The 107,329-nt window shown below is 37.5% G+C and carries 94 protein-coding genes, 6 tRNA genes and 1 pseudogene; 51 read left to right on the top strand and 50 right to left on the bottom strand.

The annotated features are described in order from the left end of the window. Positions 1-467 precede the first annotated feature (467 nt). Together GQR56_RS07935 and GQR56_RS07930 are read left to right on the top strand one after the other, a co-directional pair. Positions 468-1,661, top strand: coding sequence for a porin family protein (locus tag GQR56_RS07935; RefSeq protein ID WP_166110150.1), 1,194 nt, complete (start codon positions 468-470; stop codon positions 1,659-1,661). A 2-nt stretch (positions 1,662-1,663) separates the two neighbouring features. Then, complete coding sequence (locus GQR56_RS07930; RefSeq protein WP_029880433.1) at positions 1,664-2,122, top strand: hypothetical protein; 459 nt, start codon at positions 1,664-1,666, stop codon at positions 2,120-2,122. 50 nt (positions 2,123-2,172) lie between these two features. On the opposite strand, the gene GQR56_RS07925 is transcribed toward GQR56_RS07930, so the two are convergent. Further along, a complete protein-coding gene (locus GQR56_RS07925; protein ID WP_240920919.1) occupies positions 2,173-4,107 on the bottom strand; it encodes an EAL domain-containing protein in 1,935 nt (644 codons plus the stop codon). 427 nt (positions 4,108-4,534) lie between these two features. Here GQR56_RS07925 and GQR56_RS07920 point away from each other — a divergent pair, with 427 nt between their 5' ends. The 8 genes from GQR56_RS07920 (at position 4,535) to GQR56_RS07885 (ending at position 10,567) form a co-directional block, all read left to right on the top strand. Beyond that, the gene (locus GQR56_RS07920) at positions 4,535-5,464 is read left to right on the top strand and encodes a hypothetical protein (RefSeq protein ID WP_024611041.1); all 930 of its coding nucleotides are present in this window, start codon (positions 4,535-4,537) and stop codon (positions 5,462-5,464) included. A 26-nt stretch (positions 5,465-5,490) separates the two neighbouring features. Then, on the top strand, positions 5,491-6,390 hold the full coding sequence (locus GQR56_RS07915) for a DUF350 domain-containing protein (protein WP_166110144.1): 900 nt from the start codon (positions 5,491-5,493) through the stop codon (positions 6,388-6,390). Positions 6,391-6,393: 3 nt separating this feature from the next. After that, on the top strand, positions 6,394-8,115 hold the full coding sequence (locus tag GQR56_RS07910; protein WP_166110141.1) for a polyamine aminopropyltransferase: 1,722 nt from the start codon (positions 6,394-6,396) through the stop codon (positions 8,113-8,115). Positions 8,116-8,194: 79 nt separating this feature from the next. After that, a complete protein-coding gene (locus tag GQR56_RS07905; protein ID WP_024611038.1) occupies positions 8,195-8,608 on the top strand; it encodes a DUF2170 family protein in 414 nt (137 codons plus the stop codon). Between the two features lie 35 nt (positions 8,609-8,643). Continuing rightward, positions 8,644-9,336 (top strand): PspA/IM30 family protein, encoded by a 693-nt coding sequence (locus tag GQR56_RS07900; protein ID WP_166110138.1) that lies wholly within the window; start codon positions 8,644-8,646, stop codon positions 9,334-9,336. 73 nt (positions 9,337-9,409) lie between these two features. After that, the gene (locus GQR56_RS07895; protein WP_166110135.1) at positions 9,410-10,048 is read left to right on the top strand and encodes a DUF4178 domain-containing protein; all 639 of its coding nucleotides are present in this window, start codon (positions 9,410-9,412) and stop codon (positions 10,046-10,048) included. Next, the gene (locus tag GQR56_RS07890) at positions 10,045-10,365 is read left to right on the top strand and encodes a hypothetical protein (RefSeq protein WP_166110132.1); all 321 of its coding nucleotides are present in this window, start codon (positions 10,045-10,047) and stop codon (positions 10,363-10,365) included. The genes GQR56_RS07895 and GQR56_RS07890 overlap by 4 nt, the downstream gene beginning before the upstream one ends. Before the next feature lie 16 nt (positions 10,366-10,381). Continuing rightward, positions 10,382-10,567 carry a hypothetical protein gene (locus GQR56_RS07885; protein WP_166110129.1) on the top strand — a complete coding sequence of 62 codons (186 nt, stop codon included), beginning with the start codon at positions 10,382-10,384 and terminating at the stop codon, positions 10,565-10,567. A 24-nt stretch (positions 10,568-10,591) separates the two neighbouring features. On the opposite strand, the gene GQR56_RS07880 is transcribed toward GQR56_RS07885, so the two are convergent. The 5 genes from GQR56_RS07880 to GQR56_RS07860 all read right to left on the bottom strand — a co-directional run bounded on the left by GQR56_RS07880 (position 10,592) and on the right by GQR56_RS07860 (position 13,673). Continuing rightward, entirely contained in the window at positions 10,592-10,996 is a 405-nt protein-coding gene (locus tag GQR56_RS07880; RefSeq protein ID WP_166110126.1) for a hypothetical protein, read from the bottom strand. A gap of 10 nt (positions 10,997-11,006) precedes the next feature. After that, complete coding sequence (locus GQR56_RS07875) at positions 11,007-11,528, bottom strand: hypothetical protein (protein WP_166110123.1); 522 nt, start codon at positions 11,526-11,528, stop codon at positions 11,007-11,009. 104 nt (positions 11,529-11,632) lie between these two features. After that, the gene (locus GQR56_RS07870) at positions 11,633-13,009 is read right to left on the bottom strand and encodes a class II fumarate hydratase (RefSeq protein ID WP_166110120.1); all 1,377 of its coding nucleotides are present in this window, start codon (positions 13,007-13,009) and stop codon (positions 11,633-11,635) included. 11 nt (positions 13,010-13,020) lie between these two features. Beyond that, positions 13,021-13,386 (bottom strand): hypothetical protein, encoded by a 366-nt coding sequence (locus GQR56_RS07865; RefSeq protein ID WP_231613191.1) that lies wholly within the window; start codon positions 13,384-13,386, stop codon positions 13,021-13,023. Positions 13,387-13,487: 101 nt separating this feature from the next. Then, the gene (locus GQR56_RS07860; RefSeq protein WP_024611030.1) at positions 13,488-13,673 is read right to left on the bottom strand and encodes a hypothetical protein; all 186 of its coding nucleotides are present in this window, start codon (positions 13,671-13,673) and stop codon (positions 13,488-13,490) included. A gap of 202 nt (positions 13,674-13,875) precedes the next feature. Here GQR56_RS07860 and GQR56_RS07855 point away from each other — a divergent pair, with 202 nt between their 5' ends. Beyond that, on the top strand, positions 13,876-14,466 hold the full coding sequence (locus GQR56_RS07855) for a DUF938 domain-containing protein (protein WP_166110117.1): 591 nt from the start codon (positions 13,876-13,878) through the stop codon (positions 14,464-14,466). Here GQR56_RS07855 and GQR56_RS07850 read toward each other — a convergent pair. The 4 genes from GQR56_RS07850 to GQR56_RS07835 all read right to left on the bottom strand — a co-directional run bounded on the left by GQR56_RS07850 (position 14,443) and on the right by GQR56_RS07835 (position 20,194). After that, entirely contained in the window at positions 14,443-15,582 is a 1,140-nt protein-coding gene (locus GQR56_RS07850; RefSeq protein ID WP_166110114.1) for a GNAT family N-acetyltransferase, read from the bottom strand. The genes GQR56_RS07855 and GQR56_RS07850 overlap by 24 nt on opposite strands. Before the next feature lie 2 nt (positions 15,583-15,584). Beyond that, positions 15,585-16,955 (bottom strand): alpha/beta fold hydrolase, encoded by a 1,371-nt coding sequence (locus GQR56_RS07845; protein WP_166110111.1) that lies wholly within the window; start codon positions 16,953-16,955, stop codon positions 15,585-15,587. Beyond that, the gene (locus GQR56_RS07840) at positions 16,945-19,662 is read right to left on the bottom strand and encodes an ATP-binding protein (protein WP_166110108.1); all 2,718 of its coding nucleotides are present in this window, start codon (positions 19,660-19,662) and stop codon (positions 16,945-16,947) included. Before GQR56_RS07840 ends, GQR56_RS07845 begins: the two co-directional genes overlap by 11 nt. Positions 19,663-19,738: 76 nt before the next feature. Continuing rightward, the gene (locus GQR56_RS07835) at positions 19,739-20,194 is read right to left on the bottom strand and encodes an Lrp/AsnC family transcriptional regulator (RefSeq protein WP_166110106.1); all 456 of its coding nucleotides are present in this window, start codon (positions 20,192-20,194) and stop codon (positions 19,739-19,741) included. A 136-nt stretch (positions 20,195-20,330) separates the two neighbouring features. Between GQR56_RS07835 and GQR56_RS07830 the strand changes: the two genes are divergently transcribed. Continuing rightward, positions 20,331-21,500, top strand: coding sequence for a monodechloroaminopyrrolnitrin synthase PrnB family protein (locus tag GQR56_RS07830; protein WP_166110103.1), 1,170 nt, complete (start codon positions 20,331-20,333; stop codon positions 21,498-21,500). A 1-nt stretch (position 21,501) separates the two neighbouring features. Further along, a complete protein-coding gene (locus tag GQR56_RS07825; protein ID WP_166110100.1) occupies positions 21,502-22,623 on the top strand; it encodes an aminotransferase class V-fold PLP-dependent enzyme in 1,122 nt (373 codons plus the stop codon). On the opposite strand, the gene GQR56_RS07820 is transcribed toward GQR56_RS07825, so the two are convergent. From GQR56_RS07820 to GQR56_RS07805, 4 genes are all read right to left on the bottom strand, one after another. Beyond that, complete coding sequence (locus GQR56_RS07820; protein WP_024611023.1) at positions 22,610-23,095, bottom strand: hypothetical protein; 486 nt, start codon at positions 23,093-23,095, stop codon at positions 22,610-22,612. The genes GQR56_RS07825 and GQR56_RS07820 overlap by 14 nt on opposite strands. A 488-nt stretch (positions 23,096-23,583) precedes the next feature. Next, positions 23,584-23,676, bottom strand: a tRNA-Ser gene (locus GQR56_RS07815). Positions 23,677-23,727: 51 nt separating this feature from the next. Further along, positions 23,728-23,818 (bottom strand) — tRNA-Ser (locus tag GQR56_RS07810). Between the two features lie 220 nt (positions 23,819-24,038). Further along, the gene (locus GQR56_RS07805; protein ID WP_166110097.1) at positions 24,039-24,179 is read right to left on the bottom strand and encodes a hypothetical protein; all 141 of its coding nucleotides are present in this window, start codon (positions 24,177-24,179) and stop codon (positions 24,039-24,041) included. 325 nt (positions 24,180-24,504) lie between these two features. On the opposite strand from GQR56_RS07805, the gene GQR56_RS07800 reads away from it, so the two are divergent. Then, positions 24,505-25,380 (top strand): YegS/Rv2252/BmrU family lipid kinase, encoded by an 876-nt coding sequence (locus tag GQR56_RS07800; protein WP_166110093.1) that lies wholly within the window; start codon positions 24,505-24,507, stop codon positions 25,378-25,380. Between the two features lie 32 nt (positions 25,381-25,412). Here GQR56_RS07800 and GQR56_RS07795 read toward each other — a convergent pair whose 3' ends face one another. Beyond that, positions 25,413-26,342, bottom strand: coding sequence for an EamA family transporter (locus GQR56_RS07795; RefSeq protein ID WP_024611021.1), 930 nt, complete (start codon positions 26,340-26,342; stop codon positions 25,413-25,415). Between the two features lie 102 nt (positions 26,343-26,444). On the opposite strand from GQR56_RS07795, the gene GQR56_RS07790 reads away from it, so the two are divergent. Further along, complete coding sequence (locus tag GQR56_RS07790; RefSeq protein ID WP_166110090.1) at positions 26,445-27,887, top strand: PLP-dependent aminotransferase family protein; 1,443 nt, start codon at positions 26,445-26,447, stop codon at positions 27,885-27,887. 75 nt (positions 27,888-27,962) lie between these two features. Here GQR56_RS07790 and GQR56_RS07785 read toward each other — a convergent pair whose 3' ends face one another. Continuing rightward, the gene (locus GQR56_RS07785) at positions 27,963-28,766 is read right to left on the bottom strand and encodes a YggN family protein (protein ID WP_024611019.1); all 804 of its coding nucleotides are present in this window, start codon (positions 28,764-28,766) and stop codon (positions 27,963-27,965) included. 386 nt (positions 28,767-29,152) lie between these two features. Between GQR56_RS07785 and GQR56_RS07780 the strand changes: the two genes are divergently transcribed. After that, positions 29,153-29,338 carry a hypothetical protein gene (locus GQR56_RS07780; protein ID WP_007579801.1) on the top strand — a complete coding sequence of 62 codons (186 nt, stop codon included), beginning with the start codon at positions 29,153-29,155 and terminating at the stop codon, positions 29,336-29,338. Positions 29,339-29,455: 117 nt separating this feature from the next. Here GQR56_RS07780 and GQR56_RS07775 read toward each other — a convergent pair whose 3' ends face one another. From GQR56_RS07775 to GQR56_RS07765, 3 genes are all read right to left on the bottom strand, one after another. Then, positions 29,456-29,953, bottom strand: coding sequence for a glutathione peroxidase (locus GQR56_RS07775; protein WP_024611018.1), 498 nt, complete (start codon positions 29,951-29,953; stop codon positions 29,456-29,458). A 96-nt stretch (positions 29,954-30,049) separates the two neighbouring features. Continuing rightward, positions 30,050-30,349, bottom strand: coding sequence for an AzlD domain-containing protein (locus GQR56_RS07770; RefSeq protein WP_024611017.1), 300 nt, complete (start codon positions 30,347-30,349; stop codon positions 30,050-30,052). Further along, a complete protein-coding gene (locus tag GQR56_RS07765; protein WP_166110087.1) occupies positions 30,346-31,050 on the bottom strand; it encodes an AzlC family ABC transporter permease in 705 nt (234 codons plus the stop codon). Before GQR56_RS07765 ends, GQR56_RS07770 begins: the two co-directional genes overlap by 4 nt. Positions 31,051-31,158: 108 nt before the next feature. On the opposite strand from GQR56_RS07765, the gene GQR56_RS07760 reads away from it, so the two are divergent. From GQR56_RS07760 to GQR56_RS07745, 4 genes are all read left to right on the top strand, one after another. Then, on the top strand, positions 31,159-31,815 hold the full coding sequence (locus GQR56_RS07760) for a cytochrome b/b6 domain-containing protein (protein ID WP_024611016.1): 657 nt from the start codon (positions 31,159-31,161) through the stop codon (positions 31,813-31,815). A 278-nt stretch (positions 31,816-32,093) separates the two neighbouring features. After that, positions 32,094-32,663: a chitin-binding protein gene (locus tag GQR56_RS07755; protein ID WP_166110084.1), complete on the top strand. Its 570-nt coding sequence runs from the start codon at positions 32,094-32,096 to the stop codon at positions 32,661-32,663. A gap of 147 nt (positions 32,664-32,810) precedes the next feature. After that, complete coding sequence (locus tag GQR56_RS07750; protein WP_166110081.1) at positions 32,811-34,886, top strand: S9 family peptidase; 2,076 nt, start codon at positions 32,811-32,813, stop codon at positions 34,884-34,886. Positions 34,887-34,945: 59 nt separating this feature from the next. Continuing rightward, complete coding sequence (locus GQR56_RS07745) at positions 34,946-35,344, top strand: hypothetical protein (protein ID WP_024611013.1); 399 nt, start codon at positions 34,946-34,948, stop codon at positions 35,342-35,344. 22 nt (positions 35,345-35,366) lie between these two features. On the opposite strand, the gene GQR56_RS07740 is transcribed toward GQR56_RS07745, so the two are convergent. After that, the gene (locus GQR56_RS07740; protein WP_166110076.1) at positions 35,367-36,122 is read right to left on the bottom strand and encodes a response regulator transcription factor; all 756 of its coding nucleotides are present in this window, start codon (positions 36,120-36,122) and stop codon (positions 35,367-35,369) included. Positions 36,123-36,360: 238 nt separating this feature from the next. Here GQR56_RS07740 and GQR56_RS07735 point away from each other — a divergent pair, with 238 nt between their 5' ends. Beyond that, a complete protein-coding gene (locus tag GQR56_RS07735; protein WP_024611011.1) occupies positions 36,361-39,303 on the top strand; it encodes a TonB-dependent receptor in 2,943 nt (980 codons plus the stop codon). A gap of 287 nt (positions 39,304-39,590) precedes the next feature. On the opposite strand, the gene GQR56_RS07730 is transcribed toward GQR56_RS07735, so the two are convergent. Then, on the bottom strand, positions 39,591-40,064 hold the full coding sequence (locus GQR56_RS07730) for a Dps family protein (RefSeq protein WP_024611010.1): 474 nt from the start codon (positions 40,062-40,064) through the stop codon (positions 39,591-39,593). A 342-nt stretch (positions 40,065-40,406) separates the two neighbouring features. Between GQR56_RS07730 and GQR56_RS07725 the strand changes: the two genes are divergently transcribed. Further along, positions 40,407-40,616 (top strand): hypothetical protein, encoded by a 210-nt coding sequence (locus tag GQR56_RS07725; protein WP_166110073.1) that lies wholly within the window; start codon positions 40,407-40,409, stop codon positions 40,614-40,616. Here the strand turns inward: GQR56_RS07725 and GQR56_RS07720 are convergent. Next, positions 40,613-41,215 (bottom strand): alpha/beta hydrolase, encoded by a 603-nt coding sequence (locus GQR56_RS07720; protein WP_024611008.1) that lies wholly within the window; start codon positions 41,213-41,215, stop codon positions 40,613-40,615. The genes GQR56_RS07725 and GQR56_RS07720 overlap by 4 nt on opposite strands. Before the next feature lie 21 nt (positions 41,216-41,236). Next, positions 41,237-41,773, bottom strand: a complete 537-nt coding sequence (locus GQR56_RS07715) for a YaeQ family protein (protein WP_166110070.1) — start codon at positions 41,771-41,773, stop codon at positions 41,237-41,239. A gap of 304 nt (positions 41,774-42,077) precedes the next feature. On the opposite strand from GQR56_RS07715, the gene GQR56_RS07710 reads away from it, so the two are divergent. Then, complete coding sequence (locus GQR56_RS07710; protein WP_166110067.1) at positions 42,078-43,280, top strand: tyrosine-type recombinase/integrase; 1,203 nt, start codon at positions 42,078-42,080, stop codon at positions 43,278-43,280. Here the strand turns inward: GQR56_RS07710 and GQR56_RS07705 are convergent. Beyond that, positions 43,272-44,123 (bottom strand): hypothetical protein, encoded by an 852-nt coding sequence (locus GQR56_RS07705; RefSeq protein ID WP_166110064.1) that lies wholly within the window; start codon positions 44,121-44,123, stop codon positions 43,272-43,274. The genes GQR56_RS07710 and GQR56_RS07705 overlap by 9 nt on opposite strands. A gap of 463 nt (positions 44,124-44,586) precedes the next feature. Here GQR56_RS07705 and GQR56_RS07700 point away from each other — a divergent pair, with 463 nt between their 5' ends. Next, positions 44,587-45,207, top strand: coding sequence for an inovirus Gp2 family protein (locus tag GQR56_RS07700; protein ID WP_166110061.1), 621 nt, complete (start codon positions 44,587-44,589; stop codon positions 45,205-45,207). Between the two features lie 140 nt (positions 45,208-45,347). Here GQR56_RS07700 and radC read toward each other — a convergent pair whose 3' ends face one another. Further along, the gene (gene radC, locus GQR56_RS07695) at positions 45,348-45,842 is read right to left on the bottom strand and encodes a DNA repair protein RadC (protein ID WP_166110056.1); all 495 of its coding nucleotides are present in this window, start codon (positions 45,840-45,842) and stop codon (positions 45,348-45,350) included. Between the two features lie 135 nt (positions 45,843-45,977). Between radC and GQR56_RS07690 the strand changes: the two genes are divergently transcribed. From GQR56_RS07690 to GQR56_RS07655, 8 genes are all read left to right on the top strand, one after another. After that, positions 45,978-46,169, top strand: a complete 192-nt coding sequence (locus tag GQR56_RS07690; RefSeq protein ID WP_166110053.1) for an AlpA family transcriptional regulator — start codon at positions 45,978-45,980, stop codon at positions 46,167-46,169. A gap of 480 nt (positions 46,170-46,649) precedes the next feature. After that, positions 46,650-49,415 (top strand): DEAD/DEAH box helicase family protein, encoded by a 2,766-nt coding sequence (locus tag GQR56_RS07685; protein WP_166110050.1) that lies wholly within the window; start codon positions 46,650-46,652, stop codon positions 49,413-49,415. A 24-nt stretch (positions 49,416-49,439) separates the two neighbouring features. After that, complete coding sequence (locus tag GQR56_RS07680; RefSeq protein ID WP_166110047.1) at positions 49,440-51,206, top strand: restriction endonuclease subunit S; 1,767 nt, start codon at positions 49,440-49,442, stop codon at positions 51,204-51,206. Further along, positions 51,193-52,854: an AAA family ATPase gene (locus GQR56_RS07675; protein ID WP_166110044.1), complete on the top strand. Its 1,662-nt coding sequence runs from the start codon at positions 51,193-51,195 to the stop codon at positions 52,852-52,854. Before GQR56_RS07680 ends, GQR56_RS07675 begins: the two co-directional genes overlap by 14 nt. Continuing rightward, a complete protein-coding gene (locus tag GQR56_RS07670) occupies positions 52,854-53,771 on the top strand; it encodes a hypothetical protein (protein ID WP_166110041.1) in 918 nt (305 codons plus the stop codon). Before GQR56_RS07675 ends, GQR56_RS07670 begins: the two co-directional genes overlap by 1 nt. Before the next feature lie 2 nt (positions 53,772-53,773). After that, the gene (locus GQR56_RS07665) at positions 53,774-55,309 is read left to right on the top strand and encodes a class I SAM-dependent DNA methyltransferase (RefSeq protein ID WP_166110038.1); all 1,536 of its coding nucleotides are present in this window, start codon (positions 53,774-53,776) and stop codon (positions 55,307-55,309) included. Between the two features lie 20 nt (positions 55,310-55,329). Next, on the top strand, positions 55,330-55,938 hold the full coding sequence (locus GQR56_RS07660; protein WP_166110035.1) for a DUF4433 domain-containing protein: 609 nt from the start codon (positions 55,330-55,332) through the stop codon (positions 55,936-55,938). 7 nt (positions 55,939-55,945) lie between these two features. Then, positions 55,946-57,013, top strand: a complete 1,068-nt coding sequence (locus GQR56_RS07655; RefSeq protein WP_166110033.1) for a macro domain-containing protein — start codon at positions 55,946-55,948, stop codon at positions 57,011-57,013. Positions 57,014-57,096: 83 nt separating this feature from the next. On the opposite strand, the gene GQR56_RS07650 is transcribed toward GQR56_RS07655, so the two are convergent. After that, positions 57,097-58,563 (bottom strand): ATPase, encoded by a 1,467-nt coding sequence (locus GQR56_RS07650; RefSeq protein ID WP_166110030.1) that lies wholly within the window; start codon positions 58,561-58,563, stop codon positions 57,097-57,099. Positions 58,564-58,779: 216 nt separating this feature from the next. On the opposite strand from GQR56_RS07650, the gene ylqF reads away from it, so the two are divergent. Beyond that, the gene (gene ylqF, locus GQR56_RS07645; protein WP_149613480.1) at positions 58,780-59,733 is read left to right on the top strand and encodes a ribosome biogenesis GTPase YlqF; all 954 of its coding nucleotides are present in this window, start codon (positions 58,780-58,782) and stop codon (positions 59,731-59,733) included. A gap of 1,148 nt (positions 59,734-60,881) precedes the next feature. Here the strand turns inward: ylqF and GQR56_RS07640 are convergent. Both GQR56_RS07640 and GQR56_RS07635 read right to left on the bottom strand, forming a co-directional pair. After that, positions 60,882-61,994: a DUF547 domain-containing protein gene (locus GQR56_RS07640; protein ID WP_166110028.1), complete on the bottom strand. Its 1,113-nt coding sequence runs from the start codon at positions 61,992-61,994 to the stop codon at positions 60,882-60,884. Positions 61,995-62,086: 92 nt separating this feature from the next. After that, complete coding sequence (locus GQR56_RS07635; RefSeq protein WP_166110025.1) at positions 62,087-65,065, bottom strand: DUF3857 domain-containing transglutaminase family protein; 2,979 nt, start codon at positions 65,063-65,065, stop codon at positions 62,087-62,089. Positions 65,066-65,418: 353 nt separating this feature from the next. Here GQR56_RS07635 and GQR56_RS21475 point away from each other — a divergent pair. Further along, a pseudogene (locus tag GQR56_RS21475) lies at positions 65,419-65,567 on the top strand (two-component system response regulator); the annotation flags it as partial. Between the two features lie 206 nt (positions 65,568-65,773). Next, positions 65,774-67,858, top strand: coding sequence for an elongation factor G (gene fusA / locus GQR56_RS07630; RefSeq protein ID WP_024610804.1), 2,085 nt, complete (start codon positions 65,774-65,776; stop codon positions 67,856-67,858). A gap of 806 nt (positions 67,859-68,664) precedes the next feature. Here fusA and mdoH read toward each other — a convergent pair. The 14 genes from mdoH to GQR56_RS07560 all read right to left on the bottom strand — a co-directional run bounded on the left by mdoH (position 68,665) and on the right by GQR56_RS07560 (position 85,177). Then, positions 68,665-70,626, bottom strand: a complete 1,962-nt coding sequence (gene mdoH / locus GQR56_RS07625) for a glucans biosynthesis glucosyltransferase MdoH (RefSeq protein ID WP_024610803.1) — start codon at positions 70,624-70,626, stop codon at positions 68,665-68,667. Beyond that, complete coding sequence (locus GQR56_RS07620) at positions 70,598-72,217, bottom strand: glucan biosynthesis protein G (protein ID WP_024610802.1); 1,620 nt, start codon at positions 72,215-72,217, stop codon at positions 70,598-70,600. Before GQR56_RS07620 ends, mdoH begins: the two co-directional genes overlap by 29 nt. Before the next feature lie 322 nt (positions 72,218-72,539). After that, the gene (locus tag GQR56_RS07615; protein WP_166110022.1) at positions 72,540-75,269 is read right to left on the bottom strand and encodes an ExeM/NucH family extracellular endonuclease; all 2,730 of its coding nucleotides are present in this window, start codon (positions 75,267-75,269) and stop codon (positions 72,540-72,542) included. A 134-nt stretch (positions 75,270-75,403) separates the two neighbouring features. After that, positions 75,404-76,411 carry a porphobilinogen synthase gene (gene hemB / locus GQR56_RS07610; protein ID WP_166110019.1) on the bottom strand — a complete coding sequence of 336 codons (1,008 nt, stop codon included), beginning with the start codon at positions 76,409-76,411 and terminating at the stop codon, positions 75,404-75,406. A gap of 12 nt (positions 76,412-76,423) precedes the next feature. Next, complete coding sequence (locus GQR56_RS07605) at positions 76,424-78,274, bottom strand: diguanylate cyclase (protein WP_166110016.1); 1,851 nt, start codon at positions 78,272-78,274, stop codon at positions 76,424-76,426. Continuing rightward, positions 78,274-79,059, bottom strand: coding sequence for a TatD family hydrolase (locus tag GQR56_RS07600; RefSeq protein ID WP_024610799.1), 786 nt, complete (start codon positions 79,057-79,059; stop codon positions 78,274-78,276). Before GQR56_RS07600 ends, GQR56_RS07605 begins: the two co-directional genes overlap by 1 nt. After that, on the bottom strand, positions 79,059-79,589 hold the full coding sequence (locus tag GQR56_RS07595; protein ID WP_166110013.1) for a hypothetical protein: 531 nt from the start codon (positions 79,587-79,589) through the stop codon (positions 79,059-79,061). Before GQR56_RS07595 ends, GQR56_RS07600 begins: the two co-directional genes overlap by 1 nt. A gap of 1 nt (position 79,590) precedes the next feature. After that, on the bottom strand, positions 79,591-80,331 hold the full coding sequence (gene tatC, locus GQR56_RS07590) for a twin-arginine translocase subunit TatC (protein WP_024610798.1): 741 nt from the start codon (positions 80,329-80,331) through the stop codon (positions 79,591-79,593). 48 nt (positions 80,332-80,379) lie between these two features. Further along, entirely contained in the window at positions 80,380-80,712 is a 333-nt protein-coding gene (gene tatB, locus GQR56_RS07585; RefSeq protein WP_024610797.1) for a Sec-independent protein translocase protein TatB, read from the bottom strand. Positions 80,713-80,717: 5 nt separating this feature from the next. Beyond that, positions 80,718-80,975 (bottom strand): Sec-independent protein translocase subunit TatA, encoded by a 258-nt coding sequence (gene tatA, locus GQR56_RS07580; protein ID WP_024610796.1) that lies wholly within the window; start codon positions 80,973-80,975, stop codon positions 80,718-80,720. Positions 80,976-81,055: 80 nt separating this feature from the next. After that, on the bottom strand, positions 81,056-82,657 hold the full coding sequence (gene ubiB, locus GQR56_RS07575; RefSeq protein ID WP_024610795.1) for a ubiquinone biosynthesis regulatory protein kinase UbiB: 1,602 nt from the start codon (positions 82,655-82,657) through the stop codon (positions 81,056-81,058). 9 nt (positions 82,658-82,666) lie between these two features. After that, a complete protein-coding gene (locus GQR56_RS07570; RefSeq protein ID WP_166110010.1) occupies positions 82,667-83,341 on the bottom strand; it encodes an SCP2 sterol-binding domain-containing protein in 675 nt (224 codons plus the stop codon). A gap of 11 nt (positions 83,342-83,352) precedes the next feature. Further along, complete coding sequence (gene ubiE / locus GQR56_RS07565; RefSeq protein ID WP_024610793.1) at positions 83,353-84,108, bottom strand: bifunctional demethylmenaquinone methyltransferase/2-methoxy-6-polyprenyl-1,4-benzoquinol methylase UbiE; 756 nt, start codon at positions 84,106-84,108, stop codon at positions 83,353-83,355. An 82-nt stretch (positions 84,109-84,190) separates the two neighbouring features. Next, positions 84,191-85,177 carry a GGDEF domain-containing protein gene (locus tag GQR56_RS07560; RefSeq protein WP_166110156.1) on the bottom strand — a complete coding sequence of 329 codons (987 nt, stop codon included), beginning with the start codon at positions 85,175-85,177 and terminating at the stop codon, positions 84,191-84,193. Between the two features lie 357 nt (positions 85,178-85,534). Between GQR56_RS07560 and GQR56_RS07555 the strand changes: the two genes are divergently transcribed. Together GQR56_RS07555 and GQR56_RS07550 are read left to right on the top strand one after the other, a co-directional pair. Then, positions 85,535-87,313, top strand: coding sequence for a DUF885 domain-containing protein (locus GQR56_RS07555; protein ID WP_166110153.1), 1,779 nt, complete (start codon positions 85,535-85,537; stop codon positions 87,311-87,313). Positions 87,314-87,426: 113 nt separating this feature from the next. Then, complete coding sequence (locus GQR56_RS07550; protein WP_007579865.1) at positions 87,427-88,893, top strand: FMN-binding glutamate synthase family protein; 1,467 nt, start codon at positions 87,427-87,429, stop codon at positions 88,891-88,893. A gap of 49 nt (positions 88,894-88,942) precedes the next feature. Here the strand turns inward: GQR56_RS07550 and mtnK are convergent, their stop codons facing one another. Then, positions 88,943-90,160, bottom strand: coding sequence for an S-methyl-5-thioribose kinase (gene mtnK, locus GQR56_RS07545; protein ID WP_166110007.1), 1,218 nt, complete (start codon positions 90,158-90,160; stop codon positions 88,943-88,945). A gap of 129 nt (positions 90,161-90,289) precedes the next feature. On the opposite strand from mtnK, the gene mtnA reads away from it, so the two are divergent. Beyond that, positions 90,290-91,315: an S-methyl-5-thioribose-1-phosphate isomerase gene (mtnA, locus tag GQR56_RS07540; protein ID WP_166110004.1), complete on the top strand. Its 1,026-nt coding sequence runs from the start codon at positions 90,290-90,292 to the stop codon at positions 91,313-91,315. A 63-nt stretch (positions 91,316-91,378) separates the two neighbouring features. On the opposite strand, the gene GQR56_RS07535 is transcribed toward mtnA, so the two are convergent. The 3 genes from GQR56_RS07535 to GQR56_RS07525 are packed head-to-tail and all read right to left on the bottom strand — an operon-like array spanning position 91,379 to position 93,230. Further along, positions 91,379-91,921, bottom strand: a complete 543-nt coding sequence (locus GQR56_RS07535; protein WP_166110001.1) for an acireductone dioxygenase — start codon at positions 91,919-91,921, stop codon at positions 91,379-91,381. Continuing rightward, a complete protein-coding gene (mtnC, locus tag GQR56_RS07530) occupies positions 91,918-92,604 on the bottom strand; it encodes an acireductone synthase (RefSeq protein ID WP_166109998.1) in 687 nt (228 codons plus the stop codon). Before mtnC ends, GQR56_RS07535 begins: the two co-directional genes overlap by 4 nt. Continuing rightward, positions 92,601-93,230: a methylthioribulose 1-phosphate dehydratase gene (locus GQR56_RS07525; RefSeq protein ID WP_024589460.1), complete on the bottom strand. Its 630-nt coding sequence runs from the start codon at positions 93,228-93,230 to the stop codon at positions 92,601-92,603. Before GQR56_RS07525 ends, mtnC begins: the two co-directional genes overlap by 4 nt. Positions 93,231-93,338: 108 nt before the next feature. On the opposite strand from GQR56_RS07525, the gene GQR56_RS07520 reads away from it, so the two are divergent. The 4 genes from GQR56_RS07520 to GQR56_RS07505 all read left to right on the top strand — a co-directional run bounded on the left by GQR56_RS07520 (position 93,339) and on the right by GQR56_RS07505 (position 97,347). Further along, positions 93,339-94,481 carry a methionine aminotransferase gene (locus tag GQR56_RS07520; protein WP_166109995.1) on the top strand — a complete coding sequence of 381 codons (1,143 nt, stop codon included), beginning with the start codon at positions 93,339-93,341 and terminating at the stop codon, positions 94,479-94,481. After that, positions 94,469-95,242 carry an amidohydrolase gene (locus GQR56_RS07515; protein WP_166109992.1) on the top strand — a complete coding sequence of 258 codons (774 nt, stop codon included), beginning with the start codon at positions 94,469-94,471 and terminating at the stop codon, positions 95,240-95,242. The genes GQR56_RS07520 and GQR56_RS07515 overlap by 13 nt, the downstream gene beginning before the upstream one ends. A gap of 75 nt (positions 95,243-95,317) precedes the next feature. Then, positions 95,318-96,733, top strand: coding sequence for a mannose-1-phosphate guanylyltransferase/mannose-6-phosphate isomerase (locus GQR56_RS07510; RefSeq protein WP_166109989.1), 1,416 nt, complete (start codon positions 95,318-95,320; stop codon positions 96,731-96,733). A gap of 38 nt (positions 96,734-96,771) precedes the next feature. Further along, the gene (locus GQR56_RS07505; RefSeq protein ID WP_024610784.1) at positions 96,772-97,347 is read left to right on the top strand and encodes a hypothetical protein; all 576 of its coding nucleotides are present in this window, start codon (positions 96,772-96,774) and stop codon (positions 97,345-97,347) included. A gap of 38 nt (positions 97,348-97,385) precedes the next feature. On the opposite strand, the gene GQR56_RS07500 is transcribed toward GQR56_RS07505, so the two are convergent. From GQR56_RS07500 to GQR56_RS07490, 3 genes are all read right to left on the bottom strand, one after another. Then, the gene (locus tag GQR56_RS07500; RefSeq protein ID WP_166109986.1) at positions 97,386-99,542 is read right to left on the bottom strand and encodes a response regulator; all 2,157 of its coding nucleotides are present in this window, start codon (positions 99,540-99,542) and stop codon (positions 97,386-97,388) included. Positions 99,543-99,825: 283 nt separating this feature from the next. Further along, positions 99,826-100,482, bottom strand: coding sequence for a response regulator transcription factor (locus GQR56_RS07495; RefSeq protein ID WP_024610782.1), 657 nt, complete (start codon positions 100,480-100,482; stop codon positions 99,826-99,828). 218 nt (positions 100,483-100,700) lie between these two features. After that, complete coding sequence (locus tag GQR56_RS07490; protein WP_166109983.1) at positions 100,701-101,072, bottom strand: histidine triad nucleotide-binding protein; 372 nt, start codon at positions 101,070-101,072, stop codon at positions 100,701-100,703. A gap of 92 nt (positions 101,073-101,164) precedes the next feature. Between GQR56_RS07490 and GQR56_RS07485 the strand changes: the two genes are divergently transcribed. Continuing rightward, positions 101,165-101,764 (top strand): DUF2057 domain-containing protein, encoded by a 600-nt coding sequence (locus GQR56_RS07485; RefSeq protein ID WP_166109980.1) that lies wholly within the window; start codon positions 101,165-101,167, stop codon positions 101,762-101,764. A gap of 58 nt (positions 101,765-101,822) precedes the next feature. Here GQR56_RS07485 and GQR56_RS07480 read toward each other — a convergent pair whose 3' ends face one another. Beyond that, on the bottom strand, positions 101,823-103,667 hold the full coding sequence (locus GQR56_RS07480; RefSeq protein ID WP_166109977.1) for a M1 family metallopeptidase: 1,845 nt from the start codon (positions 103,665-103,667) through the stop codon (positions 101,823-101,825). 142 nt (positions 103,668-103,809) lie between these two features. Here GQR56_RS07480 and murB point away from each other — a divergent pair, with 142 nt between their 5' ends. From murB to GQR56_RS07440, 8 genes are all read left to right on the top strand, one after another. After that, on the top strand, positions 103,810-104,820 hold the full coding sequence (gene murB / locus GQR56_RS07475; RefSeq protein WP_166109974.1) for a UDP-N-acetylmuramate dehydrogenase: 1,011 nt from the start codon (positions 103,810-103,812) through the stop codon (positions 104,818-104,820). Beyond that, on the top strand, positions 104,817-105,809 hold the full coding sequence (birA, locus tag GQR56_RS07470; protein WP_166109971.1) for a bifunctional biotin--[acetyl-CoA-carboxylase] ligase/biotin operon repressor BirA: 993 nt from the start codon (positions 104,817-104,819) through the stop codon (positions 105,807-105,809). The genes murB and birA overlap by 4 nt, the downstream gene beginning before the upstream one ends. Then, on the top strand, positions 105,806-106,516 hold the full coding sequence (locus tag GQR56_RS07465) for a pantothenate kinase (protein WP_166109968.1): 711 nt from the start codon (positions 105,806-105,808) through the stop codon (positions 106,514-106,516). The genes birA and GQR56_RS07465 overlap by 4 nt, the downstream gene beginning before the upstream one ends. A 126-nt stretch (positions 106,517-106,642) precedes the next feature. Then, positions 106,643-106,718 (top strand) — tRNA-Thr (locus GQR56_RS07460). 40 nt (positions 106,719-106,758) lie between these two features. After that, a tRNA-Tyr gene (locus tag GQR56_RS07455) sits at positions 106,759-106,843 on the top strand. A 44-nt stretch (positions 106,844-106,887) separates the two neighbouring features. After that, positions 106,888-106,962, top strand: a tRNA-Gly gene (locus tag GQR56_RS07450). Between the two features lie 11 nt (positions 106,963-106,973). Next, positions 106,974-107,049: transfer RNA gene (locus GQR56_RS07445), tRNA-Thr, on the top strand. A 137-nt stretch (positions 107,050-107,186) separates the two neighbouring features. Further along, the coding region (locus tag GQR56_RS07440; protein ID WP_240914468.1) for a GTP-binding protein at positions 107,187-107,329 on the top strand (143 nt) is incomplete at its 3' end.

Below are 107,329 nucleotides of genomic sequence, written 5' to 3'. Positions count from 1 at the left end.
AGTAGGACATTACCAGGCTTCAAATTGTAGAAAGCCCGAATCTAACGATTCGGGCTTTTTTACGTCTGCAGAAAAGTGAAATCTGGGGGAATAATAAACAACTCGCACCATTTAACCATCAAATCTTCACATCAAACATCTTTATTAAATGCATTAGAAATACCTAGTTATAAATATTAGAGAACTTAAGTTATTAAATTTTATTTTTATACCCTCGTAAGTTAATAGTAATTAAATGCGCGATTATTACTCATTAAATATTATCTTATAAAACGTATATTTTGTTACAAAATGTAATTCATTGACTATAATAGTTACATCAAATTGATAACTTTGTTTCATACATTTACGTTTTAAGTTTCTATTTAATAAATAATGCCAATAGGGCAATAAAATAATCAAATTTCAAGCAAGCTGTTCAATTAACCTTATTAGTATTGATCTTAACAAAGGATCCATTTTTTCTGATGCGACATAAAATACTTTATCTTTTATTTATTTCAATTATGTTTAGCCATTCAAGCGCCTTTTCCAATGATTTTGAGTTTTCTGGTTACGCTAGGGTTATAGGTGGGTACTTAGATGAGAAAGATGTTGAATATAAAGGATACGAGGACAGTATTAAGTTCTCCCCCTCTAGTTTAATTGGTCTACAAGGTGAGTATCAATTTAATAATAACTGGTCTGCAACAGCTCAAGTTTTACTAAGAAGCGATAACACAACCGCGTCTGATAACTCAGGGTTGGAGTGGTTATATTTAACATATACACCTACAGATAATATTCAAATTAAATTAGGCAAATTGCGTACTCCTTTTTTTACTCTAAGCGATTTTTCAGATGTTGGCTTTGCATATCCGTGGATTAATCCCCCTCAACAAGTTTACGATACTTATCTTTTTAAAACCTTTAACGGTATAGATGCAGTTTATAAATTTGGAGCAGAGAGTTTTGATGTCACATTAGAGGGGTATTATGGCGAAGAGTCGGGAGAGATTGGTATCGGTACATTAAAAACGGGTTTTGAAGTTGATAACCTTTTGGGCTTTATTGGTAAAATTAACATCGAAAATTTAGAGTTTAGGGTTTCTCGCTATAACGGCAATATTAAACTTGATATTGAAGAAATAAAGCAGTTAGAAAACGTTTTGAATGGCCTCAATTTTACAAGAAGCGCTAACTCTGTTCAAACGCAAGGTAGAGCGCATGCAGAGCAGTTTGGTATAGTTTATGATAATTTAGATTATTTTTTTAGAGGTGAATGGGTTCGTATAAAAACAGATCTAGGAATAGTACCTATTATTCAGAGCTATTATTTAACCGCCGGTGTTAACTATGCTCCTTTTACTTATCATTTAACGTTTGCTGATAGTGACGTTGATATTCGCTCACCTGAAAATGAAATTCCACTAGGTATTGATGCTGATTTAGATAGATTAGCTTATGGATACAATAGTATTTTTGAAGACTCGACACCAGATTCCCTCAAAACATGGACTATTGGTGTGCGTTGGGATGTGTTACCAAACCTTGCATTAAAAGCTGAGTTTTCGGCACTTGAAGGTAATAATGTAAAAGACTCTTTTTTTGTAACTCCCGAAAATTCTAATTTTGATAAAAAAGCTAACTTGTATCTTATCGGTTTGGATTGGGTGTTTTAATTATGTGCTTTAAATTAACTCATATTATTAAAAAAATGGTAATACACCTTTTATTTATTGCGACGTTTATCGTTTTTACACCTCCTGTCTATGCGCAGAATGAAAAAATCTTAGATATTGTGATTGTTGTTAATACGCTAGATAAAAACTTATCTTTAAGTAAACAACAAATCCGTCATATTTATATGGGAGGCGCTATCAGTAGACAATTTAAAGCTGTTAACTTACCCGCTGGTAATCCTCTTAGGGTTAATTTTAATACCCGGATGGTGGGTCTTACAGAGTCTAGAATACAGGCGTATTGGGCACAAATGCGCTTTACTGGCCGAAGTAAACCTCCGATTGAATTTGAATCTGCAAAAGAGATAATAGAGTATCTCCTAAAAGAGGAAGATTCCGTTGCCTATCTACCTGTGGATACAGCTATACCTGATGGACTAACTATTATCTCATTTAATTAAAAGGTAAGTTACGTTATGTGTATCGCTCGTAAGCTTTGTGTTTTTATTTATTATGACCATGTGGGTTTTGTATCGCTTTTAGTTAGCTCTTTAAATCGTGTTTTTGCCTTTATAATTGCTTGCGGTAACTGGGATATACACACTGGCTTAGCAAAGTAATATCCCTGTATTTCATGGCTACCATGTGATATTAAATAATTAGCTTGGTCTGCGGTCTCAATTCCTTCACTACACACTCTTAAATCAAGACGCTGACCTAAATCAAGTATTGCTTGTAGTACAGCGGCATCTTTTCCTGAGCTTGCGTATTGATTAACAAACATTCGGTCAATTTTTAAGGTGTCAATTTCAATTTTAGTAAGGTAGCTTAAAGAAGAATAACCAGTACCAAAATCATCCAATGCAATTGATCCCCCCATCTGTTTTATCTGATTAAAGAATTCGTTAGCGCTTTCAAAGTTTTCCAAATAGCTAGATTCAGTTATTTCAAATTGAATATTTGCTATATTGATCTCGTGACTAAGTAGTTTACTTTTTACTACATGTATAAAATTATGATCTTTTAGATCGTGGCTAGAGAGATTCATTGAAACTAAAATATCATCGCTTATGAGTTTTTTTAGTATTTGCATGTCTTTAAAAACTTGTGTGATAACCCACTGGGTAATTGCTTTTATTTTTCCCGCTTGTTCAGCTATAGGTATAAATTCACCTGGAGAAACAAATCCTAGTTCTTCACTTTGCCATCTTATTAAAGCTTCCAGACCTTTTGCTTCACCTTTGTTTGATATTTTTAATTGGTAAAAAACCTTAAATTCATTTTGTGTTATTGCATTATTTATCTGGTTAGCAACTTGTGCTTTACGCTTATTATCTTCAAGCATTTTATAATGAAAAACAGTATATGAGCCTTTACCTTTATCCTTTGATGCGTACATCGCAATATCAGCATTACTGATAAATGTATTAATATTAAACTCGGCCTCTCTAGCGCTGGCAATACCAATGCTAATACCTGTAGGTATATCCCATCCGTTTATAGTAAATGGCTCCTTTATACCTTCAATTACATTTTCTGCAATATTGATAACAACAGAGTGTTCACCAATATTGGGTAACATAATTAAGAATTCGTCTCCTCCTAATCGTGCAATTATGTCGTTTTCTCGTAAATAGCTTTTTACTTTGTGAGAAACGGCTTGAAGCAGCTTGTCTCCGGTTTCATGACCAAGAGTATCGTTAACACCTTTAAAGCTATCGACGTCAAAAAACATAATAGCAATGTCTTGACCATTATTTTTACTATGGGTCAACTCGAGCTTGAGTAGCTCCATAAAATACATACGATTAGGGAGACCTGTTAATATATCGTAGTTAGCTAGTCGCTCCATTGAGTGTGTTTGCTCTAAAAGTTGTGCTGTGTGCTTATGATTAGTTTGAATTTGAGAGTCGATTGTTTGTAGTAATGTATTAATATCATTACCTAACTGAGATACTTCATCATTACTAGATACTCGATATTGAAGCTTGTAGTTTGTTGTTTTTTCAACTTTTTGTGTGAAATATGAAAGCTGTAATAGTGGATTCAACAAATGTTGGTATATCCAGAATGAAATAATAATTGTTAGCACAATAATTAAAACAACAAAGGGGACCGCGCTATAAAATAGGCTTAGTTTGCTTTCATCTAACGGTTTTTTAAAATCTTGTACTATTAGCAAGTACCCGATAGGAAATTGTTCTTCTCCAATTGCTTTTAAAGCAACAAGTCCTTCGTTAGTTGAGGTCACACCGAAAGGTAACTCTTTTACTTTTACATCAATGAGCTCAGGTTTGAAATTTTCAAGAGTTAAGTAGTTAGGGTGTACATAAGGTTGAATTAATTCCCAATTTGCATCAAACACATTCACAAATTTAATGTATTCATATCGCTCAAAACTTAAAAGTTCGGTAGTAATAGAGAATAAATCAACTTGATCAGACATTATTCTTAACAAGTTATCCGAAATGTTAGAAGACATAGCATCAAGATTTTGCTGAACAGATTGACGATATAAATTTTCGTGTTCATTAATAGCCAGAAAAAAAACTAAATTGGCACTCAGTATAATTAAAACCGTTGTTATTATAATAAATTTATATCGAATACTATGAAGCATAAAACTTAACCCTTAACCAAAATCTAATTTTAGTTATTATTTACGTAATTCAAAAATTCTTTAATTACAAAATAATTACTCATTTCACGCTTGCAGCATAAAAGTACAATACAAAGATTACTTTTAAATTTATATAGTAAATATAGCTGCTTATTTGATTTAGGTTGATTTACTTTGTTGTAATTTCATTCTTGGTTTAATAAGTGACCTGTGTAAAACTACGGTAGTTAATTTTGTAAATCAGGTGACATGAATGTCGAATATAAAAGCTTGGAAACTTATAAGCCTGTTTTGTTTGTTCGCAGTGCTTATGGGTTGCCAATCTAAAGAAGAGCAACTGCAGCAAACAATTCAAGAGTCTATTAAAAAAGCAGATACTGAGCTGTCAGAGCTTGGTGCCGCCCTTGAAAATGGAAGTGTACGTAATGCGGTATTACTAAGAGAATACGGTGAGCTTCTTAAAAAACAACAACCACAGCTCACAAAAGTTGTGGATGTACTTACCCTTGATGCCACGCGTCAAGGTGCACTTTATAGTGGCTTAACACAGCGACTTAAAGATATTAAAGGAACTTACTTAATTCCTCCTTACGAAGATACGCTACATAGTATTGATTTATTACGTGAAGCGACTAAACCAACGTTGTTTTCAGATGCGTTAACCGATCCTATTAATATGTTAGCTGATATGTCGAAGGGCTCTTTAGCCAGAGTTGGCGCTATTAGCCAACAAGCAGAAGGCGCTGGTGTTGGTAATCAAATGGTAGGTAACCCTAACTACGGTAATTGGCAAACAAATAGTAGCGGTATTAGCTTTTGGCAATGGTACGGTATGTACCGTATTTTAGGTGATGTATTTGACCGTGTTGAATATGGAAGCTGGAGTAAGCGTCGAAAGTATAGTTACTACAATGACTACGGACGTTCGCGTTATTCAAGCCCTAAACAAATTAAAACTCAAAGTGCGTTAGAAACACGCACACGCCAAACATACCAACGCCAAGGCAAGCAGTTCACAAGCCCTTACGCGAGTAAAAAAACAGGTGCTACAGGCTTAAGCCGTAGTAGCTACACACCGCCTAAAACCAGCAGTTACTCCCGTTCTAGTAGTTACAGTAATAACTCTGGTTCGGTACGTAATAGCAGTAGCAGAACCTCTCGTGGCGTGAGCCGTGGTAAGTAAAAGAATAAAGTTGGAGTTAGAATAATATGTACGAATTTAATGGAATAACTATGTGGTCACTGCAAGCGCTGGCGATTGATTTTGCAATTATAGTGTTGTTATTTGTGAGCCTTAAATATATTAAAGGTTGGGTTTCAAATTTACATGCAAATGACGAGATAACAGAGCGTGATAACTTTGCTTTTGGTATTAGCTTTGCAGCGGGCTTAGCTGCGCTTGCGATTGTACTAACAGGTGTTAGCAGTGGTGCTTTTGCTGTATCTCTTCAGCAAGAAGCCTTGCAAATGTTAGGCTATGGAGCATTAGCTATTGTGCTTATTAAGCTTGGTCACTTTTTTCAAGATAAAGTGGCGCTTCGTAAAGTAAGCTTACATGATGAAATTGTTAAAGGTAATGTTACAGCCGCTATTATTGATTTTGGTCATGTAGTGAGTGTTGCAATAGTTATTCGTTCAGCTCTTTTATGGGTTGCTACAGATGGTTGGCATGGTTTACCGATTGTAATTGCAGCCTTTATTATTGGCAGTGTTGTATTGTTGCTTGTTAGCCAATATAGAGTGCAGTTATTTAAACGCACAAATAAAAATGGCGACTGCCTACAGCAAGCAATTGTTGATGGGAATTTAGCGGTAGGTATACGTTATGCCGGATTTTTAGTTGGTAGCGCATTAGCCATTACTGCTGCGACAGGTATTGCTCCTTATGCTGCTGATAATATAAATACAAGTTTACTCTACTGGGCTATTAGCGCTGTTGTGAGTTTAGTGACATTTATTATTTTGCACTTAGTAACTATTAAAGTAATTTTATCTGGTTGCGATATTTCAGATGAAGTTAATCGTCAAAAAAATGTAGGTGTGGCGACTATTTCTGCAGCAGTATCATTTGCTGTGGGTATCACTATGGCAACCTTACTAGGCGCATAATCAGTGTCATCAACTAATACTCCCCCAAGTAAGTCTCGCTTACTTGGGCACGATATATTACTTATTACTGTTATGGCTGTACTTGCTGGGTGCGGTCTTATTTATGAATACCTACTTTCTCATTATGCAGGGCGCGTACTTGGCTCAGTAGAGAGTGCTATATACGCCATGATTGGTACTATGATTGTAGCAATGGGGCTCGGCGCTTTTTTAGCTCGATGGTTTAAAGATGCATTTACTGCTTTTGCCTGGCTAGAAAGTATTATTGCTTTGGTTGGTATGGGCTGTATTTTAGCGATAGCCAGTGTAATAGCGGTTAGTTATTCTCTTCCTCATTTATTTTCAAGTATTTTTAACTTACCCCCAGACGTTATTCTCAATGGTTACGTATTTCAAAAGCTACAAGAGTGGTCACGTTTTCTCCCTTATGTTTTTGGTTTAATACTGGGTTTATTTATTGGTATGGAAATACCGCTAATAGCACGTATTCGTCAGCACGTTTATGGACGATTTTTAGAAAACAACGCAGGTACTATTTATGGTGCTGATTATATTGGTGCCGGCATTGGCGCTGCCATTTGGGTAAGTATCATGCTCTCAATGCCTATAATGCAAGCTGCGGCGTGGACGGCATTATTTAATATACTTGCTGGGCTCGCGTTTTTATGGCGCTACCACACCCATGTGCGCTTTGCGAAGGCACTTTTAGTTTGCCATATAGTGTTGCTGGTGTTATTTGGGTTTATTTTGGTGTTTGGTAGTAGCTGGATGAATAATTTAAGTAACGTTTTATACAAAGATAAAGTTATTTACTCGCAAGCAACTAAATACCAACACGTTGTTTTAACCGAAAGGCTAAGTAAAAACCAAGCTCAGCCAATCACCGACTTATATTTAAATGGTCGTTTGCAGTTTTCAAGTATTGATGAGCAAATATACCACTCTATGTTGGTTTATCCTGCAATGCTTGCTTCTAATCGTCACGACCGCGTATTAATCATTGGTGGTGGTGACGGGCTGGCACTAAGAGATGTTTTAAAGTGGTCTGTAAATGAAGTGACTCTTATTGATCTTGATGGACAATTACTTAATTTATTTGGTCATAAAGATGGTGACTTTACTCCACCAAGCGACATTAATAAGCGCTTACTTACTCTTAATAACGAGTCGATGAAAGACCCACGTGCAAATATAATAGTGGGTGATGCATTTTTAGAAGTTGAAAAACTGCTCGATCAAAGTAAGCAATTTGACACTATTTTAATTGATTTACCGGATCCTAATCATCCTGATCTAAATAAAATGTACAGTGACTATTTTTATAACCACGTACGTCAGTTATTAGCACCTGATGGGGTAATGGCGGTGCAATCAACCTCGCCTTATCATGCTAAAAAAGCGTTTTTGAGTATTGCTAAAACGGTTAAAGCTGCTGGGTTTGAATATGTTGAGCAGTATCAGCAAAACATACCTTCTTTTGGGCAATGGGGCTGGACTATAGCAACTAAAATGGGACAGTCGGCTAGTGGCCGGATTAATGACGTAACAGTTATGCCTGTTCCATCAAGGTGGATTAGTAAAAAATATTTATTAGCGAGTTTTGCATTTCCAAATAATTATTTTGAACAAGTTAAAGATATTGAAGTCAATAGGTTAGGTTCTGGTCAGCTATATGATTATTACCGAACTGCATGGGAAATAGAAAGCGAATTGTATAAAAACTAACAAAACACGGTTGACATAATATGTCGACCGTGAGAATCTTAACTCAGACATAATATGTCAAACGACAAAAGGCAGAGACATGGAATTAAATGAACTTTCAATAAAATTAGCCTCTTTTGAAACTGAAGGTGCTAACTTTGAGTCTTTCTTGATTGCCAATCCTGGCGAGCAAGATGTTTTACAAGTTATTGTTGATGGAAATGATGAACTTCCAATTTTTGTTACGCGAACACAAGAGCAATTGTTATGTATTAGCTACTTGTTTGATGAAGATGAAGTTAAAAGCGAACTATGCAATGAGTTAAACGAAACACTACTTCGTTTAAACGTGCCAATTCCACTGAGTGCATTTGCAAAAATCGATAATAAATATGCGATTTTTGGTGCTCTGTCGGTAAATTCATCATTAGATGACATTACCCACGAACTAGTAACATTAGCCGATAACGCTATAGATGCACTAGAAGCCGTGACCTTGTATTTAAACGATTAGTATACTAATCCAGGTAAGTTTTTGGAGTTAAGATTATGAGTATTTTAAAAAAATTATTTACAGCAATACGTGGTGGCGCTCGTGAAGCCGGCGAAGCAATTGTAGATGCTAACGGTATCCGTATTTTTGAGCAAGAAATTGCAGATGCACAAAATGCATTACACCGTGCAAAGAAAAGCCTTACAGAAGTAATGGCGAAAGAAATGCAAACTAAGCGTAAAATTAGCGCTGTAGAGGCATCTATTGCAGAGCATGAAGCATATGCAGGTCAAGCGCTTGAAAAAGGTAACGAAGCGTTAGCACTAGAAATTGCAGAAAAAATTGGTGATTTTGAAACTGAAAAAGCAGAGAACGAACAAGTGCTATCTGGTTTTAGTAACCATATTGTAGCGCTTAAGCAGCAAGTTAAAGATGCTGAAAAGTCGATTAAAGAAAACCAACGTCAACTTACAATGGTTAAAACGACTGAAAGCGTACAGCAAGCAACTATGGCAGTTAACAGCACGCTTAATACAAACAGCTCGTCTATGACGTCTGCTCGTCAATCACTTGAGCGTATTAAACAGCGCCAACAAGATCGTCAAGATCAACTAGGTGCAGCAAAGCAGCTTGAATCAGATGTTAATGGCGATGATTTAAAAGCAAAAATGGCAGAAGCAGGCATTGGCGATACAAGCCCAAAAAGTGCCGATATTTTAGCTCGCATTAAAGCAAAGCAAAATAGCTAATACTTACGTCCATATTTTAAAAAGGTAACCGAGCTTATGCTTTGTTACCTTTTTTGCTTAAAGGCAGTTTTCTATGTTTAATTTTTTCAAATCTAAAAAAGCACCAGAGCGCCAGCTTAACCATGTAAGTGAGCTTAAACAAGGTGACATGTTTACCGTTATTGATTCGTTTGCTTATCCTGCGTGGTTAAAGGGCGAAACGTTACGAGTTACTGATATTCAAACCTATCAATATCAGCATAGTAGTGATACTGAGTTTGTGCTTGAGACAAACAGCGGACAAGTTGTATTTTTACAAATAGAACAAGATGACGGCGAAGCATGGGCTAATTTTTCTATTAAAATTCAGCGTAATGAAGTTGAAGAAATTTTTGGTCTTGATGAGTTTGCACGTATTTTTGATGAAGAGTCATTAACACATATAACAGTGCAAAATACGCCAGAGCGCTTTACGCAGTTTTTAGCTAAAAGCTATAAACAAAGCGAATCACCTTACGTATGTTACTTCCATAATAAAGATTACCGCAGCCAAACTTTACCTCGTTATGAGCAAGAAGGTGGAGAGCCATGCGAAATGATTTGCTTAGTATCAGATGATGAAGGCTATGGTTTGAATATTGAAATTTGGGACGGTGGTGAAACTGAAGTATCACTAACATTAACACGCCCAATTACTGACATAGTGGATTTGTTTCCTGGAGATGCTAAGTGAGTGATGCTAAAGAAAAGTGGTTGCGCCAAGAGCAAGCCGTACGCGCTACACAAATGGCATTCGATTTAAGCAGTGAAGTTCAAAAGCTGATAAAAAAGCAAGCTATCGATCAAGAACTCACGCCATCGGATATGATCCGAAAAATACTCGACTTAGATGTAAAATCAAAAAAAACACGTCAACGCCTATCGTTTAACCTAAACGATGATGAAATAGCGCAACTAGCTAGTCGTTTTGACGTCCCCAGTGATGATAAGCGTGCTGTAAAGCAGCAAGTTGCTGAACTTTTAATTGCTCATACCAAACAAGCTAAGTAGCTTAAATTAGATCAATATGAATATAATTTTAATTGCTTATTTATTTATTTTTGCTTTGTTTGGTACGGCGGCGAGTTATTTTTTACGTTTTATTTATACGTATTGGGTGCTCAATAAAATGCAAATGAAATACATCATTAAAGCTGGGATTTGCGTGGTGATGGTGGTTGTTATTTCAGCGTTAATTCCTTACTTAGGCTAACGCTGAAATAATCTTTTTAGCACTTTATTTTATATCAAACGATTGGCATTGCTGTTTAATACATAGCGACTGTACTTCTAATACAGGTAAACAATCAGTTAACCCTTGTGCTTTATTTTGAATTTCTTCTTGTTTTGTTATTTGCTGTGCAATTTGATCTGCTTTTTCTTGTGAGGTGTTGAGTGTTGAATAAACTGCGTATCTACTTGGTCCGCCGCATGCTCGTGCGCCAACTTCAAGCACCTTACATTGAAAACTAGCAGTACAGCTATTATTACTCTCAATGTTGCTAAGATCATAGTTCAAGTCAGACAAGTTTTTACTTTGTTCATTACCTGACATTGTAGTACTAGCACAGCCACTGAGTAATAAAATACAGGTAGCAACACTGGCAATTGATAGCTTAATTGCAGATGGCAAACAACTCATAATGTAATCCTTAAAATGCACTTACCGCTGAACTTTCAAGTTTAACACATTTATTTTCAACACACTGCGTGCTTGGTGCAGTTAAATGCTGACACGTGCTCATCATCCCTTTTTGTTCATTATAATTACTTTCAAGCATAGTAATCTTTTTACTAAGGGCTGAAACTTCTTTTTCGGTTGTTGTTTTAGTCGAATATACAATATAACTGCTAGGTCCGCCACATGCGCGACTACCCACAGGGCTTACTTTGCATTGTGTATTTGTATCGCATTGCGTATCGGTAATAAGGGTGTTTAATTCGCTTTTAGTTGTTTTTATATCGTTAAGAGAAACATTTTTTAAGTTTGTTTTTTCTAGTTTTTCGATTTCAGTACGTGACGGTATATTTTTATTTTCTAGTTGTTTTTCTGGTGCTGGCTTTGGCGTTACTTTTACAGGACTTGCAGGTGCTTCTTCTGTTTCGGTGGGCGTTGTATCCAAACATGCAGTTAAACATAGAGGTAAAAGAATAGCTAAAAATGGGGTACGCATAACAAACCTTGATAGTGATGAAATATTCATCACTATCATACACGGTGCATTTTTTACGGCAATAAAAACTATATTATCAAGTAATTAAAGCCATTATTAAATGCTTACAACCCACCTTGAGTTAACTTGGTAGGGTTTAGTAGTTTTTCAAGTTCATTACGTGATAAGTCGGTTTCTTGCTCCGCAACATCAATAATAGGACGTGCTTCTTTATAGGCTTGCTTTGCTATTTTTGCCGCTTTTTCATAACCGATCACCGGATTAAGTGCGGTAACTAAAATTGGATTTTTAGCGAGCGCCTTATCAATATTTGGCTGGTTTACTTTAAAGCTGGCAATAGCTTTATCGCCTAACGCTTGTGCACTATTGGCAAGTAATTCTATGCTTTGTAAAATATTATAAGCAATGACTGGCAGCATTACGTTTAGCTCAAAATTCCCAGCCTGTCCGGCTACGGTAATAGTGGCGTCGTTACCAATAACTTGAGCGCTTACCATGGCAGCCGCTTCTGGTATTACGGGATTTACCTTACCAGGCATAATAGATGAGCCTGGTTGCAATGCTTCAAGCTCTATTTCACCTAAGCCTGCAAGTGGTCCTGAGTTCATCCAACGTAAATCGTTCGCTATTTTCATTTGTGCTACAGCAAGTACTTTTAATTGCCCAGAAAGTGCAACAATAGCGTCTTGTGAGCCTATGTTATAAAAAAAGTTACTACTAGGCGTAAATCTAATACCTACATTAGCGCTAAGGTTTTCTGTAAACTTTGCTGCAAATTTAGGATCGGCATTAATACCAGTGCCAACGGCTGTGCCACCTTGTGCAAGTTCGCAAACACGCTCTAAACTATGTCGAATTCCCGCTGCTGCATGATTAACTTGTGATTGCCATGCGCTTAGAGTTTGATCAAACGTTACAGGCATTGCATCCATTAAATGAGTTCGACCAGTTTTAACAATATGGCCTACTTCAGCTTTTTTCAGCTCTAAGCTTTGCGATAAATTTTCTAGTGAAGGAAGTAGCTCATATACCACGTTTATCGCACTACTTAATGCAATTGCGGTAGGTACTACATCATTAGAGCTTTGCCCCATGTTTACATCATCATTAGGGTGAATGCTTTCACTGCCTATACGACTAGCAAGCGTTGCAATAACTTCATTGGCATTCATATTTGAGCTTGTGCCCGAACCGGTTTGAAAAATATCAACGGGAAAATGCTCAACATGCTCGCCATCAATAATTGTTTGGCAAGCTTGTTCAATTGCATCGGCTTTAGTTTTACTTAAATGCCCAAGCTCACAGTTACTTTGTGCAGCGGCTTGTTTTATATAAGCAAGTGCAGTTATAAATTGCTTTGGCATAGAAAGACCACTAATTGCAAAGTTATTAACCGCACGCTGTGTTTGTGCCTGATAGAGTGCATCTGCAGGTACTTGTAGTTCGCCCATGCTGTCTGATTCTGTTCTAAATTGGCTCATAAGTGTGCTCCTTAAAAAGGGTTGAATTCGTGACTAAGAATACGAGCTTCGCGCTCAAGTATTAAAAATTGTGCAATATTGTTATGAACTTTATAAAAACGTTTTAATGCCATGAGTGGTTTATATAGCTGGTCTAAGCATTGTTTACGAATAGCATTATGTATAAGAGGGTCGCACATTTTATTCATAATTTCATGGTGTGTGCGTCTAAGATAAAACTCTTGAAGCAAAGGGTTATTTTGTCGCTCAAAATTTTTGGCTACGTTAAGTGCGGTTTCTATGTAATCGGCAACCAGCATTGGAGCGTGTAAGCCGGGTCTTAAGCAATGGCAAGATAGTTCTTGATGGTAACGATGCAGTGCATGATCTGAGGACATAAAAAAACCGACTCAAGTTAACGATAATAGTTATCATTACATTTAATCGGTTTCAGTGTAAACAGTTATTATAAAAATTATTTGCGGTATTAATTTGAATTTTAATTATAGCCAAGAATAAATATCTGGTCTGTTTCATGTTTAGTCATCGCCTTTTGATTATGTTTAGGGTGCGAAAGTAAATCAATTACTGTAGCTCTCATATCAACGGCGTAACTATGATCGTCGGTGGTTTTTTCTGTTATGGCAACGGCTGCATCTACAGCGGTATAAGGGGGTATATGCATAATTTTATCCTCTGGCTCTTTAATATAAGTTAAACCCTTTATTGGGCTAGTTATGTAAAAGCATATTACATACCAACCATAATGAACTTATTTAACTTCATGATAGTTAGGATGTTTAATAATTATCTATTTTTTCAACACGACAAAATAAGTTAAATTTGCTTTACTGTTGTGCATTAATCCACAATTTTGGTGCACCGTAATGACAAAGCCATTTTCACAAGCCTGTGAAAACAATAAAACCCCTATTTTAGAGCAATTAAAAGACGTTTTAAAAAGCACTAAAACAGTACTCGAAGTAGGTTCAGGAACCGGTCAGCACAGTGTGTTTTTTGCAAAGCAATTACCGCATTTACAATGGTATACAAGTGATCGAGCTGTAAATCACGAAGGCATTAATTTATGGCATAGCGAGGTTAATTTAACTAATTTACATGCACCACTTGAGCTTGATTTAAATAATGAGTGGCCAATAGATAAAGTTGACGCTATTTATACTGCAAACACATTTCATATAGTTAGTTGGCAATTAGTTGAACGTTTTTTTGACGGCGTTAAGCGCCATTTAAATAGTGAAGGTAAACTTTGTATTTATGGACCATTTAAATACCAAAGTAAATTTACTAGCTCGAGTAATGATGACTTCAATACGTTTTTAACAGATCGAGATCCGTTAAGTGGAATAAGAGATTTTGAAGCAGTTGAACAATTAGCAAAGCAAGCAGGGCTTACGCTTATTAGCGATACAGCCATGCCTGCAAACAATCAGTTACTCGTTTTTAAACGGCAGTAATGAAGTACATTGCGCTTTATATATATCAATATGATGGCGTTCACGTTTTAAATAGTCACTTATTGCATTACTAAAGTCGCTATCAACAATATGGTGAGCTGAGTAGGTAAGTACGGGTTCAAATCCGCGCGCTATTTTATGCTCACCCTGTGCCCCAGAATGAAAGCAGCTGAGCTTGTGTTTTATAGCAAACTCAATACCTTGGTAATAGCACAATTCAAAGTGAAGCGAATCTACTTCTTCGCTTGCTCCCCAGTAACGTCCGTAAAGCGTATTTTCGCCTACTAAACTAAGTGTTGCAGCAATCACGTTGTCGTCTTTTTTTGCTAACATAATAACGAGGTTATTCGCCATTAATGCATGTAAAAGCGTAAAAAACTCCATGTTTAAATAGCCTAAATGACCAGAGCGCTTTAAATAGGTGCGCTGATAAAACTCACAAAATAACTGCATTATCTCTGGCGTAATTTGTGTGCCTTGCAGCCATTCAATATCAATATTTTGTTGCGCTATTTTAGCTCGCTCTTTTTTAAGTGACTTACGTTTACGCGAGCTAAGCATTTGCAAAAAGTCGTCAAAGGTTTCAAAGCCTTTGTTAAACCACTGAAACTGCACACCGACTCTTAACATGGCGTGCTGCTCAGTTAATGATGTGGCTTGAGTTTGGTCGCAAAAGTTTACATGCCAACCAGACCAACCTTGCTGGGCACTGTGTACGCTAAGTTGTTCTGTAATGTATTGGTACACAGCGTTAGGGTTAGCGTGTTCAATAGCAATACGCTTGCCTTCAATAGGGCTAAACGGAATGCCTGATAGCCACTTGGGATAATACTCTAAACCATGCTTTTCGAACGCTTCAGCCCATGCCCAGTCAAATACGTACTCGCCGTATGAATGACTTTTTAAATACCCGGGTGCAAGTGCAACGAGCGTATCACCTTCAAAAATAGCTAAGTGGTGTGGCTGCCAACCGCTTTGCTGTGTTACACATTGGCTTTGCTCAAGGGCATATAAAAATGCATGTTGAGTAAATGGCTCATCGCCGAATAAGCGTTGCCACTGCGCCTGATCAATTTCATTAATACTACTAAACCATTGGTGCGAAAACGTTCTCATAACTACTTACCTTGTACGTGTTCTACGTTTTTAATAAACGTACTAATTTGCATTTTAAGCTCGGTAAAATGAGGATTATAAGTTAAGCGTTGTAAAGCCGGGTATTGCTTTAAGTTAGCGCTTGTACGCTCTCCTAGCTGTGGGTTTTTAGTTGTTTTACATGTTTTATACAGCGGCTCGTCGTTAATAAAGCTGCCGCAATTACGATAGGATGCATTAACTCCGTAATGTAGATTTTGTGGTGAGTTAACAACCGCTATATGCGATATACCATGAATTTTTTTACACTGCTGTGTAGTGCATTGCGGATTACTTACTGTGTAGTCACTCGTAAAGCCCGTTGGTAAAATATCGGTGCTTCCATAAAGTACTAAAGTATCGAGCGGCTTATATTTGATTGAATTACCTTTGTGTAATGCACTCAATAATTTTAGCGTGGCACGCGTATCTATCGTGGTATCAATATCGCTAAGTACACTAAAAATAGGCAATTTAAGTGCAGGGCGTTTACTCAAACTACCAATACTAGCAAGTGACATTGCATCGTACGAAGCGGTAGCTGCATTTAACGGAAATGATTCATACTTAGCAAAGTCTACATCAGCATCTTTATCTATCCAATTAACAAACGGAATAGCATCAATCCATTTTGCCATCCAACCTTGCTTATTATGTGGTTCAGAGCCAGGTGAATAAAGCATAAGTGCTTTAACTTTAGATGAAAGAGGTTGTTTGGTTACGTAATCAATAAGTAACGCAGCACCGGTAGAGTAACCTGCAAGTATCACCTCATCAAAGTCTTGTACTGAGCGTTCAACTGCGTATTTTATTGCCTGTTGCCATTGGCTGATTTTTACGTTTAATAGAGCGCTTGCCGCGCTTCCGTGTCCAGGTAATAAAATAGTTCGTACAGTATAACCTTGTTGATAATACACTTGTGCTAAATCGTGATATGTAAACGGTGTATCGGTTAACCCGTGAATTAATAGCGCGACCTTATTACTGTTTGGGTATGTTAGTTCAAAAGGAGCAATAATATCTGCAATAGTAGGGTCTAATTTACGCTTCCCTTGTGCTATTAATTGTTGATATGTTTTTGTAATTACAGGGCATGATATATTTGCACGTGGATTAGCTTTATTAATATGCTGGTAGGCGTAACTTAAATAATCATCGAATGGTAAAGCAGCATGGTAATTAAAAGGCTGGTGGCTGTGCTCATTTTCAAAACGTAATAAACCTTGTTGCTTACTTTTCGTTATAAATTTAAAGTCGCTCGCTTGTTCTATACAGTTTTGAGCGACAGCAATATGAGAGAAAAAACTTAAAACCACACCAAAAAATACACTTAAAACTAAACCGCTATTGTTCATTTACTTCTACATATTGGACTAAACATTCAGTTAGCTTAATGAGTTCAAGCGGTTTTGCAAGATGTTGATTAAATCCAACTGCTTGAGCGTGTGCTTTATCCTCTGGCATAACATCGGCGGTTAAAGCAATAATAGGGAGTTCTTGCTCTGTTTTAAATTGCCTAATAAGTGCAGTGGCTCTATAGCCATCCATAATAGGCATTTGGCAATCCATGAGTACTAAATCAAAATGTTGATTTTTAGCAATATCAACAGCAAGTTCACCATTTTCTACTACGTACGGCACAATACCTAACGAACCAAGCATTGCTTTAATCACCATTTGGTTTACTGGGTTATCTTCTGCTACCAAAATATTTAAAGACGCAATATTAGTATTTTCAAAGGTAACAAGAGGTTGTTCTTGTGGTTCAATTGTTTCTAATTGTATTGAGAATGAAAAAGTAGATCCTTTATCTAATTCACTTTGAACTGTTAATTTTGCACCCATAAGTTGGCTTAGTTCTTTTGCTATTGTTAAGCCTAGCCCGGTGCCCCCAAACTGTCTTGAAGTAGAGTTATCGGCTTGAGTAAATGCGTTAAACAGTTTTTGATGTTGGTTTGCTTTAATTCCAATGCCTGTATCAGAAACAGCAATAGCAAGCTGAACTTTATTAGCCGAGACAAATTCAGCCTCTATATTTATTGTAACACCGCCTTTGCTCGTAAATTTAATGGCGTTACTACATAGATTAAGAAGTATTTGTTCTATTCGCATAGGGTCGCCAATAAACCAAGTATCTACGGGGAGTTTATTATTAATTTTCCAATCAATGTTTTTATTATTAGCGCTGTGTTCAAACATATTATCAATACGCTGTACAAGTGCATTTAAATCAAATGGAATGGACTCAAGAACTAAGCGTTGCGATTCTATTTTTGAAATATCGAGAATGTCGTTTATTAAGCTTAATAGGCTTTTAGATGAAGAGTTTATTTTGTCTAAATAACCAATTAATGTGCTGGCGCTATCCTCTTTGCGAGCAAGCGAAGAAAAACCAATAACAGCATTAAGTGGGGTCCGTATTTCATGACTCATATTGGCTAAAAATTGACTTTTAGCTTGATTGGCTAAATCAGACTGTTTTTTAGCTTTTACTAGAGAATGCGTACGCTCAGATACTTGGCGAGTAAGTGCAATTTGCTGCTGATTAAATAAGAGTAATACAATTAAAATTAATGAACATACTGCGACTTGTAATATGAGTAATAACAACGCAAGTTGATTGTTATGCTGTGCTAAAAAGCTTTCTATTAAAGTTAGTTTTACAATCCACTTTTGCCCTGCAAAGTCGATTGTAAATGACATTAAACTGCTTCCTTTTGCTTGTTCGATATTTTCTGAGTAGTTACTATAAAATGGCGGTTTATCTATGTCTTCATAAATACCAATAGAAAACATATCAGACTGCTCTTTAGAAATTGCTTGTTCAATAATACTACGTACTAAAAATACACCAGTGGCATAGCCTTTAATGGTTTCTTTATTGTCTTGAGCATAAACAGGTGCAAATAATAAATAAGCCGGTTTTGGTTGTTTGGTTTGTATAAGCTGAATTATTTTAGTCCCTACAGGCATATATTTAATTGAAGGGTTGAGTAGTGAGGATTTTCTATCAGGGTTAGAAAATACATTAAAACCAATTGCTTTTTGGTTTCCGTTAAAGGGGGCTATGTATTTTACGATAACAAGTGGATCATCTTCTTCAAGTGGTTCCCCTACAATATCAATATCTAAATGATAAATGTTTGACATTTCTTGAGTGAACGCTTGGCGCTGATCTTGTGGTATTTTTACATTCCACGATAGAGCTTTAATAAATGATTCTTGTGTAAGTAATTGGTTGGCGTAAGAATAAAAATCTTGTTGGCTTAATATAGAAGACGACTGCATTTGGCTTGCTAAACTTTGCACCGCAATAATACTGCTATTGGTGTGCCTATAAAGACTGTTTTCTATGACGTGAACTTCGCGTTCAGCAATTTTAATTGTATTTCTACGGTTTTCTTGATCATATAGCTGAGTTGTAACCGCTACCGATACAAATAGAATAGAACATACTGCTATTGTGGGAAGTACAGAAACACTATGTTGATAAGATTTTTGTGGTAACAAAGAAAGTAAAAATGGAGTGGCAATTAATACTCCTAATGTATCGCCTAACCACCAGTAAACTACATTTTCCCAATGGTTATCTATGCTATAAACAGAGTTAAATTGACTCAGTGCAAATACACCAAAATTAGCTGAAATTAAACTAACTAAAATGGCGATAACCACAATAAAGTAAATAATATTCTTTCGCTTTTTAAAGCGTAGTGGGTGCCCTAACCAAAACTTTAAGAGCGCAGCACCTAGCATTGCTTGCATTACAACACCAAAGGCAATATACATTGCCTCATTAAATGAGTTACCTACAAGCACCATTTCATGAGCTGAGCTATCAAAAATATTTAAATTAAATGCGATTGCTGCTACAAACAAAGGCGGAATAAATCGCCACCACCATATATAACAACCAACTAAAGCAATACCTGCGGGTAGCCAAATGGGAATAATTTGCGAGTTAAAAGCGAGTTTAGTAAGTGTAATACCGACTAAAAAATAAGCCAAAGCAAAAAGTATGTAAAAAATAGCAGAATGATATTTTGAATTAAAATATTTCACATAAGTCCCAAGCAATTTTTATTCTTATTTTTAATAGCTATCAGTATAGCTAACAGTGAGTTGTTTGCGGTATTTTTTATAATGGTAACTGTTTTTTGCTAAATGACTGCTTTAATACTATCGTCGACTCTATATTAGCAATATAACTTAAGCTACCTAATTGATGTTTTACGAACCTCTCGTAGCTTTCGAGATCGTGGGCTACTATTTTTAGTAAATAATCGTAACTTCCAGATATTACACAGCACTCTAATACGTGGCAGAGTTTTTCTACGTGTTGCTCAAACTGATCTGCTGCACTTACTGAGTTTTGGCTTAACCGCACAAATGCATACACTAATACATTAAGATTAAGCGCCTTAGGGTTTATGGCTGCGTGGTAGCCGGTAATAACGTCTTCCTGCTCGAGTTTTTTAATACGTCTTAGGCAAGGCGTATCAGATAAATTAATACTATTAGCTAAGTCAGAAACCGATATGCGAGCTTGGCTTTGAAGTGCTATGAGTAATTGCTGATCTTTTTTATCTAACATGATTGTCGGCTTTTATTAATTATTTTTATATTTGTAGTGATTATTGCTAATTATGCTGGTTTTTACTAACTTTTTTGGCGTTTTACCCTCATTGAACTCTGTTAGCATTTAGCTATAAAAATAATAGAGTACAACAATGAGCACACATACCGTTATTTTCGATCAATGGATACGAACAGAATTTGTTACTTTAAATAGTGAGCTGGAACGGCTTTATTGGCAGCAAAGCGATAAAGCAAATGTAGAAGGAATTGGTGAAGCCTTAAAGCAACAATTAGAAAAAGAAGGCAACGCATTAATTAGTAATTTATTAGCCGAAGGAAACACAGATCAAGGCTTTGATAGTGCCTTTGACTTACTAGGTAACGTAGGATTGTTTATGGCTGCATGTAGGCGTCATGAAATTACCGAACCAAGCAGAGAAACCACTTCACCGCTAATAGAAGCCTCTGCGCTTGCTATGCATATTGGTGCATCTATTGGTGTAACCCCTCGTTTTGCTACCGCACACTTAACTACTCATAACAAAGCACTTAACGGTATTTATAAGCGTTTTACTAATTTACCCGATGAAAAGCTATTTATTGATTACAACACTCAAGGTATTTTGGCCTATAAACGGGCAAGTGACGCTTTACTAAAAATATTGCCGCTCGGTATCTCACACCCCTTGTGTGGTGAATTATTAAAAGTAGCCAAACAAGCGCTTATAGATGTAATTGAATCAAATAACGCACTTTATTCTGAGCTCGATACAGATCGCTTTTTTAACTGCGTTCGCCCTTATTATAAACCGTATCGTGTAGGCAAAGAAGTTTACAGAGGCGCAAATGCAGGTGATTTTGCAGGCATTAACGTGATTGATATGCTGCTAGGGCTCTGTAGTGCAAATGAGCCAAGTTACTCGCAAATGCTGGTGGATAAGTTTTTATATATGATGCCAGAGGATCAACAAATACTACGAGAAGCCATGCGTATGCAAAGCTTTATGGATAACTTTTTACAAGCCGAGCAATATAAAAATACAGATTGGTTTAAAAACCACGCAAAGTTATTTATACAAGTGTGCAAATTACATGGCGACACCGCAGTCGGTCATCATAATCAACTGGTTGAAAAATTTATTGCTCAGCCCTCAAAAAATATGCAACAGCAGCATATGAGCAAGGTAACAGCAAGTGGTCCGCCGCTTCATGTGTTGCTTGATTCGCTCGAAAAATTAAGAGATAGGCGAGCCAGCGCAAAACGCGACGATATAAAAACACGTTTTGATGATCTAAATACACTTAAAGAATGGGTTAAATAGCATGCTTAAAAATGATTTTTGTATGGCTGATGGCTGTTATTTATTAAATCACTCGGTTGGGCGTCCACTTAAAAATACACAGCAATATTTAGCCCAGCATTACTTCTTGCCGTGGGAGAGCTCCAGCAAAGAGCCATGGCAACAATGGCTGCCCGCAGTTGAGCAGTTTACTACCGCACTTGGTAAGTTATTTAATGCGCCTAGTTCGCAGTTTTGTCCTCAAGTTAATTTATCAAGTGGCTTAACAAAGTTGCTTATGTCGCATCCTCGATTACAGCAAAAAAATTGTAAAGTGCTAATGGTGCAAAGTGATTTTCCGAGCATGGGTTTTGCAATGCAAAAAGCATTACCAGAGTGCGCACAAATCATGTTTATACCTGAGCACGAAAACCTAACTGATATTAGTGTTTGGCAGCGCTATATAACTTGCGATATCGACTTGGTTTTTATAAGCCATGTATATTCAAATACAGGCGTACAGTCGCCTGTATACGATATTGTAGCTATGAGCAAATTAACCAATAGCTTATCAATAATTGATGTTGCTCAATCAGCTGGTGTTATACCGCTCGATTTAAGCGTACTCGATGCTGACTTTATGATTGGCTCAAGCGTTAAATGGTTATGTGGAGGTCCAGGAGCCGCTTATTTATGGATTAACGAGAATCAAATAGAGTGCTGTGAACCTAAAGATGTGGGTTGGTTTTCACATCAAAATCCATTTGAGTTTGATATTAATCACTTTGAATATAACGCCAGTGCGCTTAAGTTTTGGGGGGGCACTCCTTCTGTAGCGCCTTACATTATTGCAGCGAATAGCATTGCTTACTTTGCCGCATTGGGAATCAATAAAGTCAGAGCGCATAATTTCGAGATGATCACGCTTATTCATCAGCACTTGAGTGAGTTTGTAGTATCACCTACTTTAAGCAATGAATGCAGTGGAACAGTTATTTTAAACTTTAATAGGCAACAGAATGCTGTGCTACAAGCGCTTAATAAAGCTGAAGTTAGTGTTGATGCTCGCAAATATGGAATACGAGTATCGCCTCATGTGTATAACACCACTGACGAAATACACATGTTTATTTTAACTATAGAGCAGGCGCTTAAGGCTGTTTAAGTTGTAATTTTTGCTGTGTAAGCGACTCAATTTGCTGTTGTGCTTGTTTAATTGCAGGCTCATATGATTGTTTTAAAGATGCCGTTTTCATAGCAATAGCATCAGCAATAGAAGATGCCCCCAAGCGATTTGCTTTATCTTGAGTCATATAATTTATTTGCTGCTTTTTTTCTGCATATTCTTTTTGATGTTCTTTGATAGAAAGTTGCAGCCTTTTAATATCACGATCTATTTGTTGAATTTTTAAATAACTATCTACAGAAGTGTCTGGGGCTTTATTGCTTTGCAGCTTACTACTATACGCTTTTGTTACATTAATCGTTTTAAGTGTAATAATTTCAGCATCTTTAGCGCAGGGGGTTTGGCTAAATGTAGGTATATCTTTAATAATACACTTATAAATAGTTGTGTCTTCAGCTTTACTGATAAACGGTGCTGTTAAACAAAGTGAGAGTAATAAAAGTCGAATCATGGTTAAACCTAGTTTGGCTTAAAGTTAAGCTAATAATGCACTAAGTTATTGTTTTTCACAATTTGTTTGATTTTATATTTTAGGTACTAAAACATTAAATATGAAGAGTTATGATTTCATTAAATTTAAGATTAAAAGCTGGTGATAGAGCTATTTAATACCAATTGAATTAAACATAAATTACCTTAGTGATAATTGGTAAATTATAGAGGCTCACTTACTGAATATCATTTATATGATTGACTGCAGTGCGAAGTGAAATTTGGGCATAAAAAAACCACAATTAAGTGGTTTAAATTTAGTATGGTGGAGAGGGAGGGATAGACTTGCTTACATCCATGTAATCAATCGCTGCGCGACGCTTGCAGCGGCCTAAAATGTTCCTGACATTTTATCGAACCCTGTCGAGGGTCCTCACCCTCCCAATTTCGTATCGGTGTTAAAATTTGGGCATAAAAAAACCACAATTAAGTGGTTTAAATTTAGTATGGTGGAGAGGGAGGGATTCGAACCCTCGATAGAGCTACAAACTCTATACTCCCTTAGCAGGGGAGCTCCTTCGGCCACTCGGACACCTCTCCAACGCATAACCGTTTATATTGGTAGTAGTAAAAAAGCCACCAATTAAAATATGGTGGAGAGATAGGGATTTGAACCCTAGATGGGCTATAAACCCATGCCGGTTTTCAAGACCGGTGCATTCGACCACTCTGCCATCTCTCCGTGACGCAGAATAATACTTAGGTGATACCGCTGTGTAAATAGCAAAATGACTGTTTGCCTAAAATTTATACGTAAATGAGGTTTTTTTTGTAAATAATGAAGAATTTAGGCAATTTTTAATAAAATAAATAGGTTGCAGCAAACTTGAGGGAGCTAAATAAGAGACTTTATTTAGTGGTTGGGTGTTTGCTGCACCGTAAAAATAATCATGGTTGAGTGATTATTTATATTGAGCTGGGCTGCTAAGTGCTAGTTTTTTGCCAAAACGGTTAAGTTTAGCTAACATTTTTGCTTTACGGTTAGTTGGTTTAACGCCAACGTGAGTTGCTGCTGTTTGATTTAAAGTATTAATTGGATTCATTATCTTGCTCCTGGTTGTGTCTGTTGAAAACGCGTGCATTTTGCACGTTAGTTGATTAAAAATAAAACGATAAAAGTTATAGGTGAAGCATTAGTTATTTTGATGTGAATCCTGTTTATTAATGCGTTGTTAAGTTTGGTTTTTGATTGATTTGCATAATTATTAAAAGGAAAAAAACTAAATGGTTAGTGTTAATGGTGGTTTTGCGAGGTTTTTTATTTTTTCTTTATTAAAGCTTTATGTTTTTTGAATAAATATTCAGATTAAATAAATTTATTTAAAGTTTGTTTTTAAGTTTTTTGGTAATGCGTAAAGGTGATCGAATTTGTCGTTATTAATAATTATTAAGCCAAACGCTAAAAAACGAGCTGAAAAATTACTTGAGTGGCTCAAAAATGCGTGTGAAAAACGTGATTTATCGTATTCTATATTTGAAACAACAGGTGAGTTTGCTAATGACCTAGCAAAAATTAAAGTAATGTTAAGTCAATTTAGTAAAGCCGTGACATTAGGCGGTGACGGTACTTTGCATTTAACGGTAAATGCTCTAATGGGGAGTACTTGTACTCTAGCATTATTACCATGTGGTACAGGTAACGATTTTTCGAGAGGGTTTAGTTGTAACATAGCTGACTGGCAGCATGCTGTATTTAATAACCCTACAGAAGTTGATGTTGGCCAAATTAATGAGCGATACTTTATTAACATTGCAGGTGTTGGCTTTGATGCTCATGTTGTAAATACATTGAATAATAAAACAAGGGGTTTTGCGTTTAGCTATAGCTGGACCAGCTTTAAAGAATTATTTTATTATAAACCTAAACAACTCAATGGTGTCTTTACTCAAGGCGCAGAACAATACCCTAATTTAATGACGGTGTTTGCTAATCATAAGCACTTTGGTAGCGGCTTAAAAATTGCGCCTAATGCATCGCTTACTGATGGGGTGGTTGATTGTTATCAAGTACGATCTGGTCGTGTTTTATGTAATGTAATAAGTTTTATTAAATTGTTTTTTAACCGTCATCAACACATAAAAAATCTGACTTATAGTCACTTAAGCAGCGCGGTTATAAATACGAATGGATTATTAATTGAAGCAGATGGTGAGCTGGTCGGTAAAACACCAGCGGTTGTAAGCGTGCATGCGCAAGCTTTACTTTTTCATATACCAATAAAAAAAGCGTCTACTGTAAAGTAGACGCTTTTGCGTTAGTTGCGTTAGTAACGCCTCTAACTGGGGGCGGAGCCACTTTTAGCAATTGCTCTGTTAGCTAAAAAGGCATTAATTTTTTTAGTTGGAGTAAGCACAATAGCGTTACCCAATAATACTAAGCTAAATCCGGTAAAGGTATTCGCATGCCATTCAAAATTTTCAAAAAAGCTACTAAGTGTTACTGCAACCAGCGGAAATAATACAATCACGTAGCTGGCTTTTTCTGGGCCGATATTTTTTAGTAGCGCAAAATAACAGCCAAAAGCGATTACGGTGCCAAATACAGATAAATAAAGTAATGATAACCAGTAGCTGGTTGGAGCGCTTAAACTAAATTGCACGTCGTTTATTAATACATATAACGCTAAGCCAATAGCGCTATATAACATGCCCCATGCATTGCCTTGCAACACACCAATTTGTTTACGAGAATTGCGAACGCTTACCATGTTTCCTAATGAAGCCACAAAGGTGCCGCCAAGGGCAAGTAGTAACCCGACCAATGCACCATTACTTAAGTCGAATTGTTGTAACTGTGGCCAGAACAGACATGTAATACCTAATACCGCGAGTACTGCGCCTGTATAAATTCGTTTTGAAATAGGTTTGCCAAAGAACAACCGAGTGTTGACGATATTCATAACAAGTAGCATCGAAAAGGCAATAGAGGCCATTGCTGAGGTTAGGTAATTTTGTGCCCAGTAAAGCATGAGGTAATTTAAGCCAAAGTTACAAATAGCTAATAAAATAAAAAAACCATGATCGGTTAAATTAAAGCGCATATCGGGTTTTTTGTAAGCCACATATAACCACATTAAAAGTGCTGCAATCGCAAAACGGTAAAATAATGATAGCTCAACAGCAATATCGCCTAATTGAAACCCGATAGCTAGCCACGTTGACCCCCAAATTAAAACAGTTGTAATGTATAGCGCCGCACTTTTCATGGTTGATCTCCAAAACCCGATTTAATGGTTATTCTAAGACCTATCTGTATACTTACCATATACAGAAAAGTAAAAATGTAACCTATACAGATTTGGTGTGTAATGATCAGACAAAAAAATAGTCAAGGGCATGAGTTTTTATATCAACAAGTTATTCAGTTGATAAGAGATATGAGCACCCAACAAGTTTTACTCCCGGGTGAAAAACTGCCATCACTGCGTAAAATGGCTGATAATTTAAAGGTAAGTATTCCAACCGTAAAACAAGCTTACCAGTCACTTGAAGATCAAGGCTTAATAGAGGCTCGTGCAAAATCTGGTTACTTTTTAAAAGCCGTAAATTTGGCACAAAACCTACCTAAACGAGTTAAATTAAGTCGCGAACCTGTGGTGGTAAATAAACAGGCGTTAATAGAGCAAGTATATAGCGCGATTCATCAAGCTAACGTAGTCCCTTTTGGTATCGCTAATCCAATTGCCGCAGCACCAACCGACAAAGCACTTGCCAGAAACATGCGCCGAGTAATGACTATCGCAGGCAGTAAAGCGATTAACTATGGTCCGACAGACGGTTTTGTTCCTTTGAAAAAACAGTTGGTGCATCGTTATTTAGATTTTGGCATTGGTATTAATATGGACGAGTTGGTGATCACCAATGGCGCACAAGAAGCGATGGCTATTGCGCTTAAATGCGTGACAAAGCCTGGCGATGTAGTTGCTATAGAAACGCCGTGCTATCACGGTATTATAGAGTTAATAGAAAGCCTAGGGCTTAAAGCGCTCGAAATACCATTGTGCCCAGATAATGGTATTTGGTTAAACGATTTGGAACGAGCTTTAAGTGAGCATGATATAAAAGCTTGTTTATTTTCGACTGCTATTAGTAACCCTGTAGGTAGTTTTATGCCAGATACAAATAGGCAGCAACTAGTGGAGTTACTCGAAAGCCATGACGTGGTGTTAATTGAGGATGATGTATACGGCGATTTATATTTTACGGCAAACCGAGGTACACCTGCTCTAGCATATTCCAAAAAAGGGTTGGTAATTAGCTGCTCATCTTTTTCTAAAACCGCAGCGCCTAGCTATCGTGTGGGTTGGGTGGTTGCGGGTAAGTTTGCAACACAAGCGCGACGATACAAAAGAGCACTAAGCTGTTCTGCTTCGCTAATAAACCAATGGGCGCTATCTGAATTTATTGCTAGCGGAGAATACGATCGAAACTTAAAGGTGCTCAGGCAGCGCCTACGCGATAATAAAGAGCGTATGCGGTGGTGTTTACAGCAAGCAATGCCAAAAAACACACGTATAAGCGATCCAAAAGGGGGTTGTGTAATATGGCTAGATTTAGGAAGCGAGTACGATAGCCAAAAGTTATTTTTACTCGCACTTGAGGTTGGTATTAGCATTACACCTGGGCTTATTTTTTCAGCCTCTAATAAATATAAAAGCTGCGTAAGGTTAAGTTACGGCGTGCAGTGGAGCGAGCAGATAGAACAAGCAATAATAACACTTGGCAAGCTTACCTTATTAGCTAAAAAATAGTATTTAGAACATAAAAAAGCAGCATTTAAGTAAACTTAAATGCTGCCAAAGGGATATTAAATAAAAAGAACTACATTAGTTTTGAGTATTCTGTTTAAAACTAAATAACTGATAACCTTTAAGCTGCGGAATTTGTACTACTAATTGCTCTTCTTGTTTTGCAATGTCTGCAAAGCTACCGCATAAAGAATTAGCGCGTTCTTCAAGTGCACTGGCGTGTAGCCCTACTTTTTCTTCTATTTGTGCACCCATATTTTCCATGCGTTGTTTAAATGCATCCATGTCGCCTCCAGAGCCTAGCAACTCTGAACCTAAAGCCATTAAAATACTGCCCATAGACTGCATTACTGCTGATTCAACTGCTGTTTCTATTTGCTCTTCAAACTGTTGTTCAAAGCTTTCACCAAATTGATTAAAACTTTGTTGACCCATTACAAATGTACCTTGCTGGTAAAAGGTATTTTCTACTTCAATTCTAATATCGTCCATAAGTGAAGACATATCTTCAAGACCGTCGATGTTAAAAGCATTACTCACTTCCTCTAATGCAACACCGGCAATTTTTACACCATCAAGCGCTATGTTAGCTACCTCAGGGAGTTTCGTACGCAGGCTATCAGAATACTTAGTTAATGCACCACGTTGTGAGCTATCAAGCGTTACTAATTCGCCATTTACGGTTAAGTCACCATCGGTATTAAATAGCATGGTTTGATTGTTTGCCGTAAAAATTTCTAATTCGTTTGGCTTAATGCGTACGTCATTTTTAAATTCAACATCACATTGCTCACCGCTAAATGAAACAGCTGAATTGTTATCGTTATGAGCCATGGCTGCTGGCGTACAAATTAATGCGCTAACTAATAGTAATTTTTTCATGTTTTTTCTCTACTTATTGTTGATGACTATTAATATATAACAAGTTTAATGCCATTATTTTTTTATTATAATAAACAACATATTAGTTTGTTTTAGGTGTTTTTTTGCGACTCTGTATAGTTATTAATTAACTATTTTTTAGTCAAATTAACTAAGTTATACAAGGCTATAAAAAATATTTATCGATACGATAAAAAACTCTCACTTTCCTCAATTGAAATTTAGCGCTATTTATTCACATTACTGACATGAAGACTATTTAATATAGCTACGTGACTTTATTTTGACGTGAATTTTTATAATGTTTTTGCGTTAAACATTTTAATTTACCAATTATTGCGGTTAAAAAACCCTTGGTTGGTCTCAAACACTTTATGGAGTGGGTTGTGGGTAAGACATTTAGTTACGATGCGCTAGATGACGATTTTGTTGAAGACGAGTATGAAATGCTCGGGCGTAATCAACACGATAAGAACAAGCAAAAGGTTAAGAAGAAGTTGGAAGACTACCTTGAGCAAAAACGCTTACGTAAAAACCTAGGCGAAGACGATTTAAGCGATTACACAGATTAAATCGTACTAGTATAAATAAAGGACCAATTAATATTGGAGTCTTAAATGTGCAGTTATACGTACGTTTAAGGCTTGATAGTATTGGCAATAAAGAGGCCTTGCGCCTCTTTATTACTTTTAAAGCGGATTTTTAGTTTGTGTTAATGCTTTTTGAATTGTGAGCTCTAATTTTTCGGGCTTAGTGAAAGGCGCATAACGCTTAATTGGTGTACCGTCTGCTGCAATTAAAAATTTAGTGAAATTCCATTTAATTTTTCGTGTTAAAAAGCCCGGTAAAGCTGACTTCAAATAACGAAATACAGAGTGTGCATGCTCACCGTTTACATCTACTTTAGCCGACATTAAAAAACTAACCCCATAGTTAATTAAACATCCTTGCTCTATTTGTGTTGCATCACCGGGTTCTTGCTGACCAAATTGATTGCACGGAAACCCTAAAATAACTAAACCCTGGCTGGCATACTTATTATGCAAGGCTTGCAATGACTCATATTGGTGGGTAAATCCACATTTGCTTGCGGTATTAACAATAAGCACAACTTTACCTTCAAAATCATTAAAGTTGATAGGGTGACCTTGCAAGCTTGTTGCGCTTAGTTGATGAAATTTGTGCATATTGGTGTCTTTTTTATTATTGTTAGCAGCATTTTAACCCCAGATTAGTATTTCATAAAGTATAAAGGTTAGATAACGGCTTTAGTTTAATCTGCCTTAGTTTAATATTAAAAATAGCCCCATGCCCGCAAGGGTAGTGTAATAAATATTATGTGTTTTATAGGCAACTATAATGGCGACAATAGCTGCGCTAAGGTAAGGGTTTTGCCAATTTAAATTAATACCATCTTCGTTTAAAAATACGATAGGTACCCAAATGGCTGTTAGTACTGCTGGGGCACTAAAGCTTAAAAATTGCTGCATTTTAGGGCCGACCTTAAACGGTAAATTACGGTGTAAAAACAAATAACGCGTAAAAAATGTAATGCACGCCATGAGTAAAATAGTCGTCATCATGCGTTAACGTCCTTTTTAGCTGTTAGCCTTGCAGTGATGTAACCCGCGCTCATTGCAATTAGTGCTGAGCAAACAAGCCACAGCTCAAATCCTGTACTTTTTAAAAGTGTCGCGCTAACACCTGCCACAATAACGGTAATGAGTGAGGCTAAGTTTTTAATACCCGGAATAACCAAAGCTATAAACGTAGCCGCTATGGCAAAGTCGAGCCCTAAATTAGTTAAATCGGGTAGCATTGTGCCCGCTACAATGCCAATTAATGTCCAAATGTTCCATGCAATATAAAAGCTAAACCCTGCGCTAAGTGCGTATGTTAAACGTATTTTTGTTCTATACGCTTTACGATGATGAGAAAATGCAAATAGCTCGTCAGTTAAAACAAAGCTCACCGGTAAGCGCCAGCGCATAGGTTGATCAATCACTTTGTGTCTTACAGCTAAACCATATAAAAAGTGGCGTGAACTAATAATAAAAGTAGTAAATAAAATAGTTAACAGCGGGGTATTACCAGCCATAAGCTCAATCGCGACAAGTTGCGCCGAGCCTGCAAACACTAATAAAGACATGGCTTGCGTTTCTAATGCGCTAAAGCCATTTTGAATAGCTAAAGAACCGCATAAAATACCCCAAGGGATAACGGCTAAGCACAGAGGTAACATGTCTAAAAAGCCCTTTAAAATAGCTTTTTTAACTGGTTGCATGGTATTTACTCTCACGGCTTGTAGAATGGCTAATAAGGATACCTTAATATTATGATGTTAAAGTAGTTAACATTTTCAATAATACTGTTTTTTTTAAGGATTAGTAAAATGACGACGTTAAAAGTGTGGGATGGCTTTGTCCGAAGCTTTCATTGGTTATTAGTAATAAGTATTGCAGTACTTTATTTTAGTATTGATGAGGGCATGATTGAGCTGCATTTTGTTGCTGGTTTTTTTACTTTGGCGTTGATCGCAACACGTTTAATTTGGGGTTTTATTGGCAGTAAAACGGCTAAATTAAGTGCACTTATTCACTCACCAAAAGCTGTATTTAAGAGCTTTAAAAAGCCGACTGATATAATTGGTCACTCTGCCCCTGGCAGTTACATGGTACTTGCATTTTTTGCTTTGATAATTACGCAACTTACCACGGGCTTGATGAGCAGTGATGGTATTTTAACTGATGGTCCGCTTGCGCAGTATGTATCGAGCGATACGGTTGATTTTGCAAATTGGCTGCACCGCCTTAATTTTGACATACTACTTTATGCCATCGGCTTCCATGTGCTGGCTATTATTATTTATCGAATTAAAGGCAAACCGTTAGTAAAAGCGATGATCACCGGTTCAAAAGATTTAACAGCGGGGGAGTCGCAAACCGTAGTAACAAAAGCACCTTGGTTAGCGTGGTTAATATTTGCAGCTTTATTGTTACTACTTATATTTACTTGGGCAAAAGAGCCTCTAAGTTATTTATTTAGCTAAAAGAACGCTAAAACCAATCGTTAATGATTGGTTTTTTATTTAGGTTACATTCTTTTGTTTGATTGTTGTATGCTGGCAAATTATAATCGCCGAATTGTTGGTGAACCAATCTAAAAATTAGAATGTAAAGCATCTAATCTAAGGTTTTAGACTATTAAAGCTGTTATCGTAGGATTAGCGCATAATCTATTATTATGTATTACTTGCCCTCAATGTGTTTTTTATGTATCCATATAATATGGGTACGATTTTGTAACTCTTAAGGTGTTGCTGTGTTTATGCATACGTCGTTGGCCTGTGGAAAATGGTCAGCTATAGGTTGCTTAAATCACCATACTCAATTATTTATTGGTGATGTGGTGAGTGTAACCTTTTACGACATGCAAGGAGAGCTAGTCAGTTTATCGTTTGATTATAAAATCACCTCGCTTGAGCAAGGTGAACCTCATGCATGGCCGCGTTTAGTGGCTGAGTATATTAATGTGCATATTCCTCTTGTAAGCGCAGGAAAAATGACCGATGAAGGTTTAGTTTTAGCTTATAGAAAAAACGAAATTTTTGCTTTACAAAGTAGCGGTATTTATAAAGTTCACATTGACTTTCATTGCATAGCGAAATGCGATGATTGTATTGATACAAAAAATAACGCATACGATTATATATACCCTGAGAATAGCGATATCTACAATGCAGGAACGAAAGTACTGCAACCTAAAACGGGGGAGGTTTACGAATGCAGACCTTGGCCTTTTAATGAATTTTGCCGAGCGAGTGAAGATAAGAAAAAAATGTTCGAACCTGGCGTTGGTAAAAGTTGGGCAATGGCTTGGTTACAAATATCAGGCTAGGCATAGCTTTCATTAAAAATTAAACCCTCTGTAAGTGTTGTTATTTTTAACAAAAAAACCGCTACATCTGAGCCTACTCAATATTGAGTGGGCTTTTTGCTTTTATGATAAACTGTAAATATTATTGTTTTTTAATTGGCTTCATTTGTGTCTCGTCCTGATTTTTCTTTAAATTTATTGCCTAATTTTCCTATTGCTCAAAAGCAACCTCATAAGCTTACTACTCATAGCAAAGCACGCACTGATAATTATTATTGGATGCGCGATGATGAGCGTCAAAATGAGGACGTATTAGCCCATTTACAAGCTGAAAATACTTATTGTGATGAGCAATTAGTCGCTATGAAGCCGCTACAAAATACATTATTTGAAGAGCTAAAAGCACGTATTGTAAAAGACGACAATACGGTGCCGGTTAAGGACGGAAAATACTGGTACCACAGTGAAGTACGTGGAGATGATGAATACTCTCGGCATTATCGAAGTACAAGCATGAGTGCAGATGACAAACAACTTCTATTAGATGTAAATGAAATAGCTGATGGATACGAGTTTTTTGAATTAGGAGAGGTTGCTTTAAGTTCGTGTGAGCAACTTATGGCGTATTCAGAAGATACTGAAGGTCGTCGTATTTATACCGTGCACTTTAAAAATATTGAAACAGGCAAAATGCTGTCAGATGTACTTGAAAACACTGAAGGGCAAATTGTTTGGGCAAACGATAATAAAACTGTTTTTTACGTTAAAAAAGACTTACAAACATTGCTTGGCTATCAAGTGTTTAGGCATGAATTAGGGAGTAAGCAAAGCCAAGACGTAATGGTGTATGAAGAGCAAGATAGTAGCTTTTTTATGGGGCTTGGTAAAAGCCGTGACGAGAGTTTAATTATAATTGATTTAGCCTCAACAGAAACAAACGACACATGGGTGCTTGATGCAAATAACCCTAATGGCGAATTTAAGGCGCTAATGCCGCGCGAAGAAGGTCATGAGTTTGACGTAGATAAACTGGGTGACACATTTTATATTGTGACTAATTGGCACGCTAAAAACTTTAGATTAATGACAGCAACAACCGAAACTATTTCTGATAAAACACAATGGTTAGAGCATACACCCCATAGGCGTAATGTATTGCTTGAAGGCGTAGAGTTATTTAATAACTTTTTAGTATTGAGTGAACGTGAGCAGGGGCAAGCTCGATTTGTAGTTGTTAATCAGCAAAATAAACGAATGGCGTTAGAGTTTGTAGATCCTTGTTATTATGCCGCAATTGCGATGAACCCAGAGCCTGATGCACAAACAGCACGTATTTATTATTCAAGCTTAACGACACCAGGTTCTTTGTACGATGTTGATTTAACAACTGGTGTAAAAACGTTACTTAAGCAGCAAAAAGTATTGGGCAGTTTTTGTGCTGATGACTATCAATCTGAGCGATTAATGGTTATTGCACGAGATGGTATTAAAGTACCTGTTTCGGTTGTGTATCGTAAAGATAGCTTTAAAAAAGAGGGTACCAATCCGTTATTTCAATATGGTTACGGTGCTTATGGTTACACTATCGATCCAAGCTTTTCTAGTACGTCATTAAGCTTACTTGACCGTGGTTTTGTTTATGTAATAGCGCACGTGCGTGGCTCTGAAATGTTAGGGCGTGAATGGTATGAGCAAGGTAAGAAAGAATTTAAGCAAAATAGCTTTAACGATTTTATCGATGTAACAAAAGCACTTATTGAGCAAGGTTATTGTGATAGCAATAAAGTATTTGCATCAGGTGGTAGTGCCGGTGGTTTGCTTATGGGAGCCGTTGTTAACCAGGCTCCTCAATTGTACTGTGGCGTTGGTTGTCATGTGCCATTTTTGGACGTGTTGACAACTATGCTTGATGAGAGCATACCACTAACAACAAATGAGTACGACGAGTGGGGAAATCCAAATGAGCCACAATTTTATGATGTAATTGAAGCTTACTCGCCGTATGACAATATTAGTGCGCAGGCTTATCCTAATATACTGGTGACTACTGGGTTACACGACTCGCAAGTACAGTATTGGGAGCCTATGAAGTGGGTTGCAAAAATGCGTGAGCTTAAAACAGACAGTAATATTTTAGTCTTTAAAACTGATATGGATGCTGGTCACGGTGGCGCATCAGGTCGCTTTAAAAGCTTAGAAGAAAAAGCGCTCGAAATGGCTTTTTTTATCGCATTGTTAAATTAACTGCAAAATCGATAAATTGTATTATTCTATATAATAGAACTTAATATATAAGGTAATTTATGTTTGGAGCACATGGCGAATTCCAGATTTGTTCACAGCCCCCTAATATGTATTTAAAATTAAAGGGTAGCTTTAACAATGAAGGCATAACATCGTTAACTAACGGTGTTATTCAAGAGTTAAGTACTCACCCCAAAAATACGATTAAGTATGTAATTGTTAATCTTGGGGAGTTTGAGCTTTTAACTTTAGATAGCCTTGATTCGCTAGAAGCTTATTTTGCTGGTGTAAAGGAGCGTGGCTATCAACGAGTTGACTATTTAAATATTAATATCGTAGCTAAAAATATGTTCGAAAGAATATGGAAAAATAGCGATGTAGAAGTAAACTTTTATAAAGATAACGAAAGCTATTTATTAGTGCACCCAAACGATAATTACATCAAGCAAAATTGGTAACTAAAATGAGTATTACAAGCCGCTACTGAAGAGGGCTTATAATACTCTCTAAACAACTTTTGTAACGTCTTGAAAGGTTTAAACACATATCATTTTTAAGCCTTACTTTATAGTCGCCGCTGTCGGTTGGCATTAGTTCGCAAATTGCTTGTTTTCTAACTAAAGTTGAGCGATGAATACGAATAAAGCCTTCAGGTACTAATTGTTGCTCAATATTTTTCATGGTTTCACGATGTAAAATTGGTGTTCCACCTTGCGTAAAATGTAGCTCTACATAATTGCCCGCACCATTTATCCAAATAATATCTTGTATATCAATTAACCTTACTTTACCTACATCTTTAACCACAATATGTGATGACGATGGCTTATCTTGTTGGGTGTTTTCTTGATATTGGCGCTCTGCTGCACTAGCAATAGGACACAGATGTATGAGCTTATCAAAGCACTTTTCTACTCTTGGCGTTGTTGAATCTAAAGTTAAAAAATCAACTGCACCTACTTCAAAAGCAAAACTCGCAAAGTGACCAGACTGAGCAATAATTACCAATTTCATTTTTTTTGCAAGTTCAGTTAGATGCACAATTTGAGTGGGATCGGATAAATCCGTTAACTCATAAAAAAGTACGTTATATTTGGTAGTATCAATTTGATCTAATCGCTGTGTTGAAACAAGCGATTGAGACTCAAAATGTCTATGATCTTGCACGCGTTTTGTTAAAAATGTTGCAAAGTCAGTATTAGCAACAAAAGTTAGTGCATGAAAAGAAGCGTTCATTATTGTCTATCCCCTACTATGTATACTTATAAAGACCGTGCTTAGAGAAAAAAATGTTATAAAAATACCAAATATTTTCAATAATGAATGTGATGTATATTTTTATCCCATCAAACAAGCATTTCATACCTGTTACAGAGCCTATTAAAGAACATATATAGAGACTTGATTTTAATCCCCTTAATGTAACTCGCGAAGTAACCATTTAGTTACAAAAATAACAATTCAGGGGAAATAAATGAAATTAACTAACAAAGGTAATGATCGATTATTTAAAAAATCATCATTAACAGTCGCATTAAGTAGTGTATTACTTGCAGGTTTTTCGTTTCAAGGTGTTGCAGCTGAGGATGAAGAAATTGAAAAAATAGAACGAGTGCAAGTAACTGGTTCACGTATTCGCTCAGCAGAAGCTATGTCATCTGCACCAATTCAAGTTGTAGATAGCGCCGCTATCGATGCTTCTGGTTCACTAAATATTCAAGATTTACTACTTGATAACCCTGCATTTGGTTCACCGGCTATTAGCCGTACTAACTCAAATTTTAATACAGCCAGTGCGGGTGTTGCTACAGTTGATTTACGTAACCTAGGTTCTAACCGTACATTGGTATTAGTTAACGGTCGTCGTTATGTATCAGGTGTACCAGGTAGTTCTGCTGTTGATTTAAATACTATCCCAAGCCAATTTATCGAACGTGTTGAAATTATGACTGGTGGTGCTTCATCTGTTTATGGCTCTGACGCTGTTGCTGGTGTAGTTAACTTTGTTTTAAAAGATGACTTTGAAGGCGTTGAGTTTGATGGCCAATATGGTGAGTCAAGTGAAGGTGATGACGAGTCGCGTCAATTTAACTTCACTTCAGGCTTATCAAGTTCAGATGGCAAAGGGCATGCAATGTTTCACCTTGGTTACTCTGATCAAGGTGCTGTTTTCTCACGTGACCGTGATCGTTCAGCAGTAGACCAATTTTCAGGTATTTTCTTTGAAGATGATCCAGTAGCAAACCCTGGCTCTGTATTTGATGCCGTAAGCCCGTTCTTATCTTCATTCCCACCACAAGGTCGTTTTAGCGCTGGAGATGAAACATTTACGTTTGATGGTTCAAATAATCTACAAAATTCGTTTAGCACTAACGGCGGCGATGGCGTAGAGGCAAATGGTTTTAACCGAAGTGGTGTACGTACAATCGCAATACCTACAGAGCGTTACTTATTTGCGTCAAATGGTAGTTATGAATTAAGCGATAAGCATAGCTTCTTTTATGAAGGGACTTACGCTGCAACGACAACAGAGTCTGAATTAGAGCCGTTCCCGTTCGCTTCTGACGATATTTATGCAAATGGTCAAGTACCTATTGAATTCAATGTAAACGGTGAAATATTACGTAGTGCATTCGTACCAGATGATATATATAACGCAGCAACTGACACCGATGGTGATGGTATGCGTGATATCTTTTTTGCAAAACGTTTGAGTGATATCGGTAACCGTGGAGCACGAGCAGAGCGTGATACATTCCGCTTAGCACTTGGTTTTCAAGGTGAAATAGCCGATGGTTGGTTTTACGATACTTACTATGTATATGGTAAAACAAAAGAGCAACAAGTTTCAGGCGGCTTAGTTAATGTTCAAAGCTTCCGTCAAGGTTTAGAGTCTGTTATCGATAGCCAAGATTTAGATGGCGACGGTATTACTGATGAAGCTATTTGTATCGATGCTACAGCACGTGGTTTTAACTGTGCACCAGTAGATATTTTTGGTTTTAATTCGTTATCACAAGGTGCGATTGATTTTGTAAGCGCACCTAGCTCACTTTCAACGTCGGTTGAGCAAGAGATTATTGGTGGTAATATTTCAGGTGATTTATTTGAACTACCAGCGGGTGTAGTGGGTATTGCTGCTGGTTTTGAATACCGTGAAGAGTTCTCTCGTAGTGAATTTGATGCACTACAGCAAGCCGGTCTTAATGCGGGTAATGCAATCCCAGCAACAGAAGGCTCGTTTGACGTAACAGAGTTTTATGTAGAAGCTAATATTCCAGTGCTTGATACTGTAACAATGAACGCAGCTGTTCGCTTATCTGATTATTCAACAGTCGGTAACACCGAAAGTTGGAATGTGGGTGTTGATTGGGAAGTAATGGATAGCTTACGTTTACGTGCTACTCGCGCTCGCTCAACACGTGCTCCAAATATCGATGAGTTATTTTCTCCACCTTCGCAAACGTTCCCAAGTGGTTTAAATGATCCATGTTTAGGTGTTAGCAATAGTGGTGGCGGTGCTGCAGGTGATGCTTGTCGTGCAGATGTTGGTGTTACATCTAACATTGCATCAAATGGTGAGTTTGCACTTAACCAGTCTGATCTACAAGGCATTAGTGGCTTTAACCGTGGTAACGAAGACTTAAAAGAAGAGGTTGGTGATTCTGTAACAGTAGGTTTGGTATTTACTCCAGAAAACTTAATATCTGGACTAGATATCACGCTTGATTACTTCGACATTGAAATTACTGATGCAATTGTTTCAACGCCTCGTCAGTTTATTCTTGACCAGTGTTATGGTGGTGGCGATACAAGCTTTTGTGACTTTGTAACTCGTCGTAGCGTTTCTTCAGGTAACAATAGCGCTGGTTCGCTAGAGTTTATCGACAGTGGTGTAACTAACAGTGGTGGCTTAGGTACAGAAGGTGTTGATTTAACACTAACGTACGCTACTGATATTGGTCCGGGTGCGTTTAGAACTCGCCTTGCTTACACTTACTTAATCGATGGTTACAGCATTCCACTTCCTGGTGCTGATAAAGATGAGTTTGCTGGAGAAATTGGTGCATCAGAACATAAAGCTAACTGGAACTTTGGTTATAAACTTAATGACTTTGATTTTAACTGGAGCTTAACTTACATTGGCTCTGCAGACTTTGATGATCAATTCTTAAGTGGCTTTGGTATTGCACCAGGCGGAATTGGAATTGGTTCGGTAACGTACCATGATGTTCAAGCAAGCTACCATATCAGTGATTCAATGGAATTATATGCAGGTGCAAGTAACTTATTTGATAAAGAGCCACCGCGCATTCTATCGGGTGTGAGCGGTTCAAGTACTGGTACTGAAACTGATGCAGGTACGTATGACCCAATTGGTCAATCATTCTACGTAGGTTTTAGAAGTAAGTTTTAATAAATAACGGTATTAATATCGTTATTTAACGAGTTATGTTTACAAAGCCTCAGTAATTACTGAGGCTTTTTTTTGTAAAAAAAACAATACAGATTTTTAAGCAATATAGCGCTACTTGCCCCTGTATATAAGGGCTAAATCCATTTAAACCAAAAAAAACGCCACTGGTAACAGGTGCGTTGTTTAGTTTGAGTAAAGGTCTAATATGATAATCGAACCGTTTGATTATTTAACGATTTATCCCTACTTAAGCCCTCTTTGAGGGCTTTTATCTTTTTAGCTCAAAATTAATCTAAATATGCTTTTAGCATCCATACAAGTTTTTCTTGCTCAGAAATGTATTCACTCATAAGGGCTGCTGTACCTTCATCATTAGCGTCGCTAGCTTGGTTTAAAATATCACGCTGCATATGAATTAATGTACTGTAACCAGCAAGTAGGTTTTCTACTGCCGTAACGCCATCACTAATGCCTTTAGCTTCTTTAATCTCGCTTACCTTTAAGTAATCAGAGAATGCATGTAGTGGTGCGCCATCTAACGTTAAGATACGCTCAGCTACTTCGTCTACTTTTAAAAGTAATAGGTTATAAATTTCTTCAAACTTAACGTGTAGTTCAAAAAAGTTACGGCCTTTAATATTCCAGTGAAAACCACGCGCATTCATGTATTGAATTTGGTAGCTGCTTAATAGCGTATTGAGTGATTTTACAATGTCATCACTTTTTGCACTATTTAGACCAATTGCGTTTACCTGTGACATAACTTGCTCCTTAAATAACCGTTAATTTGTGAACTGCCAATGAGTATTATACATTAGCCTTAATTAGTAAAATCGTTTAATTTTATCAATGTAATAGCTTTAAGCTATCAACTGTTAATGACGTTACTTTTAAATTAAGTTTATGGACTATTAATATAAATGGGTCTGATGAATTAAAATACTACCCCTCAAAAAAAATAAAAATTTGAGCTGCACAAATTATGATCTAAAACAAACTATTAGCAAGGCAATCTCATTGCCATTTTATTTATTGATGCAGGTCAAAAATCAATCACTCTAACGGCGCATAATAATGTTATCGAAATAATTAGGAGAGATAGCATGCATGCAAAAACAGCAAAACAAAATAAAGCAGAATTAATAGTCGTTGGTATAGCGCTGTTGGTATTTGTATTGGGGTTAGTTGCTCACTTGGCAGGTGCTAGTTTTGCTAACTCTGATTTTTTTGGTTACATCGCAGCACCAATCCCATTGATACTGGGTGTTATATTTTTAATTAGCTATAAAATTGCAGAGGCTGCTGAAGATTAGTCTTCACTCAAGCACTTTAAAATATAATTAACCACTTCGCGTGAGTAAATCATACTGGTATGGCTTAAATGGAACACCTTATGTTCTGCCATGCCCTTGAGCTTAGTTTCATCAAGTAACACAGTACCGTCCGAACGACTGCCTTTAACTATAAGTGGCATTAACCCGATAGGTAAGTCACCCGCAATACTGTAGAGCTTAGCTTTAAATGGCCAATTACCATTTTGCGTAAGTAAAAACTCAACACTGTTTTTTAAAAAAGACTCAAAACCTTTTTGCTTCATTTTATGGGCAATATGGCTACCTTGGTGAGGAGTGCCTAAAGTAACTACCTTTGTAACATGCTGGCTTGCTTGAGAGTTAGCTTCTAAATACGCGCGAGCAATTAGGCCACCTAATGAATGGCATACAAGCGCAGAAGGTTCATTTGCAATGCATTCATCAATTTGAGCAAAAATAGTATCGCGATTAGGATCGAGAGTATTGTAGGTAATATTGAGGACTTTTACACCAGACTCTTCTAAACGAGAGCACAGTGGGCGCATAACAAAGCCAGACATATATAAGCCATGTAAAACAATAACGTGTTTAACTTTCATACGCCCTCAAAGTATCAGCAATTACATTAACTGCTGTGGTTTTATTTCAATATTAGTATGATCTGTATTAACCCACACTTCACCATCTTGAATAGTAATAGCAAGCTTAATACTGCGATCAACTAAAGCGGCAAGTGCTTGTGTTGTCGCATAATCTAAACTAAAAATACTTAAGTTTTTAAATTCATACAGTTTAGGTTGATGCTTTTGCCACCAAATTGCCTGATTATTTTCACCGTACGTATAAAGCACTACTTTCTTAGACTTATTGCAGGCTTTTTTAAGGCGCTTCTCATCTGGTAAGCCAAGCTCAATCCACAGTTCTATTTCTTCACTATAGCTTACATGCCAAAGCTCAGGCTCATCATCAGCACTTAACCCTTTAGTAAACTCTAAACCATCGCAGCTATTTAATGCAAAAGCGAGTAAGCGAATCATTAACCGTTGATCGGTTTCTGAAGGGTGTTGAGCCAAGGTTAAATTAAAATCTTGATAAACGTGACGGTCCATATCACTAAGCGATAATTGGACTTTCATAATGGTGGATTTAAGAGCCATAACAACTAATCTGAAAAAATTTGCGTCAGTATAGCGCAATTAAGTGAATTGCCAGTTAAAATAGCAGTTAATTATACGTTAGGAGTTAAAAATGGCTATCCAGTGGTTCCCTGGGCGCTTGCATTAACTTCCGCAACAATCCTGGGTTGTGTTTATATCTCTATAAAAACAATGATTTAGTTTGTTTTTGTTCCGTAGTAGTCCAGCCTCATCTTGTTACTTCTACTATTTTTAATACCCACCTTAGTACCCATGAGGCTGTGTTCTATATATACTAGTCATAATTAGTATTGTGGAGCTTATTATGGCAAGGCCTGTAGTTCGTTTAACGGATAAGAAAATAAAATCAATTACTAGCTCCGACAAAGAGCAAACGCTTTCTGATGGTGGCGGACTTCAATTACGAGTTTTACCTACGGGAACTAAGTCTTGGCAGTTTAAGTTCAAAAATCCAATAACTGCAAAGTTCAACAGAATGCCTCTTGGGATATATCCATCTCTATCACTTGCTAACGCCCGCACTAAAGCAATTGAGTATCAGGAGCTACTAGCGCAAGGTATTAACCCAAAAGAACATGAGTTAGCTAAAAAGAAAGCAGAAAGCCGAAAAGCAGCTAATACATTTTTAGCTGCCGCAGAGCTTTGGTTTGAACGAAAACAACCTACTGTGACTGCTCATCACGCAGCTAGAGAGTGGCGAACGCTTGAAATGTATATATTCCCTAAGATGAAAGATATACCGTTAGATAGCATTACAGCGATAGGCACAATTGAAATACTCAGGCCACTAGAGTCTGACGGTAAACATTCCACAATTAAACGTATTTGCCAAAGCTTAAACCAGATCATGGATTACTCAGTAAACCATGGTTTTATTAATGCCAATCCACTAGCAAAAATTATAAAAGTATTTACTAAAAATACTGTCGAGCATATGGCAACGATTAGACCTGAAGAGCTCCCAGGCTTTTTAACCGCTTTGAATAACTCTCAAACCATTCAGGACAAAACCAAGCTTTTAATCTTGTGGCAATTGCACACAATGACTCGCTCAAAGGAAGCCGCTGGCACTAAGTGGACCGATATTAATATCGAAGAAGAGGTTTGGGTTATACCTGCTGAAGAAATGAAGCGCAGAAGAGCCCACAGAGTGCCTTTAACGCCTGCTACCTTAGCAATACTAGAGCAAATGAAGCCCTTAAGTAGCCATCATGAGTATGTATTCCCGAGTGGGCGTAATGAAAATAACCATGCAAGCACCTATACAGTTAATGCAGCTATAAAGCGAAGCTTAGGCTACAAAGATAAGCTGGTGGCACATGGTCTGCGCTCTGTTGCTTCTACTACCCTTCATGAGAAAGGTTACGATAGCCTTTTAGTTGAAGCCTGCTTAGCGCATGCAGACGAAAATGAAACAAGAGCGGCATATAACCGCTCGGACTATTTAGAGCAACGCAGACCAATAATGGAGTGGTGGAGTGAGTATATTTTACAGAGCTCACTTTAGCCTTGAGTGAGCTTGCTCTATTAAAAGTTCTATAGTTTCATTTAGGTGTAACCGTTCTTTTTTTGAAATTTCTTTAAGCTTGATTTTGATATCTTTTCTAAGCATATAGTTTGATGCAACTCTATCGGCATTCTCATTTCGGTATTTTCTTTGTGAGTTTGCCCTTTTGATCTTGATGAAAAAATTTTCTGCGTAGTCAGGGTTTGTTGCATAAGGTAACGTGTCGAAAAAATATTGGATATACGAAATCATACCTTTATTTGAAGTATCTGTTGGTCTAGGCGCAGCAATAAAAGAGTCCTCAGTAATTACTTTAAACTTTTGCTCTATGTAGTTTATTACCCATTTCATGTGCTCGATATCTTTAAATTTTATCCATTCTGTATTCTTTGCAAAGGCATACCACTTTTCTAAGTAATTTTGTATTTCTTGCTCTATGTCTTTTTCGAGTTTTATCGGTGCCTCAGTAATGGTTAATTTTAGTTTACGCTTGCTTTGGGCTAGCACAAAATCTATTAGTGCTAGTAGCTGTATATGAGAGTCTTCTGCAAGTATTGTTTTAGCATCATAATTTTTGTAAATAAGAAATTGAAGGAAATTCATTAACCTTTGGTTCTTGCTAATGCGCTCAAGTTCTGGGAGCGAGGATTTCACATCTATCCATAATTTATGTAGCTGTTCTACGTTTTCGTATGGACTTCTTTTTATAAAGTTAATCTTTTCATCAGTGCCTAAACATTGTTTGTTTGAGAGATAAGCGTAGATAAATGTAATAGCTCGAAGGTTACCATCTAACAAGTCTTGCACTCGATCTTCTTTCGAAAGTTCAGTTTCTAAAGCCATATCACTCCGTAATTTCTTGTTTATTTATAAGTGGTTTTTAAGGTTGTTTGATGAAAATTTATAGTGTTTTTATAGTGTTTTTATAGTGTTTTTATAGTGTTTTTATAGTGTTTTTTTGTGACTGTAATATGCCTACATACATTGAAAAAACAGAATTATCATAAGTTTTTTAAGAGAAAAAAGCTAATTTTTTAATTCCAAGTTATGAAATCTTCCTATTTTGTCACCGTTTAAGTTTCTCGATGCAACTTTTTCCTCAAAATAACTCCAGAGTGAATGATAAAATTATCTTAAAGGTATGAAAGGCTACTTTTCTAAAAAGTGTTGAAATGGTTTTGATGCTTTCTTTTGTTATGTGTCGGATAGGTAAGATATGCCTATTTAACTTAGTTATTGGTAAGTACTTATGATGTAGGAAAATACATAAGTGTCTCTTTGTATACTTACAAAACAAAGAGTACTTATGATGATCAAACAACCACTATACAACCCAATATACCAACAACGTATTGAATCAGTTTTAAACCATGCTGTTGAGCAATATCCTCGATTGAATGTAGTAAGATTTGATTTATACCTCCCTGATTATTATCAGTGCATAGATACACCTAAAGCAGTAGCGAATAATTTAATATCTAGATTCTTTGCTTCATTAAAGGTAAGGCTTAGCATTGACGCTATACAGCGCAGGCGTTTAGGGCATAGAGTTCATGATACAGACTTGTATTATGTCTGGGCGAGAGAGTTTGGGGAGCTTGCTAATAAAGAGCACTATCATATTACGATTTTTATAAATAAGGACAGATTCCACTCCTTAGGTAGCTATGACTATAATTCTGGTAGCTTAGCATCTTTAATTATACAAGCATGGGCTAGTGCACTCAGTATTCCTGCGTATGAAGCGCAAAACCTTATTAACTTCCCTGATAACGCATCTAATTGGATTGAACGAAAATCTAAGGGTTACTTAGCTCAAAAGGCTGCTGTTGGAACAAGGTTAAATTATTTAGCAAAAAATAAAACCAAGGTCTATGGTGATGGCAAGAGAAATTTTGGAACTAGTTGCATACCTAAACAGTATTAACGACTCACTGTTAAAAGCGCCCTAAGTAGGGCGCTGGTTTATTTAATGTCATCTTCATAGATCTTCTGAATTATCTTCAAAATAGCAATCGTATGAATAATGATTCTTATCGTATTGGTATTTAGCAATGTATCCTCCTCTTAGTTATTACTGTCTAAACTTAGTAGCTGTCTTTCTGCAAAAGAAACACATGTTTCACCAACGATAATGTGGTCAAGCACTGTCACGTCAATTAGCGCTAAAGCACTTTCTAGCTTCTTTGTAATGAGTTTGTCTGCCTGTGATGGCGTGGGGTCGCCTGAAGGGTGGTTATGAGCAAAGATAACGCTGGTGGCGTTTTTGCTAAGCACAGACTTAACAACTTCTCTGGGATAAACAGAAGCTGCATTAATAGTTCCAAAAAATAGCTCTTGATAATCAATAATCCGATTTTGGCTATCCAAATACAACGCAGCGAATACTTCACGCTCATATACACCTAGTTTTGCCTTTAAAAAATCTATGGCTGTAGAGGGGCTGTTAAGCGCTCCTAGGCGAGTATATCTTTGCTGCATTATTTCAGCTGCTCTTTCTAAAATTTTATCTTCTAAACATTTAAACTTTGATTCGTATTGCTTGGTTTTAATTAAAGCCATTATTAGGTCCTCAGGTGGATGATGAATACCCCTAAGTGATATATGCCTTCAATATTTTGGATTTAGCCACTAGCTCAAAAAAGTAACTTTCTACATAAATGACATATCTCTTGAACCTATAACGGAGATAGAAAAATGCGTTTAATTAAATTAAAAGAAGTAATCGAAAAAACATCACTTGGCCGCTCAACAATTTATGAGTTTATGGCTAAAGACATATTCCCTAAGCAAGTATCAACAGGAGGAAGGTCGGTAGCATGGGCTGAGTTTGAAGTAGATAATTGGATAATGGAAAGAATAAGTGAAAGAGATAATAGCTGCATTTAGTATGCAGCTATAGATTTATGAGCTTTTAGCTATAGCTGTAATGCATAAAACAGCTACTTTTTCTATTGAAAGGTCTTTTGCATTACTAACCAAGCTATCTAAATTTATTAAATTATCAAAACTCATTAAAAACATCTTATTTCATATTTATCGGCATAAGTAATTAGTTACAGATTGATAGATTTAGCGAATAAAAGTATTTTTAATTTGTGCTTTACCAAGCAGAGGTATATTTTTTAACTTAAAAGTATAATTTTGCTTCAAAATTTATATACTATCGATAGAAACAATTAACCAGCTATGAAATTGTATTCCAAGAATAAATTATTGAAAAATACCTTTCATAATTGTTGATGATAGCTTTGTTATAATTGTATCTAGTTTAACAACAGAGTTTATATTGATTAAGGTTATTTTTATTAAACACAGGTATTAGAGTTGAATGTATTTACAGCGGTAGGCTGCTATGGAAGAGCATAAATGGAAATTAGACCTGAAGACCAAGCCAGATTAGTTATTGATGAAAAGCTAATTCAAGCAGGTTGGGCAATACAAGATAAAAAGCGGATGAACCTCTATGCAGGTACAGAAGGCGTTTATCGTGTTGCTATTCGTGAAATGGATACGTCAACAGGCCCTGTTGACTACATGTTATTTATCAATGGTAAAGCATGCGGGGTCCTTGAAGCTAAAAAGGATGGTATTTCATTAGGTGGGGTAGCAGAGCAAAGCAGCCGCTATAGTTTATCTAAGTCAGCATTTACTCAACGTTGGTTAGATGACTTACCTTTTACATACGAAGCCAGTAGTCTTGAAATTCGTTTTTGTGATTATCGTGACCCTAAAGCACGTAGCCGCAGCATCTTCCATTTTCACAAACCTGAAACCCTCAAAAACTGGCTTGAAGAAGAAAACACACTTCGAGCGCGTATGCACCACCTGCCTGAATTAAATACCGATGGCTTACGTGACTGTCAAATAGCAGCCATTACAGGCATTGAAGAATCACTTAAAAAAAATAAGCCCCGCGCATTACTGCAAATGGACACAGGCTCAGGAAAAACCTTTACCGCCGTTACTCAAATTTACCGTCTTGCTAAATACGCCAAAGCTAAACGAGTATTGTTTTTGGTTGACCGTGGTAATTTAGGTCGTCAGGCTAAAAAAGAATTTGAACAATACGATACCCCTTTAGATGGTCGTAAGTTTACCTCTCACTACAATGTAAACATGCTTGGTACTACAGGTGTTTCCGATACCACTAAAGTAACCATTTCAACTATTCAGCGATTGTATTCTCAACTATCAGGAACGGAGTTAGATGACGATGCCGATGAACGTTCAGGTTACGAAGTAGAATCTAATAGCGAATCAAAACAGCCACGTACCGTGAACTATAACCCTGAAATCCCAATTGAAACCTTTGACCTCATTATAATCGATGAATGTCATCGCTCTATTTATAACTTATGGCGACAAGTCATTGAGTACTTTGACGCCTTCTTAATTGGCTTAACGGCAACACCCACCAAAAAAACCATCGGCTTTTTTAATCAAAGTTTAGTGTCTGAATATACCCATGAAGATGCAGTAATTGATAAAGTTAACGTAGGTTACGATATCTACCGCATTAAAACGAAAAAGTCAGAAGAAGGTGACTTAATAGAAGCAGGCACCGCCGTACAAGTACGTGACCGCTTAACGAAAAAGAAACGCCAAGAAATTCTCGACAAAGATGAAAATTATAATAAAAAGCAACTTGATCGAAGTGTTATAGCCCCTAATCAAATATTAACCGTATTAACCGCATTTAAAGACAACTGTTTACCCGACTGTTTTAGTGGACGTACTTGGGTACCTAAAACGCTGATATTTGCTAAAGATGATGATCACGCCGATCGTATTGTTGATAAAGTACGAGAAGTGTTCGATGAAGGGAACAGCTTTTGTAAAAAAGTCACTTACCGTGTTGGTAAAAAAGCAGCAGAAGATACTATTGCAGAGTTTCGTACTAGCCCCAGGCTGCGTGTAGCCGTAGCCGTAACCGTAGACATGATAGCAACAGGTACCGACATTAAGCCGTTAGAATGTCTTATTTTCATGCGTGATGTGCGCAGCCAAGCCTACTACGAACAAATGAAAGGTCGAGGTACCCGTGTTATTGATGTTGATTCACTTCACGCGGTAACACCAGATGCCATAGCAAAAACTAAGTTTGTGTTAGTTGACGCGGTAGGTGTAACAGAAACAGACAAAACTGAAAGCCAATCAATGGAGCAAAAACCTTCAGTTTCAACTGAAAAGCTGATGGAACAAATAGCCCGTGGTGACAGAGACGCAGAAACATTACGTAGTTTAGGCAATCGCTTAATACGACTAGATTTAAAGCTTGATGATAAACAACGCGCAGCACTCAGCGAATTAATGGGTAAACCGCTACCCTTAGTCGCTGGTGAATTAATACATGCCACTAATGAAGAATACTTAGAACAACAAGCAAAAGTTGAATTTGGCACCGATGCGCCAACCCAAGAGCAACGAGATCAGGTTTACCTACCGCTAGCAAACGAAGCAATAAAGCTGTTTCACAATCCTGATGTGCGTGAAACTATTGAAGACGTAAGGCGGAATACTGACCAGATAATTGATGAAAGTGCTGACGAGCTAATAGATGCAGGTTTTGATGAAGAAAAAGCACAACACATCATTCAAAACTTTAAACAATTTATTAATGATAATAAAGCCGAATTAACCGCAATTGAGTTAATTTTCAGCAAACCTTATCAACAGCGTCACTTAAGTTACGAACAAATAGAAGAATTGGCTGAAAACATTCAAGCGCCGCCGTATAATCTCGCCTCAATAGAAGTATGGAAAGCCTATCAGCAATTAGAAGCAGCTAAAGTAAAGGGTGTACCGTCTGCAACGCTACTTACTAATATTGTAAGTTTAATCAGTTACGCTACAGGCTTAAAAGATGTATTAGAGCCGTTCCCAGAAGTAGTAGAGCGTCGGTTTGATAACTGGTTAACCCAGCAGCAACAAACCGGTGTTGAATTTAATGCCGGACAGCTTGAATGGCTAGCGCTGATAAAAGAGCAAATAGCTCAAAACGCAGAAATGATGATAGAAGACTTTGACTATGCCCCATTTACTCAACAAGGTGGCGTACTTAAAGCAAAGCAGTTATTTGGTGACAAACTAGATAATGTAGTGAATGAATTAAATGGATATTTAATTGCTTAAATATCAAATGAGAAACTATAAAAAATGATAAAAGAACTACCAGAATCATGGAGTTTAATAAGCTTCGGTGATTTTTTAGATATTCAGGGGGGTAGCCAACCACCTAAGAGTGCTTTCAAAAGTGAACCAAGTGATGGTTATATTCGACTTTTACAGATTCGAGATTTTGGTAAAAAACCTGTACCCACTTATGTCCCTAAAGACTCAGTAACAAAGCTATGTGAAAAAGATGATATTTTCGTCGCACGATATGGAGCCTCACTAGGTAGAATCCTCACTGGTATGGAGGGTGCGTACAATGTTGCGTTAGCAAAAGTTATTTATAGTAAAGCTCTATTCGAAAAAAAATATCTCTTTTATCTATTGAAAACCTCTATTTTTCAGGCGCCTATCATGATGATTTCTAGGTCTGCTCAAAATGGCTTTAACAAAGGTGACCTGTACCCAATTGAGATACCTGTAGCGCCAAAAAAGCAGCAACTTGCTATCTCGAATAAAATAGAAGAACTCTTTTCCCATATCGATGCTGGTGTTGCAGGGCTAAAACAAGCAAAAGCTAAACTACAGCAATACCGCCAATCCGTATTAAAAGATGCAGTCACCGGTAAGTTAACGGAAACCTGGCGTGAACAGAACGCTGATAAACTTGAACCTGCAGTTGAATTACTTGAACGCATTTTACAAGAACGCCGGGCAAACTGGGAAGCCGAACAACTTAAAGCTTTTGAAGAAAAAGGCAAAGTGCCTAGAGATGATAAGTGGAAAGATAAGTATAAAGATCCCCTCCCTCCTGAAACTGAAGATGTGCCGGATATCCCAATTGAATGGGGTTACTTAAGACTTGAAGCTATCTCAAATATTCAAGGTGGCATTACCGTAGATGCTAAACGAAAGTCAGATGAAACAACATTGTTACCGTATTTGAGGGTAGCAAATGTCCAAAGAGGTTATTTAGACCTATCCAAAATGAAAGATATTAGAGTTCCTAATGACAAAGTAGATAGCCTGTTACTTCAAGACGGAGACATTCTATTCAACGAAGGTGGCGACAGAGATAAGCTAGGGCGCGGCTGGGTATGGCGTAATGAAATCGATAAGTGTATCTATCAAAACCATGTGTTTAGAGCTCGTTTATATAGTAATGAGCTTGTGCCTGAGTTTGTATCTATCTTTGGTAACACAATAGGAAAAGAATACTTTATAAAACAAGGTAAACAGACAACTAATCTAGCATCAATAAATAAAACTAAACTAAGCGCTTTTCCAGTGCCTTTTTGCTCATTAAATGAAATGACAAAGATTATTGAATTTGTAACTAACAAAGTCGGTAAAACAGATCGTACAATAATCGAATTAGATAAAAAAATATTGCATGCTAGTCAACTTAAGTCTTCAATTTTAGCCAAAGCTTTTTCAGGCGAGTTAATTGAGAATATCGAAACGGATGAAACTGCGGAACAACTACTCGAAAAAATCCAAGCTGAAAAACAGCTTTTAGAAGAAAAAGCTAAACTTGCCAAAAAGAAACCTAACACGAGAGCAAAAAAAATGGATAAACAGCCAATTATTAATGTGCTTAAAAAAGCAAAGAAAGCATTAAGCGTGGATGAGTTGTTTGAGCAAGCGGGTTTTCAAAATGATGTTTCACCTGAAGGCATTGAAGCCTTTTACCAAGAGTTAAAAATAGTTACTGAGAATGAAAACGTAACAGTAACGCCTGTTATGTTGAAAGAAAAGAAGCAAGGTGACAAATTTGAATACAAGGAAGTAAAAGAAAATGAAGCTGGATAAACTATGGATCAGTGAGTTTAAAAACCTCAAAGACATTGAAATTGATTTTGACCAAGGCGAGTTGGTAACGGTTGTTATTGGTTGGAATGGTGCGGGTAAGTCAAATGTCATTGAAGCTTTGGTTATAATATTTCGCGACCTCGATTTACATAAAGAGCCCTTGTTTTCATACAAGCTTGAATACATTTGTCGTGGTAATCGTATTTTAGTTGATGCAACAGATACCAAAGTAAAAAAAGAACAATACAAAGTACTCATTCACGAAGAAGGAAATGCAGAAAAAGTAATTACCGATAAATACATAGATTTTTTTAATAACAAAGAGCGAGAATATTTACCTTCAAATGTTTTTGGTTATTACTCTGGCCCGAGTGATCGTTTAGCTACGCACTTTTACGACCATCAACGTAAGTTTAGGGATCAGCTGCTATACCCTGAAAAGTACGGTTTAGATGAAAAAACACTTCCATTAAGGCCGTTGTTTTATGCTCAAAAAGTTCATAGTAATTTTGTATTGCTTTCATTCTTTTTAAGTGCGGATGAAAAAGTTAAAAAGTTCTTAAAAGAAAAGTTATTTATTGAAGATATTGAGTCAGTATTGTTTGTTCTTAATAAGCCTGATTGGACAAGTAAAGAAGGTGACCCCAGGTTTTGGAATGCAACTGGCGTTGTAAGGCCATTTTTAGATAGACTCTTTTCTGCTTCTTTAGCGCCAATGCGTAAGAAGATAAAAGTACCACACCCAATGAAAAAGAACCCTGAAAATGTAGATGCATTATTTCTTTACCTAAAAGATATAGAAGCTTTACAAGACGTGGGCAAAGAAACATCAGATAAAGACTTTTTTAAATTACTTGAAAGTATCTATTTTTCAAACTTGATTCATGAAGTACGAATTAGAGTTAAGATAAAAAATAAAAACGGTACCGATGAATCACTAACTTTTAGAGAGTTAAGTGAAGGTGAACAACAGTTAATTACCGTACTTGGTTTATTACGCTTTACACGTGATGATGAATCCTTGTTTTTACTAGATGAGCCTGATACCCATTTAAATCCTGCGTGGAGTATGGAGTATATTAACTTTTTGAAAGAAGTAGCTGGCTTTAATTTAGATGCTAAAGAAGACACAGGTGATAAAGATGATGCAGAATCAGGCACTGTTGATAACAGCCATATCGTTCTAGCAACACATGATCCCATTGTTATTTCTACCCTTAAGCAAGAACAAATTAAAATAATGAAGCGTGATGAAGACAGCTTAAAAGTTTTTGCTGCGTCACCGCTTTATGAGCCTAAAGGCATGGGCTTCTCCGGTATTTTGATGAGTGACATGTTTGGCTTACGTTCTGATTTAGACCCTAAAACACTAGCTAAGCTTGATGAACACGCGATTTTACTAGCAAAAGAAGAGCGTTCAGAGCCAGAAGAAAAGCGTTATAAGCAGCTACAAGAGCAATTAGACAAATCAGGCTTTCTTGATGCTTACTCAGACCCATATTTTTCTGCTTTTGTTAAAGCATGGGGTAGAAAGCATGGTGACAAGTTATTTTCCCAAACTTTCTTATCGGATGGAGATAGGAAACAACTAGCCGATATGACGGATGAAATACTTGCCGAGCTTGATGCAGAAGAGGCAGAAAAGTAATGCGTTATATTGACATAGATGAAGTCGACTTGGATCTTCCTGATAACTGGGATGACACAGTCGAGCAGGCTTGGGAATATGTGAATGGTAAGGTAGAAGAAGCGGAAGCTGCAACTATTGTTAAAGCAGGAGTAGAGGGGTGGACTCCTGAGCAGCAAACAGAGAAGATTGCTGTAGCTAAAGATAAGGCCCGGAAAAAAGCTATCGGTGCAAAAAGTAATGTGTGGGGTCAATTAAGTACCATTATGTCAAAGCGCTCACATGGTAAATGTTGGTACTGTGAAAGCAATGAGCTCAGGTCCGACAATCCAATCGACCATTTTAGGCCTAAGGGAAAAGTTGCTGAATGCCCAGGGCATCCAGGTTACTGGTGGCTAGCATTTGACTGGAAAAATTATCGTTTTGCTTGTACTTTTTGCAATTCTAGACGAGTTGATGTTGAAACAGCTGGTGGTAAACAAGATCATTTTCCTGTTTTTACCCCACCAGATTGGAATAAGTCTGAAGGTGACAATAATTTAGAAAAGCCTAAACTGTTAGATCCTGCTGATGAAGACGATTACAAGCTTCTTACATTTAATAAAAATGGGGAAGCTTGCCCTAACTGTGATGATGAAGACACTGAAGATTTTCAAAAAGCCAAAGAGTCTATTGAAAAATTTCATTTGAACCATAGCCCAACAAAAAAAGCACGAAAGGCAATAAAGCAAAAAATAATGCAAGTTGTCGCTGATACAAATGAGCTGTTAGCTAAAGGCATTGATATTAAATCAGGCCAAATCAAGTCTAATAAAAAGGAACTTATTAAATTAATTAGACCTTCTTGTACCACCACAAAGTTTAATACTGCGGCAAAACTATATCTAAGAGAATTCGAAGATAATGTGTGGGTTAAAGAAATATTAGATAGAGACTAGTAATGAATAATGTAAGTACAACAGAAATAGTAAACCGCGTTTGGAATTATGCGCATGTATTACGTGATGAAGGCGTAGGTTATGGCGATTATGTAGAACAACTCACCTATCTTATTTTTTTAAAAATGACAGCTGAGCGTGTTGCAGGTGGTCAAGAAGGCGAAAGCTTAGCGACAGAGCAGTGGACCAAGTTAGTTAAGCTTGATGGTTCAGATTTAGAAAAAGAATATCGTCATACCCTAGAAACGCTTGGTGAGCAGAAAGGTACTTTAGGTACTATTTTCCGTAAAGCTCAGAATAAAATTCAAGACCCGGCAAAGCTTGAACGTTTGATAGACATGATCAACAAAGAATCATGGTCAACGCTAAGCATTGATGTAAAAGGGGCTATATATGAAGGCTTACTGCAAAAAGGCGCTGAAAGTGAGAAGAAGGGGGCAGGCCAGTACTTTACGCCGCGCCCAATTATTGAGGCGATTGTTGATGTAATGCAACCACAACCTATGCAGGTTATTGCAGACCCTGCATGTGGAACAGGTGGCTTTTTAACGGTTGCTCACGACTATATTACTAATAATAAAGATCGCCTGCTCTCTAAAAAAGAAGCACGTTTTTTAAAACATGAAGCTTTTAGAGGTAATGATATTTCAGATTCGGTTGCTAGATTATGTGCAATGAATTTGTATCTGCATGGTATTGGTACTGAAGAGTGCCCTATATCAACATCTGATGCGCTAGCTAAAGAGGTTGGCGCTAATAAAGTTGATATGGTTTTAGCAAATCCACCATTTGGTAAGAAAAGTTCAGTTACTATTATTAGTGAAAAAACAGGTAAAATTGAAAAAGAAAAGCTTACATACGAGCGTGAAGATTTTTGGGCAGACTCATCAAACAAACAACTCAACTTTGTTCAGCACATTGGCAATATGTTAAAAGTTGGTGGTAAAGCTGCTGTGGTATTACCTGATAACGTTTTGTTTGAAGGTGGTGCTGGCGAAACCATACGTAAAGAGCTATTAACGCGTTTTAATCTTCACACCATTTTACGACTGCCAACGGGTATTTTTTACGCTCAAGGTGTTAAAGCGAATGTTTTATTCTTTGATGCAAAGCCAGCGTCTAAAAAAGCATGGACCGAAAATGTGTGGGTTTATGATTTTAGAACCAACGTGCACATGACACTTAAAACTAAAAAATTAACACGTACAGACTTTGATGAATTTGTAGACTTATTTTCAGCTTCAGACATTAAAAAACGCATTTCAAATTGGCAAGAAGAAGAGCGTGAAGAAGATGGTGGGCCAGGCCCCGATGGCCGCTGGCGTCAGTTCAGCTACGATGAAATTATTGCCCGCGATAAAACTAACCTTGATATCTCATGGTTAAAAGATGATTCGTTAGAAGATACCGAAAACCTTCAACCACCCGCTGTTATAGCTAGTGAAATTGTAGAGCTACTTACTGCTGCTTTAGAAGAGTTTAAAAGCGTGGAAGAAGCGTTAGCTGATGACGATGAAGAGTTTATTGTAGTTGAATAACTTTGACCTATGAGGGTTTCATGACAGTATCTGTATCACACATAACGCACATTGATAACTTGGCTAGTATTTTAGGCCAAGGTTGCTTATGGTCTGACGCTAAACGTATTGAGCTTGGTTTAGTTAACCAAAATATAGGTTATACCCATATTAAACAACGCCGTTTAGTTCGTCCTGTAAAAGTGGCTGCGGGTGGTACGATTGGTCAGTATGTGCCGTTTAATTTTTGCCCGCGTTCAGTCATGTTGTATGTTATTCATTGCGGGCATGATGATTTTGACGGTGGGCAAGATAAGGTATTACACTTAATTAGTGACACAGGAACAGTTCGCTTGAGTAATCAGCATTGCTTTTTTACTGATATTCATGCTGATTTAGACTATGCAGAGCAGATTGATGATTTTACACGCATTAATGAGTTGGATATTAAACGTATTATTAATGAACGCTATTGGCACGATTTTAAAGAAGAAAAACAAGCTGAGTTTTTAGCGTTTGAATCTGTACAATGGGCAGCTATTCGCCAAATAGGCGTAAAAACAAAAGATGTGGCTGATGAAGTGAGTGCTTTACTTCAAAATGCACAGCATAAACCTGAGGTCTTAGTTAGACCACAGTGGTACTACTGAGGTTAAGATGATTACTTATCAAACAGGCAATATATTACATGATCAAGCTGATGCTATTATCAATACAGTTAACACTGTAGGGGTAATGGGTAAAGGGCTTGCTTTGCAGTTTAAAAAGGCCTTTCCAGATAATTTTAAGGTATACAAAAAAGCCTGTGACGACAAAGAGCTGGTAACAGGTGAAGTGTTAACTGTTGAGCTTAACTCTATTAATGCACCATTTTATATTATTAACTTCCCCACTAAAGCGCATTGGAAAGGTAAGTCTAAGCTTGAATATATAGAGCAAGGGCTTAACAGCTTAAAAGCTGAGGTAAAACGATTAGGTCTTAAATCAGTTGCTTTACCAGCACTGGGAAGCGGCTTAGGTGGCTTAGATTGGCGTGCTGTTGATTCACTAATACAGCGTTCTTTAGCTGAGTTACCAGGCGTTGAGTGGCGTGTATATCCGCCACAAAATGCACCAAGTGCTCAGGCTATGCCTAATAAAACTAAAAGACCCGATATGACCTTGGGTAGAGCCGCCGTTTTAGGCTTGATTGAGCGTTATACCTCTACAGGGTTTGGATATCGTTTATCACTACTAGAAGTGCAAAAGCTGGTTTATTTTTTAACTGCTGCCGGTGAGCCTTTAAACAAAGTGGTATTTCAAAAGCATCATTATGGCCCTTACGCTGATGTGCTACGCCATGTACTAGATAAAATGGAAGGTCACTTTATTACAGGTTATGCAGACGGTATAAATAAGCCTGATACGCCTATAGAGCTTAAAGATGATGCTGCTATCGAAGCACTGAATTATTTGCAAGAATGCCCAGATACAAAACAACGATTTGATAAAGTAGCTAGGCTAATAGAAGGCTTTGAGTCGCAAAACGGTATGGAACTACTTTCAACTGTGCATTGGGTTGCCACTAATGAGTTAGAAGGTAATAACATTACTGATGAAGAGCTTATTAATACAGTACATAGCTGGAATGCTAGAAAATCGCAAATGAAGCCCACCCATATCCTTGCTGCTTGGAACAAGCTAAAACAAGAAGACTGGCTAAATTTAAAAGCACAAACAGCTTAAAACTATTTTAAAGGGAAGCGTATAGCTTCCCTTTTATGCCGCGTTTTTGGCTGGGCTTTGAATACCAGATTAACTTACTTAGGTTACCCTTCGAAAAACTGGTTGCTCTGTGAGTCTTTGTAGAAATACTTCAATTTTAAGTTTATGTTATTTTTTATTTCGCTGAACCATGTTAAGTCTTCTGTGAGTGGGGCATTACCACCAACAATCCATATTTCACTACAAGATTCAGTACCTGGATATAAAGCATATCGAAGTAATTGACCAATAGCGGCTTCAATATCCTCTTTAGCATTTGATTTGAATTTTAGCTCAGCAACAATGTTTACGTTCGTTTCTGTGCTCTTTAGAACTACATCACGAATGTGGGCACGCCCTAAGTCTTCGCTTTGCTTTGCAATCGTATTGTGACGATATTCTGAGTTATGCAACCACTGAATAAACTGCCCCTCTAATTCAGCTTCTCGATATTGAACCTCTATAGATTCAACTTGCTTTCTTATAGCTGTTTTTAATGTTACATCGTCATCTTCCTCTAACGCTAAAGTCTTTAAATGTTCTTCTTCGTAAACTACCCAAAGAACGATATTAATAAGTAGCTCATCATATTCATGATCTATGTTATTACGGATAAATTCCTTTAATCGAATATTGGCGTCGAACCAATTAGAATATTGATATTTAAACCCCCATTTTTGGGTGAAATATGAGCATATATATTTAAATTTTTGATCAGTAATAGTAGTAGAGAAATATTTAGGAGCGATGGCTGCAAAAACACGATTAAGTAGTGCTGTATGTAATGCCCTTACTTTGCCATCGTCTTTTAGTTTTTGTAATGCATCGATACATTCGTCATAAGATGCCGAGGTTTGGTCATCAATTATTTTCAGAGTAATACTTTTTAAGGTACTTTTAGATAATTCGAACTCCTCTTTAGATAATGCACCTTGTTTTAAGCTTGAGATATCATTGTCTCGGCTATACCAAAGATCCGATAGTAGTTGATCGCTTATGTCAGTTTGGTTTTTAGCGCTTGATACAGCGCTAACAATTTTTTGATAGCCTATGTACCAATCATGACGCTCAAGTTTATATGAAGAAATCATTGCACTGAAAAAACTGTCAAGGTGTAGTGCTTCTGTATTGGCGTAATCAGTAGGGATATTCGGTAAGCGGGTGATATTGAATTCAGTTATGAAATTACTTAAAAGCTCTAATTCGTTAAGCTCAGAAACTGTCTTTTCTGTAAGTTTTTCCCTAGTGGACGTTAGCACTAAAGAACTGATATTGTAATTAAACTTATACTCAATACCGCTACTGGTGAATCTAAAAGCAATATAAATTCCAATAGCGCGACCAGCATCACGTTCTCTTCTGCCTACACATACTTCCCATTTATTAGATGTAGGATCGCGAAAATATATATCTAAACTCTTCTGATTATAAAGTTCTAACAACTTAAAAAAGGCAGGAGATACATCATCTGTCCAATTTACGGAGTATTTTTTGTAGCTAGGGTGATCTTTTATAGAGGCTATGAGCGTCATATTAAGTTCCTTCTCTTATGATTAAAAGTAATTACATAACTTATAGTACATAGATTACGTTGGTTTTATTACTCTTTTTATTTTTAGAAGTACTATACCTCTCTTCTGTAGTAAACTTACTTATTATTACGAAAAGTACAAAAGCATAGTTTTACTTTTAGTACCCACATTAGTACCCATAGGCTGCGGCCTTTAATTAAAGGTCATATAAATCAAATGAGTAGAGCAGGAATACAGTGGTTCCCTGGGCACATGAATAAAGCCCGCAATGAAATTAAAGAAATAATGCCACAAATGGATGTGATCATTGAAGTGCTTGATGCGCGCATTCCTTATAGTAGCGAAAATCCGATGGTGGCAACCTTGCGTGAAGGTAAGCCGGTCATCAAAATTATGAACAAAGCTGATTTAGCTGATCCTAAAATGACTCAAATCTGGAAAGATTATTTTGAGCAAGAAAACGGTGTTAAAGCTATTTCTTTTGGACATGATAAAGCGGCTGAAGTACATCGCATTAACGAACTTTGTAAAAAATTGGTGCCGCATAAAGTGGGTGCCGATAAGCAAATTAAAGCCATGATAATGGGTATTCCTAACGTAGGTAAATCTACGTTAATTAATGTATTAGCTGGGCGTATAGTTGCAAAAACAGGTAATGAACCTGCGGTAACTAAAGCGCAGCAACGCATTAAGCTTGAGGATGGCATTATGCTTTACGATACGCCAGGTATGCTTTGGCCAAAAGTAGAGAACGAAAACTCAGGTTATCGTTTAGGTGCTACAGGCGCTATTCGTGATACAGCGCTTGAGTATGAAGAAGTAGCTAGCTATACCGCTGAATACTTATTGCGTGCGTACCCAGAGCTTTTAAAAGCACGTTATAAAATTGCCGAACTTCCTGAAAGTGATTGGGAGTTTGTTGAAATGGCGGGTAAAAAGCGTGGCTGTATTCGTGGTGGTAATCAAATCGACACGTACAAAATGTCTGAAATACTAATTAACGAATTACGTGATGGCATTATTGGTCGCATTACAATGGAAACTCCGCAAATGCGTGAGGAAGAAGAAGTAATGGTTGCTGGTTTACGTGCCGCTGCAGAAGCTAAAAAACAAGCTAAAGAAGAAGAGAAACTTCAACGCCGAGCACGAGCGCGTAAAAACCGTCGTTAATAATTAACCTGAACCTAGGGCGTGTTGACCTTTCGTGGTTGAATTTGCAGCAGTATATTTGGTATTTGGGCAAGGCAGAGCCTATGTAGTGTGGTTATTCTCCATAAATAGGCGATAACGCAGCATAAATGCCAAACATGCGCTGCCCTTTGGGTTCTTTCTAGGGACGATTGACTCTTTGTTGCCTACATGGATGTAGGTAAGCGGCGTGAGCAGGACGCGGAAGCTTTGCTCGGTATTTACTTAGCCCACTAGGTTACAAACCTCGCGCCGCGATTAAATCGCCCCTAGATTGAACAAATTTCAATCCACAAAGGTCAACAAGCCCTAGAATAATAAATCTATCTCGAGCAGCTATTTTCAGCGCTAACTGCGTTGAATTTACTTGCAATAGGCCAGCTATTGACGCGTAAATTCGCCTTGTTTTCACTGAAAATCTCTGGCTAGAGAAAATAAATTTAAATATCACCATGACTCAATACGTTAGTAAATCTCTTAACCAGAGTTCAGGTTATTTAGCGTTATAAGTAACTTAAATTTGTTAAATTGCAGACATAAAAAAAGCCCGTAAGGGCTTTTTTAGTTTCATATCTACCGTCACCGATATGAGCAATGTAGCAAGTAAAATAGGGCGGTTACTTATTATCAACATCAAGGGGCGTTGCGGTCCATAATAAGTAACCATAGCTGTTAACGTGCGCTACACGTTGTTTCAGGGTCAGAAACAATTAATCAATTCATTCCGTCACAAGCCAGTATGTCTTCCGTCTTGTTGATATTGATTATCAGTTAGATCTAACTATCTGTCAACACCTAAATGCAAATAATTCCTATTATCTCTTTGTTTGTTTTGTAAGCTAATGTTAAGTATGAAAAAGAATAATAATCTAAGCTGTTTGACTAACCAGTAGAGCTTTAATTCGATATATCTAATAGTGATTTTTATTTATTAGAGCTAATTGATTAATGCAGGAGAGGGGTTTTCGTTTGTATTTTAAGCTTAGAGCCTTAGGGCTATGTCTTTGGAAAAGTTTAGCGAGCTTTAATGTGAATGCTCTATAAGGTTTGGACATAAAAAAACCCCAGTAATTGGTATGTCCAACTATTGGGGTTACTTCATTTACTGCGCATTTTTAATTGGGATTATACTATTGGTTATTAGCGTAGTAGGCGTTTTCACCACTTACGTTTGTTTTTAACAAATCATTTTTTCTTTGTAACTCTCTAAGAATAACGATTCGCTTAGCTGGAATATTAAGATTGTTTAAGCGAGGAAAGCTATGCTGAGGGATCAGTAATGCTTTATCCCAATTACTAATAATAATATCGTAAGAGTCTCGGTGCTTAGGACCTGTTACATCAGTAATGTCATAATTATCGATGGTAAAAAGAGCTGTTTTTTTATTTTTTAACTTATTTAGTAAATCGTTATCTGCATACAAACTCAGGTGAGCAAGTAAATCATTATTAAAGTCATTAAAATATGCTTTTTTATCTTTATACATGGTCGATACATTAAGAAGGTTACTGCTGTAATTAGTGCCTCTATTTGAATTAATAAATTCTTGAGCGTTATCAATTAATGAAGGCATTAAGTTATTCGCGGTGTATGCCTGAGTTCTAATATTTGGTGAACCGATATAGCCTTTATATAAGCCATACATTACAAGAGGGTTATTTTTATTTAATGGCATTAATATTTTGTATTCAATGTCATCTAAACTAAGTTCTTGCCCGTTATATGTGAATAGCTTTTTGTAAAAGAAGCTGCTTTTATCAGCCACGTCATAAGATAAACTATTAGTGTCTTTTGGGTAGCGCTGAGCTAATTCATTTATTACTGCTACATTATGTAGATTCAGCCAAAATGCAGTTTGTTCTTCATTACTTAATTTACTAAGTTGGTTATTTGCTAAATAACTAAGAAGATTACTTTGTATAGCTGCAATTGATTTTTTTAATTCTGGATCATCAATAAATTGCTCATAATAAAAGCGGTTTGCTTCTGCATCAGTCGCTCGGTTACTTCCGAGGTTAGGACCTTGCTCATTTTCATCATAGGAAATGTACGATCTATCTGAACGAGCCAATTCAAGCACAGAAGCTTGTAAAACAGTATTGTATTGAGAATAGTCAACTGCAAAGTTAGCAGTTACTTGATTTTTACTGCTTAAAGACTGTGTAGTATTGCTACTTTCAGCAAAGCACGGGGCTGACAGTAACGTACTCAGTATTACAGATTTAGCTATTAATTTGATCATATTATTTCCCTCGATGATTATATCCAATATTATTTACTGCTGTTTATTTTGTGAACAAATCAATGGTATGTATTAAATTAAACCTAGTCAAGTTATGGCGTTTTATTAGCCATTATTCTTAGATTAATTTGCTTTACGAGTACTTTATCTTGTTTGTTTAGGCTCCCTACAATAAGCAAAAAGTCACTACCGTCAGTTTTTATTACTTTAATACTTGTATTATCAAGTTTGGTTTTACCGTATGTGGTTTCTATTTTTTCTATATCTTTAAAGTGACTTAAATCTGATTCAAGCTTACCGTCATCGTTTTTGTAGTAACTAAAAATATAGTTCTCGGTTATTCCGTTACCGTCTTCTCGGTAATCAAACATTGCATCGCTATAAAAATAGAGTATTTCTTCGTTTTCAGGTGTTAGGCGATTACGTTTTAAAAAGTGTACTTGGTAAGGCCATAAACTATCGCCTTTTATAATTGCAGCATTGGGTAAAATATTTACTTCTTGAAGTACGCCTAAAAATAATAGAGGTGCAAACGCAAGCGAGATTAAATACTGCCTAATTCGCCAGTGCGAGTTGTAATGTAGGGCTTCTTTACTTGTATCGGTTTGTTCAATGTAACTAACTAGAGGCAACCAGAAAAATGGCATTATACAAATCACTATGGTTGCGTATTCGTCCATACGATAAGCAAAGGCGCTGGCGACTACCATTAGCCAGAGTGTTAAGGCAGTCCAGTTAGGCATTACTCTATTTTTGTTTAACTGTTGTTGGCTGTGCTTTGCAAGTGCGAGATACAAAGGGTAATACCATAAAAACGCAAATATACCTCGAGCAATAGGCATAATACTTGAGTTATCGCGCTCTTTAATGGTTTTAAAGTTACGATAACTCCAGTAGTTAACAAATATGCCTAAACTTAAAATACTGTAAATAATAAACTTACTTATAGACACTGCATAAAATGGACTATCTTCAAATTTAACTTTTTTTGCTGACTCTAATCGCCAATCGGCGAAAAAGAATATGAGTACTAAAATATAGCCAGCCAACACATATTTAAGCCAGCTATAACCAAAGCTATCTAGCACATCAGCTGTTGTTTGAGGTGTTTCGGTCGTTTCCGCGTATTTTAGAATAGGGTAGTGGGTTGCTGATATTAACTTTTTACGCTGTGCTAAATAATCATCTATTTGAGCGGCTTTAATATGATCTTGTTTTGCGTAATAGTCATAACTCAGTGTTAAAACGTTATCATTAAATTCAGTAGTTGTTTTTAGATTGAAGTAGTTGTTATCAATTTCTTGTTGATCGCTATCAAATCCCCAACCTTTTTCTGCAAAATGTAGTTTTATTGTGGTGTTAATTATATTGGGGTAGCCAAAGTAGAGTGGGTCGGTGCGATTTACCTGCTTTGGTTCGTAAACGCTATTTTGTATTTCACTCGCATAAAAACTAGCTTCGTAGCCTTCGTCTGTTTTTTCCCAAAATTCACTAATTAAATACGATTCTTTGGTTATTAGTTTACCCGTTTGTTCTTGCTCACTAATTGCCATTGCTTCATTGATTGATAAGCCATTTAAAAAACTTTGGTAATACTCGAAGTAAGATTTAGCAACGCTATTTAGACCACTGCTGGCTATATTGCTTCTTCGGTTAATTGCTTCAAATTCAGCATAAGTGTACTGGGTTTCAAAACGTGATGGCTCAGATACTTTTTCAGCAATGAAAAAGTTATCCTCTACAGATACATTTGTATGTACAGGTTTTTGCGCCATTGAAGTTAAAGCGCTTTCACCTTTATCAATAATTAGGGCATAGCCATAATCAGGCTGTGCTAAATATTCAAGAGTACCTCGTTGGTAGCTAACCGTAGGATCGAGCCAGTAGCGTTTTCCGTTTTGTTTAAGCGTAACAATTACGTGATTAAATACACTTGCAGAAGGTGGAAGTTCTTTTAAACGTTTGGTTTCCTCTGTATCAACTAGCGCAGGAAAGGCTTCTATATCCATCGCTTTTAATAACGAAATAAGCAGTACTGTTTTATCTTTACAATCGCCGTATCGTAGCGAAAGCGTTTCTGAAGCTGACGTTGGTTGATGCGAGTTAGTGCCCATTTCAAGCCCTAAATATCGAACTTCATCTTGGCTAAAGCGCAGTGCTGCTGCAATTTTGTCTGATGTTTTTGTGTGTTTTGCTTTTATTTCTTCAGCTACATCCAAAATGCTGTTTGGGGTTTCTATGGCTGATTGATAAAGCGGATATGCCCAGTTAACTACCTGACCCCAATCGTCAAACTCAGAAAAGTAAACTTGTGTATACGGGTCGTACCACGTTGGGGTTTGAGAATTCTGCTCGAGTAAGGGTTCTTCAAAAAGAGTTATAGAATAATCTTTGCCATATTTGTTAAGCGTTTCTTGAATATCTGCTGTGCCGTTTATTGTATTAATATGTAAAGGCGTTTGTTTACCCCAAAGTACACGCATATTTTGTTGCACTACGGGTACCGACCAGTTAAGCGTGCGCCTTGTACTAAATTTATTAGCATATATAGGGTTGCTACCTGTCACTGTGTAGCTGTAATCGAGTATGTCGCCACTGCGCATATCATCAATAATAATATTGAGTGATAAGCTACCATTATAAATACGATCAGCTAACTCAGATTCACCTTGTATAACCGTCATTCTCGCACTACCAAGCTTATCAATACGCTCATTATTTCTGATAATCGTTAAGCTATTTAGTGTTAGCGACTCGTAACTTGGATCAAAATCAAGATTAAGCTGGCTTATATAATCAACACCGCTTTGATTCAATGCCTGCATAACCAACCGTGTATAGCGTTGCTGTTTTTGTTTGCTCGGTATATAGGATTGGTTGTCTAGCAGTAAATACAAAGTGCCATCACGTACTTTTGTTTTATCTGTTTGTTCAGGCTGTTTTATTTTATGAGTATTAACCCAATCAGCGGGTGGATCTAATTCATATTGCTGAGCAACAGCACTACTGCATGAAATGAATAAGCAAAAGGTTAGTAGGTAAGAGACAAGTGGGGAGGAGTTCCATATCATTTTAGGTTCTTATTGTTGTTGTTTTATGCATATATACTGAAAGTGAAATGTATCAAATTTCGGCATTTTCAACAATATAATGTTAATAGCATCTATACGCATATTTATACATGCAAGTACGGTAAAGCATAAGTTTCAACTCAAGTTAACCAGCCCTTTATATGCACGGGTTATAAATACAACAAAAGCATAAAGGTAATTAATTATCTCTAAAAATGACTTTTCAAAGATATTTTAACCACTGTTATATGTAATTTTTAGAAAACCAGCTTTGCTGTTTGTCTTTTTATTAGGCATGCATTTTACTTTGCAAAATACACTATGCTTTTATAAAGCACGTTACTACAGCATTTACTGCTCAGCAAATGGGCAATTTGATTGATGTTAGTCGCTCTACAGCACGCTGTTACTTGGAGTATTTACTTGAGTAGATAAGTTAACAGCGGATCAAAGTTGCAACAGTATCGGTCGCCCTGAGCGTTGTTATAAAATAATGAAGTAACTTTGTGTACCTAATACTCAAACCTTAAATGCTATTTATTTCAATGCATTGCGTTTTTTTTGTCATGTTTGATATTTAATAGATGGTGACGATCAAAAAAATATGTTGAATTGATTGCATTTTAAGCGGCTTGTATGGTGATGTTCGCTTTAAGTGATGTTATACTCCTGCGGAATAATTTATCGACTTTATTAAGAGCAAAATTAATGGCAGATTTATCGAAGTACAGAAACATTGGTATTTTCGCGCACGTTGATGCGGGTAAGACCACGACTACTGAGCGTATCCTAAAGCTTACTGGTCAAATCCATAAAACTGGTGAGGTTCATGATGGTGAATCTACTACTGACTTCATGGAACAAGAAGCTGAGCGCGGTATTACTATTCAGTCTGCGGCTGTAAGCTGTTTCTGGAAAGATCACCGCTTTAACGTTATCGATACTCCTGGACACGTTGACTTCACAGTTGAAGTTTACCGTTCACTTAAAGTACTAGATGGCGGCATCGGTGTGTTCTGTGGTTCTGGTGGTGTTGAACCACAATCAGAAACTAACTGGCGTTATGCTAATGATTCAGAAGTTGCACGTATTATCTTCGTAAATAAATTAGACCGTATGGGTGCTGATTTTTACCGTGTAACTGAGCAAGTACGTAAAGTACTTGGCGCAACTCCACTAATCATGACTTTACCAATTGGTATTGAAGATGAGTTTGTTGGTGTTGTAGATGTTTTAACTAAAAAAGCATACGTTTGGGATGACACTGGTCTTCCTGAAAACTACGAAATCACAGACGTTCCTGCAGACATGGTAGATAAAACTGACGAGTATTATGAAATGCTTGTTGAAACTGCCCTTGAGCAAGACGATGCACTACTTGAAGCTTACATGGAAGGTGAAGCACCTTCTTTAGAAGACATCAAACGTTGTATCCGTAAAGGTACTCGTGACCTTGCTTTCTTCCCAACATACTGTGGTTCTGCGTTTAAGAACAAAGGTATGCAGCTTATTCTTGACGCTGTTGTTGATTACTTACCAGCTCCTACAGAAGTTGATCCTCAACCTCTTATGGATGAAGAAGGTAACGAAAATGGCGAGTTCGCAGTAGTATCTACTGACGAACCTTTCAAAGCGTTAGCATTCAAAATAATGGATGACCGTTTTGGTGCATTAACATTCGTACGTATTTACTCAGGTAAACTAAACAAGGGTGACACTATCCTTAACTCGTTTACTGGTAAAACTGAGCGTGTTGGCCGTATGGTTGAGATGCAAGCAGATGACCGTAACGAATTAACTAGCGCACAAGCTGGTGACATCATTGCTATCGTAGGCATGAAAAACGTGCAAACAGGTCACACTCTATGTGATCCTAAGCACCCAGTAACACTTGAGCCAATGGTATTCCCAACTCCAGTAATCTCGATTGCTGTACAGCCTAAAGATAAAGGCGGTAATGAGAAAATGGGTGTTGCTATCGGTAAAATGGTTGCAGAAGATCCATCTTTCCAAGTTGAGACTGATGAAGATTCAGGCGAGACTATCCTTAAAGGTATGGGTGAGCTTCACTTAGATATCAAAGTAGATATTCTTAAGCGTACTTACGGCGTAGACCTTATTGTTGGTCAACCACAAGTTGCTTACCGTGAAACTATCACTAAAGAAATTGAAGATAGCTACACGCATAAGAAACAATCTGGTGGTTCTGGTCAGTTCGGTAAAATCGACTACCGTATCAAGCCAGGCGAAGTTGCTTCAGGCTTCACGTTTAAATCATCAGTTGTTGGTGGTAACGTACCTAAAGAATTCTGGCCTGCAGTAGAAAAAGGCTTTAAATCAATGATGGGTACTGGTGTTCTAGCTGGTTTCCCTGTACTTGACGTTGAAGTTGAACTTTTCGACGGTGGTTTCCATGCCGTGGATTCATCTGCAATCGCGTTCGAAATCGCTGCTAAAGGCGCTTTCCGTCAATCGATCCCTAAAGCGGGCGCACAACTTCTTGAGCCAATCATGAATGTTGACGTGTTCACTCCAGAAGATCACGTTGGTGACGTAATCGGTGACCTTAACCGTCGTCGTGGTATGATGAAAGACCAAGAAGCTGGTTTAACAGGCAGTCGTATTAAAGCTGACGTACCGTTATCAGAAATGTTCGGTTACATCGGTACACTACGTACAATGACATCTGGTCGTGGTCAGTTCTCTATGGAGTTCTCACACTACGCTGCATGTCCGCAAAACGTTGCTGATACAGTAATCGCTGCAGAAAAAGAGAAGAAAGCTGCTAAGTAATTAGCTCTTTAACTCTTTAAGAAAACCCGCACATGTTGCGGGTTTTTTATTGCCTATAATTAACTAACCTGAACTTTTGATAATAAACCTGCCTCCATTTCAAGCAGCCACTTTTAATACTAATACTAAGTAACTTAGAGCTCTGGCTAGAGAAAAAATCTAAATATAATTACGGTTCAATATGTTAGTAAATCTCATAAGCAGGGTTTAGATTAACTAAAATAATCATGCTATTGCTACCACTACCACTAAGACTATTTAAGCCCGTTTAAAATCATGATTGTCTTTGAGAGTTTGGTGCTTTTTTAGGTAGCTATTTTTTATTATTAGTAGGTTAGATTTAGTATTAGTTAAGGAGTGCTAAAGTCGCTCATTATAATGCTTAAGTTCAACCTTGAGAAAAGATTGCTAGAAGATTATCAGAGTACTATTGTTAGCATTATAAATTTATTTAATGAGATACCTTATAAAATAAGCGCATGTAAAATAGTTTTAATTACACTAATTGTAATATACCAATCTTATAGGGAATAGATTGTTCTGCCAGATTAGATGGCTGATGGCATCAAAACCACTCATATAGAGAAGCCATATATCGTAATTTTAACTTCATCATCGAGATATGCTTTCGTCGTAATAACAGCCCATTAGTTTAATGCCATAAGCATTAAGCTGGTAATTAATAGCACTTGTAGTTAGTGGTGCTTAAATTTTTAAAGTGAGCAGTATTTAAATTTAATAGGGCTATTAAAAAGACAATAAAAAAGGAGCAATAAATTGCTCCTTTTTTATTTGAGAGTGTGGCGCTAGTTAAACTTTTTTATTGCCTTTGTTTTTAGCGCTTTCATCTTTGGTTTGCGTGGTGCCTTAAAGCTATGTATTGGCATAGTCACCAAGCGGTCTTCAGGCAGTGCAGGTATAGAAAATGGGTAAGAGCCTTCTGCTGGTACCGAAATCTCTTTAAGGTGAACTTTAAGCGCCTCTAGCGTTGAGTCATTATCAACTTCACTAGGGCAAATAAATATTCCCATTTTTCTAAGGTATACGCCTAATTTAATACTGCTTGAATAACGCACAATAGGTGCTGCTAATATTAAGCCTAATAAAATAGGTGATAACCACCAGAAAAATACTGGAGTGAAGTAATAAGCAGTGCTACCCCATGCAATTGCAACAATGGTTGAAAATAACGTGTAACCAAATGCTTCTTTCCATGGAACCATACGACCTTCACGTGGTTGTGCATCCCATTTAACTTTTTTACCTAAAAATACACAAATAACAAAGTAGGCATGAAATACCATCATAAGTGGTGCAACAATAATAGCAAACACAGTCTCAATCAATGAGCCTAATATTAGCCTGATAGAACCACCAAAACGTTTATTTCTGTGTACTAGGGTTACTATTACGCCCATTAATTTAGGTAGTAATAAAATAATAATAGTCAGATACAGTAATGAATCTATTAAATCTGTTTTAGCTATTTGCCATGTCGGAAATAATTGATATACCCGGTTAAAATACACATCACTATTTAAGGCACGTGTTACAGCATCAATAGTGCTTAGCGCTAGCATAGATAACCAGATTAGCGATGAAATGTAGGCAGTTGCACCAAGTAAAAAGTGAAACTTACTCATAAATTTTAATTTTGACGAAGATAATAAACCAAGGTGTTGGATATTACCTTGTACCCAGCGTCTATCGCGTACAGCATAATCTAAAATATTACTTGGTACTTCTTCGTAGCTACCTTCAATATCTGAAATTAGTAGCACGTCCCAGCCAGCGCTGTGTAATAAAGATGCTTCAACAAAGTCATGGCTTAAAATTTCACCGCCAAAAGGAGCTTTGCCTTCCAGTGTTGGTAAACCACAACAAGTGATAAATGCATCAACTCTGATAATTGCGTTGTGACCCCAGTAGTTTGCTTTATCGGTTTGCCAAAATGCAGAACCAGTTGCCAACATTGGGCTATAAAGTACAGAAGCGAACTGTAAAAAACGACCAAAAAAGGTATCTTGACGAACAGGGATTGGGATTGTTTGAATAAGCCCAGCTTGTGGATTGTTGAGCATACTTGTTGTTAGCTCTAACATACACTTACCAGTCATTACACTGTCTGCATCAAGAACAATCATATGATCGTAGTTGCTGCCCCAGCGCTCACAAAACTCAGTTAGATTACCTACTTTACGATTTTTATTATCTTCACGGCGACGATAAAAAACTTGTTTTGCAGTATCACCTAAACGTTCACACAACGCATGCCAAGCATTTAGTTCGTTTGTTGCTATTTCTGGGTCTTGTGTATCGCTTAATAGATAAAAGTCAAAGTTATCCAGTTCACCTGTTTCTTTTAACGATTGTAAACTTACTTCAAAACCAGCAATAACACGGTGAGTGTCTTCGTTGTAGATTGGCATTACAACAGCAGTTTTTTGCTGGGCAAGTGCCTCGCTATCAAAAGTAATTGGTTTAATACGCTTTAACGTTAGTGGGTCAATTCGTAGTAATTGCAGCACAAATCCAATTGTACCGCTACAAAACGCCGTTACGATCCACGCAAAGGTAATTGAAAACAATACGAGTAAAGCGTATTCAAGTAGGGTCATTCCGTTTGAGCTTAAAATCTCAAACATAATAGATATACCATAACCTGATATACCAATTGCTGCGATAGCAAACAACAATACGCGAATCGTTTTAAAGGGCATAGACGTTGGTGTCTTTTGCTTACTTGATGTCATTTGGATACCAGACATAACTCCATACCTCGCTAATTTCTTTGTCATGTAGTTTTAGCGATAAACGCATGTCTACAGGTTTACCATCTTGTGGTGCAATTTTAAAAGCTACACGCCATCCAAATGTTTCTGGAAGTTTTTGCACTGTTACATCAGTCACTTCACCGGTAGTTAACTGAATATCTGCTTTTAACTTTAGCGCTGCAGATAACTGGTTAAGCTCTGGACCTGAAAAATCAACTGTGAATTGGCGATGACTTTTAGGTGGTGGATTATCCTCACCTGGTAATGCAGCACTACCAATTCGAGTACGTTCTACTCGTGCTTTGTCATGTTGGTTTAAATGGGCATTAAAGGTCGTCATTTTATAGCTTAACTTTAGTGAGTCACCTGCTTTAAAAGGTTTTTCAGGTACCCAATAACTTACTATATTGTCGTTTGTTTCTGTGTCTGTTGGTATTTCTACTAATTCAACACGGCCATTACCCCATTCACCTTCTGGTTCAATCCAAAGGCTAGGACGGTCATGGTAATGTGCTTCAGTATCAAAATAGTTATTAAAGTCACGGTCACGTTGTGCTAAACCAAAACCTTTTGGGTTATCATAGGTAAAAGACGTAACGCTTAACTGAGCTGGGTTATTAAGTGGACGCCATACCCATTTGTTGTCTTGTGATCTTGTTAATAAACCATCAGAATCATGTACTTCAGGGCGGTAATCATCAAAGAATTTAGTGCTGTTTTCACCGTGATAAAACATACTCGTTAATGGTGCAACACCTAGTTTTTTAACATCTTTACGCGCAAATATTTGCATATCTACTTTTACAGCGGTGTTTGTTGTTGGGTCTACATTAAATCTGTACGCCCCTGCAACAGAAGGGCTATCAAGTAGTGCAAACATCACAATATTAGTTTGATCTGGTTTTGGCTTAACTAACCAAAACTCTTTAAACATTGGAAACTCTTCACCAGACGCTTCAGCAGTATCAATTGCTAAACCACGAGCTGACAGTCCGTAAACTTGGTTTGGTCCAACAACACGAAAGTAAGAAGCACCCTGAAATACCATAACTTCGTCTTTATATTCATTGGTATTTAATGGGTAATGTAATCTAAAACCAGCATGACCAAGCTGTGTGTTGGCAATGCTTTTAGTGATTTCGTCTTTTAAAGGAGCAGCTGTACCGTCATATTGATAAAAGTCAGTATTGAATGGGAGACGGCTACGTTTAGAATCGCTATCAACTGTATTTATAGTTACTGGTGTTTTATATAAAAAACCTGGGTGAAATAGCTGTAGTTCGTAAAGACCTTCGTCTTTCCATACTGACTTGTCTTTTCTAAAGCGAATAGAGCGGTAATCTTGATAATCAATATTATTAAGTGCATCAAGCTCGATGTTTTTAGGTGCAACATATTCTTCGGCGGCTAGCTTTTTTGCACGTGCGCTTATTACATCAAATAGACTGCTTTGTGGGATTGCCACATCGACAGTGGCAGCAAGTGCTTGATTGCTGTTGCCCCAAGCAAAAAACATAATAAGTAGACCCAAAAGTGGCTTTGAGCTCTGTTGCCATGTTGGTATTAAATGGGTTAATTGTTTCATTTTCATTCCTTTATAAAAACACGACTTATTTTTATGGTTAGGGTTAATATTGATTCATCTATTTAACACTTGATTGGTTTACAGCAATATTCGAACCTAAATAAAAGCTTTTAAATATCAGCAGTTAACATGCTTTAATTTAAGTTGGTTACATTTTTTGTGTAAATTACACTCAGTTGCATGTAGTTATTTCTTGATTAAACAGATGGTTTTCAAATCATGTTAAAGATAATACGGGTTGTTTAATGAAGCTTGTCTGAATTACATTTGTATAAAAATAAAAAAAGCCGCAAAAGCGGCTTTAAAAATGAATTAAAATTAATTATTTCTTTTTAAATCTACGCATCACTGAAATAGGTGCTAAAAGCAGTGTTAACCAAAATAATGATCCAGAATCGTTATCATCATTATCGTCTATAACCACTTCGTTTACTTGAATTACAACCGTTGTCGTTTCAGATGTATTTCCAGCACTGTCTTTTGCTTGAACAGCCAGTGTGATAGTACTCTCAGAATCAGAATCAAGATCACTAGCTATTATAAGCTGTCCTTGTCCATTAATAGAAACCTTTTCGCTACCAGAAACTATAAATTCAACCACTGGCGATATATCAGCATTTGGATCGCTAAATACGAGCTGACCTATTACAGTACCTACTGAGCTACCCTCATCAATTGAGAAGGTTTGATCTGCAGCAATAACCGGTGTTTGTTCCTCTGGAGTTAAAATAACTTCAGATTTAATATCAATGATGACAGGGTCATGATCTGATGCACGATATGCGCTTTCAGAGTATAAGCTAGACTGTTGAGCGTCGCTTTTAAACTCAGTATTGTAATCAAGTGATATTGGCTCATCAGCATTAATATGCCAATCTTGCGCTGAAACCACTTTGCTGAGCAGCGACTCTGTAGCTACAGCATGATCTAAGCTTCCTGCGCGACCAGAAAAGCTATAAGAGTAACCAAGTGTATTGCCATCAAGCTCTGCAACTACATTCTTATATCCTTTATCTGCAAATGCACGTATTGGGTCTTCCATTGCGTAAGCATTCATGTCGCCAACTAAAATAGTATCTTCGTCGTCAACACCTGTTGGTTTGCTATCAAGCCAATCTGCGTAAGCGTTAGCACCTTGCGTACGTATTTCATTCCAACAAGCCTGACCATCGTTTTGATCTTCGTTAGCACCGCTTGCGCTACCACAACCACCTTTAGATTTTAAATGTGCTACGGCAACAGTAAAAATTTCATCGGTTGCTAAAGATTTAAAGCTTTGCGCAATTGGAGTACGGTTACTAAAATCAAATGGCGCTTCAGTTGTAATAGCTGCAGTACCTACTTCTTCTACTTTATTAGCACGGTAAATTAATGCTGTAGTGATTGCATCAGTACCTATTTGATCAAGATTGAAGTCAACAAATGCATATTGGTTGGCTGTATCAGCATCGTTTAATGCATTTACTAGGCTAGCAATGGCGCTAAACTCACCAAAACCATCATTTTCTATTTCCATTAAACCAACAACATCTGCTTGCATTGCGCTAATAGCACTAACAATTTTTGCTTCTTGGCGAATAAATTCAGCTTCGGTGTCTGCACCACGATCGGTAGGAAATCCTTCACCTTGACCATCACCATTAAAGTAATTAAGTACGTTAAAGCTAGCTACACGTAAGTCTGCATCAGCATTGAGTTCAGGAGCATCTTCGCGCGCATTTGTTGCAATAAACTGAGGTGCTACCGTTGGGTGAATACGGTAAAGGCTAAAGCTATAAGTAAGAACACCTGTAACAGTGTTTACTGTATCGCCAGTACGTAATGTGTTTTCTGCAGACAAGCCTGGGGTAGGGTATGCCGTTGGATCTAAGTTTTGTACTGTAGAGCCATCATCAAGTAAAATCTTTTTAAGTAGGTTTTCTGTTTCAACAGCATTGGCTGAATCACCAGGCAATGCTATTTGCGTGCCTTGATATAGTCGCTCTGTTGCTAATTCAACTTCGCCAAAACGACCAAGACCAAAGTTGTCGGTAACTACTAAAGGCTGCTCTAAAGTAACTAGCATACCCTCAAATGCTTCCAAGTCAGTTGCGTCTGCTAAAGGCAAAGTAATCTTTGTAGCTGCGACAGATAAACCAGTGTCACAAATAGCAACTTGGCTTACGCTACCAATTTGTGTTGCATCAAAAAACTCTTCAACAGTACCTTGTACTCGAACATGATCGCCAACACTTACATCGGTATCTGCAAAGAAAACAAAAACGCCTTCAGAGGTAAGTGGATTGCTATCAACATCATCAGAAAGAGAGCTTACAAAGAAACCATCAAGCTCTCCATCACCTTGAAAATCAGCAGTAACAATACCTTCTAACTCTACTTGAGTACCAACAAGAGGGCTTGTACTGCCATCGCCTTGAATAGCATTAATGAGTGTTTTATCTGCATTACATACTAATGGTTCAAGTGGTTCAGGCTCTGGTACTGGTTCAACACTGCTGCCGAAAACACCTAGTCCATCAAAATCATCTTGATCAAATTGCACCCATTCTTCACTTGGATCAAAAGCGGCATCAGGTGTTGTGCGACCTACTAGAATACTTTCTTTACGACGAAGGGTCTTATTTTGTGTTTGTACACCACCTTCAGACCAGAATGAACCAGGATCAACACCGCGTTGACCAAAGCTATCTATAACAGTAGTGCCTTGAGTTAGTACTAACGCATCATCACCATTAAAGTTAGCAACGCCACTTTCAATATCCGCTTTTGCTTTAAGTTCATCAACAGAGCTTGAGTTTACAATTACATATGTACTGTTAGCCGCAAGTGTACCCGTTAATTCAATTGAATTACCGACTGTTGTGCTGCCATTTGAGTATAAACCAAGTGTGTAGCCATCTAGCGATATGTCGCTTGTTGATGTGTTATAAAGCTCTATTGCTTTATTATTACTACCACCTTCAACGTATTCAGATATGATTAAATTAGCGGAGGCTGGTGCACTTAGGCTTGCAATAACAAGCGCTAGTGGTGTTATTTTTGTTTTAAACATTTTTTTATTATTCCCGTGTATTTTAAAATCCCAAATGGGACACCAGTTTAGAGAATAAACATGACGAAAATAATACAAAAATGTAAATAGATGTAAATAAAAGGCGGTTTATCCGCCTTTTTGTAATTAATTTACTATTTAGCTAGGTAGCGAGCGGCTTGTTTAGCAAAGTAGGTTAATATGCCATCAGCCCCAGCACGCTTAAATGCAAGTAAAGACTCCATTATAGTCGCTTCCTCACTTAACCAACCGTTATCGATTGCAGCTTTGTGCATTGCATACTCACCACTTACTTGGTAAGCGAAAGTAGGTACACCAAATTCATCTTTTACGCGACGAACAATATCTAAGTAAGGCATGCCAGGCTTAACCATAACCATATCAGCACCTTCTTGTAAGTCTAATGCAACTTCGCGTATCGCTTCATCAGAATTTGCAGGATCCATTTGGTAGGTTTTTTTGTCAGCACCTTTTAAATTTCCGGCTGAACCAATCGCATCCCTAAATGGACCATAATAGCTAGATGCATACTTTGCTGAATAAGCCATTATGCGAGTGTGAACAAATCCATCTGCTTCAAGAGCTTCACGAATTGCAGCAATGCGACCATCCATCATGTCTGAAGGAGCGATTACATCAGCGCCCGCTTGCGCATGTGAGAGTGCTTGTTTAACTAAGATTTCAGTTGTTACATCGTTTATCACATAGCCCGCATCATCAATAATGCCGTCTTGTCCGTGGGTAGTAAATGGGTCAAGCGCACCATCTGTAATTACACCCAACTCAGGAAAAGCCTCTTTTAAAGCGCGAACGGTGCGTTGTACCAAGCCATCATCGTTATATGCTTCTTCTGCAAATAATGATTTTTTATCTGTAGGTGTTACCGGAAAAATAGCAACGGCAGGTATGCCAAGTTCAACGAGTTCTTTTGCTTCAACCAATAGTAAATCTATTGATAGGCGCTCAATACCTGGCATTGATTCAATTGCTTCACGGCGATTCTTACCTTCAAGTACAAAAACAGGATAAATAAGATCATTTACTGTTAGCTGGTTTTCAGCCATTAGACGGCGCGAAAAATTATCACGGCGCATTCTGCGCATGCGGGTGTACGGAAAAAGGTCTAGTCCTGATTGGGCCATATTAATATGCTCCTACTGTGGGGTTGGAAAGGTAATTACTTGATTGCGACCGTGCTGTTTAGCGTAATAAAGCGCTTTATCGGCGCATTCAGTAAAAATTTCGGGATTGTTAATATCGTTGGCAACGTCAGTATAAACGCCAGCACTTATTGTAAATTTAATGTCTGTTCCATCAACTACTACGCCACTTTGTGCAATCGTTTGGCGTATTTGTTCTGCAATATCGTACGCGCCTTTATTTTCTGTATTCGGTAATAGCACTACAAACTCTTCACCGCCATAGCGTACAACCTCGTCAAGAGGTCGCTTTAAGCGATTTTTTATAATGCTTGCAACTGCTTTAATAACTTGATCACCAGTTGGGTGTCCATATGTATCGTTAATGGCTTTAAAGCGGTCTATATCAAGCATTATTATACTCAATGGTGTTTGTTCTCTGCGAGAGCGTCGGGATTCCATTACTAATTTTTTATCAAAAAAGCGGCGGTTTTTTATGCCAGTTAAGGCATCCTCTGTATTGAGTTGTTCAAGTTCTTGGTTTTTTTCTTCAAGTTCTCGCAAGGTTACTTGTAGTTCAAAAGTACGTTCATTTACTTGTGTTTCTAGTTCTTGGCTTGTTTTTTCTTGTAGTGCAAAGCGCTCTTTTAATAATGTATCTTGGGCTGCATTTTTAGCAATTAAGGTTTGTTGTGTAATTACTTGCTCATCACGCTCTAAAATAAATAGTTTCATTACGCAGTAGCACAGGCAAAAGGTGCAGCTAAAAAAGCATATAAATACAAAAGCGAGAGTACCTCTATTAAATGCATATAACCCCATAACAGCAGCGATAAGGTAAAGCATAACCACCAAGAAAAAAACAAGCGAAAGAGCCAGTGCTTTGTTCGGTTTTGAGGCGTTTTTACGAATACATGAAAATGTAGTTACAGTGTAAAAACTTAAAATAATAGGGGTGGTTATTAGGCAAAACAAAGTGATAGTTGAGCTTGGCAGCATCCAAATAAACAATATCGAAATCGCAAATAAGTTAGTTATTATTCTCTGTACATTAAACAGCTTAGAATTTGTAGGTTGGCAAATTTGTCGCTGCAAAGGGAGGAATAATAAAGTAACCAGCATTAGTAATATGGGAATCATAATCTGCTGAATCCCCGGTATATTTGGATGTAAATACCGAATACCAAACCCACAAAGATATAAAAGTAAAAAACCTAATGTTAGTGTTATAACACCGGCATATGCAAAGTAACGCTTATGTGAGAACCCATATAAAACAAGGCAGCTTACTGCTAACGAAAATACAAAACCGATGAATAAGCCGTATACCAAGTTAACATTACCTTTATGGGCTAAATAAGCATCTTGCTGCCATATTGTTAGCGGTATGCGTAAACCAGCGCTATTGGTTACTTTTAGAATGACGGTAGTTGTGCTGTCAGCAGGTATCGTTAATTTAACTAATAACGACTCACTCTTTATTGAGCGCTGAGATAGTAAAAATGCATCGCCTATTAGAGTTTCAAAGAGCAATGTCGAATTATGTAAGTGAAACACCTGAACTTCATTTAACAATGGGTTATCGAGTGAAAGTAGCGGAGTAACATCATTTTTTAGAGTGTTTTTTATTGAGAACATTAACCATACAGGTCGCTCTTCTAACCCAAGGTTTAGAGGTTTATTTTTTATTGTATGCCATTTATTAAAATCACTTTGTGTTGCACTTAGTAATGAGGTTGGTTCAAAAGAATAACGCACAGTGTTAATGCTTTCATGTTTAAAGTGGTCATTTATTACAGGATCAGCAAAAGTGAAAAATGCGCAAAGTAGCATTAATAAACTAAATAATGCTTTTACGTACGACATTAACGCGCCTCTAAGCCAAAAATATCATAAAAGTTTTTTGTAGTTTGTTTTGCTACCAGCTCTTCATCTATTTGATAAAGCTGAGCAATTGTCTGGCAGATATAAGGCAGCAATGAAGGTTCATTTTTACGCGACTTTGGCTTTGGCTTGACTGTGCGAGGTATTAAAAAAGGCGCATCTGTTTCAATTAATAAACGCTCAATAGGAATACTAGGTATTAGCTGCTGCAAGTCTTTACCACGTCGTTCATCGCACACCCAACCGGTAATGCCGATATAAAGCCCTAAATCTAAATAGTTTTTTAGCGCATCAGCATCGCCCGTAAAGCAGTGTAATACACCTTTTACATTAAACTCTTTGAGTATAATGAGCATATCACTACTTGCATCTCGCTCATGTAAGTAAACCGGTAGGTTTAGCTTTTCAGCTAAAGCAAGTTGACGCCTTAATACACTTTTTTGTACGTCTCGAGGTGAAAAGTCTCGATTATAATCAAGACCACATTCACCAATTGCTATAACGTGCTTATCTTTTGCAAGGAGAGTTAGTTGGTTTTCGAGCTCATCAGTGGCTGATTTAGCATCATGAGGATGTACGCCGGCTGTAGAAAATTGCTGATACTTTATGGCAAGCTCAAGCGATTGCTTACTACCAGCTATATCGCAGCCAATAATAAGCATACGGCTAACACCTGCGGTATTAGCACGAGTAATAACATCTTGATGCTGCTCATCAAACTGATGGTTAGTTAAGTTAACCCCAGCATCAATTAATGTGTATGACATTATTTAGTACGTTTAACGCGAATAGAGCTGTTTTTACCTTCTTTTTTCAATAAAAAAGAATTAAATGCGCCACGGCTAATTATAATAGTATCGTCTTCTTTTAAGCGCATACGATCTGAACCAACTTGACGCCATTGTTGATCGTTATCTAACGAAATAATTAATTCGCCGTAAGCCGCCTCTTCAACAGATGTAACCATCGCCTTAATTTCAGTTTCTTTTTCTACTTGTACTTCTTGCTTATGCTCTAAACCAAAACCGCCAGTTGTTACCTCAGCTTGCACTGGTGCTGTAGCGACCGAATTTGCAATTACAGGTACATTATTAGCGGCTGGTGGTGTTAGTGTTTTTGTTACCGACGGCTTTACAAGTGACTTGCCTGCAATTGTATTGTCGTAACAAAGCAAACGATTAAAATCGTTTTCAATAAAGCTACATGCTTGCAGTGCTTGCTCATTAATTGGTGTTTCTGCTTGAGCTGCAAAAATAGGTGCACTTAGTAAAACGAGTAGTGATAATTGCTTTTTCATTTTATTCCTCAGATTTTTGTTGTTCTTTAGCGGTATAAAATTTTGCTAAAATTAGACCTAATTCAAACAAAAGCAGCATTGGAAATGCTAATAATGTTTGTGATAGTACATCAGGTGGTGTTAAAAACATTGCTACTACAAAAACGCCCACCACGATATAAGGACGCTTTTCTTTTAAGCTTTTTGTTGTTGTTGCACCACTCCAGCATAGCAGCATAATGGCCACTGGAATTTCAAATGCGACACCAAATGCAAAAAACAGTTTTAATACAAATCCTAAATAGCTGCTTATGTCGGGCGCAAGGGTCATCATTTCTGGGCCCGTACTTGTAAAAAACCCTAAAATAATTGGTAGTACCACAAAATAGCAAAATGCAATCCCACCATAAAATAATATGATACTTGAGGCGAGAATAGGCATAAGCATACGTTTTTCGTGCTGGTATAAACCTGGGGCTATAAACCCCCATATTTGATGCAATATCCACGGAATAGATGCAAATAAAGCGACAAACAAAGTAAGCTTAAATGGTGCAAAAAAGGGCGCAGTTACGTCAGTTGCAATCATGGTTGCAGTACTTGGCAAATGCGAGACTAACGGCTGTGCGACAAAGGCATAAATGTCATTCGCAAAATACACAATGGCAATAAAAATAACAAAAATGCTTAATAGTGCTTTTATTAGCCGATCCCGCAACTCAATTAAATGAGCTACAAACCCCGATTTTACTTCCTCAACCATTATTATTTATACCATTTAGTAAGTTGACCATTGAAAGAGAAATAAATTTCACTTTTTTTCATCAATATGTTGGTTATTTTCTGGATCTGATGGCTGTTTTTTATAACTGTGGGTAACCGATTGGGCTGCTTGTTGTAATTCACTCAAGGAATTTTGCAGCTCAGGACTTAAGTCTTTTAAATTTTGTTGCTCTGCTTTTTTAAGGTTCTCGTGTAGTTCGTGTACACGCAGTTCTTCACTGACCTCTGCCTTTACTGAGTTAGCAAGTGACTTAGCAGTTTTTATCCAACGGCTTACAGTTCTTATAGCCACAGGCAAACGTTCAGGACCTAAAACGACTAAACCAACAATAAGAACAACAACGAGTTCCCACATTCCCATACAAATTAAGCCTTGTTGCTATCTTTGGTTTTTTCAGTGTTAACTGGTTCGTTTGGAGCTGCGCTTTCTGATTTTTGAATTTGCTCAGTTGTCTCTTGCTCTGTTTTATCTGTACTTTTTTCATCAGACATCGCTTTTTTAAACCCCTTAACAGCACCGCCCAAATCACCGCCAATGCCGCGTAATTTTTTAGTACCAAAAAGAAGAACGATGATTGCCAATACAATCAATAATTGCCAAATACTAATACCACCAAAACCCATGGTTTTCTCCCATTTATAAAATAATTAAATGTATATTTTAAATACTAATTATACGCCCACTAGCGTAAATAGCACTTAGTTTATTCGCTTTGCCACGCAGCTATAAACCCCACTACAGAGCATGTTATTGCAATACTTGCGGCAATAAAATCGTGCTGTAAATAACAAAGCGCTGCCATAATCATAGTTGCACTACCAAACAAGCTTAACACTAAAGGTTTATGAGATGCCTTTTGTACTTGTATTTGAGAGTGCGGCGTACGTTTTAAACTTTGATAAATTAAATCAGGTAATTCAGGCATTTTTTCTGCCCAAAATGGTAAGTTAGCATACATTTGTTTCAATACCGATAATGGACCAACTTGTTGTTTTACCCAATCTTCTAAAAATGGTTTTGCTGTTTGCCACAAATCTAATTGTGGATAAAGTTGTCTACCCAACCCTTCTACATATAGTAGCGTTTTTTGTAGCAGCACTAATTGAGGTTGTACCTGCATATTAAATCTGCGCGCAGTATTAAAAAGATTAACAAGCACATGACCAAACGAAATTTCAGCTAAAGGCTTATTAAATATAGGCTCGCATACAGTGCGAATAGCAAATTCAAATTCTTCAATACTTGTATCGTACGGAACCCAACCAGAATCTACGTGTAGCTGTGCAACTTGGCGATAATCACGATTAAAAAAGGCAATAAAATTTTCAGCTAAATAACGTTTATCTTCTTTGTTGAGTGTACCTACAATACCGCAATCTATACCAATATACTTAGGATTTTCTGGGTGTTCACGCGAAACAAAAATATTACCAGGGTGCATGTCAGCATGAAAAAAGCTGTCTCTAAATACTTGTGTAAAAAAGACTTCAACACCGCGTTCGGCGAGTAGTTTCATATTGGTGTTTTGTGCCAGCAATGCATCAGTATCAGATACGGGTATACCGTAAATCCGCTCCATTACTAATATATTATGACGGCTGTAGTCACTATAAACTGCTGGAATATAAAGCGAGTCCGAATCTTCAAAGTTACGTTTAAGCTGAATGCCATTAGCGCCTTCACGCATTAGATCGAGCTCATCAAGCAGTGTTTTTTTATACTCTTTTACTACTTCAACAGGGCGCAGACGTTTTGATTCGTTATGTACTTTTGCAAGTACCTTGGCGAGCTTTTCCATTAACGCCAAATCAGCATTAATTTGTTCGTGAATGTTTGGACGAATAACTTTAATTACAACGTCTTGTTCAACATTTTGATCATCAATAAGTGTAGCAGTATGAACCTGCGCTATTGATGCAGAAGCCAGCGGTGTTTGCGAAAATTCACTAAACAACTCGCTAATGTCATTAATATCGAGCGCTTTTTCAATTATTTTTTGCGCAAGTTCACCTTCAAAAGGTTGCACTTGGTCTTGTAAAAAAGCGAGCTCTAAAGCTATATCGTGTGGTAATAAATCGCGACGTGTGGAAAGCATTTGCCCAAACTTAATCCACACTGGACCTAATTCTTGCAACGCTAAACGTAAGCGTAAACCCGCAGGCTTGTTTTTATGTTTATTACGTAGCCAAAATAAACTACCTCGAGCCGCTTTGGCAAACCAAGGGATTTTATGCTTGGGAATTAACTCATCCAACCCGTAGCTAAGTAATGTTTTAGTGATGTAATACAATCGTGCAGTCGACACAAAAAATCCTTAGCGGGTTACGGTGTTTAGTAGGGTATTTATACGTTGTTCAATAGCAGCAACTTGACCTTTGAGCTCTCTATTTTGTTGTTTAAATTGCTCAAGCTCTAGCGGATGAATTGTAATCGCAAGCTCGTCTTGGCATAAGCTTGTAAATATGGAACTAATTTGAGCTTTTGTTTTATTGCTCTGCTGTCCAAGTGCTTTTAAATATAGATACAGTTGTTGTGTAGGGGCATCGCCAATGTATTTTGATAGTTGTTCTGGCCAATCGATATCTAAACCCGAAAATGCATTACTGTAAGTTTGGGCAATATTTAAATCACCTTGTAAATCGAGTTTATCTTGGCGTATTAACTGCGTAAGCATTGCTGGGTTTTTTAGCGCAATGAGAGTGTCGATGTCTGCGCTTATCATACAGTCAGCGTTATCACTGCTTTGTGCGGTATATAAATGTAATTTTTTATCGGCGAAAACGAGTTGAATGGTTTGCTGCCAATTCCTCACTTCAACTACTAAGCGCTGTTGTTCTACGGCGCTTAGTTTTTGCGATAGTTGTGGATCGAGTTTAAGTGCTTGATTAAGTATGCGCTCAATAAGCGACAGTACAAAATTAGGTAACATAAAAAAAGTTGATGTATTTAACGCACCATTATTTTTCTCAGTTGCTTGTTCAAGCGTCATTAATCTCTGCCTTAATATTTAAAACCGCGATGAAGTGCAACAATACCACCGGTAAGGTTTTGATACGTTGTTTGTTCAAAACCAGCATCATCCATCATTGCTTTTAAAGTATCTTGATCTGGATGCATACGAATTGATTCAGCTAGATATTTGTATGACTCACTGTCGTTAGCAACTAGCTTGCCCATTGTCGGTAATAAATTGAATGAGTAAAAATCGTAAGCTTTGCTAAGTACTTCATGCTCAGGTTTAGAAAACTCTAATACCAATAAACGACCACCTGGCTTTAAAATACGGTACATAGAGCGTAATGCTTTATCTTTGTCAGTTACATTACGTAAACCAAATGCAATAGTGATCACATCAAAGCTATTATCTGGAAATGGCAGCATTTCGGCGTTCATTTGTACGTAGTCAATATTGCCTACTAACCCAAGGTTATGTAGCTTTTCACGACCAACCTTAAGCATTGAAGAATTGATGTCGCCTAAAACAACCTGACCTGTTTCACCAACTAATTGGCTAAATTTAGCAGTTAAATCACCAGTACCGCCAGCTAAATCAAGTACATGATGACCTTTACGTACGCCAGAGCTTGCAATTGTTTGACGCTTCCATAAGCGATGCACACCAAAAGACATCAAATCATTCATTACATCGTATTTTGCCGCAACTGAGTGAAATACGTCTGCAACCATTGAGGCTTTATCGTCTTCGGCTACTGTTTTATAGCCAAAATGCGTGGTCTTTTCTGGTGTCTCGTTCATGATTAATCCTATCGTGGCAATAAACGCTAGTGTACTTTATTGTGCCGTGCTGGTGCAATTTGAATATGATTCATCAGGCGATTTAATGTCCAGCAGTAAAACAGCTTTGCCCGAGTGAGCGCGCTTTAAAAGCTGCTTGAGAGGCTTTTCTTGCTAGTTGATTGAAGTCATCTAACTGATCGTGTTGCGCAATACCTAACGATAAATTAATTGCAGGTAGCTTAGTACCCGTTTTTGAGCTAACAAAACGCAGCTTTTCAACACCATTACGTACTTTTTCGGCAATTACATTCGCTGTTTCAGGGTCTATGTCGGCTAATAATACGGTAAATTGATCTTTAGCTGTACGCCCTGGTAAACCACTTTGAAATACGTATTTTTGAACTTGTTTTGCCACTTTGTTTAAAATAACTTCTCCGATAATATCGCCGTAATTATCAGTAAAATGATCTAAATTATCGATTTGTATCGCAATAGCGCAAATAGATTTTTGCTGATTGGTCCACACTTGTGTTTGTTGTGTTAAATAATGGCGTTTATAAAGACCCGTTTGGCTATCAACAACATGTTGCTTACGTAATTGAGTAAGCTGTTTTTGTGTTTTGTCATGTAGTCGTTTAGCTTTACTGAGTTCTTGTTTAAATTGTTTGTGTTGTTTTAATAGTTCTGCGGTTTGATTATTCAATACTTCAAGCGCTTGGCGACTCTGTTCTATGTTGTTTTCATCTAGTGTATGTACACACTCGCTTACTTGACCAGCAAAGCGAATTATTTGTTTTTCAGTTGCTTGAGCATTGTGAGAAAGTGAATTTATAACACCATCAACATTTTGAATCATACTGACTTGAGTTGTATGACTCGTATTTAAAAATTCAGAATATAATTGTTCGATTAAAACGCTATCAATATTATCGTTAGTCGCAATAATGCGATCTAGAGCGTTATTTAGCTTTAAATTAGTTTGGCTTGTGTAAGTATAAACAACTTGATAATTCAAAGGAGTAGGTGCAAGCGCAAAGCGTTCTAAAAAAACACACACCTTAGTCATTTTTTCTTGTGCAATAGCCATGGAATCATGGAACATCATTTTAAATACCAACTAAGTACGCAGTAAGTGCAAATTCGAATATCTCATTCCATGAGGCGGTTATGCATCCCAGCTTTTTATTATTTTTATCTACAGTAATCTTTATAATCGCTATTTAAAAGGAAAAATGAGAGTTAGGGAACTTAAATTTTACTTTAGCGGCTCAATAGCTGTTTTTGTCATCAATTAAGCTTGTTTTTACTTCATTTAATGTATGTAACGTATTAATACACTTAGTATAAGTAGAGATTATTACTATGAGGTTGGTCTCATTTACTTGCTATTTATTTATCCTACGATAGCTTTATGAAATTAATTACATTACTAAGTCATATTATAATGAATAATTTTTTACTAAGACCATTACGCCAATCATTATTTGGTATTACGGTTTTGTTCTCATTAAGTGCATGCCAAATGACCATGCAAAATTCAGATCAACAATTTACTCAAGTAGCGCAAAGTATTGTTGATTATAGAGAAAGTATTAACCCTTACGATCGTGTAGGTGATGTTGAAGGTTATTTATTACCAAATTTATCCCCTGAATTTTTAGCGCAAGAATATAAAAATAAAACGCGATTACTTGCTGAATTAGACACTATTGATATTGAAAAGCTAAGTGATGAAAATCAAATTAACTTCGATATTATTCGAGCTCAAGTACAAAACAGTGTCGATGAATATGTATTTAATGCGCACTATATGCCGCTTACCTCTGAGTATGGGTTTCATTCTGGTTTGTCGTACATAATAAATAGCTCTCAATATAAAAACCCGGAAGATTACCAAGTTTATCTTGCACGATTGGCGCAAGTTCCACGCTTTTTTGAGCAAAACATGTATTGGATGAAAAAAGGGCTTGAGACAGGGCTTACTCAACCTAAAGCTGTATTGGAAGGTTATGAAGATTCAATTAATGCCTACATTGTTGACGATGTAACTACGTCTGAATTTTATAAACCATTTTTAACTAACACAGCTGGTTTAAGCGAAAGTGAATTTAAAGCACTACAACAAAAAGCTAAAAATATTATAAAAGAAGAGATTATAAAATCTTATAAAGATTACTTAGCGTTTTTTACGCAGCAATATCGACCTGGTGCACGTACAAGTATTGGTATATCAGATACACCTAATGGCGAAGCGTTTTATAAAAATAGAGCTAAGTACTACACCACCACCGATATGACACCTAAAGAGATTCACGAACTTGGCTTAAAAGAAGTTGCACGAATTCGTAGTGAAATGGAAAACGTAATAGCAGAAGTAGGTTTTAAAGGCACGTTTGCCGAATTTGTCCACTTTTTACGCACTGATCCACAATTTTACGCCACAACACCAGAGCAACTTTTAAAAGAAGCATCTTATATTGCTAAAAAAATGGATGCACAACTGCCGAAGTTATTTCATACCTTACCGCGCAAACCTTATGGTGTAGCACCCGTACCAGCCAGTATTGCTCCTAAATACACAACAGGTCGCTATTCTGGCTCTAATCGAGATGATGAAGCAGGGTATTATTGGGTAAATACTTACGCTTTAGATAAGCGCCCTTTGTATGTTTTAGAAGCATTAACGCTGCACGAAGCCGTGCCTGGCCATCATTTACAAATATCACTTAATGCAGAGCTAGAAAGCTTACCTAGTTATCGTCGTGATGCTTACCTTTCGGCATTTGGTGAAGGTTGGGGGCTTTACTCTGAGTATTTAGGGATTGAAGCTGGTTTTTATCAAAACCCATATAGCCGTTTTGGTCGTTTAACGTATGAAATGTGGCGAGCGGCACGTTTAGTTGTTGATACGGGTATGCATATGTATGGCTGGAGCAGAGAGCGTGCCATGAACTTTATGAGTGAAAATACAGCGCTTTCGTTGCATAACGTTAAAACAGAAACCGATCGTTATATAACATGGCCTGCACAGGCGCTTTCGTACAAAATAGGTGAGCTTACTATTAAGCGTTTACGCATTGAAGCAGAGCAAGCGCTAGGAAAAAGCTTTGATATTCGTGAATTTCATCATCAAATATTACGCCATGGTTCAGTGCCTTTATCGGTACTTGAAACACAAGTGCGTTTATATATAAAAGCAGAGTTAGCTAAACAACAGAATTAGATATTAAGGCAGTTAAAGCCTTGAACAAATAAAAGTGTTATGTCATTTTGGTGGTATAGCACTTTTTTATTTTAAAAACAGTCATCAAGGGGCCTTGGGTGAGTAATTTTATAATGTTTAGTATTGATGTATTTGCAAGTATGTTTATTGTTGTTTTAGGGTTGTTGGTTTTAATCGTTGTCGTTTTTTATATTCGAGATGTAACACAAACTAAGCATGCTATTAGACGTAATTACCCTGTTATTGGTCGCTTTCGATATTTTTTTGAACGCCAAGGTGAGTTTTTTAGACAGTACTTTTTTGCTCAAGATAGAGAAGAAATGCCATTTAACCGCGCTGAGCGTAGTTGGGTTTATCGTGCAGCAAAAGATGTTGACCGTACGGCTGCATTTGGCTCTACACAAAGCTTAGAAGTAACAGGTACGGTTATGTTTATGAACTGTGCGTTTCCTACTTTAGACGAAGAAGCGCTCGACCCGAGTAATGTTACTTTGGGTCCATACTGTAAAACACCTTACACAACCAACTCGTTATTCAATGTATCTGGTATGAGTTTTGGTGCGCTTTCAAAGCCAGCTGTACGAGCCTTATCAAAAGGGGCAAAACTAGCGGGTTGTTGGATGAACACCGGTGAAGGAGGATTAAGTCCTTATCACTTAGAAGGTGGTGCCGATTTAGTGTTTCAGATTGGTACAGCTAAATATGGTGCACGAGACGAGCATGGAAATTTAAGTACCGAAAAACTAAAAGAAATAGCGGCTCACGAACAAGTAAAAATGTTTGAACTTAAAATGAGCCAAGGTGCAAAACCAGGTAAAGGCGGTATGTTACCAGGGCGCAAAGTTAACGCCGAAATAGCTAAAATTAGGGGTATTCCAGAGGGACAAGACTCTATTAGTCCCAATGGTCATCCTGAAATTAAAAACCCAGCCGATATTCTCGATATGATTGCCACTGTACGTAACGCGACAGGTAAGCCTACAGGCTTTAAAGCGGTAATTGGTGCTTACGGATGGTTAGAAACGTTGTTCGCTGAAATAAATCACCGTGGTATAGAGTCTGCACCTGACTTTATTACTATAGATAGTGCTGATGGTGGTACGGGCGCTGCACCACAACCGCTTATGGATTCAGTGGGTTTACCACTTCGTGAAAGTTTACCGCTTGTAGTTAATATGCTTGAAAAACATGGGCTGCGAGATCGTATTAAAATAATCGCCTCTGGTAAATTAATTGTTCCTTCAAAGGTGGCTTGGGCGTTAGCGTTGGGTGCTGATTTTGTTGTATCGGCTCGAGGGCATATGTTTGCACTGGGCTGTATTCAGGCAATGCAATGTAATAAAGATACCTGTCCGACCGGGATCACTACGCATAACGAGCGTTTGCAACGCGGCTTAAATGTAGCTGATAAAGCGCAACGAGTAGCTAACTATAATAAATACATTCATTACGGAGCTGGGCTAATAGCCCATTCTTGTGGTGTGACTAGTGCACGCGAATTAAAACGTGAACATGTACGTATAGTGCAAGAAAGTGGTTTATCAGAACCGCTCGATAAAATTTACGAAAACTACAAGTAAGTTTTTAACTAACTAAAAAAGGCGCTAATAGCGCCTTTTTTAGTGTTTTTTAGTTTAATTGGCTTATTAATAAACTAAAAAATGCTTCTTTGTTGTTGCACGTGTGGGCATTCAAAATAAGTTGCTCGCCTAGTGCTAATGTTTGTTTTTGCACTATAAGACGCGCCTTATCATCACCAATACTATCTATATCGGTTACATGTGCGAGCCCTATGGTGCGCCTAATTAACTCAGCACCACAGTAACCAATGGCGTCTTGTAATACGCCTTTTATAAAGTATTCACCGTAGCCTGTAACCTTTAGCGCATTATCAGTAGTGTGCTCATTTATAAGCGTAAGCCAATGCTGTTCAAATAAGGTATAGCATTCAACAAGGGTGCTTAATAAGTGGGTTTGATAATTACGACGAGCCACAAAATCTTCAATATGCCCGTATTGCGCGCAGTAATTTAAAAGTAAATTACCAATAAAAGAGCCAATATCGAACCCAGCAGGACCAAAAAAGCCAAACTCAGGGTCGATCATCTTCGTATTATTACAATCAACAAAAATACTGCCGCTATGCATATCACCATGAAGTAATGTTTGCGGGTTAGATAAAAAATTAGCTTTTAGTTTTGCTATTTCTAACTTTAATGCGCTGTTTTTTTGTATTGCATCAACTTCGCTTTGTAGTTGCTCTGGGTAGTTATTGCGTTCGTGCTCAATGTACGGATCGCTAAAAAATAAGTCCTCAGTGATTTGGCAAAGTTCAGGATTAATAAATTGACTAACGAGTGCTTTTTTAATTTGCGCGGTTAAATAAAAATCTGAATTATAAAAACCAGTATGGCTTAAGTAGGTAGCTACATGCTGCGCCAATTTAGGAAATTGCTCCGCATTATTTTGTGCAGTGCGCAGTATTTGTAAATTACCTAAATCTTCTAAAATAGTCAGTGCTTGCATTTCACTATAATGTAAAACCCTAGCAGTATAAGTTGGGCAAATAGCACCATGATTAAGCAAAACTTGTGCTTCTATACGAGCTCTATCAAGCGTTAATGGCCACGACTCACCCACGCAACGCGCGTAAGGCAGAGCTTGCTTTAAAATAACGCTATTATTTTGCTCATCAGTAACTCTAAATACTAAATTAAGATTGCCATCACCAAACTCATATGCCGATAAGGTTTGTCCTTGAGCAAAAAAATTACATTGTTTAGATTCAATTAATGTCGATACGTAATCGATAGCGCGCTGTGCGTTAAAAGCAACATAGTTAGTCATGGTTTAAATCTCAAAAATCAGCTTTTAAGCATTCTATACTTTTAAATGTTTAGATGTCTACAAGTCCAACTTGAGAGTTATTCAAAGTGGTGTAAAATAACGTTACGCATTTTTAATACCTTAAGCATTATGCAAAATTTAATCGCAAGCAGTTTAAAATATGAAAACGGGTCGCTTAGTGTGCTCGACCAATATTTACTACCTCACCAGCAGGTATGGCATCAGTGCCATGATGTAGAAACCATGAAAGAGCTGATCATTAGTTTAAAAGTGCGTGGAGCTCCACTTATTGGTTTAAGCGCGAGCTTGCTAGTGGCGTATTTAGCTGAGCATGGGGTAGTTAAAAGTGAACTTGAAAAAGCAATCAACGAACTAGAAGCCACACGCCCAACGGCGGTTAATTTAATGCATTGTATGGCGGCATTGCGTAAAGCTTTAACGCAAAGCGATTATGTTGCCGGTATTGTTACCACAGCCGAGCGGTTGTTTATAGAAGATATAGCGCTGTGTGAGCGAATGGCAAACCGTGGCGCCGAGCTTATAAATAGTGGCGACAACATATTAACCCATTGTAATACAGGGGCACTTGCAACCGCTGGTATTGGTACTGCACTAGGTGTTATTTACAAAGCGCAGCAAAAATATGGCAACGTACATGTGTGGGTTGATGAAACACGACCATTATTACAAGGCGGTCGCTTAACAGCCTTTGAGCTTGAGCGCTGGAAAATACCTTATACATTAATTTGCGATAATATGGCGGCAAGTTTAATGGCTGCAGGTAAGGTGGATAAAATAGTGGTAGGGGCTGATCGTATTGCTGCCAATGGTGATTTTGCTAATAAAGTGGGCACCTATAATTTAGCCGTACTTGCGTATTTCCATAACATTCCATTTTATGTAGTTGCGCCTATTACCACGCTTGATACCAATACCGTGTGTGGTGATGATATAGAAATAGAGCAACGTAATCCTCAAGAAGTGCGCGGAGTTAGCGGTAGCTTTGGCGAGGCTTTATGGGCGCCCACTAATGCTAATATATATAACCCAGCATTTGATATAACGCCGGCAAAGCTGGTCACAGGGTGGGTGTTAGACACCGGTGTTTATAACCAAAGTCAGGTAGAAAATGGCGAACTTATAAAGCTTAAGTAATTTCGTAATATCCTTGGTTCACATTATGTTTATTAGTGTGGACCAAGGTTTTGAATGACTAACTTACGATAATAGCGGAAATTGCTCTGCAATAGACGAGTCAGTACTTTTTGCTACCCAGCCCTCTGTATTGTTAAATAAGCGAATGGCAGTAAACTCAGGGTCGCTTCCCATATCAAACCAATGCGGGGTAAGTTCAGGCACTGAAATTAAATCGCCTTGTTGGCAAAGTACCTGATAAACCTTATTGTCTAAATGTAGGCAAAATAGCCCTTGGCCTTTTACAAAAAAACGCACTTCGTCTTCACTATGAGTATGTTCAAATAAAAACTTTTTGCGCAGCTCTGATGCGCCAAGATTACCTTTAGCTAGAGATATAACGTCTACTGTTTGATAGCCATTTTCGATTTTTAATCGATCTATATCGTTTTTGTACGCACTAATAATTTGCTCATGGGTGGTGTGCTCATTAATATCTGCATTTGCTTGCCACTGTTCAAAGCGTACGTTTACTTTAGCTAGTTGATTTACAATATCATCAGCGTTTGATGTGCTTACAAGTGCTTTGTTTGCATTGTTGTCGGCATACACCGTTAATTGGCTCATACTAATTGCTCCAATTTAAATTGGCTAAAGTCATTAATATAAGGGTGTGCTTTAGTGCTTGCTTGCCCATCACGAATTAAATGTAGTGTTTTTAAGCCCGCAGCTTGTGCGGCATCAAGCTCGCCGGCTACATCACTTAAAAAGAGTATTTCTGCTGCTTTAAACGGTAACAGCTCAACAATAGTGTTATAGGCTATTTGCTCTTGTTTTGCGCCAACTTTGGTGTCAAAAAAGTCAGTAAACAAGCTGCGAATGTCGCCATAATCACTGTATTTAAAAAGTAGCTGCTGCGCTTTTACCGACCCTGATGAGTACACATATAAAGTAATATCGTTGTTGTGTTGAGCTTGTAAAAAATCAAATGCATCTGGGTATAAATGCCCCTTAAAATCACCGTGTTCATATCCTGTTTGCCAAATTAAGCCTTGTAACTGCTTAAGTGGAGTGATTTTTTTATCTTCATCAATCCAGGTAAGTAAAGTGCTAATGACTTCTTCTATATCGGCGTTTGGCTTTTCGATAAGCGCTTTTACGGCATTAATTTGCTCGGCTACATCTGGCTTATTAGCATTGGCACGTACAAAGGTCGGTAATTGTTTTGCCGCGTAAGGAAACAACACCTCTTTAACAAACGAGATGCGGGTTATTGTGCCTTCGATGTCGGTTAAAATGGCTTTAATCATTTAGTTACTCCCGCTTGAATACCTATTATTTTTAGGCGCTCTAGTTCGCAGCTAAATAAAAACTCTAAGGCTTCTAGGTGGCGACGAACTTCATCAATATTGCGCCCTACAGCATATAAACCATGGCCACGTATCAGTACGCCATGCTCTATCGGCGTATGTAAATGATGGTCACTGACCAGCAGGCTTAATCGGTCAATATCTTGATCGTTATCGAAAATAGGAATGCTCAGCGTTTCTAAATGGGAAGTAAAGCCGCTCAGTGCTTTTTGCATTTCATAGCCTGTTAAATCAAGCTGATGCCTTTGGGTAATTTGCGACAGTACGGTGGCGGCTACAGAGTGAGTATGCAAAACACACTGCGCATCAGGTATAAGCTGATACAAACTTAGGTGTAATTGTGTTTCTGCCGATGGCTTTACAGCCCCAGCTAGGCGCTCGCCTTGGTGATCTAATTGCAAAAAATGCTCTTGCGTAAGTGAACCTTTATCGTGCCCACTTGCCGTAACAACAAAGCCAGTGCTAGTACGAGCTGAAAAATTTCCGCCTGTTGCGGGTACCCAGCCTTTTTGGCTAACCCATTTTCCGGCTTCAATAAGTTGTGAAATAGCGGTATTGTTTTGCATACATTCCTCACTAATGAGCGTAAAGTTAATTGTTTTTAGACGGCTATACTTCTGTTTTAAGCAATGATAGCATCGCTTTAAGCGCAAAACCATCATTAAGGGCATCACGTGTTTGAAAGTAAATTACCAAATTTAGGCGTTAGTATATTTAGCCAAATGAGCGGGTTGGCTAGTGAGTTTTCGGCAATTAATCTCTCTCAAGGCTTTCCTGAGTTTGATGCTCCTGATCTTTTAAAAACGCAGTTAAATTATTATGTGCAGCAGGGCGTTAATCAATATTCACCTTCAAGTGGTGTACCACGATTACAGCAACAAATTGCTGATTTAGCAAAGCGCAAATATGCAGCTGATATAAACGCAGCTGATCAAGTTACTGTTACCTCGGGTGCAACAGAGGCATTGTTTGTAGCCATTCAAGCAATTGTGCGCCCTAATGATGAAGTGATTGTATTTGACCCTGCATATGACTCTTACCAACCCGCAATTGAACTTGCTGGTGGAAAGTCGGTACACATTGCTTTAAGTGCGCCTAACTACACCATTGATTGGCAAGTAGTGAGCCAAGTAATTACTAAAAATACCCGTGCAATTATTATTAATACACCCCATAACCCAAGCGGTAAAATATTACAGCCACACGATATAAAAGAGCTTAAAAAGTTAGTTGGTACTCACAATTTATATGTAATAAGCGATGAGGTATATGAGCACATTACGTTTGATCAGCAACCGCATTTAAGCGTATTACGCGATGATGAATTACTTGCCAAAAGCTTTGTTGTATCGAGTTTTGGTAAAACGTTTCACAGCACGGGCTGGAAAATGGGTTACTGTATTGCACCTGCCGATTTAGCTGTCGAATTTAGAAAAATTCATCAGTATGTTACGTTTTCAAGTTTTACCCCTGCACAGCATGCGCTTGCCGATATGCTCGAGCAGCAAGGTGAGCATATAGATGAGCTAAGTGGGTTTTATCAGCAAAAACGCGACTTATTAGCGAGTTATTTAAGTAACAGCCGTTTTAAAATTTTACCTAGCCAGGGCACTTACTTTTTATTGTTAGATTACAGCGATGTATCGGATTTAAACGATGTTGATTTTTGCCATTGGTTAGTTGAGCAAGCAGGTGTGGCGGCTATTCCGTTAAGTGTGTTTTATCAAAAACCACCAACCGATAAAGTAATTCGTTTGTGCTTTGCTAAAAACGACAACACTCTCATAGAGGCTGCGCAAATATTATGTCAACTTTAACCATTACAGCATTGCAAAGCTCGCTTTATTGGCTTGATAAAGACGCTAATTTAGCCATGTTCAATAAGCAACTTGAAGCAATTACGCATCAGCCCGATCTTATTTTATTGCCCGAAACATTCTCGACTGGCTTTGCTATTAATTTAGATTGTGCAGAGCCTGAAAACGGTAAAGTACTTATTTGGTTAAAGGCGCAGGCTCATAAACATAATGCGGTTATTGCCGGTTCGGTACTTGTTGCACAAGGTGATAAAAAAGCGAATCGGTTTTATTGGGTAAAGCCCGATGGTGAAGTGAGTTATTACGATAAACGCCATTTATTTCGCTTAGGCAGTGAGGGCGACTACGTTGTAGCAGGGCAAGAGCGTAAAGTTTTTGAAATCAACGGTTTTAAACTATTACCACAGGTGTGTTACGACCTGCGCTTTCCGGTATTTCAACGTAATAATAACGACTACGATGTAATGATAAACGTAGCAAATTGGCCTGCTGTGCGCCGCCATATTTGGGATACGTTACTTATGGCGCGTGCAATGGAAAACCTATGCTACGTAGTAGGCGTTAATCGTGTGGGGGAAGACGGTAATGGTGCCTCGCACAATGGCGGTACCGCAGTATACGACTTCAAAGGCGATGGATTAACTAAAGCGCAAGATGACGCTGAGCAACTAGTTACTATAACACTTGAAAAAGCACCACTGGATGAGTTTAAAGCAGCGTTTCCTGCCTATTTAGATGCAGACCCTTTTACATTAATATAGACACGTTAATTTAGCGTAGAGCCAATAAAGTGTTAAAATAGTCGCTGATATTTTTGTTGGCGGCTAATATACATTATGAACACTTTAATCACTCCTGTAATTTTAGCTGGTGGCATAGGCTCTCGCTTGTGGCCGCTTTCTCGCCAAGCAATGCCTAAACAATTTTTACCACTACTAAATGAAAACACGTCATTACTGCAAAGTACATTGGCGCGTGTTTCTAATGAGTTGTTTGATAATGCTATTTTAGTGTGTAATGAGCGGCACCGATTTATTGCCGCCGAGCAAGCTGCAAGCTCAACTCCTAGTGCATTATTACTCGAACCCAAAGGTAAAAACACCGCGCCTGCCATCGCATTAGCCGCCCACTATGCACTGCAAAATGGGATTACCGGTCCGCTATTAGTGATGCCCGCCGATCATCATATTGAAAACTTTGATGTACTAACAGCTAAGCTCCCTGAAGCTGTAAAACTTGCTGAGCAAGGTAAGCTAGTTACATTTTCTATTACTCCTACAGAGCCGCATACTGGTTATGGCTATATAAAACAAGGCGCGGCTATTGCCGGTACGGGTTGTTACGATGTTGCTCAATTTAAAGAAAAGCCTGACTTAGATACAGCGAACCGTTATTTAGCTCAAGGTGGTTATAGCTGGAATAGCGGCATGTTTTTATTTACCCCAGCGACCTATTTAAAAGAGCTAGAACGGTTTGCGCCAAAAATAGCAACGAGTGTCGCTGCAGCGGCACAATTTACCAAAGATTTAGGGTTTACCCGCCCAAGCAATAGTGCGCTTGATCACTGCCCAAGCGATTCAATTGATCACGCCATTTTAGAGCGCAGTAATAACGTAGTTGTTATACCTGTTGATTTAAAATGGAGTGATGTAGGTAGTTTTTCATCCCTTGATGCGCTTACAAAAAAAGATGAAAACGGTAATAGTTTAAATGCTAATTATATGGCTCAAAAAAGCACTAATAACTTAGTTATTAACGAAGCTGAACATACTATTGCCACGCTTGGAGTAAGCAATTTAGCAATTATTCATACTCATGATGCCACGTTAATTGCAAACCAAAATGAGCTAGATTCTTTGCCTTTGTTGCTTAAGCAAATTGCTACAACACAAGCCGATAAGCTTAACCATCATCAAGTGGTTTTTCGCCCATGGGGAAATTACCGTACTTTGGTTGAAGGCACTGGCTTTAAAGTTAAAAAAATTACTGTTAACAGCGGTGCTAAGCTTTCGACGCAGCGCCATCAGTATCGCGCTGAACATTGGGTTGTGGTTTCGGGTATTGCAGATGTGTGTATTAATGAGCAAGCGTATACGCTAACGCATGACCAATCGTGTTATATCGCGGCTAAGCAAATTCATAGTTTGGCTAATAATCAAAAAGAGCCGTTAATTGTCATTGAAGTGCAAACCGGCACTGTACTTAATGAAAGCGATATAGAGCGATTTGATGATAAATATGGAAGGGGTTAAAAAATCAAAGCCATGCCAAAAAGGACGTTTCAACATCAATGAGTAAAGTAATTTATAAAATAACGCCGGATGTTAATCATTACAGAGTCATATTTCCTGATAGCGAAGCTTTATGTGAACCTGACCTATGGAAACCTGATACTTCTACAAAAGAGTCTACACTGATAAATTTTAGTGCCCATTATAATAATGAAAAAGAGACACCCCTAGGTGATTTCACTGCAATTAATTTACAAGGTCTTGCTATAAGGGGCCATGTAGCAAATGAATTGGCTGAACTTTTCGAAGATTCGGGAGAGTTACTTCCTTTCTATGTAGGTGATGATAATTGGTACTTTTATAATGTCACTCGAAAAATAGAGGGTATATTAAATGTTGAGATGAGTACTTTTATGCTGCCAAGTTTAAATATCGGATTACAAAAAGCGGTGTTCAAAAAAGAAAAACTACCAAAGCATAGCTGCATATTTAAAATGCCAGAAGACCGATTTGAAGGCACTTACGTTTTTGACTCTCGTGTAAATGATAGAGACGTTTCTTTAAACCTATTTTGTGCCTTGCAAGCACATGACTTTACTGGGCTTAGCTTCGAAGAAGTTGCGAGGTTTGAATAGTTAAAAGCAAAGCATTGAAAATATGTGATTTTTTAATGCTACCCTAACTGTCCGCGCACATACTTTAAATACTTCTCTAAGCTGCGTTGCCACAGATCTAAGGCTTCATCAAGCATATCGTTATGTGGCTTTTTATCAAGTAAACGGCGCTCTATTTTTTTAAGCTCAATACCATAGCGGTTAAAACCCAGTTGCAGAGCCGTACTTGCTTGGCGATGTAAAAGTTTAATGCATTGCTCTGGATGTTGATCTATTAATTTTTGACAGCGAATAAGTTTATTGCGCGCCGAAAGCACAAACTCATTATAAATTGACGACACTTCGTCTTCACTAAACGAGCTGGTGAGTGTTTCGGCTGCGGTTTTATCGTATAACGTATCTATTAGCTCAACAGCAATGCTAGCGGTTTGATTTGATTGAGAGTCGCTAAGTGCTTGGCGAAGCTTTTCATGCTTAATAGGCTTGCCTACAATATCTTTTATTCCTAATTCTAAATATTCTTTCACCTCGTCAGGGCTAAGGCTTGCAGTAAAAGCGAGTACAGGGGTGCGTTGGTTTTTATGATCAATGCGTTTTAAGCGCTTAAGTACTTCTTGCCCTGTTAAATCAGGTAGATTCATATCAAGCAAAACAACATCAAAGTGGTGGGCTTGCATGAGTTCTATGGCGCTTTTGCCATCTTTTGCGAGCTTAATTTTGTGTTCATCGTCTGCCATAAATTCAATAGCAATTTTTTGATTTAAATCTAAATCTTCAACCAACAATACATCAAGACCCGTTAAATAATCTTTAGTTTGATGACGCTGCTCTACAAGGCTCAATTCACCTAAAGTAAAAGTAATGGTAAAGCTAAATACACTGCCAATACTTAGCTGGCTTGCTATTTCGAGCCGGCTACTTAGTTTTTCGAGTAAACGACTGGTAATAGCTAAACCAAGACCTGTTCCGCCTTTTTCTTTACCTGCACTGCTTTGTACATAAGGTTCTGTTAAGTAGGCTATCTCGTCGTTTTCTATACCTGGACCTGAGTCTTTTACACTAATTTTTATGGTGTGCTCAAGTTGTTCTTCAGCCATTAAATCAACTTGAATTTTTACACTTCCGTGATCAGTAAACTTAATTGCATTACCGACTAAGTTAATAATAATTTGCCTAAGCTTTTGTTGGTCACAGTAATAACAGGCTTGGTCGGGAATATTACATACAAGTTCAAACTTGAGTTGTTTTTGCTCCGCTAGCGGGCTGAGTAACAGGCATAAATTGTTAAGCCATGTTTTAAACTCTATATCCTCTTCGTAGAGCGCTTCATCACTTTGATCTAGGCTTGCGTAATCAAGTACTTTATCTACTAGTAAATTGAGCGATTCGGCGGAGTTTATAATTGCTTCGCAATAAGCTTTATTACGCGTATCACTAGTTTGATTCATAACAAGTTGGGCACTGCCTAAAATACCGTTAAGTGGAGTGCGAATTTCGTGGCTTATAGTTGATAAAAATAACCCGCGTATTTCTAAATCTTTTTGTGCTTTGTCGGCTAATTTATTAAGGTGCTGCTCTCTTCGCTCATTACATAACAGCGCCATGCCCGCAGCATAAAACATAGGGGCAATTACACCATTTAAAAATAATAATGAGCTAAACCAGCCGTTTACTAAAAGGTTTTTTTGTTCAATATTATTCATAAATAACGAGCGACCAATAAAGCTAAAAGTAACAAGCGTTAAAATTGTTATGTATACAATACTGCCGTTAGGGTAGGGTTTTCGGGCATACTTAATGAATATAAACAGTAAAAAGCTAGCTTCTGCAATGTGTTGTATATCAGAGGCAATGACTCTTTCACGCAAAGAAGGGTCGAAAAACGTATAATAACCAAGCATTACAGCAGTAAATGCAGTAATTGAGCAAAGTAATTTAAAACCAATCCCGTGGTAGTTCAAAAACTGGCTCAGCGAAAGGCAATGCACAATTGATGCGGCAAACATCATGCAGCTGGCAATATTAATAATAACTAAATTGTGAGTATCACCAACGAGGGTAAAGCCAATAACAGAACCCAGCAGTAAAACAGGATAGAAAATATAAAGTAAGGTACCTGGAATCTGTTTGTTTGTGCGCCATGTTAAAAAGTTAAGTAAGGTCATTACAACCATGATGGCTATGCTGGCAAAATAAAGAGTGAAAGAGTCTAGCATGGGAATTCCAGCAAAGTAGCGTTTAAACTAAGGTTATCAAAAGTATACACTGATACCAATCCGCAATAATACTAATCAATTTAAGGGATTAAACCAGACGCTAATTGCGTTAAAAATGTCTGACTGAGATCAACTAAATAACGAAATTTTTGCTTTGTTATCGACAAATACTCTTGTTCTAAAATAGATCATTTAATTAAGTGAATTGGTATTAAATAAGCACATAACACATACAAAAACAGACACCTGAGTGTCTGTTTTAATGCTTAGCCGAAATTTATATTTAGCGAATTTCGTCTGGTATATTTTGCTGTGCCCAAGACAGTAACTCAATACGGTTACGGCATTTAGTTTTTCTAAATGCGCTGTATAAGTGTGTTTTTACAGTGTGCGGGCTAATGCTTAGCTCTTCAGCGATTTCTTTATTTTTAGAACCATTACTCATTAACGAGATAATTGCTTTTTCTCGTTTAGTTAATTTAACAGGTTCTATATCACCTTCGGTAAGCTTATGTAGCGCGTCTTTATTAAACTGCAACATGCGGTTTAATGCGTTACACATAATGTCGCGGCGATACCAAAGCTGATCTTCCATTAACAAGCGAATACCTTTCATTAATACATCCGCATTGTCGGTTGTATAAAATACGCCACGAATACCGCTTAATAGTGCGCGATTAGCTAGTTCTGGGTTTTCGTCTAAATTAAATAATATGATATCGCATTTTATACGTAGGTTTACTAATTGTTCTTTTAGTTTTCCCCATGCATCCTTGCTTGATGTTTCGATAAACAAAAGTCTAGTCCCTTCAGGTATATCTAAAATATTAGTACCTGTGGTTACGTTAAGACCTTGTGTTTTTAACAAAGGTTCTAAAACGTTAATGCCAATTGTGTTAATTGGCTCCTGATCTAATAGCAAAAAGGCAGAACTGCTCATGTTTTTTATACTCTTTTATAAAGCTGACTGATTAAGTTTATCACGACTTCCAGACCTTTTGTATTAGAAAGTCATGGATATACCTAAAAACAAGTACGATTTTACGATTATTTAAACACAAAATGTTGCAAATAAGTAATTGTTTTTTACTTTATGGTGATGAATTTTCTTAACATTTGTAATCTAATGTGAGGTAAAAAGTGCTTCATCAAATAATTTTAAATAGTTTCTTTTTTAGTGTCTTGGTATGGAGGCCAGCCCATCTCTTTACCAGCAAGCATGTGTAAATGTATGTGATATACAGTTTGCCCACCGTGCTCATTACAGTTCATCACAACACGATAACCATCATCAGCGAAGTTATTTTGTTTGGCTATTTTTGCAGCAGCAACGTATAAATTACCAACTAAATGAGCGTTACCTTCATTTATATCATTTATAGTGGCAATTGCTTTTTTTGGGATAATTAACACGTGAAATGGAGCCTGAGGGTTTATATCTCTAAACGCAAGTGTGTCATCGTCTTCGTAAACAATACTTGCTGGAATTTCACGATTAATTATTTTTGTGAAAATAGTTTCTTGGCTCATAGTGTGTTCCTAATTAAGTGTTATGAATTTTAAGCTCACTAATGACAAACTTTCAAAGCGGTGTCAAACTGAAATCAAATAAAGGAGTCAATATGCGTAAATCAATGTTTTTAGGCAGTGCAGTTGCACTGTTGTTTAGTGTATCGAGTATGGCAGAGAATATTCACTTTCCTGAAGAGTTTGTGCCATTACAAGTGGGTGAGCGTATTATTGAAAGCTCATTATTTAGCCGTGTTGATGATGTAGAACTCGCACCAGGTACTTATCAGTTAAGATTAAAATATACCGATTTATATGAAGACGATTACGATACGCATGAAGTTGTTGAGTCTGAACCTTTTTGGGTAGAGGTAACAGTTGAAGCAGGAAAAGATTATGCGTTAGTGTTTAATCGTGCCAATAACGCAATTTCTGCTAAGGTCTTTGCAGAAGCACCTGAAGTAGGCTTAAAGGCAAAAAATAGCTCATTAGCTGTGCCATTAGATATTATTTCTAATAAAGAGCTGGCAAGAGAAATGCCGGTTAAGCAAATGGTAAATAAACCAGTAGTATCACAAAGAGTGGAGCAATCAGTTTCTACTGCGCTAAACAACGACAAAGGCATACCAAGCGCTGCCGACATGCTTGATTTTTGGTGGCAACAAGCAACACCAGAACAACAAAAAGCATTTTTGAATAAAGTAAAAAAATAGTTTATTTGCATTAAAAAAGGGTCGAATTATCGACCCTTTTTGCATTTAAAATATTAAGTTATTTATCAAACAATGCATCTATAGTGCCTTGCGCTAGTGGGTGATACCCAGGACGCGCTTTTAAGTACACACTTTGTGCCCACTCTTTTTTACCGTTAGTGATAAGTGATTTATATAACGGAACAATCAATTTACGACGACCAATACCTGATAAATGTTTATCAAGCGCAGGGTAAATTGGTTGATAACCATTGCCTACTGCCAGCATAAACCAAGCAAATGCACGCTCTGCATTGGTTGACTGCGTTAAGTTAAACTCTGAGTCGAGTTCTACCATGTGCTCTTGGCTTAAATCGCGTGGTAAATTATTTAAAAAGTGTAACCACTCATGCACAGACCAATCGGTAGTAGGAAGTTGTGCCGCTGTTGTGTCGCCTTTTAACCATGCTGCAGTTTCAGTATCTACTTTATCAAATGCATCAGACGTTGGATTTGGTGCATCACTCGGTAAGCCTGGCTCAAAAATCCACTCATTTACTTTATCCATGCTTACAACGCCAGGATACTTTTCAATTAAGTTAGCTTTTAGGTAAACAACAAACTCTGCTGTAGTAAGCGATTTAAACGAAAACTCTTTAAAGTACGCTTTTACAAATGGGTCAAATTTATCGCGACCGTATTTGTTTTCTAGGTAAATTAAAAATAACTGACCTTTAGTATAAGGCACTGAACTAAAAGCATCGTCTGGGTCGCGACCATTAAGTTTTAAGTTAAGGCGGGTATCTGGTGCATCGATTGTTTTAATTTGTGCACGTAAAGACGCTGAATCAAGTGCTTGTTCCATAACTGCACGGTCACGACCAAATACTTCTTCCATAATGCGGTTTTCAACGTATGAGGTAAAACCTTCGTTTAACCATAAATCTTCCCACGTTGCGTTAGTTACTAAGTTACCAGACCAAGAATGCGCAAGTTCATGGGCAATAAGGTTAACTAAGCTTTTATCGCCTGCAACAACGGTTGGGGTAATAAATGATAAGCGTGGATTTTCCATTCCGCCAAACGGAAAACTAGGTGGTAACATAAGTAAATCATAACGTCCCCAAGCATATTCGCCGTACATAGCATTTGTTTTGTCGATCATGGCTTGTGTGTCGTCAAATTCAGCAACTGAGGCTTCTAAAATTGTAGGCTCAGCAAAAATACCTGTTTGATGAGACATCGCTTTAAATTCTAAGTTACCAGCGCCAATTGCAATTAGGTAAGGTGAAATAGCTTGTGGCATATCAAAGAGGTAGTCGCCATCTTTGTAAAGTGCGTCTTTGTTATCGGCGCTCATTACAGCACGCACGTCTTTTGGTGTATGTATACGTGCAGAGTAAGTTACACGCATTGCTGGTGTATCTTGTACTGGTATCCAACTACGAGCATGAATTGCTTGCGATTGACTGTACATAAATGGGTGCGTTTTGCTTGCTGTTTGCTCAGGTGTTAACCACTGCAAACCAGATGCTTCTGGGCGGCTGTTATAGTAAATTCGTACTATTTTAGCTTGGCTTTTAAAAGTAATCGTTAGTTTAGAACCTTTAACATCGTCGCGGTCAGCTAAGCTAAATTTTGCTTTGTGCCAATCGCCACTTTGATCTTCATACATTACTTTATCAATGTCTAAATCGCGGGTATCAAGTACGAGAGTTCTGCTTTTGCTGTTGTTCCACTGAAGAGTGTGCTCAACAAAACCTTCTAACTGCTTGTCGGCAAAATCGACATCTAAATCAAGGTTTAAGTGAGTAGTAATAACATCATCAAGGTTAGCATACGAATTTTGGTCAATAGCATTTGCCATTGCTTGCGAGCACATACCTGCCATAGCGAGGCTTAAAAAAAGAGGTTTGATTTTCATAATTACCCTGAACACAAATAAAAAGAACACGTTTTATATCACGATTGGTTGAGTGGGTTGAGTGATTTTTACAATCTGATGCGCAATTTGCGACGATGAGGTAAACTATTGCGATTAGTTACCGGTATATTTAGAGAGCTTTGTGGCGCACGCATTACAACCCTTACATACATTTGCATTGAATAACCAATGCCAAAATTTTGTTGAAATTACTCATCTAGAGCAACTTAAAACGCAAAGCTTTGAGTCTCCTTTTTGTTTGTTAGGAGAGGGAAGTAATACTATTTTTTTAAATAACTATGCTGGCACTGTTATTAAAATGGCGACCAAAGGCATTAAAGTCAATGAACGCGAAAGCGATTACTTAATTGGCATTGCTGCAGGCGAAAACTGGCATCAACTAGTCAGTTATTTACTTGATGAAAATATTCCAGGGCTTGAAAACTTGGCACTTATCCCAGGTACAGTGGGCGCAGCACCAGTACAAAATATTGGTGCATATGGTGTAGAGCTTGCCAAATTTGTAGAGTCAATTGAGTATTTTGATATAGCAAGTAAAGCCATTGTGAGCCTTAATAATACACAGTGTGAATTTGCTTATCGCGACTCTATTTTTAAGCATGCTCTTAAAAACAAAGCCGTTATTACTCAGGTGCATTTAGCGTTACCTAAAAAATGGCAGCCAATTCTTAGTTATGGACCCCTACAACAAATTACAGCAATTACACCGCAGGCTGTATTTGAGCAAGTAATACATACGCGCAATAGTAAATTACCCAATCCTTATACATTACCCAATGCAGGCAGTTTTTTTAAAAATCCTATTATTACTAATGAACGCCTGAGTAAACTATTAAAAATTTTTCCGGAGCTACCGCATTACGAATACGGAAAAAATCATCACAAAGTAGCGGCGGGCTGGTTAATAGATAAGGCAGGTTTAAAGGGTTATAGAGTTGCTGGTATTGAAGTACATCAAGAACAAGCTTTAGTGCTCGTAAACCATGGTGAAAGTGAAGGTGATGATTTAATCGCTATGATCAAGCATATTCAGCAAACTGTATTTTCACGTTACAGCATTATGCTTGAGCATGAAGTACGTTTATTTGATCAAACCAGCGAATATCATATTAATACGGAGTCGGTACAGTGAAAGCACCTAATGGAAATAAGCTCGCCATTTTAAATGCCTTAAATGAAGGTGGCTTTGTATCTGGTCAAGCGCTAGGTGATGAGCTAGGGATTAGCCGTGCAGCAGTTAGTAAACATATTAAAACCTTGCAAGAGATGGGTTTAGATATTTTTAAAGTAACTGGTAAAGGTTACAGCTTAAATAATCATGTTGGTCTTTTAAACCAAGTGCAAATACAAAAAAACTATAAAGCGCTGGGTGCAAGCACTGCCAATGTAGAAGTTCATCCTATTATTGATTCGACCAATAGTGAGCTAATGCGCCGCATACAAGCAAAAGAGACGCTTGAGTCGGGCACGGTTATAGTTGCCGAAATGCAGCAAGCAGGGCGTGGACGTCGCGGGCGTGTTTGGCAATCTCCATTTGGTGCAAACCTTTATTACAGTTACTTTTGGCGTTTAGACGATGGTTTACAAGCAGCAATGGGCGTATCTATTGCTGTTGGCTTAGCTGTGTATGACGCTATAAAAGTGCTTTATAACATTGATATAGAACTAAAGTGGCCAAACGATATTTACTTAAATAAACAAAAGCTAGCTGGAGTATTAGTTGAGCTTGATGGGCAGCCGCAAGGACCATGTCAGTTGGTGATTGGGATAGGTATAAACTTACAAATGCCAGACAGTTTTAGCCAGCATATAGATCAAGCATGGACCGACTTAAGCCAACATACTCAACAACTCGATAAAAACCAGCTGGTGGCTTCACTTACTAATTGTCTAGAGCAACGTTTAGTAGAGTATCGCCAAACAGGTTTACAAACTATGTATGAACAATGGAATTCATTAAATGCATTTGCCGGTGAATGTGTTGAGTTAAATACAGGGCACCGCAGCTGGCGTGGAATATGTGAAGGTATTGACTCACAAGGTGGCATTCGCATTCGACAAGATGGCGAAGTGAAAAGTTATTATGGCGGCGAAGTTTCTCTTAGAAAGGCACAAATATGAGATTGCTGATTGATGTAGGAAATACATCGTTAAAAGCGGTGCTTTGGCAAAATAAACAAAGTAAAGCCGCTGATATAAATAATTTACCTTGGTCGCAAATAAAAGAAGTTGTATTTGCCTGCGTAGGTCGTAGTGAATTACTAAACGATATTCGAACGCAAGCTGCTATTAATAATATTAATTGCTTTGAAGCAAAAGTAACAAAAAAGCTTGGAGAATTGACCTGCGCTTACGAGCACGTTAATAATCTAGGAATCGATAGATGGCTTGCGCTTATTGCTGGCTTTACACTTTGCCCTAAAAAGGCATGTATTGTTGTTGATGCCGGAACAGCGACCACAATTGATGTTCTTAATAGCCAAGGGCAGCATTTAGGTGGTTGGATTTTACCTGGGCTTGATTTAATGACCTCATCACTCACACAAAATACTCAGCGTGTTTTTGACGATGATAAAACACCGTTTGCTAATGAATTGGGTAAAAACACACCTAATGGTTTAAAAAATGGTGCCTTGGTTGCAACTGTTGGAGCCGTTGAACAAGCAAAACAACACTTAGGCGTGCAAAAAAACACTCAACAGGTGCAAATAATTTTTGCTGGTGGCTATGGCTCATTATTACAACAGCAATTTGAAGGAAGTATTTTTGATTCATTGTTAGTAATGAAGGGCTTAAATTATTGGTACGAATTAACCGAAACAGTATAAAAAAGTGTAAAAAACATAAATTCGAGTGAATATTGAGCATTTAAACTAAAAATTTACACTTTTTTTAATTTTATTGTTGCATCCCAATAAGCCTTACTCTAATATCTCGCCCCGTACTAAAGCAGTGCCGACTTAGCTCAGCTGGTAGAGCAACTGACTTGTAATCAGTAGGTCAACCGTTCGACTCGGTTAGTCGGCACCACTTTCCTTTTACCGAAAGTGAATTAGTAGAGAATTATCGTGGAGGGGTTCCCGAGCGGCCAAAGGGATCAGACTGTAAATCTGACGGCTCAGCCTTCGCTGGTTCGAATCCAGCTCCCTCCACCACTTTATTCTTGACGGTTAGAGGTATTTTAAGAACAGATTCCTATGCGGGCATCGTATAATGGCTATTACCTCAGCCTTCCAAGCTGATGATGCGGGTTCGATTCCCGCTGCCCGCTCCAGTTCTTGTGTTGCTGATATAGCTCAGTTGGTAGAGCGCACCCTTGGTAAGGGTGAGGTCGGCAGTTCGACTCTGCCTATCAGCACCAGTCTTAAGAATCTCCTTGAACACTTCCTTTATCTGTCAGAAAAAAAACTATTTGAAATTTGAAAAAATTAACTTAATCTACCTATGGTGGATTATTTTCATATGTAATCTAGATACACAAAACTGATAGGTTCCGTCATGGCAAAAGAAAAGTTTGAACGCGTAAAACCGCACGTAAACGTTGGCACAATCGGCCACGTTGACCACGGTAAAACTACACTAACTGCAGCAATCACTAACGTACTTGCAAAAGTATACGGCGGTGTTGCTAAAGATTTCGC

This window comes from Pseudoalteromonas sp. Z9A5 (genome assembly GCF_011378875.1).
GTDB lineage: Bacteria > Pseudomonadota > Gammaproteobacteria > Enterobacterales > Alteromonadaceae > Pseudoalteromonas.
Note: the sequence above shows the minus strand (reverse complement) of the source record. Positions and strands in the feature narration are given on the sequence as shown.

Excerpts from the sequence above, each read along its gene's own strand:
- GQR56_RS07925 (WP_240920919.1), bottom strand. The coding sequence starts at position 4,107 with ATGTCTGATCAAGTTGATTTATTCTCTATTACTACCGAACTTTTAAGT.
- GQR56_RS07855 (WP_166110117.1), top strand. The coding sequence starts at position 13,876 with ATGACAAAGCCATTTTCACAAGCCTGTGAAAACAATAAAACCCCTATT.
- mtnA (WP_166110004.1), top strand. The coding sequence starts at position 90,290 with ATGCAAAATTTAATCGCAAGCAGTTTAAAATATGAAAACGGGTCGCTT.
- GQR56_RS07745 (WP_024611013.1), top strand. The coding sequence starts at position 34,946 with ATGTTTGGAGCACATGGCGAATTCCAGATTTGTTCACAGCCCCCTAAT.
- GQR56_RS07655 (WP_166110033.1), top strand. The coding sequence starts at position 55,946 with ATGATTACTTATCAAACAGGCAATATATTACATGATCAAGCTGATGCT.
- GQR56_RS07875 (WP_166110123.1), bottom strand. The coding sequence starts at position 11,528 with ATGCGTACCCCATTTTTAGCTATTCTTTTACCTCTATGTTTAACTGCA.
- GQR56_RS07885 (WP_166110129.1), top strand. The coding sequence starts at position 10,382 with ATGAATATAATTTTAATTGCTTATTTATTTATTTTTGCTTTGTTTGGT.
- GQR56_RS07635 (WP_166110025.1), bottom strand. The coding sequence starts at position 65,065 with ATGATATGGAACTCCTCCCCACTTGTCTCTTACCTACTAACCTTTTGC.
- GQR56_RS07670 (WP_166110041.1), top strand. The coding sequence starts at position 52,854 with ATGCGTTATATTGACATAGATGAAGTCGACTTGGATCTTCCTGATAAC.
- GQR56_RS07665 (WP_166110038.1), top strand. The coding sequence starts at position 53,774 with ATGAATAATGTAAGTACAACAGAAATAGTAAACCGCGTTTGGAATTAT.
- GQR56_RS07755 (WP_166110084.1), top strand. The coding sequence starts at position 32,094 with ATGCATACGTCGTTGGCCTGTGGAAAATGGTCAGCTATAGGTTGCTTA.
- GQR56_RS07660 (WP_166110035.1), top strand. The coding sequence starts at position 55,330 with ATGACAGTATCTGTATCACACATAACGCACATTGATAACTTGGCTAGT.
- GQR56_RS07760 (WP_024611016.1), top strand. The coding sequence starts at position 31,159 with ATGACGACGTTAAAAGTGTGGGATGGCTTTGTCCGAAGCTTTCATTGG.
- GQR56_RS07895 (WP_166110135.1), top strand. The coding sequence starts at position 9,410 with ATGTTTAATTTTTTCAAATCTAAAAAAGCACCAGAGCGCCAGCTTAAC.
- GQR56_RS07790 (WP_166110090.1), top strand. The coding sequence starts at position 26,445 with ATGATCAGACAAAAAAATAGTCAAGGGCATGAGTTTTTATATCAACAA.
- GQR56_RS07495 (WP_024610782.1), bottom strand. The coding sequence starts at position 100,482 with ATGAGCAGTTCTGCCTTTTTGCTATTAGATCAGGAGCCAATTAACACA.
- GQR56_RS07710 (WP_166110067.1), top strand. The coding sequence starts at position 42,078 with ATGGCAAGGCCTGTAGTTCGTTTAACGGATAAGAAAATAAAATCAATT.
- tatB (WP_024610797.1), bottom strand. The coding sequence starts at position 80,712 with ATGGGAATGTGGGAACTCGTTGTTGTTCTTATTGTTGGTTTAGTCGTT.
- GQR56_RS07690 (WP_166110053.1), top strand. The coding sequence starts at position 45,978 with ATGCGTTTAATTAAATTAAAAGAAGTAATCGAAAAAACATCACTTGGC.
- GQR56_RS07490 (WP_166109983.1), bottom strand. The coding sequence starts at position 101,072 with ATGAGCCAAGAAACTATTTTCACAAAAATAATTAATCGTGAAATTCCA.
- GQR56_RS07830 (WP_166110103.1), top strand. The coding sequence starts at position 20,331 with ATGAGCACACATACCGTTATTTTCGATCAATGGATACGAACAGAATTT.
- GQR56_RS07795 (WP_024611021.1), bottom strand. The coding sequence starts at position 26,342 with ATGAAAAGTGCGGCGCTATACATTACAACTGTTTTAATTTGGGGGTCA.
- GQR56_RS07870 (WP_166110120.1), bottom strand. The coding sequence starts at position 13,009 with ATGAGCCAATTTAGAACAGAATCAGACAGCATGGGCGAACTACAAGTA.
- mtnK (WP_166110007.1), bottom strand. The coding sequence starts at position 90,160 with ATGACTAACTATGTTGCTTTTAACGCACAGCGCGCTATCGATTACGTA.
- GQR56_RS07560 (WP_166110156.1), bottom strand. The coding sequence starts at position 85,177 with ATGGCTATTGCACAAGAAAAAATGACTAAGGTGTGTGTTTTTTTAGAA.
- GQR56_RS07935 (WP_166110150.1), top strand. The coding sequence starts at position 468 with ATGCGACATAAAATACTTTATCTTTTATTTATTTCAATTATGTTTAGC.
- GQR56_RS07930 (WP_029880433.1), top strand. The coding sequence starts at position 1,664 with ATGTGCTTTAAATTAACTCATATTATTAAAAAAATGGTAATACACCTT.
- GQR56_RS07555 (WP_166110153.1), top strand. The coding sequence starts at position 85,535 with ATGAATAATTTTTTACTAAGACCATTACGCCAATCATTATTTGGTATT.
- GQR56_RS07770 (WP_024611017.1), bottom strand. The coding sequence starts at position 30,349 with ATGATGACGACTATTTTACTCATGGCGTGCATTACATTTTTTACGCGT.
- GQR56_RS07650 (WP_166110030.1), bottom strand. The coding sequence starts at position 58,563 with ATGACGCTCATAGCCTCTATAAAAGATCACCCTAGCTACAAAAAATAC.
- GQR56_RS07640 (WP_166110028.1), bottom strand. The coding sequence starts at position 61,994 with ATGATCAAATTAATAGCTAAATCTGTAATACTGAGTACGTTACTGTCA.
- GQR56_RS07480 (WP_166109977.1), bottom strand. The coding sequence starts at position 103,667 with ATGAAAATCAAACCTCTTTTTTTAAGCCTCGCTATGGCAGGTATGTGC.
- ubiE (WP_024610793.1), bottom strand. The coding sequence starts at position 84,108 with ATGAACGAGACACCAGAAAAGACCACGCATTTTGGCTATAAAACAGTA.
- GQR56_RS07500 (WP_166109986.1), bottom strand. The coding sequence starts at position 99,542 with ATGCTAGACTCTTTCACTCTTTATTTTGCCAGCATAGCCATCATGGTT.
- GQR56_RS07845 (WP_166110111.1), bottom strand. The coding sequence starts at position 16,955 with ATGAACAATAGCGGTTTAGTTTTAAGTGTATTTTTTGGTGTGGTTTTA.
- ylqF (WP_149613480.1), top strand. The coding sequence starts at position 58,780 with ATGAGTAGAGCAGGAATACAGTGGTTCCCTGGGCACATGAATAAAGCC.
- GQR56_RS07905 (WP_024611038.1), top strand. The coding sequence starts at position 8,195 with ATGGAATTAAATGAACTTTCAATAAAATTAGCCTCTTTTGAAACTGAA.
- GQR56_RS07880 (WP_166110126.1), bottom strand. The coding sequence starts at position 10,996 with ATGAGTTGTTTGCCATCTGCAATTAAGCTATCAATTGCCAGTGTTGCT.
- GQR56_RS07595 (WP_166110013.1), bottom strand. The coding sequence starts at position 79,589 with ATGAAAAAGCAATTATCACTACTCGTTTTACTAAGTGCACCTATTTTT.
- GQR56_RS07615 (WP_166110022.1), bottom strand. The coding sequence starts at position 75,269 with ATGTTTAAAACAAAAATAACACCACTAGCGCTTGTTATTGCAAGCCTA.
- mdoH (WP_024610803.1), bottom strand. The coding sequence starts at position 70,626 with ATGTCTGGTATCCAAATGACATCAAGTAAGCAAAAGACACCAACGTCT.
- GQR56_RS07775 (WP_024611018.1), bottom strand. The coding sequence starts at position 29,953 with ATGCACAAATTTCATCAACTAAGCGCAACAAGCTTGCAAGGTCACCCT.
- GQR56_RS07730 (WP_024611010.1), bottom strand. The coding sequence starts at position 40,064 with ATGTCACAGGTAAACGCAATTGGTCTAAATAGTGCAAAAAGTGATGAC.
- GQR56_RS07900 (WP_166110138.1), top strand. The coding sequence starts at position 8,644 with ATGAGTATTTTAAAAAAATTATTTACAGCAATACGTGGTGGCGCTCGT.
- GQR56_RS07785 (WP_024611019.1), bottom strand. The coding sequence starts at position 28,766 with ATGAAAAAATTACTATTAGTTAGCGCATTAATTTGTACGCCAGCAGCC.
- GQR56_RS07620 (WP_024610802.1), bottom strand. The coding sequence starts at position 72,217 with ATGAAACAATTAACCCATTTAATACCAACATGGCAACAGAGCTCAAAG.
- GQR56_RS07915 (WP_166110144.1), top strand. The coding sequence starts at position 5,491 with ATGTACGAATTTAATGGAATAACTATGTGGTCACTGCAAGCGCTGGCG.
- GQR56_RS07715 (WP_166110070.1), bottom strand. The coding sequence starts at position 41,773 with ATGGCTCTTAAATCCACCATTATGAAAGTCCAATTATCGCTTAGTGAT.
- GQR56_RS07525 (WP_024589460.1), bottom strand. The coding sequence starts at position 93,230 with ATGCAAAACAATACCGCTATTTCACAACTTATTGAAGCCGGAAAATGG.
- fusA (WP_024610804.1), top strand. The coding sequence starts at position 65,774 with ATGGCAGATTTATCGAAGTACAGAAACATTGGTATTTTCGCGCACGTT.
- GQR56_RS07705 (WP_166110064.1), bottom strand. The coding sequence starts at position 44,123 with ATGGCTTTAGAAACTGAACTTTCGAAAGAAGATCGAGTGCAAGACTTG.
- GQR56_RS07835 (WP_166110106.1), bottom strand. The coding sequence starts at position 20,194 with ATGTTAGATAAAAAAGATCAGCAATTACTCATAGCACTTCAAAGCCAA.
- tatC (WP_024610798.1), bottom strand. The coding sequence starts at position 80,331 with ATGGTTGAGGAAGTAAAATCGGGGTTTGTAGCTCATTTAATTGAGTTG.
- tatA (WP_024610796.1), bottom strand. The coding sequence starts at position 80,975 with ATGGGTTTTGGTGGTATTAGTATTTGGCAATTATTGATTGTATTGGCA.
- GQR56_RS07725 (WP_166110073.1), top strand. The coding sequence starts at position 40,407 with ATGCATGCAAAAACAGCAAAACAAAATAAAGCAGAATTAATAGTCGTT.
- GQR56_RS07820 (WP_024611023.1), bottom strand. The coding sequence starts at position 23,095 with ATGATTCGACTTTTATTACTCTCACTTTGTTTAACAGCACCGTTTATC.
- GQR56_RS07700 (WP_166110061.1), top strand. The coding sequence starts at position 44,587 with ATGATGATCAAACAACCACTATACAACCCAATATACCAACAACGTATT.
- GQR56_RS07740 (WP_166110076.1), bottom strand. The coding sequence starts at position 36,122 with ATGAACGCTTCTTTTCATGCACTAACTTTTGTTGCTAATACTGACTTT.
- radC (WP_166110056.1), bottom strand. The coding sequence starts at position 45,842 with ATGGCTTTAATTAAAACCAAGCAATACGAATCAAAGTTTAAATGTTTA.
- GQR56_RS07850 (WP_166110114.1), bottom strand. The coding sequence starts at position 15,582 with ATGAGAACGTTTTCGCACCAATGGTTTAGTAGTATTAATGAAATTGAT.
- GQR56_RS07825 (WP_166110100.1), top strand. The coding sequence starts at position 21,502 with ATGCTTAAAAATGATTTTTGTATGGCTGATGGCTGTTATTTATTAAAT.
- GQR56_RS07675 (WP_166110044.1), top strand. The coding sequence starts at position 51,193 with ATGAAGCTGGATAAACTATGGATCAGTGAGTTTAAAAACCTCAAAGAC.
- GQR56_RS07515 (WP_166109992.1), top strand. The coding sequence starts at position 94,469 with ATGTCAACTTTAACCATTACAGCATTGCAAAGCTCGCTTTATTGGCTT.
- GQR56_RS07535 (WP_166110001.1), bottom strand. The coding sequence starts at position 91,921 with ATGAGCCAATTAACGGTGTATGCCGACAACAATGCAAACAAAGCACTT.
- GQR56_RS07550 (WP_007579865.1), top strand. The coding sequence starts at position 87,427 with ATGTTTAGTATTGATGTATTTGCAAGTATGTTTATTGTTGTTTTAGGG.
- GQR56_RS07505 (WP_024610784.1), top strand. The coding sequence starts at position 96,772 with ATGAGTAAAGTAATTTATAAAATAACGCCGGATGTTAATCATTACAGA.
- GQR56_RS07600 (WP_024610799.1), bottom strand. The coding sequence starts at position 79,059 with ATGTCATACACATTAATTGATGCTGGGGTTAACTTAACTAACCATCAG.
- GQR56_RS07485 (WP_166109980.1), top strand. The coding sequence starts at position 101,165 with ATGCGTAAATCAATGTTTTTAGGCAGTGCAGTTGCACTGTTGTTTAGT.
- GQR56_RS07720 (WP_024611008.1), bottom strand. The coding sequence starts at position 41,215 with ATGAAAGTTAAACACGTTATTGTTTTACATGGCTTATATATGTCTGGC.
- GQR56_RS07865 (WP_231613191.1), bottom strand. The coding sequence starts at position 13,386 with ATGTCCTCAGATCATGCACTGCATCGTTACCATCAAGAACTATCTTGC.
- GQR56_RS07510 (WP_166109989.1), top strand. The coding sequence starts at position 95,318 with ATGAACACTTTAATCACTCCTGTAATTTTAGCTGGTGGCATAGGCTCT.
- hemB (WP_166110019.1), bottom strand. The coding sequence starts at position 76,411 with ATGGCCCAATCAGGACTAGACCTTTTTCCGTACACCCGCATGCGCAGA.
- GQR56_RS07920 (WP_024611041.1), top strand. The coding sequence starts at position 4,535 with ATGTCGAATATAAAAGCTTGGAAACTTATAAGCCTGTTTTGTTTGTTC.
- GQR56_RS07765 (WP_166110087.1), bottom strand. The coding sequence starts at position 31,050 with ATGCAACCAGTTAAAAAAGCTATTTTAAAGGGCTTTTTAGACATGTTA.
- GQR56_RS07860 (WP_024611030.1), bottom strand. The coding sequence starts at position 13,673 with ATGCATATACCCCCTTATACCGCTGTAGATGCAGCCGTTGCCATAACA.
- GQR56_RS07685 (WP_166110050.1), top strand. The coding sequence starts at position 46,650 with ATGGAAATTAGACCTGAAGACCAAGCCAGATTAGTTATTGATGAAAAG.
- GQR56_RS07805 (WP_166110097.1), bottom strand. The coding sequence starts at position 24,179 with ATGAATCCAATTAATACTTTAAATCAAACAGCAGCAACTCACGTTGGC.
- GQR56_RS07605 (WP_166110016.1), bottom strand. The coding sequence starts at position 78,274 with ATGTCGTACGTAAAAGCATTATTTAGTTTATTAATGCTACTTTGCGCA.
- GQR56_RS07465 (WP_166109968.1), top strand. The coding sequence starts at position 105,806 with ATGAGATTGCTGATTGATGTAGGAAATACATCGTTAAAAGCGGTGCTT.
- GQR56_RS07570 (WP_166110010.1), bottom strand. The coding sequence starts at position 83,341 with ATGACGCTTGAACAAGCAACTGAGAAAAATAATGGTGCGTTAAATACA.
- GQR56_RS07680 (WP_166110047.1), top strand. The coding sequence starts at position 49,440 with ATGATAAAAGAACTACCAGAATCATGGAGTTTAATAAGCTTCGGTGAT.
- GQR56_RS07735 (WP_024611011.1), top strand. The coding sequence starts at position 36,361 with ATGAAATTAACTAACAAAGGTAATGATCGATTATTTAAAAAATCATCA.
- mtnC (WP_166109998.1), bottom strand. The coding sequence starts at position 92,604 with ATGATTAAAGCCATTTTAACCGACATCGAAGGCACAATAACCCGCATC.